Genomic DNA, 115,343 nt, shown 5'->3' with positions numbered 1-115,343 from the left:
CGCCGGGATCGCGAGTGATACCGGTTTTTGCAGCATCAACATCAGCAAATATTTAATGAACCGCGAAATCGGTTTTGGCCGGCGCGTGCTGCAAATTTTGGAAGACGAAGGCATCTCCTACGAGCATACGCCGTCAGGTATTGACAACATGTCGATCATTTTGCGCGCCGATCAGCTGGCTGAAGGAAAAGAAGAGCGCATTCTCGCCCGCATCCGCGAGGAGCTGGCCGTCGACGAAGTGACGGTCGAGCACGGCCTGGCGCTTATTATGGTCGTTGGCGAAGGGATGGAAAAAACGATCGGGATGGCGGCGAAAGCGACGACGGCGCTTGCGAAGGCGAACATCAACTTAGAGATGATCAACCAAGGATCGTCCGAGGTCAGCATGATGTTCGGCGTCAAGGAAGAGGTCGTCAACGAGGCGGTGCGAGCCTTGTATCATGCGTACTTTCGGGAGTTGACCGTCACTCAACCTTCATAGATGCACCGCCTTTTTTGGCGGGTGTTGGTCACGGGCGAATCCGGCTCTCCGCATGCCCCACGATGCTCAATGGGATGGTCTGTGTGGAGTTTTCATAGAACTTTTGACGCTACCTTTGGTTCTTGCCCTTTAGGAGCGGTGATTTCGTACAATCGGTTTCTCAGTTCGAACAGCCTGACGGAATCAGCCTACTTTTTGGCGAAATGCCGCTCGTTTGCTTATGGCCGCCGTTGTTCACCGCCTTCTTTCGCCCGCGCTTGATGCGCCAAAAAACCGGGAGGCGCACGGTCTTTGCCGCAAGCCGGGAGGCGCGAGACGTAAAAGATCCATGGGCAGTGTGCTCTGCCCTCCGCCCGGGGATGAAAATCCCGCGTCAGCGTGGCATTTTCAAGGAAAACATAGCGAAAATCGCGAAGAGGTCCTGCTCGATGTCAGCGGACCTCTTTTTTTGTTTGGGGATAGAGCGGGGAAAGCGCCGGCGCGGAAAACCGGCTTAGCCAACGGGTGTCGTAGGCGGTGGGGAAGTCGCGGTCGTTTGGATCGGTGCGATTTTCTCGCGCTGCTGTACATAAGAAGACAAAACGCGGAAAATACTACCAGTAGAAAAGAAAGCAGGTGAAAGGAGGAAACAATGGTGTCGAAAAGGCTGATCATCATTGCGTTGGTGGTGGCGCTCTCCGCGTTTCCTTTGAAAGCGGACGCCATCAGTCGGAGCGAATTGGAGCAGTATGCTGCAAGCGTCGGCTGGACGGTGAGCGACTTGTTGGCTTACTTGGACCGATACGGGTTGACGGCCGCTGACTTTCGCACGATCGATGAGCTAAAGCAGTGGGTGGGCACGCCGCTGACCGAACCGCTTTTTCATGACGTGCTGCGCCGCCATCGGCTGACTGTGGAGGAGCTGGAAGCGCTGCTTGGCCAGTTTGGTGAAACGGTGCAAGATTACCCTTTCGTCGAGGACTTGGATCGGGCCATTCGCTTTTACTCGCAACATAACGCCGCCATGCAGCAAATCAATGACTTGCTTGGAGCGCTCGGCATGAACGAGCAGGAGGTACGGCAATTTTCCCACCATGTCGCTTCGCTTTCCGATCCGCAATTGCCGGGCAAATTGCGGGCGCTCCGTGCGCGGTTGCGCCCATTTGAGGAAACCGAAGGGCTGTGGACGAGTGAACAGCGCCGCGAACTGAAGGCGATTTGGCAAGAGGCGCTCGCCCTTCTGGAACTAAACGCCCATCGCTCCGCTGACTGGCCCGGCATCAAGGCAGCGGGGGCCGAACCGCTCCACGTGCGGCTGTACAACCGCCAAGGGGAACAAGTCGCTGATGTCGCCCTGACAAGGGAGATGCTCTCATCGGGCTATATCGTCCGCGCTGGGGAAAAAGGCATTGAGGCCGGTCTGCTGGCGTTGGAGATGAAAGGGGCGATGTACGGCGAGAAACTGCCGGAAACTGCTTCACCGTACTTGGCGCGTACGTTGGCAGGGGCGCTGCTTGCCTGTGCCGGCCTCTACCTTTATCGGCGGACCTCGCGGTGGCGGGGGTGAGAGCGGATGAAGCGCAAACTAGCGGCTGCTTTCCTTTCTTCGCTTCGCCCGATATTTCGTTGCGCGGCGCTCGTTTTTCTCGTGATTGGGATTTGGCTGGTCGGCTGGAACGGATATTGGTACATGGTGGGCTGGAAGGCCGCTAAGCCGGATCGAGTCCTTTCTTCGCTAAAGGAAGAGTCCGGTTCGAACGCCAACACACCCGTTTCAGCTGACTGGGCCGGCAAGCGCGCGAAGTCTTCTCCTTCCTCGGCGCTTGGCGCTTATCTCGGTGAAATGACGATTCCAAGACTCGGAGTGGCCATTCCGGTGTATGAAGGCGTTCGTGAACAGGAGCTGCGCCGTGGCGTTGGCCATTACCCAAACAGCGCGTGGCCGGGAGGCGAGGGACATGTGGTGTTATCGGGGCATCGCGATACGGTGCTGCGCCGCCTCGGTGAACTGGGAATTGGCGATGCCATCATCCTCCGGGCGGAAGGTGCCGCCGTTCATTATCGCGTTGTCAACGTACGCATTGTCGATGACGAGGATCGGACTGTTCTTGTCGACAAAGCGCGCCCCACCTTGACCGTGACAACGTGCTATCCGTTTCGTTTCATCGGCCGCGCTCCAAAGCGCTATGTCGTCATCGCCCGCCCGGTCCGCGTCGACCGTTTGAAACTTTGAGCTTGTCTCCCCGTCTCTATAGGGGCGGTGATTTACTCGCGCAACCGCTTTCCAGCATCTTTCAAATAGAAAAGCCCTACAACAGTGCACACTTTTTTTCATCGACCAAAGGAAATCAATGTTTTTCACCAACCTCCTAGAAGGCCGGTGAAAAACCGCTGTCACACACCAATCGGCGGCATTTTCATTCAGAAAAAGATCCATGGGCAAGTGATCTGCCCACCACCCGGGGATGAAAATCCGCACCAGTTCGGCATTTTCACGGAAAACGAGGGTGTTCCGCTTTTTTTCGGCCCTCGCGAATTGAAAACAAAACGAGGGTGTTCCGCTTCTTTTCGGACACCCTCGCTAAAATTTATGGAGAACGGCGACCGTCTCCCGTCTAGGGAGCCGTGGGGCGTCACCGTTTCGCTTCGCGTGGCGCTTTGGCGTTTTGTTGGCTTTCCATTTGCTGACGAAACGCTTGCAGCAGCGCCTCGCCTTGCAGCCCTTTTTCTACGAGCCCTTCCAATACGATTTCTGCTAGGCGGGTTCGTCTCGGAATCATCAGCCCTTCCATCAAGACGCTGATATGGCCGTTCATTTTCGTGATCGAGCGGACAGCGACCAGCATGTTGGCGGGATCATTGCCTGGATTGGTGATCGTCACTTGCAGCTGAAACTCCGGTTGCTGCTGCAGGCTCGCAAACACCGGTTCATACTCATCGTCCAAATACGCTTCCACGAGCCAGCGGTTTTGCCCATCCTCTTTGTTGATAATCAACCCGTCGATAAACGGGATGTCTTGGCGCTGCCTTTCGCCGTCGATGACCGAGAGCCCGACGAGCTTGAACGTTTTCATGTCGTCCACCTCATTACCCGTTGTCTTACATCGATTATAGCATAGGCGATCGGGAGAGGAAAAACCGCAAATCGAGTAGCATTTTTGTCGTTTAGTGACAAAAACAACATTTTTGCCTGCTTTTTTGAACGAAAAATCGGCATGTTTCGCGGCCTTCTACGCATAGAATGCGCGAAAAAATGCAAAAATCGCGATTTTACGGCAGAAAACGGGATCATTTATGATAAAAATGCGATGGGCGGAAAGGGGGGATGTGTCGAGGCATGATCAATCAAGTCGTGTTGGTCGGCCGATTGACGAAGGATCCGGAACTTCGCTATACGGCCGACGGCGCCGCTGTGGCAACGGTTACGCTGGCAGTGGCAAGAAATTTCCGCAATGCGGAGGGAGGGATTGACGCCGACTTCGTTCCTTGTGTTTTATGGCGGAAAACAGCCGAGCATACCGCCAATTACTGCCGAAAAGGCTCAATGGTAGCAGTGACCGGGCGAATTCAGACGCGCCGCTACGACAATAAAGACGGCCAGCGCGTCTATGTCACCGAGGTGGTGGCACAGTCCGTTCAATTTCTGCACTCCGGCAAACAACCTGAATGGCCGGAGCATGTCTGATGGTTTCCCCATCATGCCTTTCCAAGCGAATCCCCAAGAGAGACAACGGATCCTCACAGACTCCCCAATGGATGGCGCTAGCACTAGTTGTTAGCGCTTTTTTTAACCCGGACAATAAGAGGGCGGTGAAGGCAGAGGGAATATCAGCCTAGGTTCCGCTCAGGGAATACATCCTTTTTCCTAGTTAGAGGAGTTCTGAGCACTCTTTAATGATGGTGGCAATCATCGTTTCAACATGTTTGCGTTTTTTATCCGGTAGTTTGGCTAGGGCGTAAATGGCCGCGCTCATCTCTTCATTTTGCAGCAGATAACTGAATGCTGTGAGCGCTGTGTCGCTCACTCCCGCCGCCCCGTATTGGTCGGCCACTTCGCGCAATAGTTCCCGCCGGCGCGCTTCGCTGCCGAGCAAAAAATCAGCGCTGACGCCAAACAACCGGCAAAGTTTCTCCAGCGATTGCACATCCGGAAGCAAGCTGCCATTTTCCCATTTGCTGATTTGTGAACGCGACACGTTCAATTGCTCTGCGAGTTGTTCTTGTGTCCAGTGCCGTTGCTTTCGCAATTGCTTGAGCGTTTCTCCGAGAGTTGTCATCGTTGGTCACCACGCTTTTCGTTCGTTACTCTTTAAAGATAGAAAAGCGCGCGGACGATTTCTGTTCCTTTTTTGATCAATGTTTTTAAAGTTTCTAAATTGGAACGTTCTTTCGCGTTCTTTCATGCTTCGACATCTTTCTCTTTTTAGGAAGGGCATAGTACAATAGGTAAAAATGGGAAATCAAAAACTAAAAGAGGGGGTTAAGGTGCATATTTATCTTGCTGATATTGTCGTATGTGAACGGAATGATCGGAAGCGGGCGAAACACGTATACCGCGTGTATATTAAAGAAATGAAAAACCCGTTTTCCGTGCGTTTGAAAACGATCGCCCCGTCCAGCTTCACGGATTCGCTTCGCTCCTTAAAAAGCGCAAACAGCCGGGAGTGTACGCCCTTTGAGGAGGAGACGACGTTTCGGACCATCACCTGCTCGCCTGATGCTCAGCTCTATTTTGTCTTAAAATGCATAAGCCAGTTGTATATGTTTATCGTCAAGCTCGATCTCCGCCAGAAAAAGTTCACTGTCGCCCTCTATGAGTGGAATAGTCTGCAACAGAAATACATCCCTCTTCGCGTTGATGAATGGTTGGCGATGGAAAAACAGCTCATTTATGAAATCTTGCAGTCGATCCACCTTGTCGAAGATCGCCGGGTATCGTATTGGCTGACTTGTCCATCACGTTCGAAATGAGACAAGCACCATTTGCCCTCCCTTTTCCAAATGAAAAAATCATTTCCTTTGTCCCTTTTTGTCGGTTATACTAAAAAGAAAGAATATTGCCGTTTTTTGTCGTGGACTGGCCAAGCTGCCTGTCACGGGCAACGGCGGAACAGACAGAAATGGAAGGAAAAAGGGAGAGGATGAAACCGTGAAACCAAGTTATGTCGTCTTTACAGCTGCGATGGCCTCCGCCTTTTTTCTTGCCCCCGACGACAGCCAAGCGGCGGAATGGAAAAAAGGCATGAGCTCCCCTGAAATTAAACAACTTCAACTGCGTTTGAAAGCGCAAGGCTTTTTCACGTATCCGCAAGCGACAGGCTACTTTGGCGCCGTGACCGAAGAAGCGGTCAAAGCGTTCCAACGGGCGATGAACTTGCCGGTCACCGGCATCGTTGATCCGGCCACCTACGCGAAATTAACCGTTTCAGCATCAAGCCGTACCTTGGCGATCGGTTCGCGCGGAGACGAGGTGCGTGAGCTGCAACAGCGTCTTAAGCGGCTCGGTTATTTTCGCTACCCGCAAATTACCGGTTACTATGGCGCTGTGACCGCCGAGGCGGTTAAGCAGTTCCAGAGAGACAACGGGCTTGCGGCGACGGGACGCGCCGATCAGGCGACGCTTGAGCGGCTGAAGCAAACCGAAGGAAGCGTTTCGTCATCCGTTGAATTGTCAGTCGGTTCGCGCGGCAGCCAAGTCCGCGAGCTGCAGCGGCAACTCAAACAACTTGGTTACTTTACATATCCGAACATCACTGGTTACTACGGGGAAATAACGGCTGAGGCGGTCCGCCGCTTTCAACGAGCCAACGGCCTGCCGGCGACCGGTGTGGTCGACAGTCGAACGGCCGCCCGTCTGGCGAATGCTGTCAAGGCCAAAATTTCCCCACCGCCGACCAGTGAGCGGCCGTCGCTTCTTCTTTCGATTGGCTCGCGGGGTGAAGAAGTCAAGCGAGTGCAACAGAAGCTCAAAGAGCTTGGCTACTTCACCAATTCGGACATCACCGGCTACTATGGCACCGTCACCGCCGATGCTGTCCGCCGTTTCCAGCAAGCGGCCAAACTCCCCGTGACCGGGGTCGTTGACAGCCAAACCTACGAACGCCTGCTCGGACAAGCCCCTGCGGCGAAACTGGACGTCATTGAGCTCGTCGCCGATGCGGCTGAACTGCTCGGGGCTCCCTATGTTTGGGGCGGCGATACCCCGGAAGAGGGATTTGACTGCAGCGGATTCATTTTCTACCTGTTCCAGCAACAAGGCGTTACCTTGCCGCGCACCGTCGCTTTGATGTGGAAGGCAGGCGCACCGGTTTCCGCCCCGGAAGTCGGCGACATCGTCTTTTTCGCCACGACAACGAGCGGCCCATCGCACGCCGGCATCTATATCGGTAACGGACAGTTCATCCATAGCGGCGCCTCGACGGGCGTCACGATCAGCCGCCTCGACCAATCGTATTGGAAGCAGCGGTACTTGGGGGCGAAGCGGTTGTTTTAGCGAGCAAGAAGGAGGACGATGGGGTGAACAGCTTCTCCTGCTGATGACCTTTTCATGAGGACAAACGCTAGAGGGGCGGTGTTAAATCGTGCATACCGCTTCCTGTCATCGTTTCTCAAATAGAAAAGCTTTGTTGCATCAGTCCTGTTTTCCACGCGTTCTCCCATTGATGGGTGTAGGCAAAAAATGGTTGGTTTCCCGTTCTTTCGTGGATGCATAAGTAAGATGTGTGATGGAAAAATCAAGTACAACTTTTGGTGAAGAGCCGGATTTTGAAGATTGACAACGAAAGAAAGTAAATACTTTATCTTTGTGTCGTTTTTCTTTTCTAAAATATAAAAGGCGGATGAAAAAAGGAAAAAATGCTTTAATTTTGTCGTTTATTGGCCGATAAAAAATATAGAAAGACGGCAGTGATCGTTTTAGCCGTTTAACGAAAGGCCCGTGGACAACGTTTTGTCCTTCATCCGGGCATGAAAATCATCGCTTGCCGACGGGATTTTCACAGAAAAAGAGAAAAGTAGGTGAGAGGAAACCAATGAAGAAAATGGGGAAGGCTATCGCCTTGTCGACAGGCTTTTTATTAGCATCATCAGCGAGTTTTTCTCCTATTCCTTGGAACTTGTCGGTAACCGAAGCAGCCAGTGCTGTTAAAATTGTCCCCACTGTTTACCAAACGACAGCGAACTTGAACATGCGAACAGGGGCCGGAACGAAGTACAAAGTCATCATGACAATCCCAAAAGGGAAAACTGTCACCGCGACAGAAAGATTGGGGGACTGGTACAAAGTATCCTATGATTATACGGTTAAAGGCCGGAAATATACGAGAACTGGATGGGTGAGTGGTGATTATTTAAAGAAGTTGACGTCCCAGTCGTCTGCGGAGAGAGCTGTCAAGATGGCTGTTGCTGCCCCAACCATCTATCAAACGACAGCGAACTTGAACATGCGAACAGGGGCGGGAACGAAGTACAAAGTCATCATGACGATCCCAAAAGGGAAAACTGTCACCGCGACAGAAAGATTGGGGGATTGGTACAAAGTATCCTATGATTATACGGTTAAAGGCCGAAAATATACGAGAACTGGATGGGTGAGTGGTGATTATTTAAAGAAAGCTTCGTCCCAATCGCCAGTGAGTGCTTCCCAAACAGCTATAGGGAATACAGTTAGGTCGGTGGCGATCGCGAAAACCGTTTATCAAACAACGGCAAATGTAAACCTAAGAACAGGGGCAGGGACAAAATATAAAAAGATCGTGACCATTCCAAAAGGGAGAACGGTGACAGCTACCGAGAAATTAGGAAGTTGGTATAAAGTATCCTATGAGTATAGTGAAAAGGGCCGAAAATATACAAAAATCGGTTGGATAAGCGGTAGCTACTTGCGCGAGTACGATCAGTACAAAAATATAAGCGGGACGTATCTCTTTACTAAAACAGCAGCCGTTCTGTATAGTGTACCAAAGTCAAAAGGAAACGCGGTGAAATTGGCGGTTGGAAATGGTCTATACTCAACAAGGATGGTCATCAACAGCATTGGTCAAACGTGGTACGAAGTCGCCTTTAATGGGAAAAAGTTGTATGTCTCAGTTAATGATGTCACAAAAGTAACGCCCCAACGGTTCAGCCAAACGAAATATGAAGTGAAGGAAGACGCTGTGCTGTATGGGGCGCCAGGAAGTGCGCACAGTCGGCTTGTGACGATTCCGAAAGGGACGGTGATCTCATCATCCCTTCACATCAACGGCTGGTATGAGGTAACGTATAAAGGAAAGAAAGGATATATATATAGTTCGGAGCTGGAGAAGTATGTTCCGGCTCCACCGAGCAGCTCGTCACCGAGCAACCCATTGAATCCAGCATCGGCGCAGCCCAACGATTCATCGTCAACCATTACGGAACGAGAAATGGTTGACCGAACGTTTGCCGTTAGAGTCAATTTGAACTTTCGTAAGCAGCCAGATGTCAATGCCGACCGCCTTGCAATTATTCCAAAAGGAACAATTGTCGTGCCAACGCATCAAACATCAAATGGTTGGTATAAGATAAAATATGACAATCAGATCGGCTATGTTTCGGGTGATCCGGATTTGATAACAGAGGTGAAAACTGGCGCTCCGCTTGATGGCCGTCGCGATGGCTACCAGTTTATCGATCTGCGTACACAAGCACCGGTCGAGGCTTGGCAAATTAACAAATACATTCAAAGTTACGTTCAGTCGACAGGTAAGCAAAGTGTTTTAGCCAATCAAGGTCAAACGTTCATTAATGTCGGGAGAAAGTATGGGGTCAACCCGTTGTATTTAGCGGCTCATGCCATTCACGAAAGCGCGTTCGGCACATCAAGGCTAGCACTCACTAAATATAACTTATTTGGTTATGGGGCTTATGATGATGCCCCCTTTGTCGCGGCATACCGCTTCTCATCCATTGAGGAGTCAATTGAGTACGTGGCGCGAAAAATCAAATCGAGCTATTTAAACCCTTCCCATCCTTTCTTCAAAGGACCGATTCTTGGTTTTCGGACGAATACACTCGAGAAGATACGGGTGGATGAAAGCAGCGAAGGGATGAACTTTTATTACGCAAGCGATCCGTACTGGGGACAAACCATTGCTCGCCATATGGCTAATATGTTGCCGTATGACAGTAACTATTATAAGTCAGCTCCCGTTGATAAGTCTGTTCCTCCCGCTCCGTCCATTCCGCCGGGGTCTGACTACTTCCCGACGGGGATTGTTGCCGTTGCTAATAGTCCTATCCCGCTTTATGACCAAAAGGGAGGCAAACAGATTGCGGTCTTGGCGAAAGGTGCCACCTTTGCGCCGCGCGAGAAAACGAATGATTATTGGTTCCGCTTAGAATATAACGGTCGACAATATTGGACGAACGCTATTAAACTATATGATTATGCAAGGTATATAACGGTGAAAAACTTAGGAAGTGTGACAGCAGACACATTAAATGTTCGGTCGACGCCAATAATACCAAAAATACCAGAGGAAAATGTCATAAGCAAATTAAAAATGGGGCAATATGTCTCTCTGAAATTAAAGAGTGATGGCACTATTGAACAACAAGGTTCATGGTATCAAATTGTTCTAGATGATGGGCGAACGGGTTGGGTGTCTTCTACATGGATTATACGTGAACTGAAATAACTCGTCTCCTCCTGTAGCCCTAGGCGTTCAGCTTGGGCCGCAGGGGGATTTTTATGTGATGAGATCACCGCGCCGTTCTATTATTGTACCAGTCTAAGTTTTTACAATGAATCTGTAGATGAGCAAATTTGCTAACATAAATTGACAGCTAAACAAAAAAGGAGACATGAACCCAGCTCCTTGAGTAAAATAGATGTGCTCAAACTACCCACAAGGAGGTTCATGTCTCATGAATAGATTAGCACATCATCAAGGAATCCACAAGTTTTTCATGACGCTGGGATTGGCGCTTTATTTCTCGAAGCCGGTCATCAAGCATCTCGTTCATCTTGTCGACGCCTTGACTACCAAGGGATTTTCGGGGACATTGACGGATGTCCGGTACTGGAGTTTTCACCCGAATCATCGAACGACACTGAGCCACTTTTTCACGAAAAGCCCTTGGAACGAGGAAAAACTGCTTGAGAACACGAGTGTTGATTATCCAAAATTATACATACGCCTTCCATAAATTTGGGCATACTCAAACAAAGCAGCGGCCATCCCGGATTTCCAATCGAGAGAAAGCTGCCCAGAGAAAAAACGGCGAACGAACGAAATGAAGGAAAGAGAGACGTTCGTCTGTTTTTTGGTTTGATCATACAGCCATCGCAGCAACACATACGCGATGAACGCCGCAAACAGTTGGTTGTATACCGCATTTTCCATCGTGCCAAACAAGGTCGGGACATTCAGATATTGCTTCACCCAACGGAAAAAGACCTCAACAGTCCAACGTTGTTGGTACATGTCGGCAATGGTTTCCGCAGACGCATGGAAGAGGTTCGTCACGACCCGAATGTCGCGGCCATTCGCATCTCGAAAGATCACCACCCGGTGACGCTTGGTGGAACGGCATTGTTTCGTCCCCAACTGGCACGTGAAGTCGGCTTGAACCGATGAGGATGTGCTGGAAAGGCGTTTCAAGCTTTTTTCTGATGAAGTTCGATGTTGTCCTTCATCCGAATGACAAAGAGCTGATGCTGCTCCACAAATCGATCGAGGCGTTCGATTTTGAAATACGCCCGGTCTTCCACCAGCACTTGTTGAGCGTTCGTCAACTGTTCTCCCACCGGGCCATCATGACGCAGTCCGATGGTTTCCACCACGTCTGCCGGCAACGAGGATTCCGGCGAATACGCGACGTGCAGCTTCACTCCGGCGCGTTCGCCGTGATACGGCGCCCATGGCAGGCGGTTTTTCCCGACCGTGACGGTCGTCGAATCCACCACCCGAAGCGGTTTGGGAAACCGAAGCGAACGGCGGGTTTGGCGGTTGCACTTGGAAATGATCAACGCCAACAAGCGTTTCATGATGTCATAGGGAACTTCTTTCGCTTTCTTGGATACAGTTGAATAATGGAATCGCGGCAATCCATACAGAGGCCCCACATCGGCTCCGTGGCGAAAGCTTTTCCATTGATGCATGGCGGCCAGCAGGAAGAAGTGAATCAACTCGCGCAACGTAAAGGTTCGAGACGAATCACGATACCCAACCGCTTCGGCAATCAGTTGAATCTCTTCATCCGAAACAAGTTTTTGCATCAAATTCGGGAGTGTGGTATGCTTGTTCATAGAGAGCACCTCCTGGGTTTGTTTGTGTCGCTACTCACATTCTACAGGAAAGGTGCTCTTTTTTCTATACCCTTTGGATTTTATTGGATAATCAACACGCCTGGCTTGAGAAGCTGCAAGAATGGATCCTTCGCCAGATCGAACGCCTAGCCAAACAGGAGAATCAACCCCTTTTTGTTTCGATCGATGATACGATTTGTCAAAAAACGAAGCCTTCGTCACGGGCCGCCCACGCCATTCAAGGGTGTGACTGGCATTTCTCTCACAGCGATCATCAATTGGTCTGGGGGCATTCGCTTGTTTGGCTGATGGTGCACACCTTCACGCAAGCGTTTCCGTTCGGCTTTCGTCTGTATGACAAGACAGCGGGAAGAAGCAAAATCGACCTGGCGATCGAGATGCTTTCCTCGCTCAAGGGGAAGCGGGCTCAGCCGGTGTATGTGCTTATGGATTCGTGGTATCCGTCCCAAGCGCTCATCGAAACCTGCCTAAAACAAGGATTCCATGTCATCGCCATGCTCAAGACGAACCGGATTCTCTACCCGAAAGGCATCGCCGTCCAAGCAAAGGAGTTTGCCCGCTATATCGAGCCCAACGACACCCGCCTCGTCACGGTGGGGAACGAGCGCTATCGTGTCTACCGCTACGAAGGCGCGCTCAACGGTCTTGATGACGCGGTGGTGCTGCTGGCTTGGAAGGCGGATGAACCGATGACACCGGATCATCTCCATGTCGTCTTGAGCACCGACCGGGAGCTGAGTGACGAAGACATCTTGCGTTACTATGCCCAGCGCTGGACGATCGAATGCTTTTTCCGGCAGGCAAAAGACCAGCTGAAGCTCGATGGGTACCGTGTTCGCCACGTTCGGGCGGTGAAACGGTATTGGGTCGTGGTGCTGTTAGCCTGTGTATACAGCATCGCGGAATCTCAACAAGACCTCTCTTCCGGCCTGGAGCTTCTTCGGTCTCGGAAAGGGCACAGCGTCGTCGAGTTCATCTATGACGCCGCAAAGCAAGATATTCCCATTGATGTGATCAAAAAACAGCTCCATGTCGCCTAAGGGGTCCCCTGTTTGTCTCTTAGGGAATGGAAATTACTGTAATGAAAAATGCTCATCTACAGAATGAATTTAAGAATAATTTTGATCGGTACAAACTCTCGATAAACTATATGGAAATTTGTCCAAAATGCTATGTTTAGTGCAAAATAACAATACAGAGTTCTGCAACAAAAAAGTGCAGAGCTTCATGGCATAGAAAAAGGCTTGCCAGCCCCTAACATTTCCTCTACTGTGGAAGTTGTGAATACATAACCAAACAGTGGAGAAGGGAAAGGATGCTGACAATGCCCGAAATTCATCGTATCAGAAAACTGCGTGAAAAGAAAGGGTTATCGATTGCGGAAATTTCCCGCGAAACGGGATATAACTGGAGAACGGTCAAGAAATACGCAGATGGGGACATTTCTGTCCAACCGACTGTCAAACGGAAAAAGGGGATGATGGAGGAAGGATACGGACAAATCATTGACGACTGGTTAGAGGAAGATGCCAAGCTGCCGAGAAAACGACGGCGAACGAACAAGACGATGTTTGAAGCGCTTTGTCGTGATCATGGATTTCAAGGCTTCTATCGCACCGTTTGCGCGTACGTGCAAAAACGAGGACCGCAGTTCAAACTCGAGAAAGAACAGCGCTATGAACGACTAGAGCACCCGCTAGGCGAGGCGCAGGTGGATTTCGGGAAGATGACGGTGATGACGAAGGAGGGGAAGGAAGAAGAGCGATCCGTTTTAATCATATGCTTTCCCTATAGCAACGCTGCGTATGCGTATTCATTGCCGGCGGAAAACAGCGAATGTTTTCTTCACGGGCTCACTCAGCTCTTTCGACAGGCCGGAGGCTACCGCTTGCGGCACGCGCTTTCTGCCGTTCAGTCGCCCCTTCTCACTTGGTTGAACGATAAATTCATGGAGCAGGCAAGCCTATGTATTTTTTCTTGCAATTCTCTGCACTTTTTGCTTGCAAAAAACACCTTGACCAACGTTTTCGCTGTGCTTTATATTTATTAAAGTGTTAAAAATACATCTAAGATTAACAGAGCTTCTTTATCCCGGAAATGGTTCATAACGGTATTATACAGGTGGGTAGGTGAGTAAGGTTGAATAGAGGATGGCTATTTGAGGGCTTGTGGGCTTTAACGATATTTGTTGGACTCTCAGTGGCTAATTTTCTTTCAGTAAAGGAAATATACGGCGATATACACTATATGAATTTTTTTATATCGAATATTGCCCTTTCTCTGCTTTGCTTAGCACCGTTAGTCTCGACGAGCGAAAGGCGGAAGTTCATCTTCTCTTTCCTCTTGTATTTAGCTGCCAATATCATTATCTATAGCGATGTGGTTTATGAACGTTATTATGATGGAATTCTTTCCATTGAAATGATTACACAATTAACTCAATTGGATTCCGTTGCTGATTCGGTTTGGACGCTTATAAAGCATCGGGATATTCTTTATTTTGTAGGTTCTATTCTCCTTGTGCCGATGATGGCCGTCCTATTTCGGTTAAAGAGCCATCAGAGTAATCCAGCTATTGCGAAGTGGAGAAAACCTCTTTTTATCGGTTTTTTGCTAATGGGTATGGTGTTGCTTTTCATTCCCATTCGGCATATTAAACCGGGTTTTACTGATCACCTTAAAGTTGGAACAGCGGGGCTTATGTCCGCTCATCTATACGATACGTACCAGTATTTTTTGCAAAAGAGCAATTTGGCATTCGCTGAAGAACAGCCACTTACAAAAAATGAGAAACAGAAAATACGAGAAATTAAAAAGTACTTTCAAGCGAAACAAGCCGAGTATAAACAGTCTCCCTTCTATGGAGTGGCAAAGGGAAAAAATTTAATCATGGTTCAGGCTGAGTCGTTGAACAATTTTGTCGTTGGACTGAAGGTGAATGGACAGGAAGTGACACCTCACTTGAACCGCTTAATTCGGGAAAGTTTATATTTTAATCACATTTACCTTCAAATTGGTCGGGGGAATACGTCTGATGCAGAGTTTGTTGCAAACAATTCGTTGTATCCAAGCAGAAAAGACGGTGCATATCGCACATACGTGGATAAAACCTTCCGCTCCTTGCCAGTTATACTCAAACAAGAGGGATATATGACGAGTGCAGCGCATGGAAATACGCCTGAATTTTGGAATCGAAAAAACGCGTATAAATCTCAAGGGTATGATGTGTTTTATTATAAAGGGCATCCGAGCATTGGTTCCCCTGACCATATGGGATTAGGAATATCGGATAAGGCAATGTTCCATAAGATGGCTGAAATTTACAAGAAACAGAGTGAAAAAAGTCCAATATATGGATTTATTGTGACCTTGTCGAATCATCGCCCGTTTAAGTTGCCGAAAGAAGAACAAAAATTGTCCTTACCTAAAGAGTTCGAAGGAACGATGACAGGGGACTACTTGCAAAGTGTTCATTATGCTGATGAGGCTCTAGGGCAATTTATTCAACAGCTGAAGAAAAACGGTCTTTGGGATGAAACGTTATTTGTATATTATGGAGACCATTATGGACTGTTGCCAGATAACGCCGAGGAGTTAAAACGTTTGTTAGGTATTACCTTTGACAAAAAGGCCATGTTTAACATTCCGTTAGTCATTCACTATCCGAAGCAAACGAAACCCGTTGTTTACGATGTAATTGGAAGTCAGATGGATATTTTTCCGACGATTAGCTCGTTAATGGGAATTGAGAGACCGCTTTATCAACTCGGTTTCGATTTGACCACGAAACACGAAGGGTATGTTGGATTCCGCCATGAAATTGTACCATATACATTTTTTTCTGATCGATATGACTATTTGGCATCCCACGATGGCATTTTTACGAATGGTACTTGTTTGAATGCAGAGACGGGCCGAAAAGTTGAGGTGGACAAATGTCGGCGCAATTATGAGCGGGTGAAGTATGAGATTGAAATTTCCGATTTTATTTTTGAACATGATTTGTTCAAAGTCCTGCCGTAAAGGCTAGCCAAGTTAGGAGATCAATTGGTTCATCACCGAAAGATGTACTTGACTTTTAGGAACAAACATGATATTATCCCTCCCGGTTGAACAAAAATAACAAAAAATGGTAATCAATCTTTTTGACGTTCTTATCATGAAAAACGTTTTTTGTCAAGTACATTTTGTGGTGAAGAGCCGATCAATTTAATAATTCTTAATTTCTTTCCAACGATCGCTTCTCGTTGGAATTTTTTATGGAAAGAAATTTTCCATCTTTGGGTACAAAAAAGGGGGGTAAAAAAAGATTGATTTACTCATCGTATATGGTAACATAAAGATGATGTGTCCTTACCGAGATTTTATAAAGCCAAGGTGATTGCTCATGAATATCGAAGCGTTTGCGGCATGTGTCGCTTCGTTCCTAACAGTATTGACCATCACCCCGTTCGTCATCAAGCTGGCCATTAAGATTGGTGCGGTCGATCGACCGAACGGGCGCAAAGTGCATACGCGAGTAATGCCGAGGCTCGGGGGATTAGCCATTTTTATCGGGGTGACTGTCGGCTATTTCGTTGGCGGCGTTTACCGAGAGCAAGTGACAGCCTTGACCGTTGGCGCCATTATTATCGTGCTTGTCGGATTGCTCGATGATTTGTACGAGCTGTCTCCCAAGGTGAAGCTGGCCGGACAGTTGTTGGCGGCGTTCGTTGTTGTCGCTTCGGGACTCAAGGTCGATCTTTTGACCATCCCGTTTGTCGGCACGTTTGAGTTGGGGCTGTGGAGCTACCCGATTACGATATTTTGGATTGTGGCGATCACGAACGCCATCAACTTGATCGATGGGTTGGATGGATTGTCCGCGGGCATTTCCGCCATTGGGATTGCGGCCATTGCCGTCATGGCGGGCATGGCGGGCAAAACGCTCATTTTCACCCTTTGTTTGATCATCCTAGGCAGCGTCATCGCTTTCTTGTTTTACAACTTCCACCCGGCGAAAATTTTCATGGGGGATACCGGTGCGTTGTTTTTAGGTTATGCCATTTCTGTTCTGTCGGTGCTAGGCCTTTACAAAAGCGTAACGCTCTTTAGCTTCGTCGTTCCGGTGATCATTTTGGGCGTGCCGATTTTCGATACGACGTTTGCTATTATCCGCCGCATCGTGAACAAGCGGCCGATCTCGGCGCCTGATAAGTCGCATCTCCATCATCGGTTGCTCGCTCTCGGGTTTTCGCACCGCAACACGGTCTTGTTGATTTATGCGTTCGGCTTGATGTTTGCGGTCAGCGCTATTTTGTTCTCCGCCTCGACGTTATGGCAGTCCATTCTCATCGTTTTTGCCTTGATTGTCTTCGGGGAGCTGCTGGCTGAGTTGATCGGCTTGGTCAATGATCAGTATAAGCCGTTTATGACCTTTATACGCAAACTGTTGCGCGGAGGGCGGAAAGTGTACGGGAACGATCGGTAAAATTTCATATTGTTAGTAAAAACAGGCCGTTTGTGTCGCTAAAGTGACAAACGGCTTTTTTGAGGGATGGCTTGTCTCTGGGAAATTATACCCGTTTTTTTCTTGTTTTATACAGCAGGCGAGCGCATTTTTCCATGTTTAACGTTGCTTGCCACGAAACTTTCATTATATATTGGCGTAAATGTGATAAACTAAACATATTTAGGAGAGAATCTTTTAGGGTTTGGAGGAACTCATAATGAACGTGCCAATGTTGGATTTGAGCGAACAGTATGAACAATTAAAGCCGGAGATCATGCGTGTATTGGACGAGGTGATGCGTTCTTCCCGCTTTATTTTAGGGGACTATGTAAAGAAAATGGAAGCGGAAATTGCCGCTTACAGTCGGGCGAAACACGGAATCGGCTGCGGCAACGGAAGCGATGCGATACATATTGCTTTGCAAGCGGCTGGCGTCGGGCCAGGGGATGAAGTCATTACCACATCGTTTACGTTTTTTGCGACGGCTGGAGCCATTGCGCGGCTTGGCGCCAAACCGGTGTTTGTCGATATCGATCCAGTGACGTTCAACATCGATCCTAGACAAATCGAAGCTGCGGTGACAGAGAAAACGAAAGCCATCATCCCGGTGCATTTATACGGGCAAATGGCGGATATGGAGGCGATCGCTGCGATTGCCAAGCGTCATGGATTGGTTGTCATTGAGGACGCCGCCCAAGCCATCGGCGCCAAATACCACGGGAAGTGCGTTGGCGAACTGGGGACGGCGGCGACGTACAGCTTCTTCCCGACGAAAAACTTGGGCGCCTACGGGGATGGCGGCATGATCATTACGAACGATGATGAATTGGCCGAAAAATGCAGGGTGATCCGCGTTCATGGCAGCAAGCCGAAATATTACCATCATGTGCTTGGCTACAACAGCCGTCTCGATGAGATGCAAGCGGCGATTTTAAGCGTCAAATTCCCGCATCTGGATCGTTGGACGGAACAGCGGCGCCAGCATGCGGCGACGTATACGCGCCTGCTGCAGGAGGCGGTCGGCGACCTTGTCGTGACGCCGAAAGAGGTCGAGGGGTGCTATCATGTGTTCCATCAATACACGATTCGCGTGCCGAAGCGCGACGAGCTGCAGGCGTTTTTGAAAGAACAGGGGATCGCGACGATGGTGTACTATCCGCTGCCGTTGCATTTGCAGCCGGTGTTTGCTTCGCTCGGGTATAAGGAAGGGCAGTTGCCGGAGGCGGAAAAAGCAGCGAAAGAAGCGCTGTCGCTCCCGATGTTCCCAGAGCTGAAAGAGGAGCAGCAACAATACGTCGTGGAGAAAATCGCGGAATTTTACGGTCATTCCGTTTGATCGTCCAACCTGTCAAAGGAAACGTCACTTGCATACAGCAATGGCGTTTTCTTTGGCATTGGATCGGTGGCGAAATCGAACACGTATACCGGGCAGCTTGCAGCGATCGGCCTTGTCCTCGTCCTATTTTTGACGGTCGTTTGGCTGACGCTTTGGAAGTATATATTGGACGCGAGGAGGTACTATTCTTCATGATCCGTTTTGCCATTGTCGGCATGGGGCATATCGCGAAAAAACATATCGATGCCATTGAAAAGGCGGACGGTGCTGAGCTGGCGGCCGTGTGCGACACGAACCCGGAACGGCTGCGCGACGTGTCGGGGGTTCCGGTTTACACTGATATGGAGACGATGTTGAAGGAGAACGAACAGATCGATGTCGTCAACATTTGCGTTCCGTCCGGATTGCATGCGGCGTTGACGAAGTTAGCGGCCCGCTATCGCCGTCATGTCATTGTGGAAAAGCCGATGGCGCTCCGCACGAGCGACGCTGAAGAGATGATCCGGGCGGCGAAAGAATACGACGTGAAGCTCGCGGTCGTTCATCCGAACCGCTTCCGTCCGGCCATTCGGAAGCTGAAAGAGGCGATGGAGCGCGGGATGTTCGGAAAACTGAGCCACGCGAACGCCACGGTGCGCTGGAATCGAAATCAAGCCTATTACGATCAGGCGGCGTGGCGAGGGACGAAAGCGTTCGATGGCGGCGTTTTGATGAACCAAGCGATTCACAATTTGGATTTGCTGCTTTGGTTGATGGGGCCGGTCAAGGCGGTGCAAGCGATGGCGGCAACTCGTCTGCGCAAGATTGAGACGGAAGACGTTGCGGCGGCGGTCGTGGAGTTTGAAAGCGGAGCGCTTGGCGTTATCGAAGCAGCGACGACGATTTACCCGCAAAACTTAGAGGAGTCGATCGCCATTTTCGGCGAAACGGCATCAGTGAAAATCGGCGGCCGGACGGCGAACTTTATCGAAACGTGGGAAGCGGAAGGCGTCAGTGAGGAAGAGCGAGCAAAGCTCATCGATGAGATCAACGCCGACCCGTTTGGCAAGCCGGGGCACCAATGGATCATTGAAGATATGGTGCAAGCGATTCGCGAAAACCGCGAGCCGATCGTCAATGGTTGGGACGGACTGGCTCCTGTTCGGCTGATCGAAGCCATTTTGCATTCGGCGGAAACTGGGGCAAGAGTGCAATTATCTGAGTAAGAAAGGAATGAGAAGAATGAACTACGCGGAACGGCTGTTGCAAAAGTTTGAGAAACGCGACGCGGTGATCGGCGTGGTTGGGCTTGGCTACGTCGGGCTGCCGCTGGCAGTCGAAAAAGCAAAAGCAGGGTTTCATGTCATCGGCTTTGACATCCAACAAAGCCGCGTCGATCAAGTGAACAAAGGGATCAACTATATCGGCGATGTCGTTGATGAAGACCTGCATGAAATGGTCAAACAAGGACGACTGGTAGCGACGACCGATTACGCCCGGATTGCGGAAGTCGATGCGGTGGCGATCGCGGTGCCGACCCCGCTTGATGAGCATCATCAGCCGGATACGTCGTACGTCGAAAACTCGGCGAAGGAAATTGCGAAATATGCCCATGAGGGGATGCTCGTCGTTTTGGAATCGACCACCTATCCAGGGACGACAGAAGAAATTGTGAAGCCGGCGCTGGAACAAAAAGGACTTGTCGTCGGGGAAACGGTGTTCGTCGCCTATTCGCCGGAGCGGGTGGACCCGGGCAACAAGCAGTTTAAGACGAAAAATACGCCGAAAGTCGTCGGCGGCGTGACAAAGACGTGTACGAAAGTGGCGGCGGCGATGTATCGAGCCGTGCTTGAAGGCGATGTCCATGAAGTGTCGAGTCCGGCGGTGGCGGAAATGGAGAAAATTTTTGAAAACACGTTCCGGCATATCAACATTGCGCTAGCGAACGAGATGGCCATTTTGTGCGAACGGATGGGCATTGATGTCTGGGAAGTCATCGATGCAGCGAAAACGAAGCCGTATGGATTTATGGCGTTTTATCCGGGACCGGGGCTTGGCGGCCACTGCATTCCGATCGACCCGTTTTATTTGACATGGAAAGCGCGCGAATACAACTACCATACGCGCTTGATCGAGCTGGCTGGCGAAATTAACAACGCCATGCCGGAATATGTCGTCAACCGCGCGATGCTCATTTTGAACGAAGAAGGGAAGGCGCTGCGCGGTTCGAAAGTGACGGTGCTCGGCGTCGCCTACAAAAAAGATATTGATGATGTGCGCGAATCGCCAGTGTTGAAAATCGTCGAGCTGCTCGAGCAATACGGAGCGGAGTTTGCGGTCGTCGACCCGTATGTTCCGTCGTTCCGGGCGTGCAACCGGGTGGTGGAGACGGTCGAGCTGACGCCGGAATTGCTGGAGCAGTCCGATCTTGTCTTGATTGCGACCGACCATTCCAACATCGACTATGAAATGGTCGCTCGTCACAGCCGCGTCGTGTTTGACACACGTAACGCCATGAAAGATGTGTCGAAACCAGTCAAATACGTCAAATTGTAAGCGAAGGAGACGAAACGATGCATATTGTCGATCCCTCTGTTGTTTGCGGTGAACGTGTCGAAATCGGCCATTTCACTGTCATCGAGGCGAATGTAAAAATCGGGAATGACGTTAAAATCGGCCATCGCGTCACGATTCACGAAGGAACGGTCATTGGGGACGGCGTGACGATCGCCGACGGCGCGGTGCTCGGCAAACCGCCGAAGCCGGCGAAAACGAGCACCGTCAAGCTGTCGGGGGAGCTGCCGCCGCTTGTCATTGGCGACTATTGCACGATCGGCGCTAACGCTGTCATCTATCGAGGCGCAACGATCGGCGCCTACACATTGATCGCAGATTTGGCGAGCGTGCGCGAGAACGTGCACATCGGTCAATATGTGATCGTCGGGCGCGGGGTGTGCGTCGAAAACCACGTCCAAATCGGCGATCGGACGAAAATCCAGTCAAACTCCTACATCACGGCGTACACGACGCTCGAAGATCATGTGTTCATCGCCCCGTGCGTCACGACGACCAACGACAACTACATGGGACGGACGGAGGAGCGATTTGCGAAAATCAAAGGGGCGACCATCAAGCGCGGAGCGCGTGTTGGGGGCGGAGCGATTTTGCTGCCGGGCGTGACGGTGGCGGAAGAAACGTTCGTCGCCGCCGGAGCGCTCGTGACAAAAGATACGGAACCGAAAACCGTCGTCAAAGGATTCCCGGCCCGTTTCAGCAAAATGGTGGACGAGCGGGAGTTGCTGTAAATTGTTCGCAGCATTCAAGCGTTTAGGAGCGGATTCGCTCCTTTGCTTATCTGACTGCTAAAAGAATTGGTGAGGTGTTTTGTTCAATTTAAAGACAAAGACTAGGAGTGTTTAAATGTGAAAATTGTTACGGTATTAGGGGCAAGACCACAATTTATTAAAGCAGCCCCTGTTTCACGTGTGTTGCGAAAAGAGTGTGAGGAAGTGTTGGTCCATACCGGACAGCACTATGATCCAAATATGTCGGCCATTTTTTTTGAGGAGTTAAACATTCCGACCCCTGACTACTATCTTGGGGTAGGCTCGGGCAGCCATGGAAAGCAAACAGGGGAAATGCTCATCAAAATTGAGGAAATCGTTCTGAAGGAAAAGCCCAATTATGTGCTCGTCTATGGCGATACCAACTCGACACTCGCGGGCGCTCTTGTCGCGGCGAAGCTCCATATTCCCGTCATCCATGTCGAAGCCGGACTGCGCAGCTTCAACAAGCAGATGCCGGAAGAAATCAACCGCATTATGACCGATCATGTCTCCGAGCTCTTATTTTGCCCAACGGAGACAGCTGTGGAAAACTTACGCAAAGAAAACATTACGCGAAACGTCTGGAATGTCGGCGACGTCATGTATGACGCCATTTTGTACAACAAAGAGCTCGCACAGCGCCAATCGACGATTTTGGCTGATTTGTCGCTGGCGGAACAATCCTACTACTTGATCACCATTCACCGAGCGGAAAATACCGATGACCCCGACAAATTGAAAGCCATTTTGGCTGCCTTTGCGGACATCGACGGCACGAAAGTGTGGCCGATTCATCCGCGCACGCGGCATAAGCTGGAAGAATACGGGTTGGACGTCTCAACGATCCCCGGGCTTCGGCTGATCGATCCGGTCGGTTATTTGGACATGCTGAGGCTGGAGAGCGGCGCGAAAAAAATCATCACCGATTCAGGCGGCGTGCAAAAGGAAGCCTATTTCCTGCGCGTGCCTTGCGTAACGGTGCGCGAACAAACCGAATGGGTGGAAACGCTCGAAGGCGGAGCGAACATCTTAACCGGCACGGACCGCGAGAAGATCGTCGCGGCGGTTCACAAGGAAGTCGCCCCCGTTTATGCGGACGTCTTTGGCGATGGGTATGCAGCGGAGAAAATCGTGGCGGTGATCGGGCAGCGATAAGTTTAGGTATACTATATGCTGCAATTGTTTGAGCATCTTTATTCCCCTTGTGCTGTTGTTTCATATTAGGATTGCTCTGGAAAACAATGAATATTTCATTGCTTGTGTTTTTTATAAGGATATAAGGATATCCGAAGCTCTTACTTCTACGAATGATCATGACGAAAAGTAGTCCGTGAAGGAGGTGTGGAATGAGCTATGAGAATCATTTACCTATGCCAACACTTCCCACCGGAAACGGGTGCACCGCAAATTCGTGTGTATGAGGTGAGCAAAGAGCTGATCAAACGGGGGCATCAAGTGGAAGTGCTCACGGCATTCCCGCATCATCCGCACGGCGTGATCCCGGAGCCATACCGCGGCCTGTTTTATTTGTTTGAACAATGGGACGGCATTCCCGTTCATCGGACATGGATTTATCCGTCGCCAAAGGGGAGCTTTTGGAAGCGACTCGCTTCGTATTTTTCATTTACGTTCAGCTCGTTTTATTCATTGCTTGTGAAAGCGAAGCCGACGGATGTGATCATTTGCAATTCCCCGCCGTTGTTTTTAGGGATCACCGGGTACGTGGGCGCAAAGTTGAAACGGGCGAAGTTTGTTTTCAACGTCGCTGACATTTGGCCGGAATCGGCCGTTGAGCTCGGCATTTTGAAAAATCGGCTGTTCATCCGAATGGCGAGATGGCTCGAGCTGTTTTTATACCGGAAGGCTTGGAAGATCGCGGCCGCGACAGAAGGCATTCGCGATTATATGATTGAACAAGGAAAGGCGCCCGAGGATGTCTTTTTATTGCCGAACGGCGTAAACACGGATGTGTTTCGCCCGCTGCCGAAAAACAAAGAGTTGCTTGCGGAATTAGGGCTCGAAGGAAAAGTGGTGTTTACGTACGCCGGAACGATGGGATACGCCCAAGGGCTCGATTCGGTGTTGCGGGCGGCGGCCATCGTCAAAGCAAAAGATGAACGGGCGCATTTCCTGTTTGTCGGCGATGGCCAAGAGCGAGAAACGTTGATGGCGTTAAAGGAAGAGCTTGGTCTTGACAACGTGACGTTTTACGGATCCGTTCCGGTTGAGAAGATGCCGGCGATTTTCTCCATCACCGATTACAGCATCGTTTCGTTGCGCAATATCGATTTGTTTAAAGGAGCAAGGCCGTCGAAAATTTTCCCGGCGATCGCCACCGGAACCCCGGTGCTGTACTGCGGCGAAGGGGAGAGCGCAGAGATTTTAGAAACATACCATTGCGGAAAAATCGCTCCTCCAGAAAATCCTGAACAGATCGCTGCCGCGATTCTCGAGTTGCTTTGCCTTCCGAGCGAGGAATACGAAAAGATGGCGGAAAATGGGCGCAAGTTGGCGGTGGAACAATATTCTTGGAAGCGAATTGTTGATGATTTGCTCCGGAAATTAGGAGAACAGTGAGAAACGGGTATACCCACATAAAGGGGGAATGATTTTTCTCGTGAGGTTTCCCATATAAATGACTCGCTTCCTTTGTATGTGGGACTTTTTCATAACGTGACTTTCCAGTATCAAGAGACAATGGATTTTAAGGTAGAAACGAATAAAAAACACGTCTCTTGTCAAGATTAATTAAAAAATCACGAGTGTTGATTATCCAAAATTATACATACGCCTTCCATAAATTTGGGCATACTCAAACAAAGCAGCGGCCATCCCGGATTTCCAATCGAGAGGAAGCTGCCCAGAGAAAAAACGGCGAACGAACGAAATGAAGGAAAGAGAGACGTTCGTCTGTTTTTTGGTTTGATCATACAGCCATCGCAGCAACACATACGCGATGAACGCCGCAAACAGTTGGTTGTATACCGCATTTTCCGTCGTGCCAAACAAGGTCGGGACATTCAGATATTGCTTCACCCAACGGAAAAAGACCTCAACAGTCCAACGTTGTTGGTACATGTCGGCAATGGTTTCCGCAGACGCATGGAAGAGGTTCGTCACGACCCGAATGTCGCGGCCATTCGCATCTCGAAAGATCACCACCCGGTGACGCTTGGTGGAGCGGCATTGTTTCGTCCCCAACTGGCACGTGAAGTCGGCTTGAACCGATGAGGATGTGCTGGAAAGGCGTTTCAAGCTTTTTTTCTGATGAAGTTCGATGTTGTCCTTCATCCGAATGACAAAGAGCTGATGCTGCTCCACAAATCGATCGAGGCGTTCGATTTTGAAATACGCCCGGTCTTCCACCAGCACTTGTTGAGCGTTCGTCAACTGTTCTCCCACCGGGCCATCATGACGCAGTCCGATGGTTTCCACCACGTCTGCCGGCAACGAGGATTCCGGCGAATACGCGACGTGCAGCTTCACTCCGGCGCGTTCGCCGTGATACGGCGCCCATGGCAGGCGGTTTTTCCCGACCGTGACGGTCGTCGAATCCACCACCCGAAGCGGTTTGGGAAACCGAAGCGAACGGCGGGTTTGGCGGTTGCACTTGGAAATGATCAACGCCAACAAGCGTTTCATGATGTCATAGGGAACTTCTTTCGCTTTCTTGGATACAGTTGAATAATGGAATCGCGGCAATCCATACAGAGGCCCCACATCGGCTCCGTGGCGAAAGCTTTTCCATTGATGCATGGCGGCCAGCAGGAAGAAGTGAATCAACTCGCGCAACGTAAAGGTTCGAGACGAATCACGATACCCAACCGCTTCGGCAATCAGTTGAATCTCTTCATCCGAAACAAGTTTTTGCATCAAATTCGGGAGTGTGGTATGCTTGTTCATAGAGAGCACCTCCTGGGTTTGTTTGTGTCGCTACTCACATTCTACAGGAAAGGTGCTCTTTTTTCTATACCCTTTGGATTTTATTGGATAATCAACACGCCTGTTAAAAAATAAAGGAGTTATTCATTTATGCGTAAGGAAATTGATTTGGTGGAATTAATACGCGTTATTTTCAACTACAAATGGGTAATTATAGGTGTTACGGCCATTGTAGTTTTTGTCACGGCGTTAGCAAGTTTTGTTTGGATAAATCCTGTTTATTCCGTTAGAGCTACTGTTTCTGTAAATAATGGATTAGCAGCGGGAAAACCGTTACAAGAAACGGACGTTTACTTCAGTGAAATGCTGACACCAACGGTTTATATGGAATATATCAAATCTCCTCAAGTTATTGAGGAAGCCATACAAAAAAGTGGACGTGAGCATTATAATATCTCCCAAGTTCAATCGAATTTAATAGTTGAAAACCCACAAAATACAAATTTAATAAATATCACTTTAAGAGGTTCGAACCCTTCAGACGTAAAAGAACTGCTCGATGCTATTTTATGGGCTTCTAAAGATTTGTTATTGAAGGAAATGAAGGATAGAGTTAAAGCAGATAATACGAAACTTATGATGCAGGTGGAATTGCAAAAAGAGGAATTGCAACAGTTGCTTACAGATTATTACCATAAGGCGAATAAATGGAATTTACCGTTGCCTTTTTTGCTTGATTCATTAGTTTCTGATAATAACCAATATGTACTGAATTTCGATAGCGAGTATCTGGGTCATCAAAACGATATCCCAGAGACAGATTTGATTGCATTAGGTAAGTTGATCAATGAAATTAAGACATCTGCTAATGTATATCGTGAATGTCTGTCTAGACAACAGCAACTCAATTTATTTTTGGAAACTTTAAATATTGATAATAAAATTGTGACTTTGTCTAAACCGGTTGAACCAACAAGTCAAGATTCTCCGGATCCACTATTAAATATTATAGTTGCATTGATCATAGGTGTTGCTTCTGGAGTAGGTCTTGTGTTTTTGTGGCATTATTGGCGAAAAAAATTTAAGGGGTAGAGGCTCTAAACGTGGTTGCCAAGGTTGCGAATGCTAAAATGATTTCGATGAAATCCCAGACCGGCATGCGGTAATGTTCAGATCTGAAAGCAAGAGGCTGTCCATCATCCTCTTCTAAGTAAGGGGCGCTCGTCTTTCAATCAATATATAATCTTGAAATGGATGAGTATACTATGCAGAATGGGTTTGTCAAGAATAGTTTGTTGAATTTTAACAGGAATATAATAACGATTTTATTGGGATTTGCATCAGCGATTATTATCGCTAGGGCTTTGGGGCCAGAAAAACAGGGCATTTACGCTCTTATTGTTTTATTGCCGAACATGTTGTTTACATTTCTAAATATAGGGGTTAGTTCCGCCAGTGTTTATTATATTGGGAAAGAGAAGTATTCGTTGGAGACGATCGTCTCCACAAATGTTTTTCTAGCGCTAATGATGAGTGTGGTTTCGATCATCGTAGGTGTATTAGGTATAAGTTTATTTAAAGGTATCTTTTTTAAGGATGTTCCCGCTATTTATCTGTTTTTGATTTTAAGTTCTCTCCCATTTTTATTTGCTAATTCGTTTTTGCAAGCGATTTTTCAAGGATTACAGGAGTTCGGAATCTTTAATTTGGTTTCAATTTCCGGAAGTATAGTGAACTTAATTTTCTTAGTAGTAGGAGTGTTTTTTTTAAAACTTGGTGTAATAGGAGCAATGGCTGCTTTTTTAGCGAGTGTTATCACTCCTTTATTACTACTAATTTTCTTTTTGAAAAAAAAACATATTTCCATTGATGCAAGGTATATGTCGGTGGAATTTATAAAAGACTCGTTACTATACGGATACAAAGCTCACTTGAGCAATATTTTGGCCTTTCTGAATTATAGGATTGACATATTAATTATTTCCTATTTTCTATCCCCTATAGCGGTAGGGGTGTATAATGTCGCTGTAAGCATAGCTGAAAAACTGTGGATAGTATCTCAGCCGGTTTCTTCTGTGCTATTTCCTAGAATTTCTTCAGCTAAAGATGATACAGAGAGAAATAGTCTTACTGCAAAAGTGGCAAGAAATGTGCTGTCGTTGTCCATCATTGTGGGTATAGGTTTATTTTTTGTTTCTGACCTATTGATCAGCATCATGTTCGGAGAAAAATATGAAGAAGCTGCAAATTTGATTAAGATTTTGTTGCTGGGAATCACTTTGTTTTCGGCCGAGCGAATTTTATCAAATGACCTGGCAGGAAGAGGAAAGCCAGAATTAAATTTATATACTTCTTTATTTACGGTTGTGATAAATATTGTTCTAAATCTCCTTTTTATTCCAAAATGGGGCTTTTACGGTGCAGCAATCGCGACATCTGTAGCATATTCTCTTACGTTTGCTTTAAAAGTTTGGCTTTTTTGCCGTACAACTGGGACAAATGTGCTTTCCTTGCTGTTGATCACCCGCACGGATATAGAACTGTATAAGACATTTTCGAGCAAACTGATAAGGTGGGGAAAAAATTGAGAGTATTAATTGTTCCCTCTTGGTACCCAACTGAAGAGAAGCCCAATGCAGGGATCTTTTTTAAAGAACAAGCTCTTGCCTTACAGGAAAAAGGAATAGAGATCATTATTGCATATCCAGAAATTCACAGCCTTAAGGAATGGGAAAAGTATAAGTCGCAACGAGGCTTTTATCATAAGATAGAGGACGGTCTTGACACATATAGGATTAAAGAATTTAATTTCCTACCTAAAATACCGATTGGATCAGGTATTGTGTACTATTTGAAGTTAAGAAAGATATTCGCTCAATTGGTTAACGAAGGAAAGAAACCGGATATTATTCACGCTCATTCTGTTCTCTGGGGTGGGTGGGCTAGCTCGAAAATTTCCAAACGATGGAATGTCCCATTGATTATTACTGAGCACTCCACTGCTTTTTTAAGAGGATTGATTAAGAAGTATCAAATTCCTCTTATTAAAGAAGCCTTTGATCAAGCGAAAAAGATAGTTGTTGTTGGTCCTGGTTTACAAAAGGAGCTAAAGAAATATGCAGAAGAACAAAAAATAGCGCTTATTCCTAATATTGTTGATACATCACGTTTTAAGCAGAATGCGCTCATTGAAAAATCAAATAAATTTAGATTTTTTAGTTTAGCTTTTTTAACATATAAAAAAGGTTTTGATATTTTACTCAAGGCTTTCGCAAAAGCTTTTAAAGGAAACGAGAAAGTAGAGTTAGTTATAGGAGGGGACGGAGAGGAGAGGGGGAATTTGGAAAAAATAGCGATGGATCTTGGTATTGAAAAGCAAGTCATTTTTTTAGGCGAGCTGTCAAGGGAACAAGCAGTCACAGAGATGCAAAAGTGTGATGTATTTGTGTTAGCAAGCCGTTTTGAAACATTTGGAGTTGTATTCATTGAAGCTTTAGCATGTGGTAAACCGATTGTTGCAACGAAATGTGGTGGGCCAGAGATCATTGTCAATGAGAAAAACGGGTTATTAGTGGAAGTTGAGGATATTGAGGCTCTGAGCCAAGCTTTAATTAATATGAAGTTAACTTACAACTACTATAAGGCGGAAGAAATTGCTTTTGATTGTTATGAAAGGTTTGGAAAAGGTAAAGTTACCGAAAAAATAATCGAGCAATATTACAAGATAATAGAGAGTGTGGAGTAACGGTGAGGCAATTTTATAAAAAAATGGTAGTGATAGCAATATCATTTTTATCATTATTTGACTCTTTATTCGTGCGCATTCAAATGGGGCCTCTTACTATTACTGCGCTAAGGGTAATATTATTGGGGTTGTTTTTGATTTTGTTGGTAAAACAAGTAAGAGCGAAAAAAATGCTTATTAGCAGCTCTACCTATATCAATTGTGTTTTGCTTTTCTTTATTATTTGGATTTTATACGGATTGTTACAACTTACTTGGGCTACTGATAAAATTTCTGCTGTGAAGCAGGTTTATTACCTTTGTTTGTTTTTTACTTTAGTATATGTAATGTTAATGACTATAGATTCAATGGATATATTTGTACGATTGCAACAATTTATCTATGGTATGGGGGTATGGTTAATTATATTTGGAATAATTGAATTAAATTTTGGGATTCATTTTCCAACTTCTAGGATTGTCATAGAGCCTGAGATATATCACAATGTCAAGAGGGCAACTGCTGTCTTTTATAATGAAAATGATTTCTCATTTTACTTAGTTCTCATCTCTCCTATGTTTTTGTTAAATACGTTTTATAAAAAGGGACTCTACAGTAAGCTGGTAAACATGTTGTTTTTTGTAATGCTTTGTTATATTGTCATGGCCAATGATTCAAAGTTTTGTATGATAGCTTTGGTCGTTCAAATAGGAGCTTTGTTATTTAGAAGAGACATTATAAAAAGAGCAAAATATCCTTTTATTTTATTAGGAGGAGGTTGTACCCTTCTTATTACATTTCAATGGTCATACTTACAGAGCGCATATGAGTTGATCAAATACCAGTTGTCTATTGGCTCAGGATCAGCAGCAATTAGAAAAGAATTATTGTTCAAAGGGCTGGAACTTCTGAAAAATTCCTACTTTCTAGGAGTTGGTCCTGGAAATTTTGAAGAGAATATTCATAAGATCACGTCCGGCCGGGGAATAGACGGGATTTTTAATGCCCATAATTGGTGGATGGAACTTTTAGCGAATTATGGGTTAATTGTTTTTTTGTCATATGTAATATTATTCGTATTTTTGGTTGTTCATCTTAAAAAAATAAGAAAATCAGGTTCGGAGACACATTCTTACTATGCTTTGTATTTCTTTTTGAGTTTTATTGGTTTCATTTTTGCAAGTGCGAGTTCAAGTAGCATCTTTTATATGTGGTATCAATGGTTACACTTTTCTTTAGCTGTATCATTTATTAATATATATTATGAGTACGCAAACGATGACATTGTCAACAAGGTTTTACTCTCTGTAACAAGCGTAAGCATTGGTTCAGAACCTGACGTTGATAGTAGATAGATGCAGTTTTACAGCGCAGGCAAATGTTTTTATATAGCTATTGTGTGCAATTTGATTGGAGAACAGGTTTAGGGAGATTTGGTCGTATCCTCGAATTATTATGAACAAGCAAATATTAAGCTATGATGTTTTAGAACTCTTTAAGAATTACTAGATGTAAATAAACAGCGGTTTTCTTATAATTTCTCTCAATATGGAGAATTAACCTCCTCCGTGATCCTACACACCTTAAACGAAAAAAAGTTAGTCATCTTATATATATTTTGGCTCTCTTTGGGGGACATTTTGCATATTAGATGAGGTTTTTTAAATCACTTTACTGTAGATGAGCATTTTTCATTACAGTAATTTCCATTCCCTAAGAGACAAACAGGGGACCCCTTAGGCGACATGGAGCTGTTTTTTGATCACATCAATGGGAATATCTTGCTTTGCGGCGTCATAGATGAACTCGACGACGCTGTGCCCTTTCCGAGACCGAAGAAGCTCCAGGCCGGAAGAGAGGTCTTGTTGAGATTCCGCGATGCTGTATACACAGGCTAACAGCACCACGACCCAATACCGTTTCACCGCCCGAACGTGGCGAACACGGTATCCATCGAGCTTCAGCTGGTCTTTGGCCTGCCGGAAAACGCATTCGATCGTCCAGCGCTGGGCATAGTAACGCAAGATGTCTTCGTCACTCAGCTCCCGGTCGGTGCTCAAGACGACATGGAGATGATCCGGCGTCATCGGTTGATCCGCCTTCCAAGCCAGCAGCACCACCGCGTCATCAAGACCGTTGAGCGCGCCTTCGTAGCGGTAGACACGATAGCGCTCGTTCCCCACCGTGACGAGGCGGGTGTCGTTGGGCTCGATATAGCGGGCAAACTCCTTCGCTTGGATGGCGATACCTTTCGGGTAGAGAATCCGGTTCGTCTTGAGCATGGCGATGACATGGAATCCTTGTTTTAGGCAGGTTTCGATGAGCGCTTGGGACGGATACCACGAATCCATAAGCACATACACCGGCTGAGCCCGCTTCCCCTTGAGCGAGGAAAGCATCTCGATCGCCAGGTCGATTTTGCTTCTTCCCGCTGTCTTGTCATACAGACGAAAGCCGAACGGAAACGCTTGCGTGAAGGTGTGCACCATCAGCCAAACAAGCGAATGCCCCCAGACCAATTGATGATCGCTGTGAGAGAAATGCCAGTCACACCCTTGAATGGCGTGGGCGGCCCGTGACGAAGGCTTCGTTTTTTGACAAATCGTATCATCGATCGAAACAAAAAGGGGTTGATTCTCCTGTTTGGCTAGGCGTTCGATCTGGCGAAGGATCCATTCTTGCAGCTTCTCAAGCAGTTTTTCCTCGTTCCAAGGGCTTTTCGTGAAAAAGTGGCTCAGTGTCGTTCGATGATTCGGGTGAAAACTCCAGTACCGGACATCCGTCAATGTCCCCGAAAATCCCTTGGTAGTCAAGGCGTCGACAAGATGAACGAGATGCTTGATGACCGGCTTCGAGAAATAAAGCGCCAATCCCAGCGTCATGAAAAACTTGTGGATTCCTTGATGATGTGCTAATCTATTCATGAGACATGAACCTCCTTGTGGGTAGTTTGAGCACATCTATTTTACTCAAGGAGCTGGGTTCATGTCTCCTTTTTTGTTTAGCTGTCAATTTATGTTAGCAAATTTGCTCATCTACAGTCACTTTATTATGACATAGGGGGATCAACAATTGAAAGACGTACTTTTTATCGCTTATTTTTTTTCGGAATTGGATGGAGTAGGAGCTCTTCGTTCAAGAAGTATGGTTAGATTTTTAAAAGAAAAAGGAGTTAGGGTAGAGGTCATAGCTAGGGATTCGTTCGGAGGTATTGGTAAAAAAAACTTTTATGTTTGGACTATACTATGCATTTTTAAGTTGTTATTTTCAAAACAAAAAAATGTTTACATTTCATGTGGCCCGTTTAATCATCTTTTACCTCTTTCATTAGCTTGTTTTATGAGAAAAAAAAAGCTGATTGTTGATTTTAGGGATCCTTGGTCTATAAATATAAAAACAGGATACGGAAAGTCGGGAGCTAAAATAAGCAAGTTTAAATTGTTTGTTTCTTCTCGGATTGAGCAACTAGTATACAAAATATGTAAACACTTTATTGTGTGTACAAAAGGGATGAAGAGTTATTATCAAAAATTGTTTGGGAATGATATAAAGATTAGATTAATAATGAATGGATATGATTTTGATATAGGGGAAATGGATAAGTATAAGGATAGTGATATTAAAAACAATGGAGTGTTGAAATTTGTATGTCTAGGCAAATTTGCTGAGTATGATGAACAAAAAGCTCATCAGGCAATTTCAAAGATAAAAGATATTAAAAATGAAGGTTATAGTGTCCATATCTATTTTGTAGGTACCAATAAAGAACCCACTTTATCAATTTTAAAGCAATACAAATTAGATGATTGTTCAACCTTTTATCCAAGAATGCCTTATAAAGAGGCTTTAAAAATAGCTATTAATTGCAACATAGGTATGCTAATAGTAAGAAATGAGGAAATCGAGTATGGAACGAAAGTATTTGATTATATAGGATTGGGATTGCCAGTTTTAGATATCTTTGACCACTCCAATAACTTTTATAAGGAGTTTAAGAATATATTAAATCTTTCACAAAGTTTTAGTGAAATTCCAAAGGATATCAGATCTTTATATTCTAGGGATAGAAACTTTACAGCTATCTTACATTTACTTCATTAAAATACTATCGCGAAGTTTTTCATCCCCGGGTGCAGGGCAGATCGCGCTGCCCATGGAACTTTCTGTGAAAATGCGCGCCCTTAATCGGTCATTTTCATGCCAAGATGGGGGACCAAGGCTTGCTCATGAATGTTTTTGAGTATCCTTTCCTTGTTGAGCATTAAAGAAGATAATATGGGAGATGATTTTTTAATGAGGATTTGCTTTCTTGCAAGTGCTTCCTCTATCCATACAGTTAGATGGGTTAATGCTATGGTCGAAAGAGGGCATGATGTCCATCTAATTACAATGCATAAACCACATCCACATAAAGATAAAATTGATGGTAGAGTGAGTGTTTACATGTTGCCGTTTAGTTCACCTATCGGTTACTACCTCAATGTATTTAGAGTGAGAAAGTTATTAAAGCAAATTAAGCCAGATATTTTAAATACGCACTATGCAAGTGGATATGGTACTCTTTCGAGGTTAGTAAAATTTGAACCCACACTCTTATCTGTATGGGGGAGTGATGTTTTCGATTTTCCTTATCAAAGTAAAATGAATAAAAAAATATTAACAAAAAATTTAAATGCTGCGACTCAAATAGCCTCAACGAGCCTTGTCATGAAGAAACAGATAGAAAAGTTCGTCTCTCCGCGTCTCCCGATCGAAATCACTCCCTTTGGAGTTGATATGAATTTGTTTAAAACCAGTCAAATTAAAAATGAACAATCTGAGCAAATTACTATTGGCATTGTCAAAAGTTTAGAGGAATGTTATGGTGTTGAGTATTTGATAAGGGCAACTGCCGTATTGATTAAAAAATTAGAGAGAAACCAGTTAGATAAAGAGGCAAAAAAAGTTAGACTATTAATTGTTGGAGAGGGGAGTCTACGGGATCACTTGCAGAATATAGCAAGAGAACTGGGGATATCAGATATTACAACTTTTATTGGAGCAGTTCCTAACACGCAAGTGCCTTACTACCTAAATAAAATGGATATTTTTTGTTTGCCAAGTTTACAGGAAAGTTTTGGCGTAGCTGCTGTCGAAGCTTCGGCTTGTGAGTTGCCTCTTGTTGTTTCTAATGTCGGAGGGCTTCCTGAAGTTGTAAAAGATGGTGAAACTGGGTTTATTGTTGAATCTAAAAATATAGAAAAGTTAGCGGATCGATTATATGATTTAGTGGTAAATCCTGAACTTCGGTCCAAAATGGGAAAAAACGGGCGACGTTTCGTTAGTTTATTTTATAACTGGGAAGATAATGTGACTAAAATGGAAAGCGTTTATAATAATCTCGTTAATAGAAAGAGAAATAATGGATTATCTTGATTCGTTAGTTAGGTTCAACAGTTTTTAGACATACCCAAGTTCGATAGTTACTAGGCAAACAAAATGCCTCTCATCCCTTGATACCAAAGGGACGAGAGGCATTTGGGCATACTTTGGGCGTGTATCTAGGTGCGAGGATGGACACCTAGAATCTTCGGAGGAGGCTCCAGCCCTAGAGCCGCAAAGAATTGAGCCTGTTTATATACATGCTCATTGAAAAATTAACTTTTGACTTCTCCTGCAACGAGCTTCCTCCCCCATGGCTCAGCCTGCAGGTTGAGCCTACAAGATCTTTGGAGGAAATGATGCAGCGCTTAGGGTGTGCAGGATAACGGAGAGGTTAACTCTTCATGTTGCATGTATATAGTTGTCAGTTCGGTTCGTTGATCAAGGTCGCCGTTTTTTGAAGAAAAATGTACAAGCATGAGACGTTCGCATTCGTCTCTTACGTTCGGCCACGATTCATGATGGAGTTAAGCTACGGTGATTCCATCTTTCTTTTTGCGTGTAACTCGTCGTATGTACATGTCTATATTATAACCGATGTTCAGCTCTTTTAAAAGTTAACTGTAGATGAGCATTTTTCATTACAATAATTTCCATGCCCTAAGAGACAAACAGGGTACTCCTTAGGCGACATGGAGCTGTTTTTTAATCACATCAATGGGAATATCTTGTTTTGCGGCGTCATAGATGAACTCAACGACGCTGTGTCCTTTCCGAGACCGAAGAAGCTCCAGTCCGGAAGAGAGGTCTTGTTGAGATTCCGCGATGCTGTATACGCAGGCAAATAGCACCACTGCCCAATACCGTTTCACCGCCCGAACGTGACGAACACGGTACCCATCGAGCTTCAGCTAGTCTTTGGCCTGCCGGAAAAAGCATTCGATCGTCCAGCGCTGGGCATCGTAACGCAAGATGTCTTCGTCACTCAGCTCCCGGTCGGTGCTCAAGACGACATGGAGATGATCCGGCGTCATCGGTTGATCCGCCTTCCAAGCCAGCAGCACCACTGCGTCATCAAGACCGTTGAGAGCTCCTTCGTAGCGGTAGACACGATAGCGCTCGCTCCCCACCGTGACGAGGCGGGTGTCGTTGGGCTCGATATAGCGGGCGAACTTCTTCGCTTGGATGGCGATGCCTTTCGGATAGAGAATCCGGTTCGTCTTGAGCATGGCGATGACATGGAATCCTTGTTTCAGGCAGGCTTCGATGAGCGCTTGGGACGGATACCAGGCATCCATGAGCACATACACCGGCTGAGCCCGTTTCCCCTTGAGCGAGGAAAGCATCTCGATCGCTAGGTCGATCTTGCTTCTTCCCGCCGTCTTGTCATACAGACGAAAGGCGAACGGAAACGCTTGCGAGAAAGTATGCACCATCAGCCAAACGAGCGAATGCCCCCAAACGGATTGATGATCTTTGTGCGAGTAGTGCCAATCACACCCTTGAATGGCGCGGGCAGCCCGTGACGAAGGCTTCGTTTTTTGGCAAATGGTATCATCAATCGAAACAAAAAGGGGTTGATTCTCCTGTTTGGCGATTCGCTTGATGCGATGAAGGATCCATTGCTGGAGTTTGCGAAGCAACGTCTCTTCATCCCAAGGGCTTTTCGTGAAAAAATGGCTGAGCGTGGTTCGATGGTTGGGATGAAAACTCCAGTACCGGACATCCGTCAATGTCCCCGAAAATCCCTTGGTCGTCAAGGCGTCGACAAGGTAAACGAGATGCTTGATGACCGGTTTCGAGAAATAAAGCGCCAACCCCAGCGTCATGAAAAACTTGTGGATTCCTTGATGATGTGCTAATCTATTCATGAGACATGACCCTCCTTGTGTGAATGGGTTTGAGCACATCTATTTTACTCAAGGAGTTGGGTTCATGTCTCCTTTTTTATTTGGTTGTAAATTTATGTTAGCAAATTTGCTCATCTACAGAAGTTAAAATTAGGTAAGTCGTGTGCCTATGGAATTCGGTGTTTTTTTCTAGGGGACACATCGTGAACTCCTTGATATCACAGCATTTTGGCCATTTTCACTTGCCTAAAATGGTCTCAAAACTGTCGAACTCGGGTAGTCAGCACCTATATATAGCAACGAAAGAGGGTGTCCCGATCCTTTTTGGGACACCCTCTCGTCTTCGCTGTTTTAATTGGTACGTTGTCCTAATGGGTGATCGTGTTGAGTAAAGGATGTATCCGTTCCGGTAAGGGCTTGATGCAATGTTTCATTAATCGAGCTAACCGATTGCTCATCCGGGATGTAGTAGTATACGCCGTCGATCGTTTCGTCGTATCCTTTTAGATGCAAATTTTCGACATCCGCGTTCTTCATTTTTTGATAGACATAGATAAACGACAACAAATCGGACGGAGGGATGTTCGTCCGCACGTGATCTCCTAAATCGGCGATGACATCGTCGAGCTTCGGCAATGAGGTGATCGATGTGCTTTTGTCAATAATGGCCCGGATGACTTGTTTTTGCCGCTCATTGCGGCCGAAGTCGCCACGCGGATCCGATTTTCTCATCCTGACGTAGGCCAATGCTTCGTTGCCATTGAGTTCTTGCTTACCTTTGTAGAATGTGTGCCACTTCAGAGACCCGGTTAATTGAGCTTTAAAGGTAAACGGAACATCTACTGTAATGCCTCCAAGCGAGTCGACCACTTTTTGAAACCCTTCAAAATCGGTAGTAATGTAATAATCGATCGGAACATCGATCAGTTCGTTGACTGCTTCTATTGTCGATTGAATGCCCCCATAGCTATAGGAGTGCGTGATTTTGTCCTTCCGTCCTTCACTTGGAATGTATACCCTAGTGTCACGGGGGATGCTCAACAAGTACACTTTGTTCGTTTTTGGATTAACGGTCAGCAGCATGACGACATCCGATCGCCCTTTCTCATCATGATACTGGTTTTCGACTCCTACCAGCAGGACGGTAAATGGATCTTTGCGCATTTCAATGTGGTCTGTCCGACTACCTGGTGGTTTGAGGGCTTCATAAATCTTGTCGGATGCTTTTTTTGTCTCGGAATAAATGTTATAGCCAAAAGCCCCCACTCCGCCGATTAAAAGAAGAAACAAGAGCAGCACGAATCGGCGAAGTCGCTTCTTTTTCTTTCGTTTTCTTGTCGATTTTCTCGTATTCATGGTTATTACCCTTCTTTCCTCACGGTTTCGTTTCAGACGGGAGCAGCCGTTCCCTATATTCAGCTGCGCCCATTACGAGGTCCGCTCTTCCATGAGTCAATTCCGTCACCCATTCAGCAAACAGCGATTGTCCATCTTCAGGAACAAGCACCTCAAAGGTGACACGATCCGCGTAATGGATGTTTTTGATTATATAGGTTGACGCCCGCAATTCGTTTTCCACTTTGCCGAGCCATGGATAGTCGATCGTGACATGCATGACGCGCATGAGACGGCGTTCGACGATGCCGGCGGCTTTGAGCCCTTCGGTGACGGCGCGGCTGTAGGCGCGTACCAATCCTCCGGCGCCAAGTTTGATGCCGCCGAAATAGCGGGTGACGACGGCAACGGTGTCCTTTAGTCCTTTTTTCTTCAATACTTCCAGCATTGGCACGCCTGCAGTGCCGCTTGGTTCTCCGTCATCGTTGGCTTTTTGAACCTGGTCGTGTTCGCCGATAAGGTAAGCCGAGCAATTATGGGTTGCGTCCCAATGCTTCTTTTTGATTTGCTGGATGAAGGCGATGGCTTCTTCCTCCGTCTCGGCGCGGCTGATATAGCAAATAAACCGTGATTTTTCAATCACGATTTCTTGTTCGCCATACCCTTTGACGGTGTAATACGATGGCAGCAACGCCAAACCCTCCGATCGTTAAGAAGGTATGCGATGATTTTGCTGAAAAGGGTAGCGATTTGCGCTGACTATGGTAAACTGAAAATACAAGAGTTGCAGACAGGGCATGCTTTTACTATTATAAATCGACAACTTTTTTCCTTCAAATAAATTTTGATGGCGCTCGTGCGCACGGCTTGGCAGCGCTGCTGGAGGTTGGCAAATGGCTGGGGAAAAACGTTGGGATGTCAAACAGTTGGATGAGATTGTCGAAAAAATGATCGACACCGTTCAACATAGCAAAGACGAAATTTTCCAGATTGGCGAGCAGTCAAGGCAAGAGCATGACCACTTATTGCGGGAACTCGAAGAAGTGAAGCGGTTGACGGCCGAGACGATCGAAGAGGCGGATCGTTTGGAAGGGGAAGCACGGCAGGCGCGCCGTCGCCTGTCGGAAGTGAGCCAAAACTTTTCCTCCCATTCTGAACGGTATATTCGCCAAGCGTATGAAGCTGCCCATGAGCTACACGTCAAACTGGCGATGGTGCGTGAACGCGAAAAGCAATTGCGCCTGCGCCGCGATGAACTCGAGCGGAGGCTGGCGAGCCTTTCTCAAATTATCGCGCGCGCTGACCACCTAGTTGGGCAAATTACCGTTGTCCTCAACTATTTAAACAGCGATTTTCGCCACGTGAGCGAAATGATTGAGGGAGCTAGACAAAAGCAAGAATTCGGTTTGAAAATCATCGAAGCGCAAGAAGAAGAACGACGGCGTCTGTCGCGGGAAATTCATGACGGTCCCGCACAAATGCTCGCCCATGTGCTTCTTCGCTCCGATTTGGTGGAAAAGGTGATCAAAGAGCGGGGAACCGAAGAAGCGATCGCCGAAATTCGCGATTTTCGCAAAATGGTGCATTCGGCGTTGTCGGAAGTGCGTCGCATTATTTATGACTTGCGGCCGATGGCATTGGATGACCTTGGACTGGTGCCGACACTAAAAAAATACTTACAGACGGCCGAAGAATATAGTAAGGGAGTCCATATTTCTTTTGTACATATCGGCGAAGAAATTCGGCTGCCGTCGCGGATGGAGGCGGCCGTGTTTCGGCTTGTCCAAGAATCGGTGCAAAATGCTTTGAAACATGCTGAAGCGCGCCGCATTGATGTCAAGCTGGAAGTGGCGTGCCGACACGTATTGGTCAGCGTCAAGGACGACGGCAAAGGGTTCGACCCGGCCGTCAAAAAAGAAAACGCGTTCGGTCTGATCGGCATGCGAGAGCGGGTCGAGCTTCTTGGCGGCACATTGGCGATCCGTTCGAAACCTGGCGGCGGAACGACGGTGTTCATCCGCGTTCCGTTGGACCGTGCCGTTTTGGAAGACAGGTGATGGGTTGACTAGCCAATCGCGCGGTTGGGTCAATAAGGGACACAGGCTGCGCTTTTGGAATAAGGCGGAGCGCCCCCGACATATTGCCGCGCCAAGTCAGTAAGGAACACAAGCCGCTCTTGCGTGATGCCGATGCACAACGAGAATGGAATTTGGTATCCCTAATTGGCCAGCACGGTAAAAACTCAAGTGAACGTTCGACAAATACATCTTAAGGAGGAGAGGAACCGATGAAAACACGCATTGCGATCATTGACGATCATCAACTGTTTCGTGAAGGCATTAAGCGTATTTTGGAGTTTGAGGGCGACTTTGAAGTCGTGGCGGAAGGAAGCGACGGGAGCGAAGCGCTTTCGATCGTAGAAACACATCGCCCAGATTTGGTGCTGATGGACATTAACATGCCGGACATCAACGGCGTTGAAGCGACGAAGCAGCTGATTGAAGCCTACCCTGATACGAAAGTGGTCGTGCTGTCGATTCATGACGATGAAAACTATGTCATGCGCGCCTTGCAGACGGGAGCGACCGGCTACTTGCTTAAAGAGATGGACGCCGATACGCTGATTGAAGCGGTGAAGGTCGTAGCGGAGGGCGGTTCCTATTTGCATCCGAAAGTGACACACAATTTGATTCGCGAATACCGCCGTCTGGCGATGGAAAAAAGCGGGGTAGCAGTCAAGCGAGAAGTGCGCCGTCCGCTCCATTTATTGACGCGACGCGAATGCGAAGTGCTCCAGCTGTTGGCGGATGGAAAAAGCAACCGCGCCATCGGCGAGGCGCTGTACATTAGCGAGAAAACAGTGAAAAACCATGTCAGCAGCATTTTGCAAAAATTAAATGTCAATGATCGGACGCAAGCGGTCGTTGTGGCGATCAAAAACGGCTGGGTGGAAGTGCGCTGACCTCCCTAGGAGGTCGGTGATTTCGTGCAAAATACTGCTGAGTTCCACCCATTTATTAATTAGAGAAACCTTGCAGAATCGGCTTTCTTTTCTGAATGAAAATGCCTCCAGTTGGTGTGTGACAGCGATTTTTCACCAGCCTTCTAGGCGTTGGCGATCAGAGGCTGGCGGTCCCGCTTCCCGTATCGTTTGCTTTCGTTCGTACGGAAACGGCATTCCCGCTTTTTGGATCGGAGGGCGAAAGCGAACGGGCAGCGCCCAGAACAACAAGCGGTTAGAGACGTCAGCGGGCATCGTTTGTTTCCGTTTCATCCTGTGCGCTCGCCAGTAAGAGTGGTGGGCCGTCCGCCTTTTTGGTATAATGGAATTAAATTCCCGGTCAGGAAGGAATGGAGTTTGTGAAAACCGCAATTGTTACTGACAGTACGGCCTATTTGCCAAAAGACGTGCGCGAGAGGTTGGGCATTCGTCTCATTCCGCTCAGCGTCATTTTTGGCGAGGAAGCGTATCGTGAGGAAATCGACATGACTGCTGACGAATTTTTCGCCAAAATGAAAACACATTCTGTGTTGCCGACGACGTCTCAACCATCGGTCGGTGAGTTCGTTGACTTGTTCACCACCATTCGTGACGAAGGGTACGATGCGGTTATCAGCATCCACCTTTCAAGCGGCATCAGCGGCACGTATCAAGGGGCGGTTACGGCGGGAACGATGGTCGAAGGATTAAGCGTTTACGCCTACGACTCAGAAATCAGCTGCATGGCGCAAGGATTTTACGCCATCGAGGCGGCGGAGATGGCGCAGGCGGGGAAAACGCCGGACGAGATCCTCGCCCGCCTCGATGAAATGAAGCGAACGTTGCGCGCTTATTTTATGGTCGACGACTTGTCCCACCTGCAGCGCGGCGGACGGCTGACCGGGGCGCAGGCGTTTATCGGCGGCCTCTTGCAAATCAAGCCGCTTCTTCGTTTTGAAAACAAAGTGATCGTGCCGTTTGAAAAAATCCGCACGCGCAAAAAGGCGGTCAAACGAATCGAAGAATTGTTCGCCGAAGATGCCGCCAAAGGCGTGCCGCTCAAAGCCGCCATCATCCATGCCAACCAGCCGGATGAGGCGAACCGCTGGCGCGACGAGCTGTCCGCTCGCTATCCGCACGTCGAGTTTTGGATCAGCTATTTCGGCCCAGTCATCGCCACCCACGTCGGCGAAGGCGCGCTCGGGTTGACGTGGTATGAGCTGTGAATTGGGGGCGCCTAGCGCCTCAAGGAGGCTGGTGAAAAACGGCTGCCACGAGCAAATCAGCGACATGTCGCCAAAAAAAGAAGGCTGATTTCGCTAGGCTTTTCTAACTGATAAATAGATGGAATAGCCGTATTTTGTACTAAATCACCGCTCTTCTAAGTTCGATGGCCGGGCGCAAGGAGGAACGGTTCGCTCCGCCTTGCGCTACGGCGAATCGGTTGGCTAGTTTTGTTTGTCTTGTCGATCAAGATGCCCTGTTTGGCATTCATGGGGCGGAATGAGCGTCAATATGGGGTTGTTATTCATGGAACTTTCCGGTTTCTCTCCCGCCTTCGCTGCGCCCCCATGTTGTGAGCCGTTCTCCCTCGACTGTATTCCCCATCCCCGCGCGTACTTGCTGAATTCCATTGTTTCATTCATTGCTACATCGTTTTTTTCTCTCTCCTCCTTCTCAACAAGAAGGCTGGCTGAACTTGTCGAACGGTTTTCCTTTCCTGAAAAATGTGTCGCTATTTCCCCGGGAATGTTGTCGAAACACGTTGTCGATCGCCTCGATGACTCTGTGCGGCTCTTTGATGGTGTCGGATTTCACTGCATCTATTTCTTCCGAAGGTCGATATGTCGTGAGAAAGACGGTCAAACCACATCTTGACTCTATTCGGAAAAACGTTTTTGCCTCCACTTTCTTTTCCGATCGAAGGTTGCCGTTTTTTGCTTCCTCCCCATCTTTTCATCATTTTGTTAGAAGGGCGGTGATTTGCTAGCACAACCGCTTTCTCGCTTCGTTTTTTAACTAGAAAAACCTTGTAGCGTCGTTCCTTCTTTTCACACATTCAACTCATCGATCAAGGGGAACAGCGGTTTTCCACTCGCCTTTTATGGAAAAACATCGTCAGCTCCGCTCTTCCTCCATAACACTGGCTCATTGATGCGCTCAAAATCTTTCACCTTGGGGGCGCGTTTTTACCGCATCACTGCGCCATCCGCTCTTTTTGGCTCCCAGCTTGGGAACATGCTTTTCTTGAATTTCAAAAGGAGTGATGCTCATTGTACATTCTCCCATCTTCCGTTGCTTCGCCGCTCGTTTCCTGGCTGAACGGCCAGCGTCTCCCGCGGGAGCAGCTGCCGTTTCCCGATGAAGACATCGCCGCCGCTGTCCAGGCCGGTTTGCTTCACGAACAGCCCGGGCTCATTAAAACAGCGCGCGCCTGGCGCTGCGTCCGCTGCGGAAATGACGATCCCCATCTTTTTGCCTCATTTCCGTGCGCCCGCTGCGGATCGGATTGCACGTATTGCCGCAAGTGCTTGGTAATGGGGCGCATCAGCACTTGCACCCGCCTTGTTCATGCAGCGCTTCTGCTTCCATCCGAGCGTTATGAAGCACCGCTCGCTTGGGACGGGGAACTATCCGCTGCCCAAGCGGAGGCTGCGCAGGCTGTCTGCCAGGCGGTGCTTGACCGAAGCGAGCTCACCGTTTGGGCGGTATGCGGGGCGGGAAAGACGGAAATTCTTTTTCCCGCTATCGCTGCGGCGCTTGAGAACGGCGAACGCGTTTGCCTCGCCACGCCGCGGATCGATGTTGTCCGCGAGCTCGCTCCCCGCTTTCGCCAAGCGTTTCCCCGCGTTCCACTCGCCGTTTGGCACGGAGGAAGCGAAGAGCGCGGACGAATCGCTCCGCTTGTTCTCTCCACGACCCATCAGTTGTTGCGCGCCTACCGTGCGTTTGACGTCATGATCATTGATGAAGTGGATGCGTTCCCCTACTCGGTTGAACCGATGCTCGAATACGCCGCCAGTCAAGCGCGAAAAGAACAGTCGAGCCTTATTTATCTGACTGCCACTCCATCGCGCGCCTGGCAGCTCGACATTCGGCGTGGGCGGCGGAAAGCCGCCATCATCCCGGCCCGTTATCACGGCCGTCCGCTTCCCGTCCCGGTGTTCGAATGGTGCGGCAACTGGCGAAAGCGGCTGGAGCGCGGCCGTCTGCCTGATAATGTCCTGAGGTGGGTGCTTCGTCGTTTGGAACACGGAAAACAGGCGTTTTTGTTTGTTCCTCGTATCGATGAGCTTGAAGCTGTCACCCGCCTCTTGCAGCGCGTCAATCCCACCATCGTCGGCGTTCATGCCGAAGCCCCAGACAGAGCCGAGCACGTTCAGGCGTTTCGCGATGGGCTCGTGCCGCTGTTGGTGACCACAACGATCCTTGAACGGGGGGTGACGGTGCCGAACATCGACGTGGCCGTTCTCGGCGCCGAAGACCGCATCTTCACCGAAAGCGCTCTCGTGCAAATCGCCGGCCGCGTGGGCCGCCACGCCGCGTTTCCGGATGGCGATGTCCGCTTTTTCCATCACGGAAAAACGAACGCGATGGTGCGGGCGCGCCGCCATATCCTCCGCATGAATGAAGAAGCGAAGAAACGGGGGTTATTGCGCCGATGAACTGCCTGCTTTGCCATTCTCCGTACAATCCGATTGCGAACTGGCGCCAGCTTCTTTTCCTCGAAGACTTTGACGTCCTTTGCCCGCGCTGCCGGGGGGCGTTCCAACTCATTGACGGCCGCCTTTGCGAGATGTGCGGCCGCTCGCTCGAGGAGTCGTCGCCTTCGATATGCGCCGACTGCCTCGACTGGGAGGAAGATGAGCGCTGGCGCGGAGTGCTTGCGAAAAACCGTTCCGTATACGTATACAACGAGTGGATGAAAGAAGTCATTGCTTTATGGAAATTTCGTGGGGACTATGCGGTGGCAGAGGCGTTCCGCCAGCCCTTGACCGCCGTTTTTCGCCGCGATTTTGGGTCGGGGTGGCAACTCGTCCCGATTCCGCTCAGCGCCGAACGGCTGCATGAACGCGGCTTCAATCAAGCGGAAGCGCTCGCCCGCCTGCTTCCATTTCCATCCTTCCCTTGGCTGGCCCGCAAACACTCTGAAAAACAATCGAAAAAATCACGCCGCGAGCGGCTCGAAACGGAAAATCCGTTTTTTCTCTCCGGACATCCGCCAATCAATGGGAAGCGAATCGTCCTCATCGATGACATTTACACGACGGGCGTCACCGTTCGCCACGCGGCCCGTGTGCTGCTGGAGGCGGGGGCGGCCGAGGTGGGATCACTGACGCTAGTGAGGGCGTGAGCGGGCTAAACATTTGCCTAGGGGATGCCGATATAAACAGTAAGAGAACAACGAGCGAGGAAACATGATGATGCGTATTCGTCACGATCAACGATCGAATGAAATCCCCACACCGGCTGTTTCCTTCCAGCCGGAGAGTGTGCAGATGGCGGTAATGAAAGAAAAGCTTACCGATCAGGAGGCCGTGGTTGCCATCGGTCAACAGGATGTACGCGTCCGCTTTGTGGATGGTGTGCCGAGTGACCGTTCGTTTATGGTGCGGCTTGTGAAGCAAGAAGGGGGGACGTGGGTGGCGCAAGCGGTGCCCCTGTCGTCTATAGGGCGGTTTGTGCCAGCTTCGTTGGACGATGGAATCGACCTATGGCTGTCAGCCCGTGGCATTCGCCTGACCGAAAAGGAAAAGGAAGCCGTTCGTCGCTTTTGGGAGACGGAAGGCGGCTCGATCAAGCAAAAGCAAGAAACGGTCGCTGCTTTGACGGCGAAACAGCTCGAGGTGACCGAGACACATTTGCGCCTAGCGCATGAAGCGCTCCATGGCCCGCCGCTCGGCGACCTGTTGGCGCCGTTGCTGACGAAAACAGAGGAACCGGAAGAAACCGATGAAGCAAAAGGGGTGCCTGTTCGTGAACAGACGGAGCGATGGGAAGGTTCGCGCGCCTATGCGGCTGCATCGGAGCTCGTTCTTCCCCCGGCAGAGACGCGGACGTTTGTCATGACGGCAGTGACAGAAAAAATGAGGCAATTGGTCCACGATTTTCGCGTTTGGCAGCGTGATATGGCCCGTCAGCTTGAACAATTTTCGCATGCTGTTGCCCAGCAGGCGACAGAGCGGGCCACGCCGCTTGTCGAGTCGCTCATTCATTCGCTTGACCGCATGTTGCTAAACGGGGACTGGCTGTTGTTTACCGATATGAAAACGGAAACGAAGCTGCTGGAGGCGGGGGCGAAGTTGGCAGAGGCGAAACGCGGCCTTGCGGAAGGAAAGATGGACGAAGCCGCTAAGACGGTGCGTGAAGTGAAAGCGTTGTTGGAGTCGCTTCGCTTTCAGCCGTCCGAACAAAAGGTGATGCGTTTTTTCCTTGAATCGGACGAACGGCAAGGCATGAAGCCGCACGAGCAGCTGTCGCGCATACTGAAACAAGCGTCCCAAGCGGCTCGTGACAACGCATTATCGGCGAGAGGCGTCGTTGAATCGCTGCGCCGCCTCGGCTTTTTCCATGAGCAAGAAGCGGCCCGGGCACTCTTGAGCGGAGAGCGGTTACCGCCGGCCGAGAATGTAAAGGCAATGCTGCTGTCATGGGTGGAGGAAGGAACCGCACCCGCGCAGGCGGAACGGGTGCTCATGAATCTTACCGGCCAACAGCTGCTCAACAAATTTACTGCTGACAGCCACACGCAAACGATGTTGTACCAGTGGCCGCTCTCGCTTCATGGTGAGATGGCGACCGTGCATGTGCACGTCAACGCTCGCAGCGGTAACGGACAGCTTGACTGGCAAAACTGCCGCCTCTACTTTTTGTTGGATACGAATCAAGGCAAAGTGGGGATTTCTTTGCAGGCGATCGAACGGCAGCTGTCCGTGACGGTGGAAACAGAATCCGAGAAATTGGCGGCAGTATTGCAGTCATACGCTTCGACAGTCAAAGATCATCTGGAACAGATCGGTTATCGGGTGCAACGCCTCGTTTTTCAACCGATGGACACCGAAGACGAAGAGCGAGCGGCGACAGACAGAATAAAGACGGAAAACGAAACGAGCCAGTGGGAGTGGACGATATGAACAGACGCCGTTACGCCCCTGCGTTTACGTCGTATGAGCAACATCTCGGCCGGCAGCCCCGGCAGCTCGCCGATGAGGTGGCCGACAAGGCGGAGCGGGCGGGCATTCCGCTGCCTCGCGACCGGGAGTTGCTCAGACAGCTGGCCGATCCGGTGTTGCGTGTCCCGCCGCAGCTTTACGCGGTGATCGGGGAAGTTTTACAATGGATTCAGAAGCTTGATGAACAAGACGGTAGGAGCGAAGGAGATGGAGATCAATAAAATTGCCAACACCCCATCGGTGCCAATTGGCAAAAAAGCGGCCGCTTCTTTTTCGCCATTGGTGTCATTTGCCGAGCTGACCGCCAAGGAGCAGGAAAAGCTGCGCAACGAGCGGTTGAAGCAGCTGGCGGATGAAATCGAACAGCAAGGACAAAAACTGGCCAAGTCGCGGACGGTTGACGATTTGCGGCGATATAAGCAGCTCGTCAAACAATTGCTTGATGAAGCGGTGAACCATGGTTTGAAGCTGACGGAACAGTATGGGTTCCATTGGAGCGGCCGTTCTCGCGTTTATCAGATCGTCAAAACGATCGACCAAAAGCTGCTGGACGTCACCAACGCGGTGCTCGAACAAGAACGGTCGCGGATGGATTTGCTGCAGACGCTGGGGGAAATTCAAGGATTGATCATCAACTTGTATACGTAATGGCCACATGTGGGAGGGAGAAAGGATGAGTTTAGAAAATTGCCCGGCCTGCGGTCGTCTGTTTGTCCGCTCGCCGTTTCGCGATATTTGCCCGTCTTGTCATGAAGAAGAAGAACGGCAATTTCAAATCGTGGCCCAATTTTTGCGGCGCCGGGAAAACCGGTTGGCAACGATGGAGCAGATTGTCGCGGCAACCGGAGTCTCTGAAATGTTGTTGACAAAATTCATCAAAAGCGGCCGGTTAACGTTGGCGCAGCTGCCGAACTTAGGATATCCGTGCGACCGTTGCGGCAAGCTGATCCGCGAAGGAAGAATGTGCGCCGACTGTTCAAAAGATTTGCAAGGGCAGCTAGAAATGGTAAAGAAAGAGGAAGAGCAGAAGAAACAACAAGCGTTTCGCACGTATTACACCGATAAAGGGCGAAACGGCCGCTAAACAAATGAGCGGATTGACCGATAATAGTAGTAAGACAACAATGTGCGGAACGGATAGGAGGAATCGCAGTGAGAATCGATCACCGGTTTTCGATGGGCGTTCATCCCTACCGTCAGTACGCGGGCATCCCTGAAGGAAAAACAGGGCAACGCGGACGGCGGGATCGGGTTGAAATTTCTGAGGAGGCAAAAGAACTGCAGCAACGCTCCACTTGGGCTGCCGAGCGGGAAGAGAAAGTGCGCCGGTTGAAGGAGCAAATCGACAGCGGAACGTATGAGATCGATGCCCGCGCTATCGCGGAGAAACTATACAAGTTCTATAAGGGCGATGGCCAATGAACACAAGGATGGAAAATCAGCGAACCGATGATGAACAGCGTGTGCCAGCATTGCGGCTGATGGCGATCCTTGACCGGCATTTGGCGCTGCACCGGCATTTGCTTCAATTGGCCTATCAAAAAACGGACGTATTAAAACGAGGCGATACGGACGGATTAATGCAGCTGATCCAAAAAGAACAACCGGCGATCGCCGCCATCCAGCAGCTCGAGCGCGAGCGAGCACAGCTCGTTGCCGCATGGTCTGGCGATGAGAATCCGCCATCATTAGCCGATTGCCTGCCGAAAATAGGCGGGGAGGAGCGGCAAAAAGTCGAACGGTTGGCAGACGAGCTCCTTGCCGTCATCCGCGAACTTCAAGCGGCCAACGAGCTGAACGGGCAGCTCATCCGCCAGTCTCTTCAGTGGGTGACCCTAATGCTTGATCAATGGCTGCCGCAGCCGCCCAACGTGACCTATACGGCGCCAAATCAGAACGCTGCCGCGCACGAGCGCACGCGTTCGCTCTTTGATTCGAAAGTATAGCAACGATCCGACGGGCGGCCAAAAGGAAAACAACTGGAGCCGCTAAACAGAACCATCCCAAGTATTGGAAGGGAAAAGGAGGAGCACGATGGGATCAACATTTCACGGGTTGGAAGTCGCCAAGCGCGGCATGGCCGTGCAGCAAATGGCGCTGTACACGACCGGCCATAACATTGCCAACGCCAACACGCCCGGCTATTCACGCCAGCGCGTCAACTTTGTCCAAAGCGAGCCGTACCCTCCAGCGTCCATGAACCGCCCGCAAATTCCGGGACAGATGGGGACGGGGGTCGAAGCGGGGTCGATTGAGCGGGTGCGCGATCACTTTTTAGATTATCAATATCGCAATGAAGCAAGCAAATCAGGCTATTGGAGCGCTCGTTCCGAAACTATTGCAAAAATGGAAGAGATTATGAATGAACCGAGCGAATTTGGTCTCGGCAAGGCGTTGACACAGTTTTGGGAATCTTTGCAAGATTTAAGTGCCAATCCTGAAAATGAGGGAGCACGTGCTGTCGTGCGCCAGCGTGGCATAGCGGTCGCAGAATCGTTTCATTATCTAAATACTTCTTTATCGCAAATTCGTACGGATATAGGACAAGAAATTAAAACAGGCTTATTGGCAGTCAATTCAATTTTGAAGCAGATCAGCGAACTAAATGACCAGATCAAAACTGTCGAACCCAACGGATATTTACCTAATGATCTTTATGATAAACGCGATGCTCTTGTGGATGAACTGTCAAAGTACTTTCAGGTAAAGGTGGAAACCGTTCCTTCTGGAGGAAATGCTCTTGATATTGCAGAAGGTGTATATGAGATTTCTTTAGTCAATCAAGATGGGTCCACAATAAAAGTGGTGGCCAAAGATGGCTATTCCAAATTATTTGTTGAACCATCCGTCAACCCTGTTAACGATCGTACGAACCCGGACGGCTATGTTTCCAAAATACAAATTGAAGGCGCCAGTGGAGCCCTCACAACAATAAGCGATAGCGATTTCGGTAACTTAGCGAACGGCAGAATCAAATCATTGATTGAGCTATATGGCTATGGTCCTAATCGTGATAATGTAAAAGGCTACTATCCGGATATGCTTGCCGACCTAGATAAAATGGCGTATTCTTTCGCCGCTATATTCAATGCTCAACATCGCCAAGGGTACGGTCTAAACAATTCAAACGGAATTGATTTTTTTGAGCTAAACGCCGATAATACGACAGGAAAAGGGGCGGCAGCTTCGATTAAAGTGTCAGATGTCATCGTGAATGATCTTAGTCAAATAGCTGCATCTGCAAAGAGCGGGGAGTCAGGTAATGGAAATAATGCCCTTTATTTATCCATGATAAAAGACGTTCAAATCACGAACAGTTTAGCTCCTCTGCCGAGTGGAAACGGAGCGACGGTGAGCGTGCCCATTATTGGCGGAACGGTACAAACATTTTATCAAGGATTGATTGGCAAAATAGGGGTTGATGGACAGCAAGCGGAGAGAATGAAAACGAACGCTGAGACGCTTGCTGCTTATGTGGATAATAACCGTCAATCAGTTAGTTCTGTTTCCTTGGATGAAGAAATGACCAATATGATTAAATTTCAGCATGCGTATAATGCCGCTGCCCGCATGATTACAACAATTGATGAAATGCTCGATAAAATCATTAATAATATGGGTGTGTCTGGAAGGTAGGTGAACGATAGATGAGAGTGACACAATTTATGCTGGCCAATAATATGCTTCGCAACTTATCAAACAGTTATGACCGGCTTGGAAAATATCAAGAACAATTGACAACAGGAAAGAAGATTACTCGTCCTTCAGATGACCCGGTCGTGGCAATGAAGGGAATAGCCTACCGAGAAGAGTTGGCGCGTGTCAAGCAATATCAACGCAATATTGGAGAAGTTCGCAACTGGATTGATAGCGCAGATGATGCATTAGATAAAGTCGGGCTCGCTTTACAGCGCATTCAAGAACTTGTTGTTCAAGCATCGACTGACACAGCTACCCCAGAAGATCGCAAAAAAATCGCTGATGAAATTGATCAGATTCAAAAGCACGTGGTTGATATCGCCAATACGAAAATCGGGGATAAATATATTTTTAACGGAGCTGATACGAAAAATCCGTTATTTATCGGCTACCCAGGGCAACCGGGCTTTGCAGTCAACGGCAATCAAGGCGATGTGGAGATTGAGGTGTTTGGCGGGATTAAGTTAGATGTCAATATTGACGGGAAAACATTGTTTACCGGGATGATCGGGATGCTGGATCAATTAAAAACGGCTTTGAATGATCCAAGCAGCAACGGAAAAGCGATTGAAGGTTATTTAAGCCGGATTGAAACGCAACAAAACGCTTTGTTATCGGCCCGTTCGGAGCTTGGTGCCAAACAAAATCGAGTGGAAATGATGGAAAACCGCTTAGCCACTCAAGAAGAAATCGCGACAAAATTAATGTCCAACAATGAAGATATCGAATACGAAAAAGCGATTACCGACTTGATTACCCAAGAGAGCGTGCATCGCGCTGCTTTAAGTGTGGGCGCTCGCATCATTCAGCCTACATTGGTTGATTTTCTCCGTTAACAAACGGAAAGGGTGAGCAAACATGAATTTCCCGCAAATACAAATTCACACTACAAAAGCGATTCTTGGTTTACACATGGAAAAGCCGATCCAGCACATCGAGCAGCCGAAAGCCGACTTGTCCATTGAACAGAAACCGGCAACGCTCACAATCGACTCTCAACCGGCCCGGTTGACGATTGATCAGTCAAAAGCATGGAGAGATATGGGGCTGCTTGATCCATTTGATTCTACAAGAAAGTTTGCAGAGGAAGGCCGCGAAGCGTTGTTGGAAGGCATTGCCCGCCGCGCGCAGGAAGGAGACCAGCTCATGAAGATTGAAAATAGAGGCAATGCCATTGCAGCGATGGCGGCTGAAAAAGGCTTCCATCCTTATAAACAACTTGGAATAACATTTATTCCATCTGTTCATAGTGTAGATATTGGCTATCAACCAAGTTATTTGGATATGAAAATCGATGCAAATAAGCCAATCATTAAGGCAAACGTAAATAGACCGATTCATGAATACAAGCCAGGGAACGTCTCTGCCTATATGATTCAATACCCAACTATCAAAATGGATGTGAAATATTAACAAAAAGCGGTACTGATGATGTACCGCTTTTTTTGCGAAAATGAGAAAGGAGCTTTTCGTTATGAAAATAACATCAAAATTTTTCGGGGAAATTGAAATAAATGAAGAACAAATTATCCATTTTCCCAACGGGATCCCTGGATTTGAAGAAGAAAAACAATTTGTCATTTTGCCATTAGAAGAACAATCGCCGTTTGCGATTTTGCAGTCGATTCATCACAGCCATGTCGGCTTTGTCATTGCTTATCCATTCTCTTTCTACCCCGATTATGCGTTTGATTTAACAGAAGAAGATATTGAAAAGCTGAAATTGAATTCTCCTGATGATTGCTTGACATATACGATGATGACGCTAAAAGAGCCGTTTGCTCATTCCACCATTAACTTAAAAGCGCCAATCGTTATTAACGTGAAAGAAAAAATAGGAAAGCAGCTCATTCTTCATGACAGCGTCTATCCGATCCGTTTTCCGTTGTCCGAGGTGAGCGGGAAGGAGGGAAAATAATGCTTGTTCTCACCCGCAAGAAAAATGAATCGATCATGATTGGCGATTCAATCGAGATTAAAGTGCTTGCCATCGAAGGAGAACAAATCAAACTCGGCATTATTGCACCAAAGCATATCGACATTTACAGAAAAGAGATCTATGCAGCGATCCAAAAAGAAAACAAGCTGGCGGCCAATGTTCAAGCAATTTTGCTGCAACAACTAAAAAATAATAAAAAAACCACTAAACATTCCATAAATGTTTCCGATATTAAAAATGTAGACAGGGAACAATAAGCGGCCGCCCCTGTCAAATTTCTACAAGGATGTAGAAAAAACGATTCAAGGAGGAAGGAACATGAGAATCCAACACAACATCTCTGCGTTAAACACGTATCGCCAACTGTCATTCAACAACACGCAAGCGGCGAAAAACTTGGAAAAACTGTCTTCGGGTTACCGCATCAACCGCGCTGGTGACGATGCAGCAGGCCTTGCCATCTCTGAAAAAATGCGCGGCCAAATCCGCGGTCTGGAAATGGCATCAAAAAACGCGCAAGACGGCATCTCGTTGATCCAAACCGCTGAAGGTGCGTTAAACGAGACACATGCGATCCTTCAACGCATGCGCGAACTTGCCGTTCAGGCCGCAAACGATACGAACGTAAGTGCTGACCGTAGTGCAATCCAAGCGGAGATTAGTGCTCTTTCATTGGAAATTACTCGTATCGCCAATAACACGGAATTCAACACGCAAAAACTTCTGAATGGTAGCTTTTCGGCGAAAATGTTCCAAATCGGGGCAAATAGCGGCCAATCGATCACATTATCAATTGCCAATATGGGTGCAGCTGCGCTCTCGGTAAACGGGTTAAGCGTAACGAAGGCATCAAGCGCAAATGCCGCGATTTCGAAAATTAACAATGCAATTGAAAGAGTGTCGAGAGAACGCTCGAAGCTTGGCGCTGTTCAAAATCGTCTGGAGCATACGATCAACAACCTCGGGGCAACGGCGGAAAATCTGTCTGCTGCTGAATCCCGTATTCGCGACGTTGATTATGCCTTAGCTGCATAAGCGGCGACAGGCACAGTCGTCCTAGCTGGAAACGGCTAGGAGTATGACCGGGTGAATTGCTGGAACCCCCTTAGAGCCTTTGGCGCCACAACGGAGCTGGAAACGGCAGACGTGATGGCCGGAAAAGCCAAAGGATTGGGCAACCAGCAGCCAAGCTCCTGTCCCGAAAGGGTGGAGAAGGTTCAACGACTAGGGCATACCACCTAAGGCGCATTCGCTATGGTGATGAAGTCCGTAGGGGAGCGGAATTTCCATCGTTCTGAATTCCCCGAAGTGCCCGGCCCCTCACTAGCGGTAAGCTAGCGGGTGAAGAGATAGTCTAGTCATTTGCGAAAGCAAATGTTCGCACGATGGCGAAAGAAATGATGGAATTCACGAAAAACAACATCTTAATGCAAGCGGCGCAAGCGATGTTGGCTCAGGCCAATCAGCAGCCGCAAGGAGTGCTTCAATTACTCCGATAATTGTCGTCAAGGAAAAGAGGAGTGTCCCACAAGGATTGGGAAACTCCTCTTTCGTTGCTATATACAAGTATGGACTGCTTTTGTCGCACGATACATTGCGCCAATCCTGAAAACACGAGTTAAGAAAAAGGGTTCCCTCGTCCTCAGAATTCATTTCCAAAGACAGGTGTTCCAATAGATCGTTCATCCGTATGCACTTGCTTTTTTTCAGTTTCACTTCGCCCCCTTCGCTCTAAGAAGCTGGTGACGTAATCGCGGCTGCGGCCTTACAATGTCATTTCTCAATGAGAAAAACCTGTTTTTCACGTATTCTCCCATTGATGAAGAGGATCAGCGTTTTTTCACCGGCCTTCTAACCGTTTCACCGTTCACTGCACGTGTTGCCAATCCCAGTCGACTATCTCCTGAACATACGTGAATTCGAAAAAATGTGCCAAGGTATGTTCATCTTTGTGATGGTGACGAACTTTTTTGCCCTAGAAGTTGATCTTGAAGACAGACACCCTTTTGACTCAACCTCCTTTTCATCGCCATCAGCTTGACAATTTCCATAAAAAGTTTGTCTTTGCACGTATTTAAGAAAAGAAAGAAACAGCCGATAATATAAGTGAGGTGCTAATGATGGACAACAAGCTGAAAAAGTACGAAATCATCGAGGAAACTGCTAAAAGCGGACAGCGGATTTATAAAGTCAACAACTATTATCTGCACAGCAAGTATGATCCGATTCGAGAAGCTGCCCAATTTGCCGAACGCCATTATAAAAAGAATTATCTTCATATTTTGTTCGGCGTCGGTTCAGGATATATTGCAAAAGCGCTAAGTGAAAAAATGACAGAGGAAGAATTTCTCATTGTCGTTGAGCCCATCGAGTGGATCGCTGATCACCATTTGGAAGAAAACGTCCAAGTCGAGCGGTGCATTTTGATGAAAGGGAGCGATCAAGAGCTTTTTGATCATATTTACGAAGCGCTTAGAAATACATTCGGTAATCGAGTTGCTGTGATTTGTTCTCCTAATTATGACAAAATTTGTCCAAGTGACTATCATGCCCTATTAAAAACAGTCAAAGATCGCATTTACATACACCAAGTCCATACCAATACGCTCAAATGCTATTCGAAGGAATGGCAAAAGAATTTTACCTTGAATTTGTTTTATGCACATGATGATGTGCCATTACAATGTTTGAAACAATTTTATAACGTGCCAGTGGTTGTTGCTTCTGGCGGTCCGTCACTGACAAAGCAAATCCCTTTATTAAAAAAGGTGAGAAATCATATTTTGCTCATTTCCTCTGGATCGACGATTAATTCTTTACTTCAATACGATCTTGAACCTGATTTTGTCGTGACAATTGATGGGGGCATCAACAACTACAGGCATTTTGAAGCCATAGAGCTGAAACAAGCAAGCATCATATATTCCTTATCGAATCATGAAAAAATCAGAGAGAAGTTCAAGCGAAGATCATTTGTTTTTATCCCCAGCCTCGATGAGCGTTTAACACAATATGCACAAAAATTAGTAAATAAAAAAATAGATGATGTATTAGGAGGCGCCTCCGTTGCGGTTTTTGCTTTACATATAGCTTATATGATTTCAAATGGGCCTATTGCTTTGATCGGTCAGGATTTGGCCTATACCGATAACAAAACTCATGCAGAAAACAATAGGAATTTCATGGAAATAAACGAAGCCTATATAAAAGAAAGACGGATGTTCCATATCAAGGGGTATTATGGCGATCAAGTTTTAACAGATTATGCTTTCTTAACCATGAAGCATAATTTTGAAAAGCTCCTACAAACGTTTTCGCATCCTGAGAGGATCTACAATTGCACCGAAGGCGGAGCGAAGCTAGATGGCTACCAGCAACTTTCTTTTCGAGAGTTTTGCAATAAGTATGTAGACATAAATACAAAGGTACCAATGTTTGCTATCGATGCATACCCGCATAGGGATCTTCAAGCATGGAGAGAGTTTCTTGTTCGGGTTGAACAGGAAATAAAGCTGCATGATAAAGTGCGCCGTCTTGCCGAAGAAGCTTTGTTGTTGTTAAAAAGCAATGGTTTTGATACGCGGTTTGATGCTAAAATAGTAAAGAAGCTAGACAAGATCGATCAACAGCTAAAAACGATCTTCGATGAAGGAATCATGGCGTTCATTACTCAACCCATCGTTGTCGATACGTTTACCAATTACTTGCCGAAAGAAAATGAAACAGAACAAGAAATGTATCAACGAGTATACACTCGCTCCATGGACTTGTATTCACGTTTGCAAGAAGCTGCCCTTGATTCAAAAGCTCATTTTATGCAACTAAAAGAGAAAATCAAAAGTCAAATTCATTCGATGGATAAGAGGGAGAAAGATGACGGATCTCATTTACGAAACTCAACATAGCTTCTATCAATATATTGAGCGTGTGGCGGCAGGAACGCAAATGATCGCTGACTATTTGCGCGAAGATAAAGTGGGAGAAGCGATGCAGCTGATCACACAGTTTAGCGAAGGGGTTGTATGGCTGACAAAGGTCATCGCATTGATGCAGCAGCATCAATATGATATTCGTATCAATCCGAACCAAATTAACGAATTTTTGCTTGAAATCAATGATGGCTTGGAACGCCAAGACTATATTATTGTTGCTGACATGTTTGAATATGAAATCAAGCCTTTTTTTGAAGAGGCAGCGAAAGAACGATTTTATCAGAAGGAAGAGGAAAATTGACTGTTCCAGACCGCAATCTTGCTGCAATCAATAACACAGTAGCTGAAACGCCGATTGAGGTGGAGATTCATCCATCCAAAAAAGGGCCGCCAACAATGAAAGTGAACGGCCATTACTTGTATAGTCGCTACGATCCATGGAAAGAGGCCGAGCGTTTTATCGAGTCGCAAATCGACAGAGACGCCAATCACTACTGTCTTTTTGGGCTTGGACTCGGATACCATGTGCAAAAATTGCTGGAAAAAGAGCCGAATAAACAGATAGTCGTTTTGGAGCCTTCTTTGTCTATTCTCCAAAAAGCGGCTGAACATATGGATTTATCCTATATATTTTCGCATCCGAATGTGGAAATTTTCTTCCTTGACCAAGAACAATCTGTGATTGGTACATTGAATGAGTTGGCCAAGCAGCACACTAGATGGATTATACCGAATGCTTGGTTAAAAGCCTTGCCACCAACCTATCCGTTAAAATGGTTTTTCGAAGAAATAAAAATTCAAGACATGTCCTTTCAGCGATTTTCAGCTTTAATGGAGCGTAATTTCAAAGAAAATGTAAAATGCATGGATCCAAATGTAGGAAAACTGTTCGCTAAATTTAATGATCAAAAAGCGGTATTGGTATCGGCCGGCCCTTCACTAGATGAAGTGGTCCATTCTTTACAAAAGCTGCAGAACAAATATTTTATTTTATCAGTTGGCTCGGCTTTTCAGGTTCTTAAAGCAAACCGCATTGCTCCCGATGCTGTGATAATCACAGATCCGCAAGAATTTGTCTGCCAACAATTAGAGGGCTTGGACGATACATTGACGTTACTGTATTTGTCCACCGCCTGTCGTTTCGCTGTAGCAAATCATAAAGGGCCGAGAATGATCGCATTTCAAAAAGGGTATCTTCAAGCCGAGCGTTATGCTCGCCAAAAACAGTTTCCTCTCGTCGATACCGGGGGATCTGTGGCGACAGCAGCACTTGATCTATTAATCAAAATGGGATTCTCTGAAATTGTGTTGGCAGGGCAAGATTTGGCTTACGGCAAAAACAAAAGTCATGCTTTACATTCGACATCAGGGATAGATGTAGCATCAAACGAAAACTTGCTGTCTGTGCAAGCGAATGATGGAACAATTGTGAAAACGACGACCATTTTATCGATTTATCGAAGATGGTTTGAACGAAAAGTCGCTGAAACGCAGCATGTAACTTTTCAAAACACAGCAGAAAAAGGTGCTGTTATTCAAGGAGTACCTTTCGTTCATATCTCTCAAATTGTGTCACAGTCCGAACATCTTATGACATGCAATTTTAAAGAAAAACTGCAACGCATCATCAACCAATGCTAAAATTCACTTTACTTCAAAGGAGCTTATGCGATGGAGTTTTGGCGGAATCAAACAGTTCTTGTTACCGGGGGAACTGGATCATTCGGAAAAAAATTTGTAAAAAAAATACTACACTATGATGTAAAAAAGGTGATTGTATTTAGCCGTGATGAATTAAAACAATATGAAATGGCACAGGAATGTACGGATCCACGAATTCGCTTCTTTATTGGTGACGTGCGAGATAAAGATCGTCTATATCGCGCATTTGATGGCGTCGACTATGTTGTTCATGCCGCAGCGATGAAGCAAGTGCCTGCATGTGAATACAATCCGTTTGAAGCGGTAAAAACCAACATTTACGGTGCGCAAAACGTGATTGAAGCGGCGATTGACCGTGGAGTAAAACGGGTCATTGCATTAAGTACCGACAAGGCTGCGGCCCCCATCAATTTATACGGTGCGACAAAACTAGCGTCCGATAAACTATTTGTAGCGGCCAACTCTTATGTCGGCGGAAAGGAAACGCGGTTTGCCGTAGTGCGCTATGGAAATGTAGTTGGGAGCCGTGGAAGCGTCGTTCCATTTTTTAAAAAAATGGCAGCTGAAGGCAAGAAACTGCCAATCACAGATGAACGGATGACTCGCTTCTGGATTACGCTTGACCAAGGTGTTCAGTTTGTTATTGACTCCCTTGCAAGAATGAAAGGCGGGGAAATTTTCGTTCCGAAAATCCCTAGCATGAAAGTGATAGATCTTGCAAAAGCAATCGCACCGGAAGCAGAAATTGAAATCATCGGCATCCGCCCGGGCGAAAAGCTTCATGAAACGATGATTACCGAAGATGATGCCAGACATACAGTTGAGTTTGATAATTATTATGTCATTATCCCTGAGTTTCCGTGGTGTCCACAAGAATATGAAAAATATGGAATATATTTACCGGAAGGATTTAAATATACAAGTGATACGAATACGGAATGGTTGACGGTGGAGGAGTTACGAATGTTAGTAGAGGAAGTGTAATTGTTTTTTCTCCTTGTTAATAGGAGAAAGGTGTGCAATGTTCACTAATTAATCATATCCAGTTATTCTGCATTTCTTGTAACTTAGAGCTAACAGCATAAACAAAATTTTATATTATTTATATAGTGAATTGCGCATAAATATGCATAATTGTACGTGTAGTAAATAGCGATTAAATCTATACCCATGCGGCTGTTCTAATCTGTCATTCTTTAACTAGTGGAGTGTCTATTGAATCATGTTACGGAGAGGAATAGCACGACCGTAGACTTTTTTGATTAATCACTATTTGTGAGATGAATAGTTGGGAAGAAAAAGCTTCCTGTCTGTTGGGCGATTTGACGAACTTTTTCACTATCGCATTCAATACAAACTCAATTTTCGTTAGTGGATAATTGGAAAGAAAGAGCTGCATCATTGCGATTGACGGCAATGAAGACATACGGTATAAAATGATTTTCTATGCCGTTGTACAAAGATGTAATTTAAAACCTGTCAACTAATTATATGGACTGAAGCTTCCCCATTTAACTTGAGAATAGAGACAGCTTCGGAGCGCTATACTGTCAATCATGACGATTTTTGATTACCAAACGCCTATATCTTTTAGAAGTTGAAACATAAACACATAAATACAGAAAATCCTTGTTCTTGAACCCATTTACCTGAACGTGAAAACGTAGAAAGATGTGGGCCCTCCTTTGGATCATAAATAAGCCGAAAGTAGCCAAAATCGATTCGATGTGTCAACTAACAGACTTAAATAATCAAACGAAAACGAAAAAATCGTTTTTTTAAAAAGAAAACAATTTTAACAATGATTTTATCGGAATCGGTGATTGCCATGTCACATAAAAGGTGTTTCCAGCAAATAAAGTTGGTAAATGTATCAAAATAAAGTCCGCAAAAGAGGTTTTTCTATATATTGTATATTAGAAAAAAATTAGGAATCGTGATTGTGTCTACCCTTAGAAATGAGTTTTTTGTTTCTGTATATTTTCTAATATAGGCGGTTTTTTGCGTCTCTTTATGCATCCATTATATGTTTGGCAATACGTTCGATATATATAAAAATATTTATAAAAAGTACTATTGAAAGAAAGGGATAGGTTTATGGTAGAAGCATGTAAGATACAAAAAAAAATATTAGATTTGTTTGAACGATTAGACTTTGAAGATAAAGTAATGATTTGGGGAGCTGGAGAACATACTGTAGCTTTGCTTAACTTTCTTAATGAGAAAAATATTTCTTTACATTATGTTCAAGGAATTATTTCTAGTTATCAGGAGCATCAACAAATAATGGGGATAAAAGTTTACTCTGTCCAAGAAGCTCTTGATTTGCTTCATTTTGTTAAGTATATCATTATTTCTTCATATTCCTTTCAAGAAGAGATTTTGTATGAGTTAGAAAAGTTAGGTTTACATTCGAAAGCGTTTGTTTTATACAATATGGAGAAGCCTGATCCATTGTTTTATTGGAAGGTAAGGCAACGTTATTATTATAACTATGAAGATATTCCGGCAGATCCAGTTATTCATAATGTAAAATTTGATGGTATTGAATTTAAAATGAAGCTTAATTTAAGGGAGTTTATCCAAAATACTATTTATAATTATGGGTATTATGAGAAGAACGAAACTCAATTTTTATTAAAAAAAATTCAATCTGGTCAAACTGTTTTTGATTTAGGAGCAAATGTTGGTTATTATACTTTAATACTTGCTCAAAGAGTAGGAGTAAATGGAGTGGTTCATTCTTTTGAACCTGATAGCAAAAATTTCAGCCAATTAATTGAAAATATACATTTAAATCAATTATCGAATGTGGTAGCCAATCAACTAGCTGTCTCAAATAATAATGGTTATGTGACTTTATATTCCAATTCTAAGGAAAATGGTGGAATGAAATCATTTGTGCAACAATCTGAATATGTTTATTCACAAGAAAAAGTAGCGACAATTCGTTTAGATAATTATATTGAACAAAATAAGATTGATAAGGTGGATTTTATTAAGGCAGATATTGAAGGAGCAGAAATGCTTGCTTTTCAGGGAGCAGAAAATCTCCTCTCTTCTTCCGATGCACCAGATATTATGTTAGAAATTAATCCTAGCTCACTGTCAAAATTGGGATTTTCTGATGTAGAACTTCAAAAGTTATTAATTGATTATGGATATAAAATATACTTGATAGAGGACAGTGGTACATTAAAGTATATTCAATCCGCAATAGATGTGCAGAAGCCTAATATTAATGTTTTTGCAACAAAAAAAGAATTTTTAGTTTAAAGGGAGAATGGCTCATCACCATAACGTGTACTTGACAGACGGTGCACTTCTCTGAACAGGTGTAGGCAAAACATGATTGGTTTCCTGTTCCTTCATGGATGCATAAGCAAGATGTGTGATGGAAAAATCAAGTACAACTTTTGGTGAAGAGCCGGGAGAATGTAACATTGTAAAAATTATACAACGTTCAACCTGACTTTGACACTTACTAGACAAACAAATCGTTCACCAACCTCTGATTCCACAAGGAGGGGGCACGATTTGATACGCTTCACGCGTGTATCTAGAAGGCCGGTGATTTAAGGGGGCATAGACTTCCCTCATATCGAATTTTGGGGACCATTCTCCCCGCCATTTGGCGCCAAAGGACGGGAGGACGAGCAGGACTTCCTGCCCCAAATTCCATTTTTGCGCACGCCAAAGAGCCGGTCTCCCCTCGTTTTTTTCGAAACCGGCACAATCGCTTCAGATTTTGCACGACGGCGGTCAACAGCGCCTGTTCTTCCATGGCGTAAAGGCCTCGGCTTCGGGCCCGGTCCAGCCCATGACATTCCTTCCCTTCGGCAAACACATGCTCACAACGCGTGCGAAGGGCTTGAATGGATCGATAACCACCCTGTTGCTGAATGAGCCTTGCTTGGTTGCGAATCTGAACTTCCCGGACTTTCGCCTGGCGTTGTGCTTCCTGAGCGGGATCCTTCGCCCGGCGCTTCCAGGTTGGAATTTCTTCCATCTCCTTGCGGCGCAGCGACACGAGCGGCGTGATGCCTTGGACGAAGAGCTCTTTCAAATACTCCGTGGTGCCATACGCTTTGTCTGCGGACAAGGTTCGAATCGTGATCGACGGGTGGCGAAACCGAATGGAAGCCAGCTGCTCCAAACTCGTCTCCCGCTCCGCCGTTCCGGTGGCGAGGCTGGCCCGTCTGGACAAAATCACGCGCGACTGGACGTCGATGACGTCGTGCACCAGATACCGAGGATACGCTTCCTGTCCTTTGCCTTTCTTGTACAACCGGGCATCCGGATCCGTCACGCTTCGATGGGTTTGGTTGGAAAACGCAGTTCCACGGAAGTTTCCTCGTTCTCCGGCATGGACGCGTTCCCCTGATGGGGGAGACGGAGAAGGCGGGTCGTCATCGGGATCCCGATCCGCCTCTGGGGACTCGGCCTGTTCATCTTCCCGGGCGGTGCGGGCGAGGTAGTCCTCCAACGGTTCCACCGGAGCGAGCTTGACTTCCCGCAAGCTGTGGATCGAAGCATTCGCCCGCACTTGAGTGCCATCGGCCGCCGCATGCACATCCGGCGAGACCAGCCCTGCCGCGATGCACTGATCCACCACGTAGGTCATCAGCCGATCAAAGATTCCGTGTTGGCGCCAGCGCTTCCGTGTTTTGACGAGCGTCGTTCGATCCGGCAGTGTGGGGTGATGAGGATCCGGATGGAGCACGGATTCAAAGTCGAGACCGCAAAACCACAAGTATCCGGCATGCATGGGGAGGATCTCATACAACTCCCGCTCGGAGTGGTCGAACAAATACGATAGCAGCATCAGACGAAGCAGCCGTTCCGGATCCGCCGCCGGGCGACCCGTTTTTTTCCGTATACAGGGGAGCCACCCAATCGTGAATGACGGAAAAGTCAACCGCTTCGTTGATTTGGCGTAGGATATGATGTGGGGGAACCAGTTCCTCCATGTCGATGACTTGAAACAGACGAGGCTGAGTCGAAGGATGTTTGGGGGCTTTCATGATCTGCTCACGCTCCATTCAAAGATTCTTCTTCCTTTTTCGACATAAGCCCCCTACATCCCTGCCTTGGCGTGTACTTTTTCACCGGCCTTCTAGGAGTAAGGCTGAATATCTAGAATGTCTCACTCATACCGCTGTAAAGAGTGGACGTTGTTTAGTAGAGGAATCTGTGCATTGATATAGATCTCCATATTGTGAAGAAAAATGTCCTAAAGTGAGTCATTATAGTTCATCCCAAATTTTTCACTACGGGATTTCCACGATTCAGCCATACAACTGAGTAGACAAGCGCACGAATGCGCTCTTCGAGGTTCATAATTCGAGTAAGGACTCGAGTACCCGAAAATCATCCTCGTATATGATTAGTTGTTTATATCCTAGTGCCGCTTCTTTCGTGGATAGTTGAAATGAGAAGTCGATATGCTAGGTTACATTCATATAGATAGTGATTTTTGAAAATGTGCATATTCAATTAAAAATGTTGTAAAGTAGATGCCAATATTTTAGTTTTTGAAGATGGCTTGGAACAAGAAATCAGATAACATATATTCATATTAATATGTACTTGCCTAAAGATACTGATTCTTACATGGAAAGACATAATCTTAAGTATTTTTCACGAGTTTTATTTATAAAAACAAACGAATTAGGTGATTAGTCAATGAAAATTGCCCAAGTTTTCCCCTATTATGGTCTTAATGGACTAACTAGGTATGTCACTACGTTAAATGAAGGCTTACTATCAATAAATAAAGATATTGAAATCGTGAATTTTGTAGTTGTAGATAATGATAGAATTAATGATTTAGAAAGAATGTGTATATCTAATGAACGTATACAATATTACCCTATAAAAAGGGATTTAAGTGTTTCTCTCAACAGAAAAAGTTTGCTAGATGACTGCAGTATAAAACAAATAGAGTTGGAGTTTGAAAAGTTTCTTGAAAGGTATAAACCAGATGTAGTTAATTTTCAACATCTTTCGGATATGGGTGCTTCTTTAATAGGAATAGCCAAGGATAAAGGAATTCCAACAATTCTAACATTACACGATTATTGGATTATTTGCCCGTTGAAATTTCTGATGAATCGCCATTTTCATTTATGTTCAGGTCCTAATTTAGGCGCGAAATGCGTTGAATGTTTTTGTGATTTTAGAGAAAATGATGAGATTCGAAAAAAATTGTTACAGGAAAGTTTGTTAAGATTTTCCTATATAAAAGATACTCTAAAACAAAAAACAGATTTGATTATTGCAGTTTCAAAATCTGTTCAAACGAAACTGCTGGAGGAGGGAATTAATCCTAAGAAAATTAAAGTTATTTATCCTGCTCTTAAAACAAAGACTCAAATTACTAAGAAAGATTATTTAAATAAAAGGATTGTATTTGGCTTTATTGGCGGACTCTATATTATTAAGGGCCCACATGTTCTTATCGATGCTTTTAATTCTCTTCAAGAGAATAACACAGAATTGCACATTTACGGTGATAGTTCTTCACAGTTTAGAAGAGAAGTATTAGAGAAAATGGTAAATTCAGATAAGGTAGTTAAGTTTAAAGGTAAGTATACACCGGAAGATTTAGATTCTATTTTTTCAACAATCGATGTCTTAGTAGTTCCATCAGTTTGCCCAGAAACGGGTCCTTTAGTTGTACAGGAATCATTACGTTACCGAGTGCCTGTTATAGCATCTAATATTGGAGGGATTCCTGAATATGTACGAAATGAGTATGGAGCTCTGTTCGAGCCAGGTAACAGTAAAGAGTTAGCTAATATCATGACTACAATAATTAAACAACCTAGTATTGTACAAAAATGGGTTGACAATATTCCGCAATTTCCGAGTGTTGAGAGATTTGTTGAGGAGGTACAAAATATTTATTTAGAGGTTCTTAAGTTGAGAAAAGATTCCGTACGTTATAATCACATGAATTTGCTTAATAGAGTAGATAGGTCATTTATCCGAAGAGAAGCTATTAGGGAATCTCTACCTATACAAATTAATTTTATTTTAGATTATCTAATCAATAAAAACTATAATCGAATTGCTATCTTTGGAGCTGGAGAATTAGGTAGAAAAGTAGCGAATGATCTGAAAAAAATTGGCATAGATGTGTCATGTTTTATAGATAATGATGTAAAAAAACAGAATAAATTTATAGATGGTATTAAAATTATACATCCTAATATAATAAAATGTGTTAAACCCAAAGCAATTTTAATTGTATCTGATTGGGAGTTTGAAATAATGAGTCAGCTACAAAATATGAATTTAGACATTCCAATTCTTGGTTTATATAGTTTCGAAAATATAGAATGAAGAAAGAGGTGAGAAAATGATGAATCTAGATCAACTTTGGTTATCAGATAAATATTTAAAATCCATTAGTAGCATAGAAAATGAAGTGAAACTGCTTTCTTTAGATATCTTTGACACTTTAATATTTAGAAGTTGTGCAAAACCCGTTGATATTTTTTTAAAAGTAGGTGAAAAAGCTCAAAAAGAAGGACTATCAAAATATACTCCATTCGAATTTCAACAGTTAAGAATTTTAGCCGAGAAAGTAGCGAGAGAAGAGAAAAAAAAATCTATTAATTCCACTGAAGTGAGTTTAGAACAGATTTACGAACATATGCCATTTGATATAAATACATCAAATCGTATTAAGGAAATTGAGCTAGAAACTGAAATAGAATCTTGTTATGTAAATCCTAGTATATATTCTTTGATAAAGTATTTTTCTAGTAAAAATATTCCCATTGTTCTAATGTCAGATATGTACTTGTCTAATGAGCAAATTAAAAAAATTTTAATAAATAACGGTTTTGAAATGAATTATATAAGTAATATATTGGTTTCTAACATAGAAGGAGGCAGTAAAGAAGAAGGTTTTTTATTTAAGATTTTAATGAATTTATTTCCAGATATAGAGAAACAAGCAATATTGCATATTGGAGATAATTATATGGCTGATGTAGTGGCAGCAAAAGCTGCAGGAATTAGAACTATTCATTATAAGGTAATTCCTTCTACAATTAACGATGTTTTCTCGTTCGAACAAGTAAGATTTGGTGATCTATTACCTGAGTTACTATCATTGAGAAAATTAGCAGGAAACATACAAAATTATAGCGCTGATGAGGAGTTTTGGTTTAGATTTGGAGCTACTGTGTTAGGCCCTTTTCTAAGCATCTTTGCGGATTGGATTATAGATTTGTGTATTAAGGAAAACAAAAAGTATATTTATCCATTAATGAGAGAGGGACATCTTCTTTCAGAAGTCATATCCAAGGCATTGGTGTATAGGAAAGAACAATTAATTGTAAGACCTTTGTATGTATCAAGAAAGGCCACATTCTACAGTTTCATTGAACACATTGACACAAAATTTTTTGAACAATTATTTAAAGGAAAGAATGATTTTGTTCGTTTAAGAAATGTAACTGTTTATAATTTTTTTGAGATGTTTGGAATAACAAACCTCGATGTGATTAAGGAATTTAGTCAGTACTACGATGAGCTGATCGAGAATTCTAACAATGTGATGATTACAAAAGAGACAAGTTTACAAGAAAAGCTACTTCAAATGCTTAGTAATGAAATTATTATAGAACAAATTAAATTGTATGTTGAACAAAAACAGCGATATATTGAAGAGTTTTTATTACAGACCATTAGGGATCCTTCTAGTTCAGTAACAGTTGACATTGGATTTAGAGGTACAACTCAGTTTTTTATTGACAAGGCTCTATCTAGGTATACTTCAGGACTCACTCATGTAATTGCTATGGGTACTCAATCAACAACAGAGAAAATGCTATTAGGATTAGATATTAGAGGTTTTTTAGGAAATGCAGGGGAGAATATAGATATCATTTATTCTATTAAAAGGAGTCCTGAGATATTTGAACAATTGCTAATGGGAGAGGAAGGAAGTACCATAGGTTATTTACGGGATCAAAGTGGAAAAATAGATCCGATTATTGCTAATAGTATGTATCAACCCAAAGAAATTCATTGGAAAAAAATATGTGCTGAAGGTGTGAAGACATTCCAGTTTTTATGGTATCACTTGATTAATATAAAACCACAATTAAAAAATGAAGTTTTTAAAAGGAAACGTGAAATTGCTAAGATTTTAACCCGAGTTATAGAAATGCCTACAATGGAAGAAGCGATTAACCTAGGTGAATTAAGCCATGAAGATAATTTTGGCAGTCAATATGTTAGAAAAATTTGCAATGATTCTGATATAAATTTGTTGGATAAGCTAGGTGTTAATACCTATATATCTTTTACAAGTCATGGTTGGGAATATGGAAAATCATACTGGCCTCAAGGTGTAGTTACTCGAAAATATCCTTTCTATCTTTATTCGTATTATTTAAAACAAAGAAACCATGGTAGTTATGTTATTGTTTTTAATGAAATGATTAGTAGAGTAAGAGAGATGGGATACAGGGAAATAGCTATTTATGGTGCTGGAGAAGCTGGGAGACATTTACTAAAATTAGCAATTCTTCATGGAATGAATGTAAAATGTTTTATAGACAGCAATAAAAAGTTATGGGGAAAGAGAATAGAAGGCATATTAGTAAAGTCATTAAAAGAAGCTTTTGATGATGGTATAAATGTATTTGTTGTAGGGTCCTTAGCTTATTATAAAGAGATTAAGAATACAATAATAGATACTTACAGTAGGAAAAATAAAATTCCAAAGGTTTTTACTGCTTATTCTTTGGAGGAATGAAAATGATAAACCCTATTGTCAGTGTAGTTATGCCTGTATACAATGCGTTACCTTGGATTAATGAATCTATTAATTCCATCTTAAATCAGACTTTTGAAAATTTCGAATTAATAATTATTGATGATGGATCAGTTGATGGAACTAGGGAATTTTTAAAAAATATAAACGATTCTAGAATCGTTCGGTATTTTTTTTCGGAAAATCGCGGGATTGTTAGTGCTCTAAATAAAGGAATTAGCCTAGCGAAGGGGAAATATATAGCTCGTATGGATTCAGATGATATATCGTCACCAATTCGTTTAGAACAACAAGTTGAATTTTTGGAGGAAAATCCTAGTTGCCATTTGGTTGCTACAAACATTGAATCTTTCACACATGAATCAACAATACCAAAAGAAGAATTAGAAAGATATCAAAAATGGTATAATAATGCACATACGCATGAAGAGATTTGTCTAACATTACCTATAGGTAATTGTCTATGTCATCCATCGGTAATGTTTAGAAAGGACAGTTTTTATAAAATAGGTGGATATAAGTCTGAATTTAAGTTAGCAGAAGATTACGAATTTTTTATACGTATGTCAAAATATGGGCGATTATTTAAAATTCGAAAACCGTTGTTAAAATATCGTATTCACTCAAAACAACTCTCATCGGAATATAAACAAAGACAAAGGAGGATTGATGCAAAAATTAAGGCACATTATATCAAGGAGCACTACTGTTTAGAAGGGAAAGAAAACTTACTTATTTGGGGGGCTGGTAACGGAGGTATACTTATATATAAGGCGTTATCTGAATTGGGAATAAAGGTAGTGGGTTTTATTGACATAGATTACAATAAACGAAAAAAACGAGTTGACCATATAATGATTGAGAATCCGGAAAGTATATCTAAATTTCAGTTTGATTTTGTGATTATAGCAACAACTCTAGGAAGAAAATATGCCGAAAGCTATTTAGAATCTTTGGGTTTAAAATACGGCAAACAGTATATTCCTGTATGGTAAGAAAGGAGGAGAAACGTGGAAAAGTCAATTGCTGTAATTATTTGTAACTGGAACAAAAAAGAAGATGTGTTGAATTGTATTCAATCTGTCCTAAACTCCTCCATACAAGATCTTGATATCATTGTTGTTGATAATGCATCTACGGATGGGTCAGTAGAGGCTATTATGAATAAGTATTCAAATCAGGTAAAGTTGTTGGTTAATGAAAGAAACTTGGGAGGAGCTGGTGGTTTTAATACAGGGATTAATTGGGCATTAAAGAGGGGATATAAATATGTTCAGTTGTTAGATAGTGACGTCATTGTTGATAAGCAAGCTATTGAAGTGTCTTATTGGCTTATGGAGAACAATTCTCATATAGGTGCTGTAGGATCAAAAATATATTACTATCACGAATCTAACCGTTTACAAGAACTGGGTGCAAAAATAGATTGGAAGAATTTTTATATAAGTCCTTTATATAAAGGTTACTTGGACTGTAATGAGATCCCTACAACGATTGATTGTGACTATGTACCGGCATGTTCGGTAATGGTAAGGGTAGAAGCCGTAGAGCAAATTGGTTTGATGGACGAAGGTTGTTTTATTTATTGGGATGATATTGAATGGTTTTATCGAATGAAACAAGCAGGATATAGAGTTGTGTCTTATTCAAAATCAAAAGTTTGGCATAAGATGGGGGCGGCTAATAAGACAAATACATTTTCAACTTACTATTTTTGGCGTAATCGTATAAATTTCTTTTTAAACTATCTTGATGACGAGTTGTTGGAGAGCTTTGCTAAGCAAATTATAAAAGAAACATTTCAAGCTGTTTATATGTGTAACTATAATAAGCAATATAATGTTGCCAAGACAATATTACTAGCTATTGAAGATGCATTAAAGGGATTGAGAGGTAAAGCTCCTGAAGGCCGCATTTTCGAACGTGAAAAAACCAATACTTTTGATCAATTCGCTAAATTTGTGAATAATGAAAAGCGTATTGTATTAATTCCTCAGTGTGAGTTTAGAGTACTTCAATCAATTGTTGGACAAATTGGAGAAGCGAAAATAGAAGCTATAGTTGCAAATAATGAGGATAAAGAGTTGTTAGAGTTGCAATTTCCAACAATAAATATTCGTTCAGTTTATGAGAAGGGAACTCTCCCTTCTATTGCTGTGTATAATCATGTATTAGATGCGGATTTTACGAATGATATAGATTTATATGTAGACCAATATTTTAATGTTGTTCAATCTGAAGAAGATCGGCACTACATGGCGAACTATAAAACGATGTATCAAATTTATCAAAATATTTATTTCCCTGTTTTAAAGCAACGCTTTTTAGACTGGAGAGAGAAAAATAAGATTAGTTAAGGAAAGGAGCAAAAATGAAAGATCAATTTCCTCTTGTCAGCATCGTCATGCTTGCATGGAACCGTAAAGATGATGTGCGCGAAAGCTTAATGCATATTCAAGAAATAGACTATACGCCCCTTGAAGTGATTGTAGTGGACAATGCTTCCACGGATGGTACACCTGAAATGATTGAAAGCGAATTTTCCGATGTTCGTTTGATAAGAATGTTTAAAAATATCGGGATTGCGGCGTATAATATTGGATTTGAAAATGCTAAGGGAAAGTACATCGTTATTATTGACGATGATTCTTTCCCTGCGAGACATGCGATCCGGCGAATGGTTCAAGTATTTGAAGAGGATGAACGGCTTGGTGTGGTGGCCTTTGATGTGCGCAATTATTATAATTACGATGAGATAAAAAACGAATTAGAGCATACCGATGAGACAGCAGAAGTGAAGGCCGTAGCCAGCGATTACTTGATGTCTTTTAACGGTGCGGGTGTAGGTATTCGGAAGGATTTATTTAAAAAAATTGGATATTATCCTGAAGAATTTTTTCTTTACAATAACGAAATGGATTGTGCATTTAAAATCTGGGATGCGGGTTATCGCATTGAATTTTATTCTAACATTGTTTCTTATCATAAGTATTCTCCTAAAAACCGCACCTCTTGGAGGGCGCCGTTCTACTATACGAGAAATGCGTTTTGGCTTATTTGGAAACATTATCCTATGGATATGGCGTTAAAAACAACGCTTAGACTAATATATGATTGCTTTTATTATTCCATGGAGCAGAAAACTACTGTTTATTTAAAGGCGGTGTGGTCAGCTTTTAGTGAAGCATACAAGTTAAAAGGAAAGCGAAAGGCGGTAAATCGGACTATCGCGGAAAAGCTGCGTGTTCCGTTTAATATTTCTTTTACATTCTATCGGTAAAATTGTTGATATTAAATCGAGGGAATTAAACACCTATGTATGGTTAAGGGAGTACATAGTGGTATGAAAAAATTATTAATTATTCGCTCAGCAAGTATGCAGCAGTTAGATAAAAATCTAAAAACCATTATACAAAAGTTCCCTGATTATGAATATCATATACTGACACATGAGCATAGTGTAAAACTTGTGGAAAAATATAATGTTATAAAAAAAACTATTGTATATCCTTATAGAGAATCCTTTTCGATCAAGAGACAGGTACCAGAATTACAAAATGAAACTTATGATGTTGTTATCATCCCTGTTGCTAATCTGACTGGTGCTGGCTTCTTTAATGTTTTTCAATTCTCATTGTCATTAAAGGCAAAAAAGAGAGTAGTTTGCAATCTTATTTCTGATTTATGGGATATTACGCCAGGACAAATTCGCTGGATGAGAATAAAGCATATCATGATGTCCATTATATCTATGGCTGGTTCGATGATTGCTGGGCTATTTGTTCTTTGGTTATTGCCGTTAAAGTTAAAAAGGCTTGAAAAAAAAGGAGAATAACAATATGTTTGACTATGTTGTTGTTGGTGCAGGGTTTGCTGGAGCAGTGATCGCTGAACGAATTGCTACTCAATTGAACGAAAAGGTATTAGTTATTGAAAAAAGAAATCATATTGGTGGTAACGCTTATGACTATTATGATGAAAATGGTATTTTAGTTCATAAGTATGGACCACATATTTTCCATACTCGCTCCAAAGAAGTATGGGATTATTTGTCTCAATTTACAGATTGGTATTTATATCATCATCATGTGCTCGGTTCAATTGATGGGAAAAAAGTTCCGATTCCGTTTAATTTAAATACTTTATATGAATTGTTACCCGAATCACTGGCTAAACCTTTGGAAGAAAAGTTAGTAAATAAATTTGGATATAACGTAAAAGTCCCAATTTTAAAGTTGCGTGAAACGGATGATCAAGATTTAAAGTTTTTAGCGGATTTTGTTTATGACAAAGTGTTTCTGAACTATACGACCAAACAATGGGGAATGAAACCGGAAGAGTTAGATCCAACGGTTACTGGGAGAGTGCCGGTATATATTTCTAGGGATAACCGCTATTTTCAAGATGCTTATCAAGGGATGCCGAAAGAAGGCTATACGAAAATATTTGAAAAGCTATTATCTCACTGTAATATTAAGCTGATGTTGAATACAGATTATAAAGAAATTATAGAAGTTGACTTTAACAAGGGCAATATAAGTTTGTTCGGAAGAGAATTTAAAGGAATATTAATTTATACGGGGAAAATCGACGAATTTTTTAACTATGAATTTGGTGAACTTCCTTATCGTTCTCTTCGTTTTGAATTTGAAAACATTCAAAAGGAATTTGTACAGCCAGTTGGTACCGTTAATTACCCGAATGAATATCAATTTACGAGAATTACGGAATTTAAACATTTAACTGGCCAAAAACATTTATCGACAACGATTGTAAAAGAATACCCTCAAGATTATGAACGAAATGTAAAGGGGAAGGATATTCCTTATTATCCAATTCCTAAAAAAGAAAATTTAGAGTTATATGCAAGATATAAAGAGAGAGCAAAACAGTTTTCTAATGTCTTATTTGTTGGGCGGCTTGCTGAATATCGATATTATGATATGGATGCTGTTATAGCAAAAGCTCTTACAGTGTTCAAAAATAAAATATCTGTACAGTAACATCTTTATGGTGAATCGATAAAATGAGAGATTTCAAAGGATATATATTCGATCTTGACGATACCCTATATTGCGAACACGATTACGTAAAATCGGGATTTTGGGTTGTGGCAAATGAGCTCGCGAACTATCGGTCGGATATGGATATAAGTGGGATTCATCAAATGCTCATTGCTGAATGGAAAAGAAATGGTCGTGGTCGAGTGTTTGATGAAGTATGTAGACAGTTAAATATCGATATAGATGTTTCCCATTTAGTTCGTCTTTATCGCAGACATACACCTAATATTTCCTTATATGACGATGCGCAAAAATTAATTTTCTATTTAAAAGAAAAAGGAAAAAAGCTAGGGATTATTACTGATGGAGATTCAACAATGCAATGGGCCAAGGTGAAGGCGCTTCATCTAGAAAAGCTGTTTGACTATATTATTGTCACTGGTGATTTGGGGGAGGAACATTGGAAACCTAGCGAGACTCCGTATCGAAAAATGGTTGAATATTTGCATTTAGATTTTGGAGATTGTGTATATATAGGGGATAATCCAAACAAAGATTTTATTACCGCTAGAAAACTGGGAATGGGAACGGTTCGTATCGTTCGTGATGTTGGCGATCATATGCAAACGAGGCTTTCAGGAGAGTATGAGGCGGATGATTTGATTTATTCATTAACCGAATTGATTACATAAGATGCGAAAAATAAAGGGGTGGTATGTATTAATGTATTAGTAACTAGTATTTCAAAAAAAATACCGATGTTGCAAGCTATTCAGCAGGCGATGCGAAAAATGAATTCTTCTATGGCTTTAATTGGCGCCGACATAAATCCGAGTTGTATCGGTCGATATTTTGTTCATGAATTTTGGGAAATGCCTTCTTTGGAAGATGTGAAAATTGAAGAGTTTGTTTTGTTTTGTAAGAAAAAAAACATTGGTTTTTTGATCCCGACAAGAGACGGTGAGCTTCTTTATTTTTCCTTTTATCGTCGATTGTTGGGGGAACATGGGATTTCCGTCATGGTCTCTGAACCAGAAGCTGTCCAAACCTGTCTTGATAAGCTGCGTTTTTACAAAGTTTTAACTGAAAATGGGTTTCCAGCGATTCCGACGTCCTTATCGGTTCAAGAATTAAAATTTGATCATTATGTCGTCAAAGAACGTTACGGATCTGGAGCGAGAAGCGTAGGGATCAATTTATCAAGCGAAGAGGCAGTATTGCACGCTAAGAGATTAGAAGAACCTATTTTCCAACCGTTTATTCAAGGGATGGAAATCAGTGTTGATCTTTACATCACCCGTACAGGAGACGTTAAAGGAGTAGTAGCGCGAACAAGGGACAATGTCGTAAACGGGGAATCGCAAGTAACAACAACGATAAAAAACGAAAAATTAGAACGTATGTGCGGAGATGTTGCTAAATGTTTAAAATTATATGGTCATATTGTAATGCAAGTGATCATGGATAATCAAGGAGATTTTCATATTATAGAGTGCAATAGTCGTTTTGGCGGGGCTTCTACGTTAAGCATAGAAGTCGGATTAGATAGTTTTTACTGGTTTTTTCTTGAATCGCAAGGAAAAAATTTAGATGATTATCCTTTTGTTCGTTCAGAGACCGAAAAGAGACAAATAAGGTATCCAACCGATCTGATCATAGATATCAGGGAAGGGGAGGTATAAACTTGAAAACTTTAATCATCATCCAAGCACGCATGGGTTCGTCCCGTTTGCTAGGAAAAGTATTGATGCCGCTTGGGGACACAGTAGTGTTAGACTATGTTGTTTCCAGATGTCAGCAAGTGAAACAGGCAGATGAGGTTATTGTCGCAACTTCTGTGCTGCCGCAGGATGATGTGATTGAATCGTGGTGCAAACAGCATCACGTTCGGTGCTTCCGCGGATCGGAGGATGATGTGCTAGCGCGCTATTATGAATGCGCAAAGCCTTATCAGCCTGATTATGTGATTCGTGTGACGGCGGATTGCCCTTTTGTTGATTATGAACTTGCGGACCGAATTATTGAAGCAATGGAGGTTGAACCAGCTGATATTGTGATTGTAGAAGGAGATTTGCCGCGCGGCTTAGTCGTTGAAATGGTGTCATTTTCAGCACTCGAATATATATATCATCATGGAAAGGAGTCACGTCATCGCGAACACGTGACATATTATGCATATGAGTTCCCGGATGAATTTAAGCGTACATATATTCAAGCGCTGAAAACGATTCAGCAGCCGCAGCTGCGAATTACATTAGACACGGAAGAAGATTATCAATTATGCGCAGCGGTCGCGAATCATTTTAAAAAAAATAAACTGATTAGCTCGCAAAAGGTTGTGCAGTTTTTATTAGAACATCCGGATATTGCTAAACTAAATGCCCATATTCAGCAAAAACCGGTGATATAAATCTATTTTTAATACATTTAATCAAGTGAAGAGAAATTTATTTACAGTCGGGGAATGAGTATGAATATTTTATTTCGCGTTGATTCTTCGGTTGAAATAGGGACCGGTCATGTAATGCGTTGCTTGACACTTGCGAAAATGTTGAAAGATGCGGGATGCACTGTTACTTTTGTTATGAGAGTATGTCCAGGCGATTTATGTGACTATGTCGAAAGCCAAGGATTTTCCGTTTTTCGCATGTTTCATGGCACTCATTTCTCACAAGAAATAGATGCCCAATTAACCATCGAAATGATTCAGCAATGCAATGACCATATTGATTGGTGTATCGTTGACCATTATCAGATTGATCGGCGGTGGGAAGAGCAAGTCAAAAAGTATGTCGGTAAAATAATGGTGGTGGATGATTTGGCGAACCGCCCTCATGACTGCCATTTACTGTTGGACCAAAATTATTATAAAAATATGAAACAGCGTTATGATGGGTTGGTACAAAAAAATTGTCGTTTGTTTTTAGGCCCGAAATATATGATATTGCGATCCGAGTTTTATGAAGCGAAAAAGTCCGTAAAAATCCGCAGTGGCCATGTTCAGCGGATGCTCATTTTTTTTGGCGGCAGCGACCCGACGAATGAAACAGAAAAAGTATTGCAAGCTTTACGAGATTTGTGTTTCGCACATATAAAAGTAGATGTCGTCGTCGGTAACGCAAATCCAAAGCGTTCACAAATTCAAAAGATGTGCCTTGAAATGAACATCAATTACCATTGTCAAATTAATTATATCGCTGAACTCATGGCGCAGGCGGATTTATCTTGCGGAGCTGGTGGAGTGACGATGTGGGAGAGATGTTTTCTCGGTCTTCCTTCGATTGTTACAATAGTTGCTGAGAATCAAAGACAATCGGTGAAAGATACAGCTGAATACGGGGCGATTTGGAATTTAGGTTGGCATTGGGATGTAAAAGTGTCGGATTATGCCGATATATTGAATAGAGCGATATTATCGCCTGATGAACTTGCATATATGAGTGAAAAAGCATTAGAATTGTTGGGCAACAAAGAAAAATATATGGTTCATCCAGTTGTTCAAGCTATTTTGGAGGGATCACATCTTGAGTGACGGTATTCGAATAGGAGATCGTTGGATTGGTATCAATCGCAAACCATTCATCATCGCCGAAATGTCGGGCAACCATAATCAATCTTTAGAAAGGGCGTTAAAAATTGTTGATCTTGCAGCGGAAGCAGGTGTCGACGCGGTTAAACTGCAAACATACACCCCTGATACGATGACTTTAGATATTCATACAGGTGAATTTTTTATCGAAAGTGAGACGAATCTTTGGAAAGGCCAATCTTTATATAACCTGTATAAAGAAGCGTACACTCCGTGGGAATGGCATGAAGCGATCTTTGAACGTTGTAAAAAGCACGGATTGCTTGCTTTCAGCTCTCCCTTTGATGAAACCGCAGTGGATTTTTTAGAAACATTAAATGTGCCGGCTTATAAAATCGCTTCGTTTGAAAATATAGATATTCCGTTAATTAAAAAAGTGGCTGCTACAGGGAAACCGGTTATTATTTCAACAGGAATGGCTACGGTTGCAGAGCTAGATGAGGCCGTTCAAGCGGTTCGTTCACAAGGGAATAATCAAATTATATTATTGAAATGTACAAGTACGTATCCTGCGACACCAGAAAACTCGAATATTGTGACGATTCCACATATGCGACAATTATTTGGAGTTGAAGTGGGATTGTCTGATCATACGATGGGGATTGGCACTGCGGTAGCAGCGGTAGCGCTTGGAGCAACAGTCATCGAAAAACATTTCACCACTTCCCGTGTAGAAGGCGGGGTGGATGCTGCGTTTTCGCTAGAGCCTCATGAAATGAAAATGCTTGTCGAAGAAACAGAACGGGCTTGGCTCAGCCTAGGTATGATCCATTACGGTCCTACTAATGCCGAAAAGCCTTCCCTTGAACATCGGCGTTCTCTTTATATTGCAGAGGATTTAAAGGCAGGCGATCTCATTACAAAAGAGAATGTTCGCGCCATTCGGCCTGGACATGGATTGCCGCCCAAATATTATGATGTAGTTCTTGGAAAAGCGGTGAAGAAAGATGTAAAAAAAGGAACACCATTAAGCTGGGATATATTGTTGTAAATGAAGGTGGCACAATGAAAAAAAGGGAATCTTTCCTTTCCTATGGACAACAATGGATTACGGATGACGATATCGAAGCAGTCGTAGATGTGCTAAAGTCTCCCTATTTAACCCAAGGGCCAAAAATTCAAGAGTTTGAACGGAAAGTCGCTGATTATGTTGGAGCGAAGTATGCCGTGGCGTTTTCAAATGGAACGGCAGCTCTTCACGGCGCTTGTTTTGCTGCGGAGATTGGCGAGGGGGATGAAGCGATTACGACGCCGATTACATTCGCCGCTACTGCCAACGCTGTTCTTTATTGTGGGGGAAAACCTGTATTTGCAGATATTGATGATCGGACGTACAACATTGATCCGAAAGAAATACGCAAGCATATTACGCCAAATACAAAAGCGATTATTCCGGTTGATTTTACCGGGCAGCCAGCTGATATGGATGCAATCATGGAGATCGCCAATGAGTACGGCTTGATCGTCATTGAAGATGGTGCCCATTCTCTCGGGGCTGAGTATAAAGGGCGTAAAGTCGGAACGTTAGCGCATATGACGATGTTTAGCTTTCATCCTGTCAAGCCAGTGACAACAGCAGAAGGCGGAGTCATCGTAACCGATTCAGCGGAGTATTATGAAAAACTAAAACGGTTTCGCTCGCACGGCATTATAAAGTATAATTTGTCACGAGATGAAGGCCCTTGGTATTATGAAATGGTAGATTTAGGGTATAACTATCGAATGACGGATCTTCAAGCGGCGTTAGGGCTTTCACAAATGGATAAATTGGATCGTTTTATTGAAAGACGCCGCGAAATTGCCAACATGTATAATGAAGCGTTGAAAACGATGGATTCTGTTATTTTGCCAAAGCGGCTTGAAGGAACTCAATCCGGCTGGCATCTGTATGTGCTTCAATTAAAATTGGATAAACTAAAACGCAGCCGCAGAGAAATTTTTGAGAGTCTTCGCGCCGAAAACATTGGTGTTCATGTACATTACATTCCGGTTTATTGGCACCCTTACTATCAAAAGTTGGGGTATCGAAGAGGGATTTGTCCAAAAGCGGAGCATTGGTATGAACAAGCATTGACACTGCCGATATTTCCAAAAATGACGGATAAAGATGTGAATGATGTCATTGAGGCGGTGAAAAGAAACATCGTGTAAGCTGTTGCCTAGGAGGCTGGTGAAAAGCCGCTAATTCTCTTCATGAATGGAGAACGTGTGAAAAACAGGACTGATGCAACAAGGTTTTTCTAGTTGAGAAACGAGAGGGCAAAGCCATATCCACGAGTAAATCACCAGCCATCTAGGTTCGCTTACAGCGAAAGGAGCATACCATGAATAAGGAATATGAATTGATCGATCAGTTGTTTGATGAGCTGTTCCCTATTACTCGAAGTATAACGGGTGAAGGTGTTAGAAAGACAATTAGTATTTTAAAAAAATATATTCCATTAGAAATGTTTTCTGTTAAAACGGGTACAAAGGTATTTGATTGGGAAATACCTAAGGAATGGGTGATTAGGGAAGCATGGATTAAAGATGAAGAAGGTAATGAAATTGTAAATATGAAAAATCATAATCTACACGTTTTGAATTATAGTATTCCTGTTAATAAAAAAATGTCCTTAGAAGAATTAAAACCATTTATTCACACTATTCCTCATTTACCAGAAGCAATTCCGTATGTGACATCGTATTATAAAGAGCGCTGGGGATTTTGTATGTCCTACAATCAATTCAAAAGTTTAAAGCAAGGCATTTATCATGTATTTATAGATAGTGAACTGAAAAACGGTGAGTTAAATTATGCACATGCCATTTTGCCGGGGAAATCGGATAAGGAGATTTTAATTAGTACCTATATTTGTCATCCGTCAATGGCGAATAATGAATTAAGCGGACCATTAGTAGCTGCTTTCTTGTACAACCGATTAAAAAAATGGAAAGAAAGAAACTTTACTTATCGCTTTGTATTTGTCCCTGAAACAATTGGATCAATTGCATATTTACATCGCTTTGGAGAACATTTACGTAAACATGTTTATTCAGGCTTTGTTTTAACATGTTTGGGTGGAAAAAATTATCCTTTAAGTTTTAAAAGATCAAGAAACAAAAATGCTCCAATTAATAAAATTGTAGACTACTTGATGTCAACAGGAGAAATGGATATTGTTGTACGACCGTTTACACCAATTAACGGCTCGGACGAAAGGCAATATTGTTCTCCTGGGTTTAATTTGCCGATTGGACAATTTGCTAGGATGGTTTATGGACAATATGATGGCTACCATAATTCGTTGGATACAAAAGAGGTCATGACGATTGAAAAAATAGTAGACAGCATTGATGAGATTGAACGAATCTTAAAAATTCAAGAATGGAATGGCTACTATGTGAATGTGAATCCGTTTGGGGAAGTAAAATTGGATAAACATGGCCTATATCCTGATATGAACACCCCTTTAAATCGAGATGCGTCTACTAATTTTAAAAGGGACCAACGAAAACAATTAAATGTTATACTGACTTTGCTCAATTATTCTGATGGTGAGCATTCTTTATTGGATATTGCCGAAATCTCAGGTTACTGTTTCCATGATTTTGTAGATGTGATTCAGTTACTAAAAAGGAAAGGATTGTTAGAAGGTCCATATTACGAAAAAAGGAGTTTATCTGTATGAAAGTAGTGCTTTTGTCGGGTTCTCATCCTCGTCATTACTATGTTGCTAATACGTTGTTAGAAAATGGGTTGCTACATGGCCACATGATTGAAGAGAGAGAGGCTTTTGTACCTGCCCCTCCAGAAGGATTGGAACCGATTGATCGTGAAAACTTTATTCGTCATTTTCGTGAACGGGAAGAGGCAGAGTACGCTTTTTTTGGTAAACACAAAAAAGTTTTGGGTGATATTCCTACATTGGTCATTCATCAATCTGAGTTGAATGGTGAAAAGATGCTTCAATGGTTACAAGAACAACAACCCGATGTTGTACTGACGTATGGCGTTCATAAAATTGATGACCATGTAATTGACAGGTTGCCTGATTATGCATGGAATATACACGGCGGGCTTTCCCCTTGGTATCGTGGAAATATAACGCTATTTTGGCCGTTTTACATGTTAAGGCCAAACTGGGCGGGAATGACGATCCATCGTTTAACGTCTAAACTGGATGGGGGAGATATTGTTCACCACTCGGTACCTAAACTCGAGTATGGAGATGGTATTCATGATGTAGCATGCAAAGCGGTGAAAAAGGTGGCGGCTGACCTTGTTGAAATATTAAAAAGGCTTCAAAGTGGCAAGGTACCTAACTACGTGCCGCAAAAATCCAACGGGAAATTATTTGTAGCAACTGATTGGACACCACAACATTTAAGGCTGATTTACCAGACTTTTCATAACGACATCGTTGATCATTATTTAGATGGAAAGTTAGGACATGTGGAGCCTAAGCTAGTCAATGCGCTAGCAGAGCAGTAAAGCGCCGTTGTGTTGGTTTGGTGGTTTGTGAGAAAGAGAAAATGTGCACTCGTCCTGTGTCTCTCATTTTCGATTTCCTAAAATCGGAATATTTCGCTGATGATCACTGATTAGGCAGCGGAAGATAAGCAGGACATTGTAAAAATGAGGGCTGTCTCGACTCGTCGTTTCAAACGACTTCTTGAGACAGCCTTGTCGTATGATTACATCAGTAATTTTAACGTTTCCTCCACATTGCGGTTCATATGAGAAATGAGAAGGTAATCCGCTTGTTGGCGAATTTTCCCGCTTATGTAGCTCATCATTTCGCGGGCGATGTTGGTGTCTCTCAACATCGATTCCGATGTGGTTAAGCTCGTTTCTTTTAACATCGTATTGTTCAGATGATGTTCAAGCGCTTCGTAATCAGCCCCGACTTTTGTTAAGTGATTTGTTACCTTTTTTAGCGCGTTGTCCACTTTTGTGATCAATTGTTCGGCCTCTGTCCGCGTTAATAGCGTTGCTCCGTTAAGCCCAAGACTGATAGTGCTTGTATCTACTATGTCAACGGTAATGGTTTGACCGGGATTGGCACCGACTTGTAATGTTAGCGGTATGGTTTCGCCAAGAATTTTCTTTGTGTTAAACTCGAGCTTTTCTGAAGTATCATCAATGGCTTGGAGCAGCTGATCCAATTCTTTTTGACTGGCAGCGCGGTCATTCCCGTCAAGTGTATCATTGGCGTTTTGCGTTGCCAGTTCTCTCACGCGTTGTAGCAGGTGATTGACGTTCATCAGTCCTTCTTCGGCTGCCTTTAACACGGAAAGGCCGTCCTGCATGTTTCGCTGTGATTGGGCCAAACCTCTTATTTGCGCTCGTAATGTTTCTGAAATGCTTAATCCTGCCGCATCGTCACTCGCACGATAAATGTGTAACCCGGAGGACAGCTTCTCCAGTGTTTTGGTCAAATTCGTGACATTTCGCTGATAGCGGTGGGTGGAAAAGACAATCGCAGATTGGTTTTGTATTTTCATAAGTTCACCTCCATTTTCTCTAATGGTATTGTCAAAAGTTTATCCTCCACACTCACGGTTTTCCCTTGAGTTTCAACGGTTAGAATAAAAAAAGCTTGCCACCCCCGTTGTTTTCGGCCATCATTGAGGTAACGACACCCAACAGCCAAAACAAAGGAGTGACAAGCTTTGTTACCTCAATTATTAGCCTATTTGCTCGAAATAATCAAGACCCAATATCAAATCATTGTGTATTTGATGGGTGTGATATTGGGAAAATCCTTGCATCTCGAGGACTTGGACGAACCCATCCAAAAGCCGTACCGGAAACTTCAGGTCGATGACCTTCCGATCATCGATGTGCCGGAAACCCTTGATTACCGGAAGCTGTTGGCAGACTATGAAGCCCAGCACAGACGTCCTTTACGGCCCATTCAGCGTCGCGCGAAGGCGAAACACCGTGTTCCGGATTCGTTGACCTGCCCCCGCTGCCAGGCTCCCTCTTCTTACCTGTACGCCAATAACGGCGGAAAAGGGCAATACCAATGCAAAGTGTGCCAATGCCGGTTCAACCACCGGAACCGATTCACCAAGCAAGCGGTCTTTCGTTGTCCGCACTGCAAAAAGACGTTGGAAAAAATCAAGGAACGCAAAGAATACAACATCTATAAGTGCAAGAACAACGATTGCCCGTTTTACCAGGCCAACCTTCGCCGGATGACGAAGAAGGAACGCCAACAGTTTCAACAGGATCCTCAAGCCTTCAAGGTGCGGTATTTGTTTCGAGAGTTCTTGTTTAACTTTCTCCCGTTGGCTTCCTCATCGCTCATCAAGCCGAAGGTCGATTTGTCCCGGCTGGCTGCATCGCCGCACGTGTTGGGGCTCGTGTTGACGTACTACGTCAACTTTGGGATGTCCTCGAGGGAAACCGCCGCCGCCCTGAAGGACATCCATGGCGTCTCGATCTCCCATCAGACGGTGCTCAACTACGCCAACAGCGTCGCGCTTTGGATCAAGCCCTTTGTCGACCGGTTCCCGTATGAGCTGTCCGGTTCGTTTTGCGGGGACGAGACGTATATTCGCGTCAAAGGGCGCTGGCATTACCTGTTCTTTATGTTTGACGCCATCAAAAAGATCGTGCTGTCCTATCGCGTCTCGCCCAACCGGGACACGCTCTCGGCCATCAAGGCGATCGATGATGTCCTCAGGAAGCTGCCGTCCCTTCCAGACGACTTGTCGTTCGTCGTGGATGGCAACCCGATTTACCGGCTGGCGCAACACTTCTTTGCCCAGCACGGGATTTCGTTTGACGTCCGCCAGGTGATCGGTCTGACCAACGAAGATCCGGTCTCGGAAGAGTTTCGCCCTCTCAAGCAGATCATCGAGCGATTCAACCGGACCTTTAAAGGCAACTACCGCCCGACCCATGGGTTCGGTGCGGAAGAAGGCTCGGTGTCCTTTGTGACGCTGTTTGTGGCGTATTTCAACTTTCTGCGCCCGCATAGCGCGCTCGAAGGCCGGGTGCCGGTCGTCATCCCGGAGCTCGACGGGCTGCCCCATATGCCAGCCCGGTGGACGAAGCTCATCACCATGGCTCAGGACTTCCTTCAAAACGAGGCAGCCTAACTTTTTTGTCCTCCAGAGCCCGTTGAACAGAACTCCTGCCGGATTCGGCGAAGCGAACCCTTGACCAACCGAACACCGCCAAAGGTAAAATTCGGTAAAAGCAGGGGCGGCTTTCTTATTGCCTTCTTTTTGTCCCCGTCGCCCTTGACGGCTCTTCCGCACCTTTGGCGGGTGTTGGTCAAGGGCGAATCCGGCTCTCTGCATGCCCCACGATGCCCAATGGGATGGTCTGTGTGGAGTTTTCATAGAACTTTTGACGCTACCTCTCTAATGGTCTGTTCATTTTATATATCGACTTTTTCGCTGAAACTTTAAATATTCGCAATAGGAACCGATATAAACAGTAGCAAAAGAGTACAGGAGGAAGAGAAGGATGAAAATCGAAAATTCCTTGTCGGTGCATGATGTATATATTCCTCACCTATCCAAGGAAGGCTCAGTTTTGATGCAAAAAATGATGGAGCAACAGAGTGAGGCTAATGACGAAGCGCCTGTATCGAAGAAACAGGTCGAAGAAATTACTAGAAAGTTAAATGAATTTCTAGAAATTCATAGCCGCTCTCTTAAGTTTAAACTTCATGAAGAGCTAAACCAGTATTATGTGCAAGTCATTGATGATGACACCGAAACAGTGATAAGGGAAATTCCTCCGAAAAAATTGCTAGACGCGTTTTATACGATGCAAAAGTTTCTTGGCATGATTGTTGATGAAAAAATTTAAAAAGGGGTGAGTGGAATGGAAATGATGCGAGTCGGGGGTTTAGCAAGTGGAATGGATATTGATAAGCTTGTCAATGATTTGATGAAGGCAGAGCGTGCTCCTCTTAACAAATTATATCAGAAAAAACAAATTTTTGAGTGGCAGCGTGATGCATATCGTGAAATCAACAAAAAATTAGCGGATTTTGATCAATATTTATTTGATCATTTTACGTTGTCCAGTACCTTTTATCAGAAAACAGCGACGTCATCAAACGAAGCGGCTGTCAGTGTGAAAGCTTTGGGTTCATCGTATGATTCAACCAATACGATCACCGTTTCCCAATTGGCTATGGCTGCCACAGGTGTTTCGGGGGAAGTGGGAAATGCGTCTTTGGCCACCAAACTAAGCGAAAAAGGGTTAGCGGCAGAGACGAAGATCACCATCGTTGCGCTGCAAGCTAACGGAGTGTATAAAGAGGAAGAGCTAACGTTCTCCCCCAATGATACGATCGCTGATGTTGTGAAGAAGCTGAATCAATCCAGTTTAAATATCAATGCGATTTTTGATGACGGCTCCAAAAAACTTGGAATTTCTGCTCGGGCAACTGGTACATTGGACAGCACCGATGTCGATAAAGCAGAGGTTTATGTGAAAACGGCGACAGGCGATGATATTTTTGCGACGATTTTCGGTTTTGGTATCGGAAATGACCAAAACGGCAATTCTGGTGTTACTTCTTTGGCCAATGGAGGAAAAAACGCAAAATTCACATTGAACGGACTAGAAATGGAAAGGCAGTCTAATACATTTACCATTAACGGTATAGAGTATACATTGAAAGCAGTAACTTCTACTCCTGTGACAGTTGCTTCCTCGACTGATATGGATGCCATGATCAGCAAAATTGAAGAATTTGTAAAAAAATACAATGAATTAATTGGCGCATTGAATGATAAAATCCGTGAAAAGCGTTATCGCGATTACCCGCCACTTACTGATGAACAAAAAAAGGAAATGACGGAAAAGCAAGTTGAGCTGTGGGAAGAAAAAGCGAAAAGCGGATTGCTTCGGGGAGATTCAATCATTTTAACTGGCTTGTCGCAAATGCGTCGTGATTTATACAGTAGGGTAGATGGAATCGGTAGCAATGGTATTGACACTCTTTCTGAATTAGGAATTACTACAACCAGTGAGATTTCGAGCGGCGGAAAACTGGTGATTAATTATGACAAGTTGCGAAAGGCGCTCGAAAGTGATGTGGATAAGGTTGCGAAAACATTGACGCAAAATGGCGTTGTTAGCAAAGATCCAAACACTGGTCAGGTCACTTCTGATACCCGCGGCATCGTGCAACGACTTCGTGATACAATGAAAGGGATGATGACCAATATTGAAAAAAAGGCTGGGAAACCGACCTATACAGAAAATCAATATTCTCTTGGTTTGCAGCTAAGGGATGTTGAAGATCGAATCTCAGATGTTCAACGACATCTTCAGGATATTGAATCCCGGTATTGGAGACAATTCACAGCAATGGAACAAGCCATTCAAAGAGCAAATCAGCAATCAGCGTTTCTTATGGGGCAATTTGGTCGAGGGATGTAAGTGGGATATTGATGATCATTGATATAGGGAGATGCTAATAGATGACTACTCAGCAATTTCATCAAGTTTACAAACAAAACAGTGTGAGCACTGCTTCACCGGGTGAACTAACATTGATGCTGTATAACGGTTGCCTGAAGTTTTTAACGAAAGCTAAGCAGGCAATGAGTGAGGAAAACGTACAAGAGCGCAATAGAAATTTGCAAAAAGCGCAAAGAATTATTCAAGAACTTATGGTGACATTAAATCAAAAATACGAAGTGGCTAAACAGATGATGGTTATGTACGAGTATATGAACCGACGGCTCATTGAAGCGAACATCAAAAACGATATTTCGATTGTTGAAGAAGTCGAAGGGTTTGTGATCGAGTTCCGTGATACATGGGAAGAGGTTATTCGTTTAACGCGCCAAAAACAGTTTAAGGGAGATCAAGTTTAATGGATTTGATCGAGCAGCTTGTCTTTTGTTCAGAACGCTTGCTGGCGGTTCTTCAGCATCCGGTGGATGAGCGTGACAAACAAGTAGCCAAAGTGGAGCACTTGTTAGCGGAAAGGGAAAAAATAATCAGCAGATTAAAAGAGCAATCATGTGAAAACGTAAACCGGCAGAAGGCAGAGAAAATCGTAGAAATGGAACGGGATATTCAGCAAGGGCTGTTTCGGTTATACGAGAGTATAAAAGCGGATTGGGAAAGATGGCATCAGAAGAGAAGGCTGCAGCGCTCCTATCAAAATACGTTTGCATATGTTGAGACATATGACGGGCGATTCTATGATAAGAGAAAATAGGACTTCCATTCATAATGATCATTCCGTTTGAAATGTAAACCGACACTTCTATGGCAGTCTTTCTAAGTTCCGAAAACTCCTGAAAATTTTTTGATTGGAGGCGGAGATCACAGGGTAATAAAATGATGTAAAGGGTTATTTAGTTTGTACAGAGAAGGAGTGGTCAGCGATGATGTATCACATTCGCGGGGAAAACATTGACGTCACGCCAGCTTTGCGCGACTACGTGGAGAAAAAAATTGGGAAATTGGGCCGCTACTTTGAGGATACTGACGACGTGCATGTGCATGTCAATTTAAAAGTATATAATGATGGACAAGGAAAAATCGAAGTGACCATTCCGATGCCGCATTTGTTGCTGCGGGCTGAAGAGCGCCATAACGATATGTATGCGGCCATTGATTTAGTGGCCGATAAATTGGAGCGGCAAATTCGCAAGCATAAAACGAAAGTGAACCGGAAGCTGCGCGACCGCGAAAAAGAAATGAAGGCGACCGCTCCGGTGCCCAGCGGTCCTAGCACGGCCGAGAGCGAAGATGAATTTGAAATCGTGCGCACGAAACATTTCAGCTTAAAGCCGATGGACAGCGAGGAAGCGATTTTGCAGATGAATTTGTTAGGGCACAACTTCTTTATTTTCACGAACGCGGAAACGAACCGGACGAACATTGTTTATCGCCGTAAAGACGGCAAATACGGACTCATCGAGGCGAATTGAACCACTCTCTATACGCATCCCCTGCTTTTTTGGGCAGGGGATGCTATAATATGTGTGAACAGAGCAAAAAGGGGAGAACGATGGAGAAACTGTTGCGGCAAATATTGTTCAAGTTGGATAACATGGAAAAAGGATTTTTGGCGTTTCAAGAAGAAACTCGCCAACGGTTCACGAAGATTGACGAACGGTTTACCCAGATTGACAAACGGTTTGCGCGAATTGATGAACGGTTTGCCCGGATTGACGAACGGTTTGCGCGAATTGATGAACGGTTTGCCCGGATTGACGAACGGTTTGCGCAAATTGATGAACGGTTTGCTCGGATTGACGAATGTTTTGCTCAAATGAATGAGCGTTTTGTGCAGATCGATGGCCGTTTAGCAGAAATGAGTGGGCAAATGGGTTCACTGATGACTCGTGTTGAAGCGCTTGAAGGACGCGTCGATGAAATGAACAAGCGCATTAGCGGGCTTGAACAAGAAATGGGAGAGGTGAAAGCACGATTAGACCGTGTAGAAGCGGAGTTGGCGGAAGTGAAAGAAACGCTTCATCGCGTCGAAACACAGCTTGTGGATGATGTGCAACTATGGCTGCGCAAAATTCATGAAAAAGTAGAGGAGAAAAGTTTTGAAATTTATGCGCTGAATCGGCGCCTTCACCATGCGGAAGCGGCGATTGAGCAGCTTCAGTCCAAGGCGTGATCCCCTCTCTTGGACATGCCCCTCTCTAAGCCTGTACAACAGTTGTCACCGATCCCTGTCTAATGATATGATGAAGAAGTGAGTCCATGAAAAATAAGGAGCGTTTCCTATGCTTGGAGTCTTAAAAAACGTATTTGACCCGAACAAGCGTCAGTTGGCAAGACTGGAGAAAATCGCTGACCAAGTCGATGCGCTCGGTCCGGAGATGGCGCGATTGTCGGATGAACAACTGCGACAAAAAACCGAGGAGTTTAAAGCCCGCTATCAGCAAGGCGAATCGCTCGATGACTTGCTTGTTGAGGCGTTTGCTGTTGTGCGCGAAGGAGCGAAGCGCGTCCTCGGCTTGTACCCATATAAAGTGCAAATTATGGGCGGCGTTGTCTTGCATGAAGGCGACATCGCCGAGATGAAAACCGGGGAAGGGAAAACGTTGACGGCGACGATGCCCGTCTATTTGAACGCCTTGACAGGGCGCGGCGTGCATGTCGTGACGGTCAACGAATACTTGGCGACACGCGACGCGACGGAAATGGGCAAGCTGTACGAGTTTTTAGGCATGACCGTCGGCTTGAACTTAAGCGGCATGTCGCGCGAAGAAAAGCAGGCGGCGTACAACGCCGACATTACGTACGGAACGAACAACGAGTTTGGTTTCGACTATTTGCGCGACAACATGGTCCTCTATAAGGAGCATATTGTGCAGCGGCCGCTTTATTACGCCATCATTGACGAGGTCGACTCGATTTTGATCGATGAAGCGCGGACGCCGCTCATTATTTCCGGTACGGCGCAAAAGTCGACAAAGCTGTACGTGCAGGCGAACGCGTTTGTGCGCACGTTGCGCAAAGACGTCGATTACACATACGATGAAAAAACGAAAAGCGTCCAGCTCACTGAGGAAGGGATGAACAAAGCCGAGCGGGCGTTTGGCATCGACAACTTGTTTGATTTGAAACACGTCACGCTCAACCACCACATTCAGCTGGCGCTTAGAGCGCACGTGACGATGCAGCGCGACGTTGATTACGTTGTGCAAGACGGCAAAGTGATCATCGTCGACCCGTTCACTGGGCGCTTGATGCACGGCCGCCGCTACAGCGACGGGCTCCATCAGGCGATCGAGGCGAAAGAAGGGCTTGAGATTCAAAACGAGTCGATGACCTTAGCCACGATTACATTCCAAAACTACTTCCGCATGTATGAAAAATTGGCGGGGATGACCGGGACGGCGAAGACGGAGGAAGAGGAGTTCCGCAACATTTACAACATGCGCGTCGTCGTCATCCCGACGAATCGTCCGGTCATTCGCGAAGACCGTCCGGATTTGATTTACCGGACGATGGAAGGGAAATTCCGCGCGGTCGTTGACGACATCGCCGCCCGCCATGCGAAAGGGCAGCCGGTGCTAGTTGGGACAGTGGCGATCGAGACATCGGAGCTGCTGTCCGAGATGCTCAAAAAACGCGGCATCCCGCACAACGTCTTAAACGCGAAAAACCATGCGAAAGAGGCGGAAATCATCGCCCAAGCCGGGCAAAAAGGCGCGGTGACGATCGCAACGAACATGGCCGGGCGCGGGACCGACATTAAGCTCGGTGAAGGGGTCAAGGAGCTTGGCGGGCTGGCTGTCATCGGCACGGAGCGGCATGAAAGCCGACGGATCGACAACCAGCTGCGCGGCCGTTCCGGACGCCAAGGCGACCCGGGGGTGTCGCAGTTTTACTTGTCGCTTGAAGACGAGCTGATGCGCCGCTTCGGCTCTGAGAGCCTCATGGCGATGATGGACCGCCTTGGCATGGACGATTCGCAGCCGATTCAAAGCAAAATGGTGACGAAAGCGGTCGAGTCGGCGCAAAAACGGGTGGAAGGCAACAACTTCGACGCCCGCAAACAGCTGCTTCAATACGACGATGTGCTGCGCGAACAGCGGGAAATCATTTACCGCCAGCGCTACGAAGTGCTCGATTCCGACAACTTGCGCGGCATTATTGAAAAGATGATCCAATCGGTGATCGAGCGCGTCGTCCACGCTCATACGCCGAAAGAAGACTTGCCGGAAGAGTGGAACCTAAAAGGGCTCGTCGATTATCTCAACGCCCATCTGCTTCCGGAAGGCGATGTGACGGAAGCCGACTTGCGCGGCAAAGAGCCGGAAGAGATGATCGAGCTCATTTGGGCGAAAGTCAAAGCGCGTTATGACGAAAAAGAAGCGCAAATTCCGCCCGAACAAATGCGCGAGTTTGAACGCGTCGTCGTCTTGCGCGCCGTTGACATGAAATGGATGAACCATATTGACGAGATGGAGCAGCTCCGCCAAGGCATCCATTTGCGCGCTTACGGGCAGGTCGATCCGCTCCGCGAATACCAAATGGAAGGGTATGCGATGTTCGAAAACATGATCGCCTCGATTGAAGAGGAAGTCGCCACCTATATCATGAAAGCGGAAATCCAGTATAATCTCGAGCGCCAGGAAGTGGCGAAAGGCGAGGCGGTTCACCCGAAAGAAGATGGTGAGGAGCCGAAGAAAAAACCGGTCCGCAAGGCGGTGCGCGTCGGCCGCAACGACCCGTGCCCGTGCGGCAGCGGGAAAAAATATAAACATTGTTGCGGAAGAGCGGTATAACCGTTTATAAATAATTAAGGGAGGCATCGCCTCCCTTTTGAATGGCAAATACAAATCAGGAGCATACGATATTCATGATGAGGTGAGGACAACTATGATCGATTTGGCGGAAATCAAACAAGAGCTCGAGAAAATGGCTAAGCGATTAGCGGAAATCAGGGGGTCTCTTTGACCTCGATGTGAAGCAGGAGCGCATTCGCGAATTAGAGGAGCAAATGGCCGCCCCCGGTTTTTGGGATGACCAGAAAGCGGCGCAGGCGGTCATTGCCGAGGTGAATGGGCTCAAGGATTTGGTTGGCGAGTTTGAGTCGCTGCAGGAACGGTTTGACAATTTGGAAGTGACGTACGAGTTGTTGAAAGAAGAACCGGACGAGGAGCTGCAGGCTGAGCTCGTGGAAGAAGCGAAAACATTGACGAAAGACTTCAGCGAGTTCGAGCTGCAGCTGCTGCTCAACGAACCATACGACCAAAACAATGCGATTTTGGAACTCCATCCCGGCGCGGGCGGCACCGAGTCGCAAGACTGGGCGTCGATGCTGTTGCGCATGTACACGCGCTGGGCGGAGAAAAAAGGGTTTAAAGTGGAAACGCTCGACTACCTGCCGGGCGAGGAAGCCGGGATCAAGAGCGTCACGCTGCTCATTAAAGGCCGGAATGCCTATGGGTATCTCAAAGCGGAAAAAGGGGTGCACCGGCTTGTCCGCATCTCGCCGTTTGACGCCTCGGGCCGCCGGCACACGTCGTTTGTGTCATGCGAAGTGGTGCCGGAGATGGACGAAAACATCGAAATCGAGATTCGTCCGGATGAGCTGAAGATTGACACGTACCGCTCCAGCGGCGCGGGCGGACAGCACGTCAATACGACCGATTCGGCGGTGCGCATCACCCATTTGCCGACCGGGATTGTCGTCACGTGCCAATCGGAGCGGTCGCAAATCCAAAACCGTGAAAAAGCGCTGAACATGTTGAAAGCGAAACTGTACCAAAAGAAACTCGAGGAGCAGCAAGCCGAGCTCGCCGAGCTGCGCGGTGAGCAAAAAGAAATCGGCTGGGGGAACCAGATCCGTTCGTACGTCTTCCATCCGTATTCGCTTGTCAAAGACCATCGCACGAACGTCGAGGTCGGCAATGTGCAAGCGGTGATGGATGGGGAGATTGATGTGTTTATTGACGCGTATTTGCGCGCGAAGTTGAAGTAAAGGGCGATCATCGGATCGTCCTTTTTCGTTTCAAAAATCATTTATTGAGGCGATCGGCAACCGTGGGGATGTGTATTGAGGCTTGTATTTTTTGGCTAGGGCGATCATCGGATCGTCCTTTTTTCTTTAGCATAGTAGATCGCTATCGCGTTAATCGGCTGTCATTTACTTGCCAAAACGGGCATGCTATACTCACAAAGGAAGGTGGGGAAGCATGCGGAAGCGAAGAGAGAAAACCGTTTCTCCGGCGATCGAGGCGGCGTTGGAGTATGGATACGTGCTCGCTGGTGCGGCGATCGTCGCGGTGGCGTTTAACGTGTTTTTGCTGCCGAACCGGATCGCCTCGGGCGGAGTGAGCGGCATCAGCACGATTATGCATGCGCTGTTTGGCATTGAGCCGGCGTATGTCCAATGGGCGCTCAACGTCCCGCTCTTTATCGCCGGTGTGGTGTTGTTAGGCCGGCAGTTTGGCGTGAAAACGTTCGTGGGGACGGTGTTTTTGCCGCTTGTGGTCTATTTGACGAAAGAGATGGAGCCGGCGACGACGAATCCGCTTCTTGGCGCGATTTTTGGCGGTATCGGCGTCGGACTTGGTCTTGGCATGGTGTTTCGCGGTCGGGCGTCGACGGGCGGCACCGACCTAGCAGCGCAAATTATTCATAAATATACCGGGCTGTCGCTTGGGATGTGCGTCATTTTGATCGACGGTTTGATCGTGTTGACCGCGGCGTTTGTGTTTGATATCGAACGGGCGCTCTATGCCTTGATCGCGTTGTATGTGACAAGCAAAACGATCGACCTCGTTCAAGTCGGGCTCGGCTACTCGAAGATCGCGCTGATCATTACGAACGAAGAAGAGAAAGTGCGGCGCGCCATTTTGCACGAAATCGACCGCGGGGTGACGCGGCTGCCGGCGTACGGCGGTTACACGGAACATGAGCGCCCGGTGTTGATGTGTGTCGTCGCCCAATCGGAGTTCACGAAATTGAAACAAATCGTCCGAACCATTGATCCGACCGCATTTGTCGTCGTCGCCAACGCCGCTGAGGTGCTTGGCGAAGGGTTTCAGCGTACGTAAAAGAGAAAAAATCGGTTATAATACATATGAGAAACCAATGTTTTAGGGGGAGTTCACCATGAAGTGGAAATGGGCTGCGCTGTTTCTCGGTGTTTCGCTCGTCTTGGCGGCATGTGGCGGCGGAGATAACGCCGGGAACAACAACGGTAGCAGTGGCGGAGGGGATACCGTTGCGTCCGCCGAGCAAATTTTTAAACAAAACTGCGCATCCTGTCACGGGCAAGATTTGTCGGGAGGGTCGGGTCCGAACTTGCAAAAGGTAGGGAGCAAGTATTCGAAAGATCAGATTAAAGACATTATTGCCAACGGCCGCGGCATTATGCCTGGGGGGCTGATCAAAGGCGAAGAGGCCGATAAAGTAGCCGAGTGGCTGGCCGCCAAAAAATAATCGCCGCTGAGCGGACAAAAGCGAGGTGCCGCCTTGTTCGAATGCGAACAGGGCGGCGTTTTTTTATGAGCATGGAAAATCGGGGATTGACTCGCCTATACCGTTTCCTCATATCGCCGATGTAAAAGCCGGCGTGCGCTTGCAGGAGTGCGATTCTCCTCCATACCGTTTCCTCATATCATTTCTCAAAATCGAGACACCTTGTCACATCGGTCCTTCTGCTTACGTGTCCACTCATCGATCGAGGAAAAAAAGCGGTTTTTCACCCGTCTTCCAGAAGGGCGTTGATGGAAAAGGATACGGCGCTCAAGCGGTCGTTTTCCCATGTAGGCATGGTTGCAGTACTGCGACTTTTTCCCTATCGTTATTTGAAATATAAATGTAAAATTCGACAGAAGAAAATCGTGTTATAATAATCCTTGCGGAATTTTGCTAGATTCGTTCGAAACAGCTCGAGAAATGACAACAAGTGCGTCGAAAAATAGGTGATGACGATGATTGAAATGCAAGATGTATATAAAACATATCCAAACGGCGTTGTGGCGTTAAACGGCGTCAATGTCCGCATCAAACAAGGAGAATTCGTCTATGTCGTTGGACCTAGTGGAGCGGGCAAATCGACGTTTATCAAAATGATGTACCGCGAGGAGAAACCGACGAAAGGGAGCATCATGGTCAACGGAGTGAACCTCGCGAAGCTCAAAGATAACAAAGTGCCGTTGCTGCGCCGCCAAATCGGCATTGTCTTTCAAGATTTTAAGCTGCTTCCTAAACTCAATGTATATGAAAACGTCGCCTTTGCTTTGGAAGTGATTGAAGAGTCGCCGAAAGCCATTCGCAAAAAGGTGATGGAAGTCCTTGATCTCGTTGGTCTCAAGCATAAAGTCCGCTCTTATCCGAACGAATTGTCCGGCGGCGAACAACAGCGCGTCTCCATTGCCCGCTCGATCGTCAATTCCCCGAAAATTGTCATTGCCGATGAACCGACAGGAAATTTGGACCCGGAAACATCATGGGGGATTATGGAGTTGTTTGAGAAAATTAACGACCGAGGAACGACCATTGTGATGGCAACCCATAATAAGGAAATCGTCAATGCGACGCGGCGGCGTGTCATCGCCATCGAAAACGGAAAAATTGTCCGTGACGAGGCGAGGGGGGAATACGGCTATGACGCTTAACACGTTCAAGCGCCATGTTCGGGAGAGCGTCAAAAATCTCGGCCGCAACGGCTGGATGACGTTTGCTTCTGCGAGCGCCGTCACCGTGACGCTGCTGCTCGTTGGCGTCTTTTTCGCCGTTATGTTCAACATTAACTATTTTGCCAAAAAAGTAGAAAATGATGTCGAAATCCGCGTGCATATCGAGTTGACCGCCGACCGTCAAGCAAAAGACGCGTTGCGTCGGCAAATCGAAGCCATTCCCAACGTCAAAGATGTCCGTTATTCCTCGAAGGATGAAGAGCTGAAGCGGCTGATCAAAAGCATGGGCGAGGAAGGGGCGGCGTTCCGTCTGTTTGAGCAGCAAAACCCGCTCAGCGATGTGTATGTCGTCAAAGCCGCCCGTCCGCAAGATACGGTGAAAATCGCCAAGCAAATTGAAACGCTCCCGTATGTTCATAAAGTGAACTACGGACAAGGAACGGTTGAAAAGCTGTTTGATGTGCTAAAAGTGATGCGCAACGTTGGGCTGGTGCTGATTGCCGGCTTGCTGTTTACGGCGATGTTTCTCATTTCCAACACGATTAAAATTACGATTTTTGCCCGCCGCCGTGAAATCGAGATTATGCGTCTCGTCGGGGCGACGAACGGGTTTATCCGCTGGCCGTTTTTCTTGGAAGGATTGTGGCTTGGCGTGCTTGGTTCGATCGTTCCGATCACGGCGTTGGCGGTCGTCTACTATAACGTCTACCATGTATACGAGCATCAGTTTGCGCTCCAGCTGTTTGAGCTTCTTCCGTTTTCCCCGTTCATCTGGCAGCTAAGCGCTTTGCTGCTAGCCATTGGCGCTGTCATCGGTGTCTGGGGAAGCGTGATGTCTGTGCGCAAGTTTTTGAAAGTATAAACAATCCAAATTCAGCAGGGAGAGGGGAAGCGAGATGAAAAAGAAAAACGTAATGGCGCTCGCCGTTGCCGCGGCGCTTGGGCTCGGCGTTCTGCCGCCTGCGGCCAATGCCGTCAGCTCTCGCGATATTCAACAAAAGCGAAGCGAAATCGACGCGCTTCGCTCCAAGCGGTCGGAAGTGCAGGAAAAAATCAGTGAGTCGCAAAAAAACATCGAGTCCCTCCAGTCGCAGCAAAAACAAGTCGCCAATGACATCGCGAAGCTGAACGTCGCTATTGAGGAGACGAGCGGGAAAATCCGCAACGTCAGCGCTGACATCGACCAAACAGAGCGAGCGATTACCCAATTGAAACAAGAAATTGCCGAAATTCAGGAGCGGATTGAAAAACGGAATGAGATTTTAAAGGAGCGGCTGCGGTCGCTGCAAGAAAGCGGTGGAGCGATCAGCTACTTGGAAGTGCTGCTAGGGGCGCAAAGCTTCAGCGACTTCATCGACCGCATGAGCGCGGTGACGACGATCATGGAAGCGGACCAGCAAATCATCCGTGAGCAAGAGGCGGATAAAGCGCTCAAAGAGAAAAAAGAAACTGAGCTGACGGAAAAGCGGAACAAGCTGCAAGCGGACTTGCAGGAGCTTAAACAGCTGCAAGCAAGCCTTGCTGGGCAGCTGGAACAGAAAAATCAATTGATGGCTGATTTAAAGCAAAAAGAAGAAGAGGAACACGAACATCAGTTGGCGCTTGAAGAAGAAAAAGAATTGATTGCCAAGCAAGAAGCAGCCGTAAAGCAGCAGCTCGCCGAACTGGAACGGCAAAAGCGGGCGGAAGAGGAAGCCGCGAAGCAGCGGGGACGTACATATTCACCGCCAGCATCGAAAAACGGTGGGGAAGCGCCATCGGGCGGCAGCGTCCCGCCGGTATCGAGCGGGGCGTTCACCCGTCCGGCCAACGGACCGATTACATCCGGTTTTGGGTATCGGTTTGGCGGCACGGACTTCCATCCGGGAGTCGATATCGGCAAGCGGGCTCCGGTCGTTCCGGTCGTTGCCGCCGCCGACGGGGTTGTGTTCCGTTCCTACTATTCTAGCAGCTACGGAAACGTTATTTTCGTCAGCCATGTTATCGACGGCCAACTGTATACGACCGTTTATGCTCACCTTGAAGCGCGGCTCGTGGGCGAAGGTCAGCGCGTGCAAAAAGGGCAAATCATTGGATACATGGGCAACACCGGCGATTCAACCGGCCCGCACTTGCACTTTGAACTTCACCGCGGCGAGTGGAACCCCGGCAAGACGAACGCTGTTGACCCACGCAATTACATTGCGTTCTAATCCGCTGAAATGAAAAAGGGATGCGCAACTCGTCAATCGCTTTGCGATGGGCCAGTTGCGCATTTTTTCTTGGAGGGCGGTGAATTTTGGCGATGATTTCATCATTGGATAGCGTTGGCGCTGCTTGCAAGCTGGTAATGAGCGCTTGAACAACGCCAGCCGTTACGTGGCCTGTCCGATCTTTGATATGCAAATGGGAATGGCGTTCCGACCAATGATAGTTGATTTTCATCGTCTGGTTCGCCGCTGTTTTGAGTTGCGGCTTACTATAAGTCGTTAAGTCGTTCTACCTTCTAAGGGAAATCGTCCCTTTGTCCTATTTTTCGCTTGCTTTTTCGCCTTTGTTTTTTCTATAATTATCTTGAATTCGAGAATTATTCAATGCCGGTATTGGCTCCCATATATAATATCCTCTGGGAGGCTGGTGAAAAACCGCTGTTTGCCTTGATCGATGATGGAATGCGTGAACATAGAAGCTGATGCAACCAGTTTTTCTATTTGAGAAACGATTCCGAGAAGCGATTGCGTGAGTCAATCACCGGTCCCCTAGTGTGCATGCGGTCCGAACGATTTGCAGATCATTGGTGAGGGATAGTCGGTTCGAATTGCGCCTATGAAGGAGAGGAAAATGATGATTCAGATTGACCGGGCTTCATCCCGCTATCATGCCGATTACGGTTGGCTAAAAACGTACCATAGTTTTTCGTTTGGCGAGTATTACGATCCGAACAACGTTCAATTTGGCCCGCTGCGGGTGTTAAACGACGATTTCGTCGCGCCGCTTGCTGGTTTTGGCGCTCACCCGCACCGGGAGATGGAAATTGTGTCAATTGTGTTAAAGGGGTATTTGCAACATGAAGACAGCACGGGGCATAAAGCCGTGACGACGTTTGGCGGCGTGCAGCGGATGTCGGCCGGCACCGGCATCGTCCATTCGGAAGTGAATCCGTCGGCGACCGAAGAAGTGAATTTTTTGCAGCTTTGGTTTTTGCCTGAGCAATACGGCTTGCCGCCGTCATACGAGCGAACCGAGTTTCCGGTCGACAAGATGAAAAACGCCTTGCTGCCGATCGTCACGAAACAACCGTCTTCCCCAGGGATTGCTCATATTCATCAAGATTTGACGATTTATCTTTCCGATTTGGAAGCCGGGCGTGAGTTGACGTTTACTCAGCCAGAGGGACGGAACATCTTTGTTTTTGTCATTGAGGGAGATTTGACGTTGAATGGGGAGGCCCATCTCGAACGGCGCGATGCGGCTCGCATCACGGAAACGCCGGTTCTTCGTCTCGCAACGAACGGAGGCTCGCGGCTGATGCTCATCGATTTGCCAAAATGAGGAGTGGAAGCATCTCGTTTTTAGGCGGCTCGCCGGATGGGCCGCCATTGCGGATGCGGTCAAGAAGATGACCCCATGAAAAGGCATCGTTCGCCGTTAAGGGCGAGCGGTGCCTCTTTTTTCCGTTCTGTATCGGTTGAGAAATCAAAAGCGAGCATGTAAACTAGTAAGAGGGATGGACGGCATGGCATCATACTCGGTACAAGCTTGACATAGGATGAAAATAAAGGCTTGGCACGGCGATAAGCGGTGCTTTTCATTTATGGGACAGGGTGAGGAGGAAACGACGTGAAAAAAACGACGATGGCTGCGCTAATGGCGCTGTCGATGCTCATCGGGGCAGGGGGCACGTACGTCGGCCTGCAGTGGGCCGACCGCCCGCCGGAAGGAGCGCTTTCAACGATTGTGGCCGATGAGCTGTCCAAATCCGCGGGCGATAATGAAGAAATGAAAAAAATTCGTCAAGCGTATGAGCTTATCAAAAATCGATATGTGGAAAAGGTGGATGAAGACAAGCTGACGGAAGGCGCCATTCAAGGGATGATTCACACGCTTGACGACCCGTATTCGGTTTATATGGATGCGGAAACGACCGAACAGTTCAATGAATCGCTCGATTCATCGTTTGAAGGGATCGGCGCTGAAGTCAGCATGATTGACGGCAAAGTGACGATCGTCGCCCCCATCAAAAATTCACCGGCGGAGAAAGCAGGATTGAAGCCCAATGACCAGATTTTGCGCGTCAACGGGGAAAGCTTGGAAGGGCTTGACTTGTATGAAGCGGTGTTGAAAATCCGCGGCAAAAAAGGGACGACGGTCGAGCTGGACATTTTGCGTCCTGGCGTGAAAAATGTCATGAAAGTCAAAGTCGTCCGCGATGAAATTCCTATTCAGACGGTGTACGACTCGATCAAAACGTACCAAGGCAAAAAAGCGGGCTACTTGCAAATTACGTCGTTTTCGGAAAACACGGCGGCCGATTTTAAAAAGAAATTGGCGAAGCTGGAAGCCGAACACATTGACGGCTTAATCATCGATGTGCGCGGCAATCCGGGCGGCTATTTGCAAAGTGTGGAGGAAATGTTGAAACAGCTGATTCCAAAAGGCAAACCGTATGTCCAAATCGAAGAACGCGACGGCGACCGGCAAAAATTTTACTCCGACCTAACGGCGAAAAAGCCGTACCCGATTGTCGTTCTTATCGACCAAGGCAGCGCCTCGGCGTCGGAAATTTTGGCCGGAGCGATGAAGGAAGCGGGGGGCTATCCGCTCGTCGGCGAGACCACGTTCGGCAAAGGGACGGTGCAGCAGGCAATCCCGATGGGCGATGGAAGCAACATCAAATTGACGCTGTACAAATGGCTGACCCCGGACGGACATTGGATTCATAAAAAAGGAATCAAGCCGGACGTCGCGGTCGCCCAGCCGGACTACTTTCACGTTGCTCCGCTTCATGTGGAAAAACCGTTTCAGTATGATATGAACGATGAGCAAATCGCCAATGCGCAAAAAATGTTAAAAGGGCTTGGCTTCAACCCGGGCCGCACCGACGGCTACTTCAGCAAAGAAACGGAACAGGCGGTAAAAGCTTTCCAAAAAGCAAACAAGCTGCCGGTCACGGGCCACATCGATGACACGACCGCGCAAGTGTTGCAGGCGAAAATCATGGAGGCGGTGCGCGACCCCCGCCATGACATGCAGCTCAAAAAGGCGCTGGAGGTGCTGTTTTCGTCATCGGCTCGGCGCGGGTGAGCAAGCGGGAAAACCGTTTTTCGGTTTAACGTAATTTCCGACAGAAGTCTCCCACCTCAGGGGAATATACAGGGCAAAAACCAATGAGTAGGTGGGAAAGGAATGCCGGTTGGCGACCGCCGACGGATGTGGTTATCGATTGTTCGAACGGACGCCTTCGGAGCGAAGGAAAGCGTAAACGGGTTCTTGTGTGGGGCTTCCCGTTCGGTGAACGCGCACAAGTCGCTGGAAGCCTTCGCCCCCAAGCGAAGCGGAGGTGGCGGGTAAGTTCACAGCCTTTCCGCGCTGACACGCTCCGGCCGCTTCCGGGTTGTCGTGCGGAGAGGAAAAAGGCGTTTCATCGATCAATGGCTTTTGTGAGGGAAAGCGCGATGGCCGGCGTTGTCGCTTGATTCGATCGTGGCTGGACGGGATGAGAAAGAGGGGGAGCGAAAAGGCGAGCCCCATATCGTGAGGCAGAACCGTATATATAGCAATGCAAGAGAAGGAGGGTGTCCCCACAAAGGATCGGGACACCCTCTTTCGTTGCTAATATAACGCACTGGCTGCTTCTGCCGCCCTATATGTGGTGCCTATCTTGAAGGCGCCTTTTGGGCTAGGTCCCCGTTTCTGTTGGAACGGCGGCGGGCTTGTCATGAACACGTTCGGCGAAAGTAGAAAACCATCAAAACAGCCATTTGTTGCGTGAACCAAGCTTGTCATGAACACGTTTAGCGAAAATCGCTCCTCTCGAGAAGACGGGTGATAGAAGCATAGAGGAAGGGTGATTTAAGGAAATAGGCCGCTTACCATCCTCGTTTCTCAAATCGAAAAGTCCTGTGGCATCAGGATCGCCTTTCACACGCCCCCCTATTGTTCAAGAGAAACAACTATTTTTAACCAGCCATATAGGCTTTTTGAAGCATTTCCCGAGCTGAAAACAATCTGGAGTTGTTATTTGTTCCGTTTTTGAATCTCATGAATCGAGCGAACCAGTTGTTTCACTCGCTAGTTAGCCTGTGGTGATCATGTCTAGAAGGCCGGTGAAAAACCGCTGTCACACACCAATTGGAGGCATTTTCATTCAGAAAAGAAAGCTGATTCTTTGAAGTTTCTCTAATTGAGAAATAGGTGGAACTCAGCAGCATTTTGCACTAAATCACCGGCCTTTTCGATTCGCTGCCGCCTTGCGTGTTGCTCTTTCACCGCCAACGGTCAGTTGTCAGCCGCCCGCGCGGCGGGAACTGAAGCGGCCGGCTAGGCGAACAGACCGATCACCCGTCTGAGGCCGCGCCGTTTTCGCTTCGGTGGTTGGGGCGGTTCGTGGGATGATGGCGGCTTGTTATTCAGCTGTTGCTCGAGCCGGGCGACGAGCTGTTCGAGCGCGGCGAGGCGGGCAGTGATTTCTTCCATTTCCCGACGGTGATGCAGCAATTGAACGGAGACGACGTCGTCGGCTTTTTGGCCGAGCTGCTGTTCGAGTTGATCAAGGCGCGAAGAGATGCGGGCGATTTCCAGTTCGAAGGATGGCTGGCGCAAAACGTCGAGCGTGGGCGACGGCGCTTCTTGTTTCGGTTGGTTGTCGGTTGGCAACGACGCTGCAGCGGAAGGGTGCCGCGCGGCTGCAGGCCGTTCCAAGGCCGCGCCTTGTTCGAATTTGACGCGTTCCAACAAAGCGATCGTTTTTTCATCGAACAAGTAATGGCCGGCTTCATTTTTGCGCAGCGGGATGTCATACTTCCGCACCCAGCGTTGGATGGTTTTCGGCGAAACACCAAGACGGGCGGCGACATCGGTCGTTTTTATTTCCATCGTTCCACTCCTCCCTTTCTCCTTCTTGTTCTATCTTTTTTTCATTGAGGGCGCGAACTCCTTCCTGACCGACAAAACTAGTGGCGATTCGGCAAAGAAAGCCGAAAAGGACGGCATTTCGCCACATGGGGAAAAAAGATGGCGGCAGGCATAGGATTTGTCGCGGCCATTTGGTAGAATAAAAGGTAAAGAACGGTGAACGAAACAAGGGGGAACGTTGATGGCGACATGGGGGCTTGAATGGCTGGAAGGGATTGCGGCGGTATGGCGGCAGCCGCTCCTTTATTATGGCGCCTTGCTCGCCTTGGCCGCCGGTTGGCGGCGGGTGAAGCGCGAGCGCCGCGATTTTCACGTGCGCGTCTACAGTCCGTGGAAAGAATGGCGGGGGCTTTGGACAAGCGGATGGCTTCCGGGGGCGGTGCTGTCAGCGGTGGCGCTTGGGGTGGGCCTCGTCGTGCCGAAGGAGGTCGTTTGGATGGTGACCGCGCTCACGGTGCTGCTTGGCTTGACGATGGAAGCGCGGCTATTGTCGGCGGCGTATACGCTGGGGGGGACGCTGCTCGTGCTCGCGATGGCCGAGCGCGGCAGGATGGCTGTTCCTTGGCTTCGCGATGGCGTAGAAGCAGCGCCGGTGTTGGCGCTGTGGCTGACGTTGCTGTTGGCGGCTGAAGGATGGCTCATCATTCGGACGCGAACGGAGCCCGCTTCGCCGCAGCTTTTGAAAAGCAAGCGGGGAATGACCATCGGCCGGCAATGGGTGCAGCGCCTCTGGTTTGTGCCGGTCGTGTTGCCGATGGCCGGCGGCTCGCTGCCGTCGCTTCCATGGTGGCCGTTCGCTGTCGGCGGGGAAGGGCATTCGTTTTGGCTTGTTCCGTTCCTGCTCGGGTTTTCTCAGCGTCGCCATCATGTGCGGCCGCCCGAGGCGGCGCGTCGGGAAGGGCGGCTCGTGCTGCTGCTGGCCGGCGTTGTTGCCGTGTTGGCGACAGGAAGCGTATGGTATGCGCCGCTGGCGGTGGCGGCGGGAGTGGTGGCGGTCATCGGGCGTGAATGGATCGCTTTTTCTGGCCGCCGCGCCGACAGCGCTTCCCCGCCCCGCTTTGCCCGTCATCCGCACGGAGTGGTCATCGTCGGGGTGCTGCCGGGGTCAAAGGCGGAAAAAATGGGGCTTTCGATTGGGGAAGTGATCTGCAAAACGAACGGGGTGCCAGTGCGGACGGAGGCGGAGTTTTACGAAGCGCTCCAGCGCAACCGCGCATTTTGCAAATTGGAAGTGATCGGCGATAACGGAGAAGTTCGTTTTGTCCAAGGGGCGCTCTATGAGGATGAACACCATGAGCTTGGGCTGCTGTTCGTCCGGGAGCGCGGCTCCTTGGCATCGGAAGCTGTTTCGTAAAGGAGAAGACAATCATGTGGTTTTTGGCGGCGCTTTTCATACCGTGTCTCTTAGTGTTGTTGTTCGCGCGGGTGACGTACAATCGATACATCGCGGTGTTGTTGACCGTCGCCCTGCTTGTAGCTTCTTATCTGAAAGGGTATACGGACCAGTTTCATGAAATCGTGGCCGATGTTGCTTCTACGATAGCCGGGTTTTTGTGGGCAGGGCGCATGCTTGAGCGCTTGAAGGAAAAATGAAGGGGGATGGCCGGCGGCGCGGCTGTGATGATCACCGCTTTTCCTCGCCGGCGGGCGGTGAAGCAAGCAAAGCGGAGCGGTGATGGACTCGCGCAGCCGCTTCTCGGAATCGCTTCTTAATGTAGAAAAACTTGTTCCATCGATCAAGGCAAACAGCCTTAAAAAGGCCGGCGGAAAATAGCTGTTTTCCCTGATCAATGGATGAAGGTGTGAAAAGAAGCGCTGATGATACAACGTTTTTCTATTGGAGAAACGGGCTTGATCAGCGGCTTGCTCCCTAAATCACCAGCCTCTAAAGGAGCGGACGGGGAAGAAGGAACCAGTCCGCTTTTTGGCGTTGCTAAAAAGGGCGATGATGGCCGCAAAATCGAGATATCGTTGCTCTGCGCCTGCGTCTCGCTGCACCGATGCCAGCGCCTCTGTCTGTTGATGGGGCGCTTCGTCTTGTTCCTTGAGACAGCGGTTTCTTCCCGGAAGTGCAGGAAAGAGGGAGCGATGGAAAACGCTGAACGGATTGGTACGAATATGAGTTCGCATTTTTGATGCGTCGATGGAGCCGATGTGGTACAATGGGGAAAGATGGTACGGAGAAGGAGGCGGAACGGTGGAGGGCCGTTTTCAACTAGTTTCATCTTATCAACCGCAAGGCGATCAACCGCAGGCGATCGCCAAGCTCGTTGACGGGTTGCGGCGCGGAGTGAAGCATCAAACGCTGCTTGGGGCGACGGGGACGGGCAAAACGTTTACGATCTCGAACGTGATTGCCCAAGTCAACAAACCAACGCTCGTCATCGCCCACAACAAAACGCTCGCTGGCCAATTGTACAGCGAGCTGAAGGAGTTTTTCCCGCACAACGCCGTCGAATATTTTGTCAGCTATTACGATTACTATCAGCCGGAAGCGTACGTGCCGCAGACGGATACGTACATTGAAAAAGACGCGAAAATCAACGATGAAATCGATAAATTGCGGCACTCGGCGACATCGGCTTTGTTTGAGCGCCGGGACGTCATCATCGTCGCCAGCGTGTCGTGCATTTACGGTTTAGGGTCGCCGGAAGAATACCGGGAGCTCGTCGTTTCATTGCGCGTCGGGATGGAAATCGAGCGCAACGCGTTGTTGCGGCGGCTCGTTGACATCCAATACGACCGCAATGATATCGACTTCCGGCGCGGCACGTTCCGCGTCCGCGGCGATGTCGTCGAAATTTTCCCCGCGTCGCGCGATGAGCATTGCATCCGCGTCGAATTTTTCGGCGATGAAATCGACCGCATCCGCGAGGTGGACGCCTTGACCGGCGAGGTGCTCGGCGAGCGTGAGCACGTCGCCATTTTCCCAGCGTCACACTTTGTCACGCGCGAGGAGAAAATGCGGCTCGCCATTCAAAACATCGAACAAGAGCTCGAGGAGCGGCTTGCCGAACTGCGCGCGCAAGGGAAGCTCTTGGAGGCGCAGCGGCTCGAGCAGCGGACGCGCTATGATCTTGAAATGATGCGCGAGATGGGCTTTTGTTCCGGCATCGAAAACTACTCGCGCCATTTGGCGCTGCGGCCGCCGGGCTCGACGCCATACACCTTGCTTGACTATTTTCCGGACGATTTTTTGATCATCGTTGATGAGTCGCACGTCACCTTGCCGCAGCTGCGCGGCATGTACAACGGCGACCGGGCGCGCAAGCAGGTGCTCGTCGACCACGGCTTTCGCCTGCCGTCGGCGCTTGACAACCGGCCGCTCACGTTTGAAGAGTTCGAGCAAAAAATCAATCAAATTATTTACGTCTCCGCGACGCCGGGGCCGTATGAGCTTGAGCATAGCCCGGGCGTTGTCGAACAAATCATCCGCCCGACCGGGCTGTTGGATCCGACGATCGATGTCCGTCCGACGAACGGGCAAATCGACGATTTGATCGGCGAAATTCGCGAGCGGGTCGAGCGGAACGAGCGGACGTTAGTCACAACGTTGACGAAAAAAATGGCCGAAGACTTGACCGATTATTTGAAAGAAGCCGGCATCAAAGTCGCTTACTTGCATTCGGAAATTAAAACGCTGGAGCGCATTGAAATCATCCGCGACTTGCGGCTCGGCAAATACGATGTGCTTGTTGGCATCAACTTGCTGCGGGAAGGATTGGACATTCCGGAAGTGTCGCTTGTCGCCATTTTGGACGCCGACAAAGAAGGGTTTTTGCGCTCGGAGCGTTCGCTCATCCAGACGATCGGCCGCGCGGCGCGCAACGCGAACGGCCATGTGATCATGTACGCCGATACAGTGACGAAATCGATGGAAATCGCCATTCAAGAAACGAAGCGGCGCCGGACGATTCAGGAAGCGTACAACCAAGAGCACGGCATCGTGCCACGCACGGTGAAAAAGGAAATTCGCGACGTCATCCGCGCGACGTATGCGGCGGAAGAGACAGAGACGTACGAGGCGAAGGCGCCGGCCAAGATGACGAAGCAGGAGCGGGAAGAGCTGATTCGAACGCTCGAAGCGGAAATGAAAGCAGCGGCCAAAGCGCTCGACTTCGAGCGGGCCGCCCAGCTGCGTGATGCCATTTTTGAGTTGAAAGCGGAAGGGTGACGGGAATGGAGAAAATTATCATCAAAGGGGCGCGCGCCCATAACTTAAAAAACATTGACGTCGAAATCCCGCGCGGCAAGCTTGTTGTGTTGACCGGGCTGTCGGGTTCGGGAAAGTCGTCGCTGGCGTTTGATACGATTTACGCGGAAGGCCAGCGGCGCTACGTCGAATCGTTGTCGGCGTACGCCCGCCAGTTTTTAGGGCAGATGGACAAGCCGGATGTCGATGCGATCGAAGGATTGTCGCCGGCCATTTCGATCGATCAAAAGACGACGAGCCGCAACCCGCGTTCCACGGTCGGCACGGTGACGGAAATTTACGACTACTTGCGGCTGTTGTTCGCCCGTATCGGCCGGCCGTTCTGCCCGACGCACGGCATCGAAATTCAATCGCAGACGATCGAGCAAATGGTCGACCGGCTGCTCGCGTACCCGGAGCGGACGAAAATGCAAATTTTGGCGCCGATCGTCTCGGGTCGAAAAGGGACGCACGCCAAGACATTGGAGGATATTCGCAAACAAGGGTATGTGCGCGTCCGCATTGACGGCGAGATGCGCGAGTTAACGGAAGACATCGAACTGGAAAAAAACAAAAAGCATTCGATTGAGGTCGTCGTCGACCGGATTGTGATGAAAGACGGCATCGCGGCAAGGCTCGCTGACTCGCTGGAGACAGCCTTGAAGCTCGCCGACGGCAAAGTCATCGTCGACGTGATCGGCGAAGGAGAGCTCTTGTTCAGCGAAAAGCACGCTTGCCCGTATTGCGGCTTTTCGATCGGGGAGCTTGAGCCGCGCCTGTTCTCGTTCAACAGCCCGTTTGGCGCCTGTCCGGACTGCGACGGGCTCGGGGCGAAGCTCGAAGTCGATCCCGACCTTGTCATCCCGAACGATGAATTGACATTGAAGGAGCACGCCATCGCTCCGTGGGAGCCGCAAAGCTCGCAATACTACCCGCAGCTGCTCGAAGCCGTGTGCCGCCATTACGGCATCCCGATGGACGTGCCGGTGAGAGATTTGCCAAAAGAACAGCTCGATAAAATTTTGCACGGCAGCGGCGGGGAAGTCATTCATTTTCGCTATACGAACGATTTCGGCCAAGTGCGTGAACAGTACATCGAGTTTGAAGGGGTTTTGCGCAACATCGAGCGCCGCTACCGCGAGACAAGCTCCGATTACATCCGCGAGCAGATGGAAAAGTATATGGCCGAACAGCCGTGCCCGACGTGCCAAGGCTACCGGCTGAAAAAAGAAAGCCTCGCCGTCTTGGTCGGCGGCAAGCATATCGGCGAAGTGACCGCCATGTCGGTGACCGAGGCGCTCGCCTTTTTTGACGGTCTCGAGCTGACGGAAAAAGAAGCGCAAATCGCCCGCCTCATTTTGCGTGAAATTCGCGACCGGCTCGGCTTTTTGCAAAACGTCGGCCTCGACTATTTGACGCTGAGCCGCTCGGCGGGCACGCTTTCTGGCGGCGAGGCGCAGCGCATCCGCTTGGCGACGCAAATCGGCTCGCGGCTCACCGGCGTCTTGTACGTGCTCGACGAGCCGTCGATCGGCCTGCATCAGCGCGACAACGACCGGCTGATCGCGACGTTACAAAACATGCGCGACCTCGGCAATACGCTCATTGTCGTCGAACATGACGAAGATACGATGCTCGCGGCCGACTATTTGATTGACATCGGTCCGGGGGCGGGCATCCACGGCGGCGAGGTCGTCGCGGCCGGCACGCCGGAAGAGGTGATGAACGATCCGAACTCGCTCACCGGCCAATATTTGTCGGGGAAAAAATTCATCCCGCTCCCGGCCGAACGGCGCCAGCCGGACGGACGGTGGCTCGAGGTGATCGGCGCCCGCGAGCACAACTTGAAAAACGTCTCGGTGAGCATTCCGCTCGGTACGTTCGTCGCCGTCACCGGGGTGTCAGGCTCGGGCAAAAGCACGCTTGTGAACGAAGTGCTTTATAAGGCGCTGGCGCAAAAGCTGCACCGGGCGAAAGCGAAACCGGGGGAACATCGCGACATCCGCGGGCTTGAGCATCTCGACAAAGTGATTGACATCGATCAGTCGCCGATCGGACGCACCCCGCGGTCGAATCCGGCGACGTACACCGGGGTGTTTGATGACATCCGCGACGTGTTTGCTGCCACGAACGAAGCGAAAGTGCGCGGCTACAAAAAAGGGCGCTTCAGCTTCAACGTCAAAGGCGGGCGCTGCGAGGCGTGCCATGGCGATGGGATCATCAAAATTGAAATGCACTTTTTGCCGGACGTGTACGTCCCGTGCGAAGTATGCCAAGGCAAACGGTACAACCGCGAAACGCTTGAGGTGACGTACAAAGGAAAAAACATCGCCGACGTGCTGGACATGACGGTCGAAGATGCGCTGGACTTTTTTGCTTCGATCCCGAAAATCAAACGCAAGCTCGCGACGCTGTACGATGTCGGCCTCGGCTATATGAAGCTTGGACAGCCGGCGACGACGCTCTCCGGCGGCGAGGCGCAGCGCGTCAAGCTCGCGGCCGAGCTGCACCGGCGCTCGAACGGCCGAACGCTCTACATTTTGGACGAGCCGACGACCGGGCTGCACGTCGACGACATCGCCCGGCTGCTTGATGTGCTTCACCGGCTCGTGGACAACGGCGATACGGTGCTCGTCATCGAACACAACTTGGACGTCATTAAAACGGCCGATTACATCATTGACCTAGGCCCGGAAGGCGGCGACCGCGGCGGGCAAATTGTCGCGGCCGGCACGCCGGAACACGTGGCTGAGGTCGAAGCTTCCTACACCGGCCGCTATTTGAAACTGATTTTGGAACGCGACCGGGCGCGCATGCAGGCGCGGTATGAGGCGGCAAAGGCGTAACGCTTTTGCCGCTTTTTTCAACCCACGGTGGAGGGAGTGGCTGCGCTGTCTTTTTTTCCAACGGCGGGAAACTTTCCCTGATGATGATCGTATATACAAAACGAACACGTGGGAAAGGGGATTGTCAATGTCAACGAATAAAATGGTATCAGCGCTTTGTTATTTTAGCGTCTTTTTTGCGCCATTCCTTTTGCCGATCGTCGTTTATTTCGTCGTTGAGGATATGGAAGTGAAACGCCATGCGAAGCGGTCGCTCGTGTCGCATTTGATTCCGGCCGCCACCATTGTCTTGTTTATCGCCTTCGCCGCCTCGCCGCTCTTGTTTGGCCACTGGAACGAGGGGTCGTTCTTGTTTGGCAGTGGGGTCGTGTGGCTTGGCTTTCTTGTGGCCGGGGTGGTGAACCTTGTGGTTGTGATTTGGAATGTCATTAAAGGGATTCAAGTGTTAAAATAGAAACGATGATGGCCATCGGTTCAAGGCGACATAGGCCGACGATGGCGTTTCAACACGGAAGATTACAGAAAAGATGGTGAGGCCATGCTCAATTGGTTGATCGGAGTTGTCGTAAATACGGTGTTGTTAATGGCGATTGACGGCTATTTTGACGACATTCATTTCAGTGGGGTGGGGGCGGCGTTTGTGGCCAGCCTCATTTTGGCGGTGCTTAACGCCGTCGTCCGCCCAGTCCTCATTTTATTGACGCTGCCGGTAACGGTGTTAACGCTCGGTTTGTTTTTGTTTGTGATCAACGCCATCACGCTTATGATGACGGCCGGGTTGATGGGAGAAGCGTTTCAAATCGGCGGTTTTGGCACCGCGCTGCTCGCGTCGATCGTGTTGTCGTTTTTCCATTTGCTTGTGCAAAAGGCGATTATTGAGCCGCTGCGCAACCGCTCGTAACGGAAGTGCGATCGATGAAAGGGGCGCTGTCGTTTTCTGCCGCGGCGTGAATCGATCGAGACGCGGAACGGAGCGGCGCCTAGACGGTGCGTTGCGCATCGTTTCGGTTCGACGGGGGCTGAATCGGGACGGGGAAGCCGTCCCGATTTTGTTTTCGCCGTTGTTTTCCATTCAATGACGAAACGAAACGTGCTACAATGGAAAAAGATGAGGAAAGGGGAGAAAGGCCGAGTATGCCAAAAGTGCGGACGAAAGACATCATCGAACAGTTCCAGCTCGAGCTCGTCAGCGGCGCTGAGGGCATTTACCGCCCGATTACGACGAGCGACTTGTCGCGGCCGGGCATTGAGATGGCCGGCTATTTCGCTTATTATCCGGCGGAGCGCTTGCAGCTGCTTGGGCGGACCGAGCTGTCGTTTTACGAAACGTTGACGCCGGAAGAAAAACGGTCGCGGATGGAGCGGCTTTGTACCGACATTACGCCGGGGATCATCGTTTCGCGCGGGCTTGAAGTGCCACCCGAACTGATCGAAGCGTCCGAGCGCCAGTCGGTGCCGGTGATGCGTTCGACGATGAAAACGACCCGGCTCTCAAGCCGATTGACGAACTATTTGGAAAGCAAGCTTGCCCCTACGACCGCGGTGCATGGAGTGCTGGTCGATGTGTATGGGGTCGGTGTATTGATCACCGGCAAAAGCGGCGTCGGCAAGAGCGAGACGGCGCTGGAGCTCGTGAAGCGCGGCCACCGCTTGGTCGCCGACGATTGCGTGGAAATCCGCCAAGAAGACGAGGACACGTTGGTCGGCAGCGCGCCCGAGTTGATCGAGCATTTGCTGGAAATTCGCGGGCTTGGCATCATCAATATGATGACGCTGTTCGGCGCGGGAGCGGTGCGGACGCATAAGCGCATCTCGCTCGTCATCGATTTGGAGCTGTGGGATCCGGAAAAGCAGTACGACCGGCTCGGGCTCGAGGAAGAAAAAGTGAAAATATTGGATACCGAACTGCCGAAACTGACCATTCCGGTCCGCCCCGGACGCAACTTGGCCGTCATCGTGGAAGTGGCGGCGATGAACTTCCGGTTAAAACGCATGGGCGTCAACGCCGCTGAGGAGTTTTCGGCGCGCTTGAGCGATGCCATCGAGGATGGAGCGCCCGATTACGAGTAATGGTGGACCGTGAGCGGGGGCGGCGGTGGGAGACAACGGCGTTCCTCGTGATTTGAGCCGTCCTCGTGTGCATTGGAAGCATCCTGAGCGGTGGCATTTGTTCTTTCACGGTGGACCGCGAACGGGGACGGTGGCGGGAGACAACAGCGTTCGTTCCCCCGTGATTTAAGCCGCCTTCGTGCGCATCGGAGGCATCCCAAGCGCGGCATTCGTCCTTGCCTGATACGCACCATAGGAGGTGGAAGAGATGGAGTCTGCGATTCAGCCGCTTGACCGCGTGTTTTTGCACCTTGGTCCGATTACAATATATTGGTATGGCGTCATTATCGGCACCGGCGTTTTGATCGGGCTGTGGCTTGCGACGCGCGAAGGGGTGCGGCGCGGCTTGCCGAAAGAGACGTTTGTCGATTTGGTGCTGTTTGCTGTGCCGATCGCCATTGTCTGCGCGCGGACGTACTACGTGTTGTTTGAATGGAACTATTATTCAAAGCATCTTTCTGAGATTCCGAAAATCTGGGAAGGAGGCCTTGCCATTCACGGAGGGCTGATCGGGGCGGTGGCGACCGGCGCGGTGTTCGCCCGCGTGCGCGGGCTGTCGTTTTGGAAGCTTGCTGATATTGCCGCCCCGAGCATCATTTTAGGGCAGGCGATCGGGCGCTGGGGCAACTTTATGAATCAGGAGGCGCACGGCGGTCCGGTGTCGCGCGCGTTTTTGGAAAACTTGCATTTGCCCGATTGGATCATCAATCAAATGTACATTGACGGCCGTTATTGGCATCCGACTTTTTTGTATGAGTCGCTTTGGAACCTCGCCGGCTTTTTTGTGCTTCTTTGGCTGCGGCGCGTCAATTTGCGGCGCGGCGAGTTGTTTTTATCCTATTTAATTTGGTATTCGGTGGGCCGCTTCTGGATTGAAGGGATGCGCACCGACAGTCTGATGCTGGCCGGCAGTCTGCGCGCGGCCCAAGTCGTATCCGTGACGTTGATCGTGCTGTCGATCGTGCTGTGGATCGTGCGCCGGGCGAAAGGATGGGCCGAAGCAAGATATCAAGACGAATAACCGCCCTAGTCCGTTGACGGGTGACTAGGGAAAGGGGCGGTGAAAAGGCCGCACGACATCATGAAGACAAGCAAAGGAGAGAGGAGATATGATCGGAACATTGCAGCGCGGCGTCATCGCCGGGCTGAAGACGTCATGGGCGCTCGGCAAAATCATTTTTCCGGTGACGCTCGTTTTGGCGCTGTTGCAGCCGACGCCTTTATTTTCATGGCTGATCGACCTTGTCACTCCCCTGATGAAATGGTTCGGCTTATCCGGCGATGCGGCCGTGCCGCTGGTGCTCGGCAATCTGCTCGGGCTGTACGCGGCGATCGGGGCGATGCTGACGATTGAGTTTACGGTGAAAGAAGTATTGATTTTGGCGATCATGCTTTCTTTTTCCCATAACTTGATCGTCGAGTCTTCCGTCGCCTCGCGCACGGGAATGAGCGTTTGGCTCATGCTCGCCGTGCGCATTGGCTTGGCCGTTGTATCCGGGTTGCTGATCGCCCATTTATGGGACGGGGGGCAGGAACTCGCTCAATATGGGTTTGTCTCGCCTGAAACCGCCCCGCCGTCCGGATGGGGGGACATCATCTTGGCGGCGCTGAAAAAAGCGGCCACCGGCATCGTGCAGCTGGTCGCGATTGTCATTCCGCTAATGACGATCATTCAAGTGTTGAAAGAACGTCACTGGATTGAGACGTTTTCGCGCTGGATGGCGCCGGTGACCAAGATGCTTGGCATGAGCCCGAACACATCGCTCACGCTCGCGGCCGGCTTTGTGTTCGGCCTCGCTTATGGGGCGGGGGTGATGATTCAGGCGGCGAAAGAAGACGGCGTCTCGAAGCGCGATTTGACGTTGGCGTTTATTTTTCTCGTTTCTTGCCATGCCGTTGTCGAGGACACGCTCATTTTCGTTCCGCTTGGCATCCCGGTCTGGCCGTTGTTGGTCATTCGCCTCGTTACGGCTGTGCTGTTGACGATGGCGGTCGCGTTCCTTTGGCGCCGTTTTGAACACCCGATGAGAAAGGAAGCCGCATCATGACGATTCGCACGATTTTATTTGACCTTGACGGAACGTTGATTGATACGAATGAGCTGATCATCCAGTCGTTTTTGCATACGCTGGAGAAGTACTACCCGGGTCGCTACGGGCGTGAGGACGTCTTGCCGTTCATTGGCCCGTCGCTGTACGAGACGTTCAGCTCGCTCGATCCGGAGCGGGTTGAGGAGATGGTGAAGACGTATCGCACGTTCAACCACGCTCGCCATGACGAACTGATCCGCGAGTTTGACACGGTGTATGAGACGATCGAGACGCTGCACCGCCATGGATTTTGCCTTGGCGTTGTAACGACGAAAATGCATGACACGGCGCTCATGGGCTTGCGAAAAACGCGGCTTGAGCCGTTTTTCTCGTGCGTCATCGGTCTTGATGACGTCAGCCGTCCTAAGCCGGATCCCGAACCGATTCATAAGGCGCTTGAGGCGCTTCAGTCGAAACCAGACGAAGCGCTCATGGTCGGCGACAACTACCACGACATTTTGGCCGGCAAAAACGCCGGCGTGAAAACGGCCGGCGTCGCTTGGGCGATTAAAGGGCGCGAGTATTTGGAACAATATGAACCGGACTATATGTTGGAAAAAATGAGCGATTTGCTGGCCATTGTCGGCATCAATGAACGGAAGGAGGAAGCGTCCTCCCGGTGAGACGAACGACCAAATACCCCGTCCACGGGGCGAACTCGCTCTGGCAATTGTACCGCACCGTCTCGTTTTGGAAAGTGCTGAAAAACGTGATCGTGATCCAAATCGGGCGCTACACGCCGTTTTTGCCGCTGAAAAACTGGCTGTACCGCACGTTTCTCGGCATGAAGATCGGCGAGCAAACGGCGCTCGCCTTTATGGTCATGCCGGATATTCTCTTCCCGGAAAAAATCCGCATCGGCCGCAACTGCGTTATCGGCTACAACACGACGATTCTCGCCCACGAATATTTAGTGGACGAATACCGCCTTGGCGATGTGGTAATCGGCGATGAGGTGATGATCGGCGCCAATTCGACCATTTTGCCCGGCGTCGTGATCGGCGACCGCGCCGTCGTCGCCGCCGGCACCATCGTCCATCAAGACGTCCCGCCCGGGGCCATGGTCGCCGGCTGCCCGATGCGCATCGTTCGCACGAACGAACCGCCTTCCGAGTAACGGGGGCGGGTTTTCTTTGGTAATCAGAAGCAAATAGGGTCCTCCTTAGGCGACATAGAGCTGTGGTTTACATGAATGGAAATTCAAGATGAACCGTTTATAAGACGAAAATTCAGCGAAACACGTAAAAAGCCGTCCCGTTGCGGGACGGCTTTTCCTTTTGGACCGTGCATGTGACGGTCAGTTGAAAAATATTTTTGGCCGCACTTGAGTTTAAGGCACTCAAAGGGCATTATTTATCGTATGTTTGTTTTCTAAATGTCATTCCAAGAAAATGATAAATCATGTTGAAAGAAGTGTCAAGAGTAATTTCCTGGATCTTTTTTAAGTTTAGTGTACATCCTACGGATTTTTTCGTCAATCAGATCCATTTGTTCGCTAGTTAATTTGAAAACATCATCCTTTGCTTTTTTAGGTTTGAAAATGCGAATTTTGCTTATAGGCCGCATTTGGTTTGGAATGGCCACTGCCCTTTTTTCATTTAGTCCCTCAATCGTACCTAGAAAGACTGAGTCTTTATGTACATCCTGTTCTGTTTCATTTTCGTCTAAGGAAGATAAAGGAACCACGTTGACGACGGGATTGTTTTTTGAACTATCACGAATCACAACAGCATAGTGCATGCCGCCAAATTCAGCACCTACATTAAAACCAAAGTGGGCTAAAACGATTTCTGATCGCTTATAAGCCCGGAGATAAGACGGGTCAAACGTTTCTTCCCAGACGAGATATTTGTTTTGTGTTCCAAGCCACTCGATAAATATTTTTCCCCGTTTTTCGTCCATATTTTCAATGATCTTTTGCAGTTCCATGAGCTGTTTATTCATTGCTCCTACTAAATCTTTATTCTCATGCAACTTTTTGAACATGGCTTCTCCTCTCTTTCCACTATCATAGATGAACGAAATGTTGTCTGTTTAATGTTCAAATTTCTGACGACCGCAGACATACGTCTATGTCACATTCA

General features: G+C 46.9%; 95 protein-coding genes and 8 pseudogenes (1 of these 103 running past the window's edge). 90 read left to right on the top strand and 13 right to left on the bottom strand.

Annotated features, from left to right (window positions below; genetic code table 11):
* The 3 genes from GC56T2_RS15745 to GC56T2_RS15735 all read left to right on the top strand — a co-directional run.
* Window positions 1-481: the 3' end of an aspartate kinase gene (locus tag GC56T2_RS15745; protein WP_144976490.1), read on the top strand. It extends 896 nt beyond the left edge of the window; only the last 481 of its 1,377 coding nucleotides appear in the window; its start codon lies beyond the left edge, outside the window; the stop codon is at window positions 479-481.
* 631 nt (window positions 482-1,112) lie between these two features.
* Entirely contained in the window at window positions 1,113-2,027 is a 915-nt protein-coding gene (locus GC56T2_RS15740) for a processed acidic surface protein (protein WP_144976488.1), read from the top strand.
* Window positions 2,028-2,033: 6 nt separating this feature from the next.
* Window positions 2,034-2,693, top strand: a complete 660-nt coding sequence (locus GC56T2_RS15735; protein WP_144976486.1) for a class D sortase — start codon at window positions 2,034-2,036, stop codon at window positions 2,691-2,693.
* Between the two features lie 400 nt (window positions 2,694-3,093).
* On the opposite strand, the gene GC56T2_RS15730 is transcribed toward GC56T2_RS15735, so the two are convergent.
* Complete coding sequence (locus GC56T2_RS15730) at window positions 3,094-3,534, bottom strand: YwpF-like family protein (RefSeq protein ID WP_144976484.1); 441 nt, start codon at window positions 3,532-3,534, stop codon at window positions 3,094-3,096.
* A 263-nt stretch (window positions 3,535-3,797) separates the two neighbouring features.
* On the opposite strand from GC56T2_RS15730, the gene ssb reads away from it, so the two are divergent.
* A complete protein-coding gene (ssb, locus tag GC56T2_RS15725; protein ID WP_033018399.1) occupies window positions 3,798-4,145 on the top strand; it encodes a single-stranded DNA-binding protein in 348 nt (115 codons plus the stop codon).
* Window positions 4,146-4,329: 184 nt separating this feature from the next.
* Here the strand turns inward: ssb and GC56T2_RS15720 are convergent, their stop codons facing one another.
* Window positions 4,330-4,737, bottom strand: a complete 408-nt coding sequence (locus GC56T2_RS15720; protein ID WP_144976482.1) for a helix-turn-helix domain-containing protein — start codon at window positions 4,735-4,737, stop codon at window positions 4,330-4,332.
* 208 nt (window positions 4,738-4,945) lie between these two features.
* Between GC56T2_RS15720 and GC56T2_RS15715 the strand changes: the two genes are divergently transcribed.
* From GC56T2_RS15715 to GC56T2_RS15700, 4 genes and pseudogenes are all read left to right on the top strand, one after another.
* Window positions 4,946-5,431: a hypothetical protein gene (locus tag GC56T2_RS15715; protein ID WP_144976480.1), complete on the top strand. Its 486-nt coding sequence runs from the start codon at window positions 4,946-4,948 to the stop codon at window positions 5,429-5,431.
* Window positions 5,432-5,642: 211 nt separating this feature from the next.
* Complete coding sequence (locus GC56T2_RS15710) at window positions 5,643-6,953, top strand: C40 family peptidase (protein ID WP_370454570.1); 1,311 nt, start codon at window positions 5,643-5,645, stop codon at window positions 6,951-6,953.
* 538 nt (window positions 6,954-7,491) lie between these two features.
* A complete protein-coding gene (locus GC56T2_RS15705; protein ID WP_144976476.1) occupies window positions 7,492-10,119 on the top strand; it encodes an SH3 domain-containing protein in 2,628 nt (875 codons plus the stop codon).
* Window positions 10,120-10,348: 229 nt separating this feature from the next.
* Window positions 10,349-10,582, top strand: a pseudogene (locus tag GC56T2_RS15700) (IS701 family transposase); the annotation flags it as partial.
* Between the two features lie 17 nt (window positions 10,583-10,599).
* Here GC56T2_RS15700 and GC56T2_RS15695 read toward each other — a convergent pair.
* A pseudogene (locus GC56T2_RS15695) lies at window positions 10,600-11,732 on the bottom strand (IS4 family transposase).
* Between the two features lie 104 nt (window positions 11,733-11,836).
* Here GC56T2_RS15695 and GC56T2_RS15690 point away from each other — a divergent pair.
* The 10 genes and pseudogenes from GC56T2_RS15690 to GC56T2_RS15640 form a co-directional block, all read left to right on the top strand.
* A pseudogene (locus GC56T2_RS15690) lies at window positions 11,837-12,793 on the top strand (IS701 family transposase); the annotation flags it as partial.
* Window positions 12,794-13,068: 275 nt separating this feature from the next.
* A pseudogene (locus GC56T2_RS15685) lies at window positions 13,069-13,635 on the top strand (transposase); the annotation flags it as partial.
* Window positions 13,636-13,892: 257 nt separating this feature from the next.
* On the top strand, window positions 13,893-15,776 hold the full coding sequence (locus tag GC56T2_RS15680; RefSeq protein ID WP_144976473.1) for an LTA synthase family protein: 1,884 nt from the start codon (window positions 13,893-13,895) through the stop codon (window positions 15,774-15,776).
* Between the two features lie 364 nt (window positions 15,777-16,140).
* Window positions 16,141-17,223: a glycosyltransferase family 4 protein gene (locus GC56T2_RS15675; protein ID WP_144976471.1), complete on the top strand. Its 1,083-nt coding sequence runs from the start codon at window positions 16,141-16,143 to the stop codon at window positions 17,221-17,223.
* A gap of 238 nt (window positions 17,224-17,461) precedes the next feature.
* On the top strand, window positions 17,462-18,580 hold the full coding sequence (locus GC56T2_RS15670) for a DegT/DnrJ/EryC1/StrS family aminotransferase (RefSeq protein ID WP_144976469.1): 1,119 nt from the start codon (window positions 17,462-17,464) through the stop codon (window positions 18,578-18,580).
* A 191-nt stretch (window positions 18,581-18,771) separates the two neighbouring features.
* A complete protein-coding gene (locus GC56T2_RS15660; RefSeq protein WP_144976466.1) occupies window positions 18,772-19,785 on the top strand; it encodes a Gfo/Idh/MocA family protein in 1,014 nt (337 codons plus the stop codon).
* Window positions 19,786-19,801: 16 nt separating this feature from the next.
* Window positions 19,802-21,115, top strand: a complete 1,314-nt coding sequence (locus GC56T2_RS15655; RefSeq protein ID WP_144976464.1) for a nucleotide sugar dehydrogenase — start codon at window positions 19,802-19,804, stop codon at window positions 21,113-21,115.
* Window positions 21,116-21,132: 17 nt separating this feature from the next.
* Window positions 21,133-21,864 carry an N-acetyltransferase gene (locus tag GC56T2_RS15650; RefSeq protein ID WP_144976462.1) on the top strand — a complete coding sequence of 244 codons (732 nt, stop codon included), beginning with the start codon at window positions 21,133-21,135 and terminating at the stop codon, window positions 21,862-21,864.
* Window positions 21,865-21,981: 117 nt separating this feature from the next.
* Complete coding sequence (gene wecB, locus GC56T2_RS15645) at window positions 21,982-23,040, top strand: non-hydrolyzing UDP-N-acetylglucosamine 2-epimerase (protein WP_144976460.1); 1,059 nt, start codon at window positions 21,982-21,984, stop codon at window positions 23,038-23,040.
* Window positions 23,041-23,238: 198 nt separating this feature from the next.
* Window positions 23,239-24,462: a glycosyltransferase family 4 protein gene (locus tag GC56T2_RS15640; RefSeq protein WP_144976458.1), complete on the top strand. Its 1,224-nt coding sequence runs from the start codon at window positions 23,239-23,241 to the stop codon at window positions 24,460-24,462.
* A 192-nt stretch (window positions 24,463-24,654) separates the two neighbouring features.
* On the opposite strand, the gene GC56T2_RS15635 is transcribed toward GC56T2_RS15640, so the two are convergent.
* Window positions 24,655-25,788 (bottom strand): IS4-like element IS5377 family transposase, encoded by a 1,134-nt coding sequence (locus GC56T2_RS15635; protein WP_015375695.1) that lies wholly within the window; start codon window positions 25,786-25,788, stop codon window positions 24,655-24,657.
* 129 nt (window positions 25,789-25,917) lie between these two features.
* On the opposite strand from GC56T2_RS15635, the gene GC56T2_RS15630 reads away from it, so the two are divergent.
* From GC56T2_RS15630 to GC56T2_RS15615, 4 genes are all read left to right on the top strand, one after another.
* Window positions 25,918-26,859, top strand: a complete 942-nt coding sequence (locus GC56T2_RS15630) for a YveK family protein (RefSeq protein WP_144976456.1) — start codon at window positions 25,918-25,920, stop codon at window positions 26,857-26,859.
* Window positions 26,860-27,032: 173 nt separating this feature from the next.
* The gene (locus GC56T2_RS15625; RefSeq protein ID WP_172706363.1) at window positions 27,033-28,355 is read left to right on the top strand and encodes a flippase; all 1,323 of its coding nucleotides are present in this window, start codon (window positions 27,033-27,035) and stop codon (window positions 28,353-28,355) included.
* Window positions 28,352-29,512, top strand: a complete 1,161-nt coding sequence (locus GC56T2_RS15620; RefSeq protein ID WP_144976452.1) for a glycosyltransferase — start codon at window positions 28,352-28,354, stop codon at window positions 29,510-29,512. Before GC56T2_RS15625 ends, GC56T2_RS15620 begins: the two co-directional genes overlap by 4 nt.
* A gap of 2 nt (window positions 29,513-29,514) precedes the next feature.
* Window positions 29,515-30,846: an O-antigen ligase family protein gene (locus GC56T2_RS15615; RefSeq protein WP_144976450.1), complete on the top strand. Its 1,332-nt coding sequence runs from the start codon at window positions 29,515-29,517 to the stop codon at window positions 30,844-30,846.
* Between the two features lie 381 nt (window positions 30,847-31,227).
* Here GC56T2_RS15615 and GC56T2_RS15610 read toward each other — a convergent pair whose 3' ends face one another.
* On the bottom strand, window positions 31,228-32,415 hold the full coding sequence (locus GC56T2_RS15610) for an IS701 family transposase (RefSeq protein WP_144976448.1): 1,188 nt from the start codon (window positions 32,413-32,415) through the stop codon (window positions 31,228-31,230).
* A gap of 148 nt (window positions 32,416-32,563) precedes the next feature.
* Here GC56T2_RS15610 and GC56T2_RS15605 point away from each other — a divergent pair, with 148 nt between their 5' ends.
* Both GC56T2_RS15605 and GC56T2_RS15600 read left to right on the top strand, forming a co-directional pair.
* Window positions 32,564-33,592: a glycosyltransferase family protein gene (locus GC56T2_RS15605; RefSeq protein ID WP_144976445.1), complete on the top strand. Its 1,029-nt coding sequence runs from the start codon at window positions 32,564-32,566 to the stop codon at window positions 33,590-33,592.
* 129 nt (window positions 33,593-33,721) lie between these two features.
* A complete protein-coding gene (locus GC56T2_RS15600) occupies window positions 33,722-34,906 on the top strand; it encodes a glycosyltransferase (RefSeq protein WP_255516110.1) in 1,185 nt (394 codons plus the stop codon).
* Between the two features lie 629 nt (window positions 34,907-35,535).
* Here GC56T2_RS15600 and GC56T2_RS15595 read toward each other — a convergent pair.
* The 3 genes and pseudogenes from GC56T2_RS15595 to GC56T2_RS15585 form a co-directional block, all read right to left on the bottom strand.
* Window positions 35,536-36,723 (bottom strand): annotated as a pseudogene (locus GC56T2_RS15595) (IS701 family transposase).
* Between the two features lie 330 nt (window positions 36,724-37,053).
* Window positions 37,054-38,058 carry an LCP family protein gene (locus GC56T2_RS15590; RefSeq protein ID WP_144976443.1) on the bottom strand — a complete coding sequence of 335 codons (1,005 nt, stop codon included), beginning with the start codon at window positions 38,056-38,058 and terminating at the stop codon, window positions 37,054-37,056.
* Window positions 38,059-38,077: 19 nt separating this feature from the next.
* Entirely contained in the window at window positions 38,078-38,728 is a 651-nt protein-coding gene (locus GC56T2_RS15585; RefSeq protein ID WP_144976441.1) for a YigZ family protein, read from the bottom strand.
* A gap of 202 nt (window positions 38,729-38,930) precedes the next feature.
* On the opposite strand from GC56T2_RS15585, the gene GC56T2_RS15580 reads away from it, so the two are divergent.
* Together GC56T2_RS15580 and GC56T2_RS15575 are read left to right on the top strand one after the other, a co-directional pair.
* Entirely contained in the window at window positions 38,931-40,094 is a 1,164-nt protein-coding gene (locus GC56T2_RS15580) for a sensor histidine kinase (RefSeq protein ID WP_144976439.1), read from the top strand.
* 230 nt (window positions 40,095-40,324) lie between these two features.
* A complete protein-coding gene (locus tag GC56T2_RS15575; RefSeq protein ID WP_144976437.1) occupies window positions 40,325-40,999 on the top strand; it encodes a response regulator in 675 nt (224 codons plus the stop codon).
* Between the two features lie 132 nt (window positions 41,000-41,131).
* Here the strand turns inward: GC56T2_RS15575 and GC56T2_RS15570 are convergent, their stop codons facing one another.
* Window positions 41,132-41,311, bottom strand: coding sequence for a hypothetical protein (locus GC56T2_RS15570; RefSeq protein ID WP_144976435.1), 180 nt, complete (start codon window positions 41,309-41,311; stop codon window positions 41,132-41,134).
* Between the two features lie 86 nt (window positions 41,312-41,397).
* Here GC56T2_RS15570 and GC56T2_RS15565 point away from each other — a divergent pair, with 86 nt between their 5' ends.
* From GC56T2_RS15565 to GC56T2_RS15465, 21 genes and pseudogenes are all read left to right on the top strand, one after another.
* Entirely contained in the window at window positions 41,398-42,243 is an 846-nt protein-coding gene (locus tag GC56T2_RS15565; RefSeq protein ID WP_144976432.1) for a DegV family protein, read from the top strand.
* A 1,047-nt stretch (window positions 42,244-43,290) separates the two neighbouring features.
* On the top strand, window positions 43,291-44,682 hold the full coding sequence (locus GC56T2_RS15560; RefSeq protein ID WP_144976430.1) for an ATP-dependent helicase ComFA: 1,392 nt from the start codon (window positions 43,291-43,293) through the stop codon (window positions 44,680-44,682).
* Complete coding sequence (locus GC56T2_RS15555; RefSeq protein ID WP_144976428.1) at window positions 44,679-45,371, top strand: ComF family protein; 693 nt, start codon at window positions 44,679-44,681, stop codon at window positions 45,369-45,371. Before GC56T2_RS15560 ends, GC56T2_RS15555 begins: the two co-directional genes overlap by 4 nt.
* A gap of 145 nt (window positions 45,372-45,516) precedes the next feature.
* On the top strand, window positions 45,517-47,151 hold the full coding sequence (locus GC56T2_RS15550) for a hypothetical protein (RefSeq protein ID WP_144976426.1): 1,635 nt from the start codon (window positions 45,517-45,519) through the stop codon (window positions 47,149-47,151).
* Window positions 47,148-47,411: a flagellar biosynthesis protein FlhB gene (locus GC56T2_RS15545; protein ID WP_144976424.1), complete on the top strand. Its 264-nt coding sequence runs from the start codon at window positions 47,148-47,150 to the stop codon at window positions 47,409-47,411. The genes GC56T2_RS15550 and GC56T2_RS15545 overlap by 4 nt, the downstream gene beginning before the upstream one ends.
* Window positions 47,398-47,838 carry a YaaR family protein gene (locus tag GC56T2_RS15540; protein ID WP_144976422.1) on the top strand — a complete coding sequence of 147 codons (441 nt, stop codon included), beginning with the start codon at window positions 47,398-47,400 and terminating at the stop codon, window positions 47,836-47,838. Before GC56T2_RS15545 ends, GC56T2_RS15540 begins: the two co-directional genes overlap by 14 nt.
* Window positions 47,839-47,863: 25 nt before the next feature.
* A complete protein-coding gene (locus GC56T2_RS15535; protein ID WP_144976420.1) occupies window positions 47,864-48,274 on the top strand; it encodes a TIGR03826 family flagellar region protein in 411 nt (136 codons plus the stop codon).
* A gap of 68 nt (window positions 48,275-48,342) precedes the next feature.
* Window positions 48,343-48,612, top strand: a complete 270-nt coding sequence (gene flgM, locus GC56T2_RS15530) for a flagellar biosynthesis anti-sigma factor FlgM (RefSeq protein ID WP_144976418.1) — start codon at window positions 48,343-48,345, stop codon at window positions 48,610-48,612.
* On the top strand, window positions 48,609-49,136 hold the full coding sequence (locus tag GC56T2_RS15525; protein WP_144976416.1) for a flagellar protein FlgN: 528 nt from the start codon (window positions 48,609-48,611) through the stop codon (window positions 49,134-49,136). The genes flgM and GC56T2_RS15525 overlap by 4 nt, the downstream gene beginning before the upstream one ends.
* Window positions 49,137-49,224: 88 nt before the next feature.
* Window positions 49,225-50,826 carry a flagellar hook-associated protein FlgK gene (gene flgK / locus GC56T2_RS15520; protein ID WP_144976414.1) on the top strand — a complete coding sequence of 534 codons (1,602 nt, stop codon included), beginning with the start codon at window positions 49,225-49,227 and terminating at the stop codon, window positions 50,824-50,826.
* A gap of 11 nt (window positions 50,827-50,837) precedes the next feature.
* Complete coding sequence (flgL, locus tag GC56T2_RS15515; RefSeq protein WP_061912562.1) at window positions 50,838-51,725, top strand: flagellar hook-associated protein FlgL; 888 nt, start codon at window positions 50,838-50,840, stop codon at window positions 51,723-51,725.
* A gap of 22 nt (window positions 51,726-51,747) precedes the next feature.
* A complete protein-coding gene (locus GC56T2_RS15510; RefSeq protein WP_033843051.1) occupies window positions 51,748-52,302 on the top strand; it encodes a DUF6470 family protein in 555 nt (184 codons plus the stop codon).
* A 61-nt stretch (window positions 52,303-52,363) separates the two neighbouring features.
* Window positions 52,364-52,807 (top strand): flagellar assembly protein FliW, encoded by a 444-nt coding sequence (gene fliW, locus GC56T2_RS15505; RefSeq protein ID WP_033843052.1) that lies wholly within the window; start codon window positions 52,364-52,366, stop codon window positions 52,805-52,807.
* Window positions 52,807-53,085: a carbon storage regulator CsrA gene (csrA, locus tag GC56T2_RS15500; protein ID WP_051962608.1), complete on the top strand. Its 279-nt coding sequence runs from the start codon at window positions 52,807-52,809 to the stop codon at window positions 53,083-53,085. The genes fliW and csrA overlap by 1 nt, the downstream gene beginning before the upstream one ends.
* A 61-nt stretch (window positions 53,086-53,146) precedes the next feature.
* Window positions 53,147-53,851 (top strand): annotated as a pseudogene (locus GC56T2_RS15495) (flagellin N-terminal helical domain-containing protein); the annotation flags it as partial.
* A 362-nt stretch (window positions 53,852-54,213) separates the two neighbouring features.
* Window positions 54,214-54,327, top strand: a pseudogene (locus GC56T2_RS15490) (flagellin); the annotation flags it as partial.
* A gap of 621 nt (window positions 54,328-54,948) precedes the next feature.
* A complete protein-coding gene (locus tag GC56T2_RS15485) occupies window positions 54,949-56,733 on the top strand; it encodes a motility associated factor glycosyltransferase family protein (RefSeq protein WP_144976409.1) in 1,785 nt (594 codons plus the stop codon).
* Window positions 56,702-57,061, top strand: coding sequence for a hypothetical protein (locus GC56T2_RS15480; RefSeq protein WP_033843057.1), 360 nt, complete (start codon window positions 56,702-56,704; stop codon window positions 57,059-57,061). Before GC56T2_RS15485 ends, GC56T2_RS15480 begins: the two co-directional genes overlap by 32 nt.
* Window positions 57,058-58,401, top strand: coding sequence for a motility associated factor glycosyltransferase family protein (locus GC56T2_RS15475; protein ID WP_051962610.1), 1,344 nt, complete (start codon window positions 57,058-57,060; stop codon window positions 58,399-58,401). Before GC56T2_RS15480 ends, GC56T2_RS15475 begins: the two co-directional genes overlap by 4 nt.
* Window positions 58,402-58,431: 30 nt before the next feature.
* Window positions 58,432-59,406 (top strand): UDP-N-acetylglucosamine 4,6-dehydratase (inverting), encoded by a 975-nt coding sequence (pseB, locus tag GC56T2_RS15470; RefSeq protein ID WP_033843058.1) that lies wholly within the window; start codon window positions 58,432-58,434, stop codon window positions 59,404-59,406.
* 1,113 nt (window positions 59,407-60,519) lie between these two features.
* Window positions 60,520-61,698 carry an FkbM family methyltransferase gene (locus tag GC56T2_RS15465; RefSeq protein ID WP_144976407.1) on the top strand — a complete coding sequence of 393 codons (1,179 nt, stop codon included), beginning with the start codon at window positions 60,520-60,522 and terminating at the stop codon, window positions 61,696-61,698.
* A gap of 283 nt (window positions 61,699-61,981) precedes the next feature.
* Here GC56T2_RS15465 and GC56T2_RS15460 read toward each other — a convergent pair.
* Window positions 61,982-63,464 (bottom strand): annotated as a pseudogene (locus GC56T2_RS15460) (transposase).
* A 643-nt stretch (window positions 63,465-64,107) separates the two neighbouring features.
* Between GC56T2_RS15460 and GC56T2_RS15455 the strand changes: the two are divergent.
* From GC56T2_RS15455 to GC56T2_RS15385, 15 genes are all read left to right on the top strand, one after another.
* Window positions 64,108-65,769: a glycosyltransferase gene (locus GC56T2_RS15455; RefSeq protein ID WP_144976405.1), complete on the top strand. Its 1,662-nt coding sequence runs from the start codon at window positions 64,108-64,110 to the stop codon at window positions 65,767-65,769.
* A gap of 16 nt (window positions 65,770-65,785) precedes the next feature.
* Window positions 65,786-68,200: a hypothetical protein gene (locus tag GC56T2_RS17930; protein ID WP_144976403.1), complete on the top strand. Its 2,415-nt coding sequence runs from the start codon at window positions 65,786-65,788 to the stop codon at window positions 68,198-68,200.
* Window positions 68,201-68,202: 2 nt separating this feature from the next.
* On the top strand, window positions 68,203-69,213 hold the full coding sequence (locus GC56T2_RS15445; RefSeq protein ID WP_172706492.1) for a glycosyltransferase: 1,011 nt from the start codon (window positions 68,203-68,205) through the stop codon (window positions 69,211-69,213).
* A 15-nt stretch (window positions 69,214-69,228) separates the two neighbouring features.
* Entirely contained in the window at window positions 69,229-70,575 is a 1,347-nt protein-coding gene (locus GC56T2_RS15440) for a glycosyltransferase family 2 protein (protein ID WP_033843064.1), read from the top strand.
* Window positions 70,576-70,589: 14 nt separating this feature from the next.
* Window positions 70,590-71,498, top strand: coding sequence for a glycosyltransferase family 2 protein (locus tag GC56T2_RS15435; RefSeq protein WP_144976399.1), 909 nt, complete (start codon window positions 70,590-70,592; stop codon window positions 71,496-71,498).
* Between the two features lie 63 nt (window positions 71,499-71,561).
* A complete protein-coding gene (locus tag GC56T2_RS15430) occupies window positions 71,562-72,053 on the top strand; it encodes a glycosyltransferase family 9 protein (RefSeq protein ID WP_144976397.1) in 492 nt (163 codons plus the stop codon).
* A 4-nt stretch (window positions 72,054-72,057) separates the two neighbouring features.
* Window positions 72,058-73,221 carry a UDP-galactopyranose mutase gene (glf, locus tag GC56T2_RS15425; RefSeq protein ID WP_033843067.1) on the top strand — a complete coding sequence of 388 codons (1,164 nt, stop codon included), beginning with the start codon at window positions 72,058-72,060 and terminating at the stop codon, window positions 73,219-73,221.
* 23 nt (window positions 73,222-73,244) lie between these two features.
* Window positions 73,245-73,913: an HAD family hydrolase gene (locus GC56T2_RS15420; RefSeq protein ID WP_033843069.1), complete on the top strand. Its 669-nt coding sequence runs from the start codon at window positions 73,245-73,247 to the stop codon at window positions 73,911-73,913.
* 18 nt (window positions 73,914-73,931) lie between these two features.
* Window positions 73,932-74,903: an ATP-grasp domain-containing protein gene (locus tag GC56T2_RS15415; protein ID WP_370454552.1), complete on the top strand. Its 972-nt coding sequence runs from the start codon at window positions 73,932-73,934 to the stop codon at window positions 74,901-74,903.
* 2 nt (window positions 74,904-74,905) lie between these two features.
* A complete protein-coding gene (locus tag GC56T2_RS15410; protein ID WP_144976393.1) occupies window positions 74,906-75,631 on the top strand; it encodes a cytidylyltransferase domain-containing protein in 726 nt (241 codons plus the stop codon).
* A 60-nt stretch (window positions 75,632-75,691) separates the two neighbouring features.
* Window positions 75,692-76,753, top strand: a complete 1,062-nt coding sequence (pseG, locus tag GC56T2_RS15405; protein ID WP_144976391.1) for a UDP-2,4-diacetamido-2,4,6-trideoxy-beta-L-altropyranose hydrolase — start codon at window positions 75,692-75,694, stop codon at window positions 76,751-76,753.
* Window positions 76,754-76,814: 61 nt separating this feature from the next.
* Entirely contained in the window at window positions 76,815-77,801 is a 987-nt protein-coding gene (gene pseI, locus GC56T2_RS15400) for a pseudaminic acid synthase (protein ID WP_051962789.1), read from the top strand.
* A 14-nt stretch (window positions 77,802-77,815) separates the two neighbouring features.
* Window positions 77,816-78,961 carry a UDP-4-amino-4,6-dideoxy-N-acetyl-beta-L-altrosamine transaminase gene (pseC, locus tag GC56T2_RS15395; RefSeq protein ID WP_144976389.1) on the top strand — a complete coding sequence of 382 codons (1,146 nt, stop codon included), beginning with the start codon at window positions 77,816-77,818 and terminating at the stop codon, window positions 78,959-78,961.
* Between the two features lie 173 nt (window positions 78,962-79,134).
* Window positions 79,135-80,481: a DUF4910 domain-containing protein gene (locus GC56T2_RS15390; RefSeq protein ID WP_144976387.1), complete on the top strand. Its 1,347-nt coding sequence runs from the start codon at window positions 79,135-79,137 to the stop codon at window positions 80,479-80,481.
* Window positions 80,478-81,284 carry a formyl transferase gene (locus tag GC56T2_RS15385; RefSeq protein ID WP_144976385.1) on the top strand — a complete coding sequence of 269 codons (807 nt, stop codon included), beginning with the start codon at window positions 80,478-80,480 and terminating at the stop codon, window positions 81,282-81,284. The genes GC56T2_RS15390 and GC56T2_RS15385 overlap by 4 nt, the downstream gene beginning before the upstream one ends.
* A 203-nt stretch (window positions 81,285-81,487) precedes the next feature.
* Here the strand turns inward: GC56T2_RS15385 and GC56T2_RS15380 are convergent, their stop codons facing one another.
* Window positions 81,488-82,297 (bottom strand): flagellin N-terminal helical domain-containing protein, encoded by an 810-nt coding sequence (locus GC56T2_RS15380; protein ID WP_144976383.1) that lies wholly within the window; start codon window positions 82,295-82,297, stop codon window positions 81,488-81,490.
* Between the two features lie 168 nt (window positions 82,298-82,465).
* Here GC56T2_RS15380 and GC56T2_RS15375 point away from each other — a divergent pair, with 168 nt between their 5' ends.
* The 16 genes from GC56T2_RS15375 to GC56T2_RS15295 all read left to right on the top strand — a co-directional run bounded on the left by GC56T2_RS15375 (window position 82,466) and on the right by GC56T2_RS15295 (window position 100,192).
* Entirely contained in the window at window positions 82,466-83,902 is a 1,437-nt protein-coding gene (locus tag GC56T2_RS15375; protein ID WP_144974126.1) for a DDE-type integrase/transposase/recombinase, read from the top strand.
* A 373-nt stretch (window positions 83,903-84,275) separates the two neighbouring features.
* Window positions 84,276-84,623 (top strand): flagellar protein FlaG, encoded by a 348-nt coding sequence (gene flaG, locus GC56T2_RS15370; protein ID WP_144976381.1) that lies wholly within the window; start codon window positions 84,276-84,278, stop codon window positions 84,621-84,623.
* 15 nt (window positions 84,624-84,638) lie between these two features.
* Window positions 84,639-86,210, top strand: coding sequence for a flagellar hook-associated protein 2 (locus GC56T2_RS15365; RefSeq protein ID WP_144976379.1), 1,572 nt, complete (start codon window positions 84,639-84,641; stop codon window positions 86,208-86,210).
* Between the two features lie 41 nt (window positions 86,211-86,251).
* Window positions 86,252-86,650, top strand: coding sequence for a flagellar export chaperone FliS (gene fliS, locus GC56T2_RS15360; RefSeq protein WP_061912568.1), 399 nt, complete (start codon window positions 86,252-86,254; stop codon window positions 86,648-86,650).
* Window positions 86,650-87,000, top strand: a complete 351-nt coding sequence (fliT, locus tag GC56T2_RS15355) for a flagellar protein FliT (protein ID WP_061912569.1) — start codon at window positions 86,650-86,652, stop codon at window positions 86,998-87,000. The genes fliS and fliT overlap by 1 nt, the downstream gene beginning before the upstream one ends.
* Before the next feature lie 169 nt (window positions 87,001-87,169).
* Window positions 87,170-87,718: a ribosome hibernation-promoting factor, HPF/YfiA family gene (hpf, locus tag GC56T2_RS15350; protein ID WP_144976376.1), complete on the top strand. Its 549-nt coding sequence runs from the start codon at window positions 87,170-87,172 to the stop codon at window positions 87,716-87,718.
* Between the two features lie 80 nt (window positions 87,719-87,798).
* The gene (locus GC56T2_RS15345) at window positions 87,799-88,419 is read left to right on the top strand and encodes a hypothetical protein (RefSeq protein WP_144976374.1); all 621 of its coding nucleotides are present in this window, start codon (window positions 87,799-87,801) and stop codon (window positions 88,417-88,419) included.
* Window positions 88,420-88,528: 109 nt separating this feature from the next.
* Window positions 88,529-91,042, top strand: coding sequence for a preprotein translocase subunit SecA (gene secA / locus GC56T2_RS15340; RefSeq protein ID WP_144976372.1), 2,514 nt, complete (start codon window positions 88,529-88,531; stop codon window positions 91,040-91,042).
* Between the two features lie 97 nt (window positions 91,043-91,139).
* A protein-coding gene (gene prfB, locus GC56T2_RS15335) for a peptide chain release factor 2 (protein ID WP_370454569.1) occupies window positions 91,140-92,241 on the top strand; the annotation gives its coding sequence in 2 pieces (ribosomal slippage) (window positions 91,140-91,211 and window positions 91,213-92,241; 1,101 coding nt in all).
* Between the two features lie 214 nt (window positions 92,242-92,455).
* Window positions 92,456-93,319: a YitT family protein gene (locus tag GC56T2_RS15330; RefSeq protein ID WP_144976368.1), complete on the top strand. Its 864-nt coding sequence runs from the start codon at window positions 92,456-92,458 to the stop codon at window positions 93,317-93,319.
* A 58-nt stretch (window positions 93,320-93,377) separates the two neighbouring features.
* A complete protein-coding gene (gene cccB / locus GC56T2_RS15325) occupies window positions 93,378-93,707 on the top strand; it encodes a cytochrome c551 (protein ID WP_144976366.1) in 330 nt (109 codons plus the stop codon).
* 494 nt (window positions 93,708-94,201) lie between these two features.
* Window positions 94,202-94,888 carry a cell division ATP-binding protein FtsE gene (ftsE, locus tag GC56T2_RS15320; protein WP_144976363.1) on the top strand — a complete coding sequence of 229 codons (687 nt, stop codon included), beginning with the start codon at window positions 94,202-94,204 and terminating at the stop codon, window positions 94,886-94,888.
* Window positions 94,878-95,771, top strand: coding sequence for a permease-like cell division protein FtsX (gene ftsX, locus GC56T2_RS15315; RefSeq protein WP_144976361.1), 894 nt, complete (start codon window positions 94,878-94,880; stop codon window positions 95,769-95,771). The genes ftsE and ftsX overlap by 11 nt, the downstream gene beginning before the upstream one ends.
* Before the next feature lie 34 nt (window positions 95,772-95,805).
* Complete coding sequence (locus tag GC56T2_RS18295) at window positions 95,806-97,101, top strand: murein hydrolase activator EnvC family protein (RefSeq protein WP_144976358.1); 1,296 nt, start codon at window positions 95,806-95,808, stop codon at window positions 97,099-97,101.
* Window positions 97,102-97,732: 631 nt separating this feature from the next.
* Window positions 97,733-98,440, top strand: coding sequence for a pirin family protein (locus GC56T2_RS15300; protein WP_144976356.1), 708 nt, complete (start codon window positions 97,733-97,735; stop codon window positions 98,438-98,440).
* Window positions 98,441-98,728: 288 nt separating this feature from the next.
* Window positions 98,729-100,192 carry a S41 family peptidase gene (locus GC56T2_RS15295; RefSeq protein ID WP_144976354.1) on the top strand — a complete coding sequence of 488 codons (1,464 nt, stop codon included), beginning with the start codon at window positions 98,729-98,731 and terminating at the stop codon, window positions 100,190-100,192.
* 1,236 nt (window positions 100,193-101,428) lie between these two features.
* Here the strand turns inward: GC56T2_RS15295 and GC56T2_RS15290 are convergent.
* Window positions 101,429-101,983 (bottom strand): MerR family transcriptional regulator, encoded by a 555-nt coding sequence (locus GC56T2_RS15290; RefSeq protein ID WP_144976352.1) that lies wholly within the window; start codon window positions 101,981-101,983, stop codon window positions 101,429-101,431.
* A 220-nt stretch (window positions 101,984-102,203) separates the two neighbouring features.
* On the opposite strand from GC56T2_RS15290, the gene GC56T2_RS15285 reads away from it, so the two are divergent.
* From GC56T2_RS15285 to GC56T2_RS15230, 12 genes are all read left to right on the top strand, one after another.
* Entirely contained in the window at window positions 102,204-103,376 is a 1,173-nt protein-coding gene (locus tag GC56T2_RS15285) for a PDZ domain-containing protein (protein WP_144976350.1), read from the top strand.
* A 14-nt stretch (window positions 103,377-103,390) separates the two neighbouring features.
* The gene (locus GC56T2_RS15280) at window positions 103,391-103,615 is read left to right on the top strand and encodes a CsbA family protein (protein ID WP_033017804.1); all 225 of its coding nucleotides are present in this window, start codon (window positions 103,391-103,393) and stop codon (window positions 103,613-103,615) included.
* Window positions 103,616-103,840: 225 nt separating this feature from the next.
* Window positions 103,841-104,158: a hypothetical protein gene (locus GC56T2_RS15275; protein WP_144976348.1), complete on the top strand. Its 318-nt coding sequence runs from the start codon at window positions 103,841-103,843 to the stop codon at window positions 104,156-104,158.
* 61 nt (window positions 104,159-104,219) lie between these two features.
* Complete coding sequence (gene uvrB, locus GC56T2_RS15270) at window positions 104,220-106,196, top strand: excinuclease ABC subunit UvrB (protein WP_144976346.1); 1,977 nt, start codon at window positions 104,220-104,222, stop codon at window positions 106,194-106,196.
* Window positions 106,197-106,201: 5 nt separating this feature from the next.
* Window positions 106,202-109,060 carry an excinuclease ABC subunit UvrA gene (gene uvrA / locus GC56T2_RS15265; RefSeq protein ID WP_144976344.1) on the top strand — a complete coding sequence of 953 codons (2,859 nt, stop codon included), beginning with the start codon at window positions 106,202-106,204 and terminating at the stop codon, window positions 109,058-109,060.
* A 127-nt stretch (window positions 109,061-109,187) separates the two neighbouring features.
* Window positions 109,188-109,514 carry a magnetosome magnetite crystal formation protein family gene (locus GC56T2_RS15260; protein WP_144976342.1) on the top strand — a complete coding sequence of 109 codons (327 nt, stop codon included), beginning with the start codon at window positions 109,188-109,190 and terminating at the stop codon, window positions 109,512-109,514.
* Between the two features lie 84 nt (window positions 109,515-109,598).
* Window positions 109,599-109,961, top strand: a complete 363-nt coding sequence (locus GC56T2_RS15255; RefSeq protein ID WP_144976340.1) for a phage holin family protein — start codon at window positions 109,599-109,601, stop codon at window positions 109,959-109,961.
* Between the two features lie 233 nt (window positions 109,962-110,194).
* Window positions 110,195-111,130 carry an HPr(Ser) kinase/phosphatase gene (gene hprK / locus GC56T2_RS15250; protein ID WP_061912580.1) on the top strand — a complete coding sequence of 312 codons (936 nt, stop codon included), beginning with the start codon at window positions 110,195-110,197 and terminating at the stop codon, window positions 111,128-111,130.
* 247 nt (window positions 111,131-111,377) lie between these two features.
* Window positions 111,378-112,190, top strand: coding sequence for a prolipoprotein diacylglyceryl transferase (lgt, locus tag GC56T2_RS15245; protein ID WP_144976338.1), 813 nt, complete (start codon window positions 111,378-111,380; stop codon window positions 112,188-112,190).
* Window positions 112,191-112,278: 88 nt separating this feature from the next.
* A complete protein-coding gene (locus GC56T2_RS15240; protein WP_144976335.1) occupies window positions 112,279-113,217 on the top strand; it encodes a nucleoside recognition domain-containing protein in 939 nt (312 codons plus the stop codon).
* Window positions 113,214-113,882, top strand: coding sequence for a pyrophosphatase PpaX (gene ppaX / locus GC56T2_RS15235; protein ID WP_144976333.1), 669 nt, complete (start codon window positions 113,214-113,216; stop codon window positions 113,880-113,882). The genes GC56T2_RS15240 and ppaX overlap by 4 nt, the downstream gene beginning before the upstream one ends.
* Window positions 113,879-114,376: an acyltransferase gene (locus GC56T2_RS15230; RefSeq protein WP_063164777.1), complete on the top strand. Its 498-nt coding sequence runs from the start codon at window positions 113,879-113,881 to the stop codon at window positions 114,374-114,376. Before ppaX ends, GC56T2_RS15230 begins: the two co-directional genes overlap by 4 nt.
* 299 nt (window positions 114,377-114,675) lie before the next feature.
* Here GC56T2_RS15230 and GC56T2_RS15225 read toward each other — a convergent pair whose 3' ends face one another.
* On the bottom strand, window positions 114,676-115,245 hold the full coding sequence (locus GC56T2_RS15225; protein WP_144976331.1) for a type II toxin-antitoxin system PemK/MazF family toxin: 570 nt from the start codon (window positions 115,243-115,245) through the stop codon (window positions 114,676-114,678).
* Between the last annotated feature and the right edge of the window lie 98 nt (window positions 115,246-115,343).

It is taken from the genome of Geobacillus sp. C56-T2 (assembly GCF_007829715.1).
GTDB classification, from domain to species: Bacteria; Bacillota; Bacilli; order Bacillales; family Anoxybacillaceae; genus Geobacillus; species Geobacillus icigianus.
Note: the sequence above shows the minus strand (reverse complement) of the source record. Positions and strands in the feature narration are given on the sequence as shown.

Excerpts from the sequence above, each read along its gene's own strand:
- GC56T2_RS15740 (WP_144976488.1), top strand. The coding sequence starts at position 1,113 with ATGGTGTCGAAAAGGCTGATCATCATTGCGTTGGTGGTGGCGCTCTCC.
- GC56T2_RS15735 (WP_144976486.1), top strand. The coding sequence starts at position 2,034 with ATGAAGCGCAAACTAGCGGCTGCTTTCCTTTCTTCGCTTCGCCCGATA.
- GC56T2_RS15730 (WP_144976484.1), bottom strand. The coding sequence starts at position 3,534 with ATGAAAACGTTCAAGCTCGTCGGGCTCTCGGTCATCGACGGCGAAAGG.
- ssb (WP_033018399.1), top strand. The coding sequence starts at position 3,798 with ATGATCAATCAAGTCGTGTTGGTCGGCCGATTGACGAAGGATCCGGAA.
- GC56T2_RS15720 (WP_144976482.1), bottom strand. The coding sequence starts at position 4,737 with ATGACAACTCTCGGAGAAACGCTCAAGCAATTGCGAAAGCAACGGCAC.
- GC56T2_RS15710 (WP_370454570.1), top strand. The coding sequence starts at position 5,643 with ATGGCCTCCGCCTTTTTTCTTGCCCCCGACGACAGCCAAGCGGCGGAA.
- GC56T2_RS15705 (WP_144976476.1), top strand. The coding sequence starts at position 7,492 with ATGAAGAAAATGGGGAAGGCTATCGCCTTGTCGACAGGCTTTTTATTA.
- GC56T2_RS15675 (WP_144976471.1), top strand. The coding sequence starts at position 16,141 with ATGAATATCGAAGCGTTTGCGGCATGTGTCGCTTCGTTCCTAACAGTA.
- GC56T2_RS15670 (WP_144976469.1), top strand. The coding sequence starts at position 17,462 with ATGAACGTGCCAATGTTGGATTTGAGCGAACAGTATGAACAATTAAAG.
- GC56T2_RS15660 (WP_144976466.1), top strand. The coding sequence starts at position 18,772 with ATGATCCGTTTTGCCATTGTCGGCATGGGGCATATCGCGAAAAAACAT.
- GC56T2_RS15655 (WP_144976464.1), top strand. The coding sequence starts at position 19,802 with ATGAACTACGCGGAACGGCTGTTGCAAAAGTTTGAGAAACGCGACGCG.
- GC56T2_RS15650 (WP_144976462.1), top strand. The coding sequence starts at position 21,133 with ATGCATATTGTCGATCCCTCTGTTGTTTGCGGTGAACGTGTCGAAATC.
- GC56T2_RS15640 (WP_144976458.1), top strand. The coding sequence starts at position 23,239 with ATGAGAATCATTTACCTATGCCAACACTTCCCACCGGAAACGGGTGCA.
- GC56T2_RS15635 (WP_015375695.1), bottom strand. The coding sequence starts at position 25,788 with ATGAACAAGCATACCACACTCCCGAATTTGATGCAAAAACTTGTTTCG.
- GC56T2_RS15630 (WP_144976456.1), top strand. The coding sequence starts at position 25,918 with ATGCGTAAGGAAATTGATTTGGTGGAATTAATACGCGTTATTTTCAAC.
- GC56T2_RS15625 (WP_172706363.1), top strand. The coding sequence starts at position 27,033 with ATGCAGAATGGGTTTGTCAAGAATAGTTTGTTGAATTTTAACAGGAAT.
- GC56T2_RS15610 (WP_144976448.1), bottom strand. The coding sequence starts at position 32,415 with ATGAATAGATTAGCACATCATCAAGGAATCCACAAGTTTTTCATGACG.
- GC56T2_RS15600 (WP_255516110.1), top strand. The coding sequence starts at position 33,722 with ATGTTTTTGAGTATCCTTTCCTTGTTGAGCATTAAAGAAGATAATATG.
- GC56T2_RS15590 (WP_144976443.1), bottom strand. The coding sequence starts at position 38,058 with ATGAATACGAGAAAATCGACAAGAAAACGAAAGAAAAAGAAGCGACTT.
- GC56T2_RS15580 (WP_144976439.1), top strand. The coding sequence starts at position 38,931 with ATGGCTGGGGAAAAACGTTGGGATGTCAAACAGTTGGATGAGATTGTC.
- GC56T2_RS15575 (WP_144976437.1), top strand. The coding sequence starts at position 40,325 with ATGAAAACACGCATTGCGATCATTGACGATCATCAACTGTTTCGTGAA.
- GC56T2_RS15570 (WP_144976435.1), bottom strand. The coding sequence starts at position 41,311 with ATGAAACGGAAACAAACGATGCCCGCTGACGTCTCTAACCGCTTGTTG.
- GC56T2_RS15555 (WP_144976428.1), top strand. The coding sequence starts at position 44,679 with ATGAACTGCCTGCTTTGCCATTCTCCGTACAATCCGATTGCGAACTGG.
- GC56T2_RS15550 (WP_144976426.1), top strand. The coding sequence starts at position 45,517 with ATGGCGGTAATGAAAGAAAAGCTTACCGATCAGGAGGCCGTGGTTGCC.
- GC56T2_RS15545 (WP_144976424.1), top strand. The coding sequence starts at position 47,148 with ATGAACAGACGCCGTTACGCCCCTGCGTTTACGTCGTATGAGCAACAT.
- GC56T2_RS15540 (WP_144976422.1), top strand. The coding sequence starts at position 47,398 with ATGGAGATCAATAAAATTGCCAACACCCCATCGGTGCCAATTGGCAAA.
- GC56T2_RS15535 (WP_144976420.1), top strand. The coding sequence starts at position 47,864 with ATGAGTTTAGAAAATTGCCCGGCCTGCGGTCGTCTGTTTGTCCGCTCG.
- GC56T2_RS15525 (WP_144976416.1), top strand. The coding sequence starts at position 48,609 with ATGAACACAAGGATGGAAAATCAGCGAACCGATGATGAACAGCGTGTG.
- flgK (WP_144976414.1), top strand. The coding sequence starts at position 49,225 with ATGGGATCAACATTTCACGGGTTGGAAGTCGCCAAGCGCGGCATGGCC.
- flgL (WP_061912562.1), top strand. The coding sequence starts at position 50,838 with ATGAGAGTGACACAATTTATGCTGGCCAATAATATGCTTCGCAACTTA.
- GC56T2_RS15510 (WP_033843051.1), top strand. The coding sequence starts at position 51,748 with ATGAATTTCCCGCAAATACAAATTCACACTACAAAAGCGATTCTTGGT.
- fliW (WP_033843052.1), top strand. The coding sequence starts at position 52,364 with ATGAAAATAACATCAAAATTTTTCGGGGAAATTGAAATAAATGAAGAA.
- csrA (WP_051962608.1), top strand. The coding sequence starts at position 52,807 with ATGCTTGTTCTCACCCGCAAGAAAAATGAATCGATCATGATTGGCGAT.
- GC56T2_RS15485 (WP_144976409.1), top strand. The coding sequence starts at position 54,949 with ATGGACAACAAGCTGAAAAAGTACGAAATCATCGAGGAAACTGCTAAA.
- GC56T2_RS15480 (WP_033843057.1), top strand. The coding sequence starts at position 56,702 with ATGACGGATCTCATTTACGAAACTCAACATAGCTTCTATCAATATATT.
- pseB (WP_033843058.1), top strand. The coding sequence starts at position 58,432 with ATGGAGTTTTGGCGGAATCAAACAGTTCTTGTTACCGGGGGAACTGGA.
- GC56T2_RS15465 (WP_144976407.1), top strand. The coding sequence starts at position 60,520 with ATGGTAGAAGCATGTAAGATACAAAAAAAAATATTAGATTTGTTTGAA.
- GC56T2_RS15455 (WP_144976405.1), top strand. The coding sequence starts at position 64,108 with ATGAAAATTGCCCAAGTTTTCCCCTATTATGGTCTTAATGGACTAACT.
- GC56T2_RS17930 (WP_144976403.1), top strand. The coding sequence starts at position 65,786 with ATGATGAATCTAGATCAACTTTGGTTATCAGATAAATATTTAAAATCC.
- GC56T2_RS15445 (WP_172706492.1), top strand. The coding sequence starts at position 68,203 with ATGATAAACCCTATTGTCAGTGTAGTTATGCCTGTATACAATGCGTTA.
- GC56T2_RS15435 (WP_144976399.1), top strand. The coding sequence starts at position 70,590 with ATGAAAGATCAATTTCCTCTTGTCAGCATCGTCATGCTTGCATGGAAC.
- GC56T2_RS15430 (WP_144976397.1), top strand. The coding sequence starts at position 71,562 with ATGAAAAAATTATTAATTATTCGCTCAGCAAGTATGCAGCAGTTAGAT.
- glf (WP_033843067.1), top strand. The coding sequence starts at position 72,058 with ATGTTTGACTATGTTGTTGTTGGTGCAGGGTTTGCTGGAGCAGTGATC.
- GC56T2_RS15420 (WP_033843069.1), top strand. The coding sequence starts at position 73,245 with ATGAGAGATTTCAAAGGATATATATTCGATCTTGACGATACCCTATAT.
- pseG (WP_144976391.1), top strand. The coding sequence starts at position 75,692 with ATGAATATTTTATTTCGCGTTGATTCTTCGGTTGAAATAGGGACCGGT.
- pseI (WP_051962789.1), top strand. The coding sequence starts at position 76,815 with ATGTCGGGCAACCATAATCAATCTTTAGAAAGGGCGTTAAAAATTGTT.
- pseC (WP_144976389.1), top strand. The coding sequence starts at position 77,816 with ATGAAAAAAAGGGAATCTTTCCTTTCCTATGGACAACAATGGATTACG.
- GC56T2_RS15390 (WP_144976387.1), top strand. The coding sequence starts at position 79,135 with ATGAATAAGGAATATGAATTGATCGATCAGTTGTTTGATGAGCTGTTC.
- GC56T2_RS15385 (WP_144976385.1), top strand. The coding sequence starts at position 80,478 with ATGAAAGTAGTGCTTTTGTCGGGTTCTCATCCTCGTCATTACTATGTT.
- GC56T2_RS15380 (WP_144976383.1), bottom strand. The coding sequence starts at position 82,297 with ATGAAAATACAAAACCAATCTGCGATTGTCTTTTCCACCCACCGCTAT.
- flaG (WP_144976381.1), top strand. The coding sequence starts at position 84,276 with ATGAAAATCGAAAATTCCTTGTCGGTGCATGATGTATATATTCCTCAC.
- GC56T2_RS15365 (WP_144976379.1), top strand. The coding sequence starts at position 84,639 with ATGGAAATGATGCGAGTCGGGGGTTTAGCAAGTGGAATGGATATTGAT.
- fliS (WP_061912568.1), top strand. The coding sequence starts at position 86,252 with ATGACTACTCAGCAATTTCATCAAGTTTACAAACAAAACAGTGTGAGC.
- fliT (WP_061912569.1), top strand. The coding sequence starts at position 86,650 with ATGGATTTGATCGAGCAGCTTGTCTTTTGTTCAGAACGCTTGCTGGCG.
- hpf (WP_144976376.1), top strand. The coding sequence starts at position 87,170 with ATGATGTATCACATTCGCGGGGAAAACATTGACGTCACGCCAGCTTTG.
- GC56T2_RS15345 (WP_144976374.1), top strand. The coding sequence starts at position 87,799 with ATGGAGAAACTGTTGCGGCAAATATTGTTCAAGTTGGATAACATGGAA.
- secA (WP_144976372.1), top strand. The coding sequence starts at position 88,529 with ATGCTTGGAGTCTTAAAAAACGTATTTGACCCGAACAAGCGTCAGTTG.
- GC56T2_RS15330 (WP_144976368.1), top strand. The coding sequence starts at position 92,456 with ATGCGGAAGCGAAGAGAGAAAACCGTTTCTCCGGCGATCGAGGCGGCG.
- cccB (WP_144976366.1), top strand. The coding sequence starts at position 93,378 with ATGAAGTGGAAATGGGCTGCGCTGTTTCTCGGTGTTTCGCTCGTCTTG.
- ftsE (WP_144976363.1), top strand. The coding sequence starts at position 94,202 with ATGATTGAAATGCAAGATGTATATAAAACATATCCAAACGGCGTTGTG.
- ftsX (WP_144976361.1), top strand. The coding sequence starts at position 94,878 with ATGACGCTTAACACGTTCAAGCGCCATGTTCGGGAGAGCGTCAAAAAT.
- GC56T2_RS18295 (WP_144976358.1), top strand. The coding sequence starts at position 95,806 with ATGAAAAAGAAAAACGTAATGGCGCTCGCCGTTGCCGCGGCGCTTGGG.
- GC56T2_RS15300 (WP_144976356.1), top strand. The coding sequence starts at position 97,733 with ATGATTCAGATTGACCGGGCTTCATCCCGCTATCATGCCGATTACGGT.
- GC56T2_RS15290 (WP_144976352.1), bottom strand. The coding sequence starts at position 101,983 with ATGGAAATAAAAACGACCGATGTCGCCGCCCGTCTTGGTGTTTCGCCG.
- GC56T2_RS15285 (WP_144976350.1), top strand. The coding sequence starts at position 102,204 with ATGGCGACATGGGGGCTTGAATGGCTGGAAGGGATTGCGGCGGTATGG.
- GC56T2_RS15280 (WP_033017804.1), top strand. The coding sequence starts at position 103,391 with ATGTGGTTTTTGGCGGCGCTTTTCATACCGTGTCTCTTAGTGTTGTTG.
- GC56T2_RS15275 (WP_144976348.1), top strand. The coding sequence starts at position 103,841 with ATGATACAACGTTTTTCTATTGGAGAAACGGGCTTGATCAGCGGCTTG.
- uvrA (WP_144976344.1), top strand. The coding sequence starts at position 106,202 with ATGGAGAAAATTATCATCAAAGGGGCGCGCGCCCATAACTTAAAAAAC.
- GC56T2_RS15260 (WP_144976342.1), top strand. The coding sequence starts at position 109,188 with ATGTCAACGAATAAAATGGTATCAGCGCTTTGTTATTTTAGCGTCTTT.
- GC56T2_RS15255 (WP_144976340.1), top strand. The coding sequence starts at position 109,599 with ATGCTCAATTGGTTGATCGGAGTTGTCGTAAATACGGTGTTGTTAATG.
- hprK (WP_061912580.1), top strand. The coding sequence starts at position 110,195 with ATGCCAAAAGTGCGGACGAAAGACATCATCGAACAGTTCCAGCTCGAG.
- lgt (WP_144976338.1), top strand. The coding sequence starts at position 111,378 with ATGGAGTCTGCGATTCAGCCGCTTGACCGCGTGTTTTTGCACCTTGGT.
- GC56T2_RS15240 (WP_144976335.1), top strand. The coding sequence starts at position 112,279 with ATGATCGGAACATTGCAGCGCGGCGTCATCGCCGGGCTGAAGACGTCA.
- ppaX (WP_144976333.1), top strand. The coding sequence starts at position 113,214 with ATGACGATTCGCACGATTTTATTTGACCTTGACGGAACGTTGATTGAT.
- GC56T2_RS15225 (WP_144976331.1), bottom strand. The coding sequence starts at position 115,245 with ATGTTCAAAAAGTTGCATGAGAATAAAGATTTAGTAGGAGCAATGAAT.